Genomic DNA, 115343 nt, shown 5'->3' on the forward strand with positions numbered 1-115343 from the left:
ACTTTATCAAACACTATGCAGGACTGAGCCTGTTTTGCAGCGTGCCCGGTGCAAAAATCGACAATAACGGCATCGAAGCGATGCTGAAAATTGTAGTGAGAGACAGAAAAAACGCGATGTTCCATAAAACATTACTGGGCGCGACAATCGGAGATGTCATCACCTCGATGATAGCAACCGGTATGGAAGCGGGCGTCAACGTTATGGATTACTTTACGCTACTGCAACGGGAGCAAGCACAAGCTAAGGCCCATCCCGAAAAATACTTACCCTGGAATTATCAGGAAAATAGCTAAGCACGATCCCAATAAACATCGGCTGACGTAGGCTTTTTGCCTAGGTCAAGCTATGCTCCCGTAAGCTCACTATCAATGTGATAAAGCCCTATTTCATCGAACCAGCTATTCTTCATGGCAATAGTCGCCATTGGACAATTCGCATTGCGCCATGACGCCATTTTTATGAAGACACACTTTCCTTTGAAGCCAAGTTGCCTTAGTCGTCTATGAAGACGAGCTGGGCGTTTCCACAACTTCAATTGAATAGCGCGCATGCGTCTTCTTATCCATTTCATCAAGCTCACAAACTCTCGCTTGCAATTGGCTATCTTAAAATAATGTGCGAACCCTCTTAGCACAGGGGTTAACCGTTTAATGATATCTATCAGCGGTTTCCCTGTATTACGCTTAGTGAGCTGCTTCACTCGCTGCTTGAAGTTAACCAGTTTCTTAGGTTGAATTCGGGTATATTGTGTCCCAATTTCGACTCCGAGGAACTTAACACCATCATCACTGTGCGTGATATGGGTTTTGGTCTTATTCACAACAAGTTGTAAATCATCCTCTAAAATAGTCGTGGCAATGTTCAAGGCATGCTCTGCGCCTACTCGGCTGATGCATAACACTAAAATATCATCCGCATAACGCACTATTCGGTGCCCTCTGCGTTTCATTTCTTGGTCGAATGCATCAAGGTAAATGTTCGATAACAACGGACTGATTACCCCGCCTTGCGGACTGCCTTTGATAGTCGGTATCACTTCGTTACCTTCCATCACACCACTGGATAAAAACTGTTGGATTAATTTCAGCACACTGCCATCTGTGACTTTGCACTTAACGCCTTTGAGTATTAACTCATGGGATAAACGGTCAAAGCACTTTGACAAGTCCATATCCACGACCCAACGCCGACCATATTGCCTTATAAACAATGTGGCCTTGTTAATCGCATCATGGCAACTTCGCTTCGGGCGATATCCATAGCTAGATGGATGAAAATCCTTATCGAAGATGGGCTGCAATATCGTTAATAACGCTTGTTGGACGATGCGGTCTCGCACTGTCGGTATCCCAAGCAATCGCATACTGCCATCTTCTTTGGGTATTTCTACCCGACGTACAGGCTGCGCTTGGTAGGTTTTACCTTTCAGTTCGAGCAGTAAAATATGAAGATTGCTCTGCAAGTCAGCTGCAAAATCGCTTAGGCTCTGCCCATCTATTCCGGCCGCACCTTTCGCCCTTGCCACTTGTTTATAAGCCGCTTCTAATGCTTGCGCATGTAACAATCGACCATAAAGACTGTAGAACATTTCCACCCTCACCTTTAACTTGTGGTCGTTGTCTTGGCTTTATCATCATTGTGGCTGACAACTTCACTTGTTTCTCAAACGTGCTAGCCCCTTAATCGGGGCAATCTACTTGAGCGTTAACAAGCTACTCCAATACTCGGCTCTTCACCACAGTCCACTTATTCCTAAGCAACCATTAGCAAGATGTCTGTGCCCGTCGGCACACTTATGAGTCCACAACACTTCAAAAAAAAAAGAACAACAGACACTTATAGTACACTTCCCCCCTTCGCAACAGACAACACCTTTTGAGTATTGCCTGCTCTGTTGAACACACTGCCAACAGTCGGTCTGGTTTTATCCTCCACACCATTACTGGCTTTCACAGGCCTGACCTTACTCACTACTACGGGTTCATCTGCCACCTCCCACCAATCTGTACCTTGAATCACTTCTTGGATACAAACTTCCAGTTACACTGGAAATGATGTCAGGCTTCCCCAGTTACTGCACTGGCTCCCTATTAGCTATTCCACCCTCAAACACGTAATGGGTCTGATTGAGTATTGGGCGTTGCGCTATTTTGCACGCTTACCCACCCACCACGCCGAAACAGGTTCGCTTACGCTGTGTATCGCTAACTTCCTATGGCTTCCTTCACACCCCACCGTTAGCCAGTGACGCACTTACCATTCGGATTATCTTCCCCTCAATCGGGGTGATTCAGGTTTCTTTCAACCTGACGGGTTTGCCAGCTTCGCTGGGCAAACAAAAAAAGGCGAGCCAATAATGGCTCGCCTTTAATATTATACAGTCAATACCTTCTCTCTTGAAACTGCAGCTTTGTTGGCTGCAACGTCAATGGTGTTAGGTATAGATGCCGTTAGTTAATAAAAATCGTACGACATTCTCATACCCACTGTACGGGGCCTGTTGGTGACAACTTTAGGTGTATATTGTTGGTTGTCGATATATAGCACCGCATGTTCATCGGTGACGTTATCGACATACAACTCAACTTTCCATCCGTCGTGATTAACACCAACGGATACATTTCCCAGTACATAACTATCTTGGACATAACGACCACCGGCAAAGTCTTCACCATTGCGGTCCGGATAATTTACCCCAGAGTATACATCGGCTTCACGTTCAATAGACAAGCCCGTCCCTGTACCGTAAATCAAGTTGGTGGCATCTTCAAGGGCATATGCGCCCATGTTCATGCCAGCCAGTCGATCTCCGGTATAGCTCAGCGAACCATTAACAAATCCATCCCAGCCATTGGGTAATTGAAAATAGTAGCGGGCACGTAAATTAGCCGACAAATCTGCTGAGTAGGGTAATTTGCTGCCAACTGGCGGCGCGATACCTTGCAACTCGTCATTTAAGCGGGTTAATTCACTATCGATCCAGCTAAAAGCACCGTTAATCACCAAATTATCCGTGGCTAACCAGGTGATATCGCCGTCAATCCCTCTAATTTCAGCATCCCCGACATTATCTGCAAACTGCAGAAAACTGATATTGGTGGGGTCGTAGCGTGAGGTTTGCAGATCCGTTATTTCCGAATAATACCCGGTTGCGTTAACCCGTAAAATACCATCGAAGAAATCCCCTTTCATACCCACTTCATAATTTTTCAGGGTATCTGTGGTGGAATAAACCGGAATACGGAAATTCTCGAAAGCCCCCTCATTACTGGTCGCCTTACCGCCGCCTACACGGTTGGTAACTGGCGGTCTGAAGCCCTCTGAGTAGGTGGTAAACAACAATACATCGTCATTTACTTTCCAGTCCACTGAGGCCTTATAAATCACATCATCAACCGTTAACACCCCATCAGCATCGAGCAAGTCGGTCTGCAGTTGGCCACTGTCTATGGCCGCAATGACAGCATCTGGACTGTCATTGTCAGGCAGCACAGCTTCTAGCTCGTCCGAGTCGAGTGAACCAAAGGCCTGCACTCTACGGCTCACATCCACTGTACTGGTGGCGCCTTTATAGATATCTTCAATTTGATACCAACGTGCGCCAAGGGTAGCGGTGACGGAATCGGTTAGATCATATTCAGTCTGGCCAAATACCGCGACCTGTTTAATCTGGTGATTGACATCATTAACAAAACTGACTTCCGATGAATATGGGCCGCCATCACTGTTAATGCCATCTTGACCTTTTAAGACTGTGTTCAGATCTGGGAACAGTTCAGTATTAGCCATCTTGAATTTGCCCACAGAGGCAAGAGTCTGGTCGTCATAAAAAACCCCGGCCGTTACACGCCAAGAGTTATCGGTTGACGTATTGAAACGCAGCTCGTGGGTATTACGAGACGTTTCAGTTTTTTCTTTGTACCATTTGGTCGGATCAGCACAATATTGATCGGCGGGATCCGCGCTGGAGTATTCACAAGTATAAAAAGCCGAAAACAAACCGGCATTGGTATAACCCGTATAATCAATAGTCGAATCGATATTTCGGTCCAGGTAGCCGCCGGTATAAACGACATCCAACTTAGCCAGACGGCCTTCTAAAGTCCAAGTGGTTAAACCAAATTCATCCTGATTGTCTTCCGGTACAAACCTGTTAGTGGAACTTTCCCCTTCAAGGTTAGGATCGTAAGAGAAAACCCCGTCGGTGTTCAGTGTCTGTGCAGTATGCTGCACCAGTAATGACCAGTCCTCATTAAAGTTATGATGCACACCAAAGCGTACACCGCTATAGGTTGCATCGTTAAAGTCATCTTCTACCAAGGCATCATTTTTAGGAGATATTGTTGGTGTGTTGACCGGATCGGCCAACGGGCCATTAGACACACGGTCAATGACTACGGCGCTACTTTGATAACTGCCATTGCCAGTGCCAGGCTCATTTAAAACGTTATCAATCCAGCCGCCCTGGTGTTGATTGTAAACAACAGCCCGAATGGCCGTATCATCACTTACGGGTAAATTAAAATAGGCTTCAACGGAGTTACTCATTTCACCACCACGGGTGAAACTAACGCTGCTATCAAATCCTCCACTCACACCGCTGTGATCGGGTTTTTTGGTGATCAGGCGCACGGTGCCTGATTGAGAGCTGGCGCCAAACAAAGTGCCCTGTGGCCCAGGCAATACTTCAACCCGTTCCATATCGGTGGCATATATATCCAGATTTCGGCCCTGCATAGAAACCGGCTGTTCATCCAGATAAAAAGCAACTGACGGTTGTAACGCTGTTACGGATGACAGTGCAATATTAGCTTGGGTGGTGGCAGCACCACGAATGTAAATTTCATTTTGGCCAGGACCTGTGCCCTGAAACACAACATTAGGTAAAAATTCAACATAGTCCTGAAAATTATCAATTCCGAGGTTTTCCAGACTGCTACCGTTTAACGCAGAAACCGAAACCGGAATATCCTGGATGGATTCGGTTCGTTTAGTCGCGGTAACCTCAATTGTTTCTATTTTATTATTTTTAACTTCTGGTGCAGTTGATTCGGCTGCAATAACTGGCACACTGCTGGCCATGGCAAGTAATACGGCGCAGGTAATTTTGCGTTTATGAAATGTTTGCATTTGTGGTTGTGTAAAGATGGTTTTTTCCAATTTATTAATGAGCTCCATTGATTAGACTTCGATCTATATTTACCTTCAAGAGACACCGAAAAAGGTGCGATTAAGCCGAAAACTTAACAAATTATGGGTGATCAAGCAAAGTTGGATCTCAAAAAACAATTAGTTCACAAATCATTACTTTATTTTAACATTATAAAACTGGAACAGGATTAACGCAGGATATCCACATTAATTAGCAACAAAGTAGTCTAAAACTCTCAGTCGGCAAAGCGGTCGCCGCGCGGCCGATGCTTTTGACTTACCCTCGACTCAAAGCTCGCCGATTATTTTGTGAACTCAGTAGGGCAATTAACATGGGTGAAACTGGATTCCTTAGAAGCACGGTTTCGCCCAGTTGAACAGGCGACCGCCATGGACGGCGGTAGGTAGAATAACGCAGGAGCAGTTATCGATATGGCGGTAAGCGCTAGCACATGTTTAAAATTTTCATAAAACGACAAGAACACGCTTCGCGCCATTTTTACGAAATTCATTTAGCATTAGCCAAACAATTATTATCATCGAACTTAAAAATGAAGCAGTGGCAATATTTACTGATAACGTATCCATTGCACATGGAAAAAATCAGGTGTTTGGTACACAGGCAGACTTAGTAAACGGCGAGGTTGTATTTGCACCGATTGAAGATGAAAATAGCGTTGACCAATTACGAGACAAGATGGGTATGTTGTTTTTGGAAAGTATAAAAAAGCTCTGAAGGATTTTTATATTCTGCAACAATCTCCTGATAAAAACTGATGGTTAATTAACAAGGATTAAATCACAGAGAAAGCCTGCGACGAGGCACTTACACCGAATCTGTTAAAGGTTCTAACAGAGCTCAATTCTAATGCAGCATATCACCAGTGTACCTATTTCTTGCCCTCCAATAACTGCATTTAGGGCAAGAGTGTCCTTCGGGATAGTCAACACCTTCTTCGTGGGGACAGCCAATTATACCTTCGACCATACTCACTGATTTCGCTCTATTTTCAGCAACGAAGTCTATAATTTCACCCAAGATTTGTTCTGATTTTCTCAAGTCCGATGCGCAAAACCCTTTCTGTATCGGTTCAGCTTCTGCACCGTCATACTCAATGATGGCGCAAACTACTTTTGTCGCAATATTATTTGTAGGGCCATAGAAAGCAATGGTGGCTATTGGATAACCTTTATTACCTTTTCTAACCATTTTATTCAGTGATTTTTTATTTTTGCCCTGAGACATTCTGATACTCCAGCACTAAGAAAATTTATAACCCTTATTCATTCTGACTCTTCTTTATTAAGCGTGCCCTCACCTGCCGTAATGAATAATAGTTTACTTTTTATAGTTGTTTTTGCTGTATGCCATATACCTTTAGGTACAATTATATATGAGCCAATCTCTTGTAGCGTGACAGATTTTTGGCCGCTATGAAGTTGCAGGATCAACGTTATCTTTCCAGATAATAACAACACAATATCATCTCCATGAGGCTGGATTTCACAAGTTTCCCAGTCAGAGTAAATTCATAAGCTGAGACAAGTTCATGTGAATTGAAACCTTTATATTCCTTATCAATTTTTTGATGTGAATAAAGAACACTTGTGATTAATGGATACCTTGTTTAAGTCTGAAAATTCGTGCCTTCTACTTTGGCCACAATCTTAACAAGTCATTTACAACGACATAAGTCTAAAACGCTAACTTCCTTTATTTTACTGCCCTGCAGCCTAAAGCTGTACTAAAGAACTATGTTAAATACTTTGTTGCCCTTATAAGGTGCCCCTTCAAAAAGGAAGTGACAGACCGTAAACATCTGCTTAGTACAGCTCAAACGGTTTAGCACTGATACTAAGAATAAATATGGAGTACACACAACTATGCAACACAATAAACACTTTAAGAAAGGTTTGATTGCCTTATTAGTGGCAAGCGCTCTGCCTGCCGCTACAGCGCAAGAAGTCAGTTCTGAAAAAGAGCAACAAGAAATTGAACAAATACGTGTAACCGGCTCCTATGTAAAAGGCTCAGATACGGCCAAAGCGAATCCGGTTTCAATTTTCGATGCTAACGATATCAAAAACCTTGGTGGCGCAGACATTAACGATATTGTCAGTCAAATATCTGTTAGCAGTGGCGCTGAAAACCGCCCAGACACCTTCACCAGCTTTTATAGCCAAGGTACTTCCAATATCAACCTTCGTGGTTTAGGACTTTCTTCTACCCTGGTTTTGATCAATGGTAAAAGACAAACCATCAGTGGTGCTAAAGCTCAGGATGGCAGTGTATTTGTCGATACCGGCTCTATTCCGGCCATTGCTCTACAGCGCTTGGATATTCTTAAAGAGGGCGCGGCGGCGACCTATGGTTCTGATGCTGTGGCTGGGGTGGTTAACTTTGTCACCCGTACTAGTTTCGATGGTTTTAAAGTGGAAGGCTCCTACCAAACTACCACTAGTGATAGTCAGGACGATATTAACCTAAGCTTCATTGGCGGTTTTGATTTAAATGATGACACTAACATAGTCGTGGCTGGTACTATGCTGCGCCGTGGCACGCTTAATGCTCGTGAAAGACCAGAGCTAGTCAACCGTGCGATTAGTAGCCTAGGTACTAGCTTCATTGTACCAGAAGCAGTGACTGTGGAATCGGGTCCTTATGCGGGTGATTACAGCGCCGGTGAAAATGTTCCTAATCCTAATTGTGAAGCAGTGGGCGGGATTAGACTAGCCCAAACCAATGGCGAACGTTGCGGCTACCAATATGGTCTGCACTACAATGTGGTCAACGAAGAAGAGCGTGAGCAGTTGTATTTTGGTCTGTCTAGCGAACTTGAGGACATGACATTCAAGCTCACCTCTATGTACACTGAATATGATATCTTGGACAATTACACTGTTCCTTCATATCCGAACCTTACTTTCCCTACTATCCCCGCGAGCCACCCGAGCAACCCTTTTAATCAGGGTGTGGTGTGGTTAGGTCGTCCTTATCCTTTACTGGCTAGAGATACAACGTTACCTGCTCCAAGAAGCAACAATACTTTTAGGGTTGATGCGACCCTAAACGGTGACTTCAGTAATGACTGGAGCTGGTTAACCTCTTTGGCCTATAGCACCAACCAATACGAAATTACGCAACCAGATCTTTCACCCACTCGATTGGATCTTGCCACTTTAGGACAAGGGGGAGCCAGCGGTGATCTGCTTTACAATCCTTTCGATCCACTGGCTGAAGATAACTTACTGATCCGCGACTGGGCAAGTACCGCGTTTTCTTCTAAAACGACTACCGGCTTACTTGTTTGGGATGCTGTGGTCAACGGAGACTGGTTTTCTACCGATGCCGGTACTGCGTCTTTTGCATTTGGTAGCCAAGTCCGTAGCGAAAGTTATGAAGTAGACCCTGATGACGTATCAACACTACGCTACGATGCTCAAGGCAATCCTCTAAGCAATGACTTTTTGTTTTTAGGCGGAGTGAACACTGTTGATGAGTCACGAGCTACGTATGCGGCATTTGCCGAAACTGAAATTCCACTAGCTGAAGGTTTAGATTTGAATGCTGCGGTACGTTACGAAGTATTAGATACCGCCAACAGCTTGGATCCTAAGGTGTCGCTACGCTATAAAGTGGCAGAGCATCTTATCATTCGAGCTTCTGTCAGTACTTCTTTTAGAGAGCCTTCTTTAGCGCAGTTTCATGCCCAGAATGTCAACACTAAAGGCGTTCAGGATTTTGTCTTAGATGCAGAAGGTAACTTTGTACTAGACAGCAATGGCCAGCCCACCCCAAGAGGCGGCACTTTGTTCATTCGCGAAACCCAAAACGGTAGTCTGGCACTTGAACCAGAACAAGCCACTAACTATAACTTCGGTATAGTTTGGAACAGCGATGCACTACAAACTCGTTTAGATTTTTGGAGCGTTGCATACGAAGACGTGATCACCTTAGAAGACGCCAACGGTAAGTTGTTGGCAGATCCAGATGGGGTTGACATAGTACGTTTAGTACCTGGGGATCCTACCAGTGAACTGACAGGTATCATCACCAACTACTTTAATGCCGAAACCATTGACGCCAGTGGTATTGATTTCGAAGCTACTTATAGCTGGGATCTAAATAATGGTGAAGTTGAATTAAAAGCCAATGTGGCGCAAATACTCAACTATGAAATTCCAATCAACGGCGTAAAAACCGACGTATCAGGCTTGTTTAACCATAACAACTTTGCCCGCTCAATGCCGGAAACCAAAGGTAATTTGTCGGCCCAATGGAAAAATGATCAACATAGCATTTACGCCAGAGTTAATTACGTATCCAGCTATACCAACACTCGGGTAGTACCTGCGTCAACGGGTCTAACGGATCAAATCGATTCCTTCACTACTGTTGACATGCAATACAGGTATCTTGCTGATTTAGGCGATGATCAAGCTGAAATCACTTTAGGTGTAATCAACATGTTTGATGAAGCGCCACCAGCTGTTTATGATGCAGCTAACTTTAGTTTTGACCCTAAACATCATGATCCACGTGGTCGTTTAGTTTATGTTAGAGCGTCTTACAGCTTCTAATATTAGGCGCCAGTACACAGCTTAAAACCAATAAAATGAGGCCCTTGCGCCTCATTTTTTTAACTATATTTACTTCTCATACACCCTACCCACCAAAATAAAAAAGACGAATTCAGGATTAGATATATCTACTAGTAGGTGCCAGAACCTCTGAAAATTTTATGTTTAGATACTAACCACATAGTTTTACCATCTAAGTTAATACTAATCCCATTAATGGTAGCGGCTTGTAGGGATGTCATGCAAAATCAAAATGCAGGAATATCAATCAAATTGAAGGGCGATCTGGAAAAATCACCAAGAACCTGCAGAGTAAAAATTTAGGAAGTTACAGTAACAATTGTTGTTATTTGTTGATGTTAGAAAGCGATAATTTTTTGAAATTCAGCAATGACTAATTCAGGCTCATCAAGGTGAATAAAGTGGCCACTTTGGGTGGTAGATACAAATCGCCCTTGCGGAAACTCATTAACCCAAGATTCAAGCATTTTTGCTCTAATTTTCATAGCCTCAAGACTGCCCAAAACTAAGTCATCCCCCATAGCCTTAACACTGGCTAACACTGTTACCTTGATATCACCAATATCAGCAAAGTCTGGTAAAGGGGATGTAAGCCATAAATCCCGTAGTTCATTGGTTAAACCATCTGGCCTAGGGTGCTCTTCTGTCATACCCCTGCCCATGTCCTTCAAAAATTGGATTTCCGTTTCCACTACAGTGGGATCAATCTGGGCTATGATCTCACCTTCCCATCTTGTACCAGGGTCAATCAGTAGTAGTGCTTTAGTGTTATTTGGATACATATCCGCAAAATGTCTAGCAATCATTCCACCATATGAATGTCCAACAAAAATCACAGGTTGTTGTATATGTAAGTGCTCTAGTAATTTTTTGGCTATTTCAGCATAGTTTTTAGCACTCAGCTCGGTACTGAGTTGAGACGAGAGCCCTTGGCCTACTCGCGAATAACGAATGACAGTGCAATTTTCAGATAGCTTGTGGAATATAGTGTCAAAAGTTTCAAGGTCAAATCCAGCACCCGCTTCAAATAAAGCAAAACAAGTATTACTATTCTCGGTAACTTGGTATTCCAGAGAATAAGCGTCAACAGTAGCGAATTGATAAGATTCTCTAGAACACCCAAGAATAAAAAAACTAAATATCAATATGTAGTTGCGCATATATTCCTTATTATCATTTCACTTTGCCATACCCAGTTAATAACCTTAAATTTATACAAATACATTTTGATAAACCAGTCACCGAATGAGATTTACATATATTTACTTTGGAAAATAAGGTTAACAGAACATCCACATTAACTATTTACAAAACAAGTATGAGTAGTAAAACATATCTCTACGAAATTCGTTTAGCATTAGCCAAACAACTATTACAATAATCGAACTTAAAAATTGAAGAAGTGGTAAGACCTTGCGGTTTTGACGATCCAAAACAGTTTTGCCGCTTATGGGCTAGATAGAACAGTTACCCACCTTCAACGTTTCGCCAAGGAGTGACCAAATAATGCGTTATGTCGTTTTACTTTTATCATCAATGTGGCTGCTTCCCGCTGATGCGCAAACCAAGCCCATACTGCAAAAACAACTGCTAAACATGGCACAGCAAAGCAAACAAATACAAGCAGCGCGAAAAAGTGACGCCACTGAAGCACTAAAAAGTATGGTAGCTGATATCTCCCAACTACACACCCAAACGCTGAATGAAATTGTCCAGTCACAAGGTTGGCCAACCAAAGCACAAGTCACTGAGCAAGGAGTAAGAGCTGCTTTTACGTTAGTGAGTCATTCAAATAATTTAAGCTTTCAACGAAATATGCTGCCACTTGTTATTCAATCTTATATGGATAAACAAGGCATGAGTGGTGAAGCAGTGGCAATATTTACTGATAAAGTGTCCATCGCTCAGGGCAAAAAGCAGATGTTTGGTACTCAAGCAGACCTCATAAACAGTAAGGTGATATTTTTCCAGATAGAGAATGAAGACAGTGTAGATCAACTAAGAGCCAAAATGGGTATGCCGTCTTTGGCAGAATATAAGACTACCTTGGAGGCGTTATATGGTCTTCAATAATATTGTTAGGCTCAGTTATACCGTGAAATAGAATTCAAGAAGTCCACTGTATAGCCAGTGTCTGATAGGGGTAATGTTTTGCAAGTAAACAATGGGCAGGGGGACAAACTAATAACTCTGTTTTGCGGCTTAGTTAACCTGAACTCGGATTAAGACGTGCCGCGTCCCTAGAAGTCATTGCAATAAAAACAATATGTTAGATGGTGCCAATTGGTTTGCAATGACATCGAACGCATCCAGTGCTGCTATTATTGCGTTTATCGAGGCGAGCTTGTGAGGGAATAGCCTGCTATTGTGAGCAAGTTCAACGAAGACTGGCGCGATAAGAGTGGTACTAGACTTATGGCATACATCGAGCTCAGGTTAGTTAACCCTCCATCTTCAAGGATTAGTCGAACTGCAGAGTCACAGACGTTGTTTTTGTTCTGTCAGGTAATTGTCACTTTTGAATATGATGCAGACAAGCAGAGTATCGTACTATCTTCCATGATTTTTTTCAAAAATCGACTATAGTTTAAGTTGCGGCGTGTCGCAATGTCAGAGCATTTAAGCATTCCGCGATATCAGAGCATATAAATATTTTTTGCTTAACTTTACAATCCAAAGGGGAATTCTGTGGAACATCGATATGCAAGTCGACAATCGGTGCATGAATTAGTAGAACTATGGAATGGCAATACAAAATACGGTAATTTTGAAACCGATAATTTGTGTAGTGGTGGCATTTTTATAAAAAATTGCCAAGATAAAATAGGCAACAGCAAGTGCCTAACGGTTAAATTTAAAAACAATCCAAACCTGAGTTATGACGCGAGTCGCTTCGCGTTAGTGGTACATAAAAACACTATGGGTATAGGGTTAATGTGGACCCACTTAAAAGAGTAAACATCATTATTAAAATAAACGAGTCTTTTGGCGTTGTTTAAAAAGATTCGTTTATATCGAATTTTATTGGTACTTAAATAAGGAAACCGATACAGCCAATTCATTGCATCAGAATAACCTTCAGATATAATTATAAGGTCAATTATGAAGACTCCCATTCTAATTTAATTAAATTGATTGGAGTGTCACAGTTAGTTTTCTACTATATATTTTACTATTGTTTCCAAACGGGGATCATCGGGATCTGAAATACTTGTACTGCCAACAACATGCCCAGTTTTATCAATAAATACGGTAGTGGGTGTGCCGCTAACACTAAATAAATTCTTCGCTACTTCGTCTCCATTGATAAGTGTTTTAAAACTCATACCTCTGCCATCTAATTCTTTTTGTGGCGTGGCCCCTTCGTCTTCTCTGATACTAATAGCAATCATTTGCAAGCCATCAGCTTGATACTTTCGATAAAGTTTATCTAAGCCCGGTTGCAGTTTTTTACAGTATGGACACCACGTCGCCCAAAAATGAATCACTAATGGTTTTCCCAGAAAATCCGATGACTTTACTAACTGCCCCGCTTCATTAAATAGCTGCCATTGTGACATCATGGGCAACTCTTCAGTTTTAGTCTTTTCTTGGGCAAAGGTAAATGTAGTTAAAAATATAACCGTGAGAAACGTAAAAATTCGCAACATAGTTTTAAATTATTTTATTAGGTGTTTGTATACAAGATAGCGCGAACAAACAATTTCTTTCAGTAAAAAGGAAATGTCTGACCACTAAAGAGGAGAAAATGACCGTTGCTTTTTGAAGTTCGCCCTAACAACGGTCTAGAACAGGTTTTTAGCTGACCATTTTTCAGTCAACCATCACACATTCACTGCTTATAAACTACCCCACCCTTCATCACAAAATCAACGGATTCAAGCACCGCAATATTTTTAAGTGGATCGCTATTCACCGCTACGATATCGGCAAATTTACCTTTACTGAGACTACCCACGTCATTTTGCCAATTGAGTAAATTAGCTGAGTTAATGGTGGCCGCTTGAATGGCTTGTAAGGGCGTCATACCAAATTTAACCATACGTGAAAACTGTTTGCCGTTATCACCATGTGGGTAAACAGCGGCGTCAGATCCAAAGACCATTTTTGCCCCAGCTTTAACAGCCATAGCAAAACTTTCACGCTGGCGGGTGCCCACTTGACGCTCTTTATTGAGATTTTCTTCTGGCACACCGTTCTCTGCGCCTTTAGACAAAGTGTATTCAGTGTTGTAGATATCCATAGAAAAACTCGTACCCATTTTTTTAGCCAATTCAATGGTATCTTTATCTAAAAAGCTGGCGTGTTCGATTGAATCGACACCTGCTTGAATAGCAAATTTTATGCCTTCAGTTCCGTGTGCATGAGCGGCGACTATTTTGCCATGGGTGTGGGCTTCATCAACTATGGCTTGCATTTCTTCCAATGTATATTGGCGCATGCCTACTTTTGTGCCTTTAGAAAACACACCACCTGTAGCACAAAATTTTATTAAATCAACGCCATATTTAACGTTCTTGCGCACCATTTGACGCACAGCCCATGGCCCATCGGCCACGCCGTCAGCTTTTGATTTAAAGGAATGATTAAGGGCGTTATCATCACAATGACCACCTGTGATCCCTAAAGCTGGGCCTGACGCGGCTATTCTTGGTCCCGGTACTTCACCGGCATTAATGGAATTACGCAGTGCTACATCCATGTAGTCAGATGAACCTACATTTCTGACTACGGTGAATCCTGCCATCAAGGTTTTTTCAGCGTTAACGACACCACCAATCACCGCGCGGTGTGGTGATTGAAACAACCCAGCGTAGAAATTTTTATCTAGATACCCCATCAAGTGAGTATGCATATCCATAAAGCCCGGTAGGATGTATTGCTTACTCAAATCGATAACCGTTGCGTCATCTGGTATGGCTGAACTTGCCGATTGAATACTGGTAATACGTTCATCTTCGATGAAAATCAGCTGGTTTTTCTGCCATGTTCCTGACTGTACATCTAACAGGTGACCAGCTTTGATGACTGTAGTCGCTGCTTGCAAATCAATGCATAACAGTAATGTTAGGGATAATAGGTAACGAATAATTGAAAAGCGGATCATAAATAATTCCAGCGTTTTTATGAGGAGAAGGTTTACTCATTGTGCCTAGTGTTGCAGACTAATTCCACTAATGGCTTTATCTTGGAGTATTTTCCACAAAAAAAGCAGTTTCAGCAATCGACTATCTCGAACAATTTCATTGCCCAAATATCAACCAAACCCGCAATGAGATTTCGACCCACACGGAGATGTGCCAAGGGGATCTATAAAACGGTTGTCACTCATAAAATATACCAAGGTACGCAACCAATCTATGGCATAAGGCCTTTGATCTATTGCTTGAGTCATACGTCTCTCTAGGCTTAAATAATCAAACGACCAATAGTGACGCAATGAGGACAAAGAGTGGATAATAGGGATAGCAACAAATGACATGGTTTGAACGTTTCGAGCAGCATAAAGGCCGTTACATTTTTTAATGGTAGCCAGCTACCTATTTATCAATAACACCATCAATGCCACATCTGATTGGATGGAAGCAACTCGAGACGGCACTCCTGAGTTCACCTTGATTGAGCCTTTCATCTGGGAGTATTCCAGCGCAATAGGTGTGTTGTTGTTATTACCCTTATTAGCAATATTTTGGCAGCGAACGCCGCTCAAACTAACAACGTTTAAAAGCCAACTCGCCAAACACTTAGTCGCGTCACTGCTGTTTTCAATATGCCACGTTAGCATTATGGTCTTGTTAAGAGAGGGTGCGTATTGGGCCATAGGTGGAAATTACGACTTTGGCTCAATATTGCGCGAATTCATCTACGAGTACCGCAAAGATGTCTGGGGTTATGCGTTTTTCTTACTTTTTTATCAACTATATCAATTTATTTACAGCCGCCTGAAAGGCGAAGCCAACCTGATAGACGCAGAGCCAGAACAACCCGCACCAAACCACGTTCCTGAACATTTGTTAGTCAAAAAACTCGACAGAGAATTTTTTGTGAAAGTCGAGACCATCGAATGGATGGAATCAGCTGTTAACTACGTTAATCTCCACAATGAGGGCCGTATCTACCCATTGCGTTCAACTCTTGCTGACTTGAGTAAAAGACTCGCCGAAAAAGGTTTCTGTCGCACTCACCGCTCCTACGCAGTGAACTTCTCAGCCATAGATCATATTAGTTATCAGCCAAGTGGTGATGGGGAGATTAGTTTAAAAAATGGCAAAGTGGTGTCGCTATCCAGAAGATATAAAGATGAGTTTAAACAGCGCTTGGGATGATTTTTTGAAAATGCTAAAACTCAATGGACTTGAATACCTTTATTGCCATTCCACTATTGATTATTTGAGTGCAGTCTTTCAGATAAAATCTGTGGGTATTTCCAAGTCTTGTAACCTTGGGACACTAAAAACGTTTAATCTTAAAAACAAAAAAGAGCAGTCGTTTGCTCTTTTTTGTTTGTTTAAATGACTGTCAGGAATATTACATTTTAGGAATAATGACCGTATCGATTACGTGAATAACACCATTCTTAGTTTTTAAGTCCGTTTGCGTAACAGTAGCGTCATTGACTTTCACACCATCTGAAGTATCGATCATTATGTCGCTACCTTGAACAGTTGTTGCTTTACTTAACTTGACTACGTCTGCTGCCATAACGTTACCTGCCACAACGTGGTAGGTCAGGATAGCCACAAGTTTGTCTTTATTCTCAGGCTTAAGTAAATCTTCTAGCGTACCGTCTGGCAATTTTGCAAAAGCAGCGTCAGTAGGTGCAAACACTGTAAAGGGACCTTCTCCTTGCAGCGTTTCCACTAATCCGGCAGCTTTTACTGCGGCCACTAGGGTACTAAATACAGGGTTACCCGCAGCTGTTTCTACAATATCCAATTTCGCTGACTTGTGATGCATTGCAAATGCGCTAGTCGTAGCAAATATTAGGGATAATATTGCAACTGATATAAATTTCGTAATAGACGTTTTCATTCTTTTCTCCACCATTTTAAAAAGTTTTAGGAAACAATTTTATGACTAATAGCTCATGCCATAAATTAACAAAGCATTATTAAGCACTCCATGGATACCTACTAAGTTAAATATTTGATCACTATGCACAGATGAATGATGGAAAAAACAAGTTAAAAGGAATGAAAGTTTCGAGTGAAAATCTTTTTATTGGTCGTGTATAGTGATAACGGCTTACAAAGTTTAACGTATAAAAGAGCAGGCCCGTAAAATGAAATATATCCACGGGGTCGTTCCAAAGATAAATATTCCCTAGTCTGAATGCTCGTGAAATTAATATGAATGTCCTATTCGTTCACTCGAGATAACATTTTTCTGCGTCTCATTAACACTAGGGTTAAAACCAACAACATCCATGACAACCCAATACTGCCTCCACCCACCCTTGTTTCTGGTGTTACTGGTGTGGAGTTGGGGTCATTAGGATCTGAGCCAGCCTCGAACTCAGCAATATTACTGCTACCATCGTTATCAGCGTCTTGCTGGGCGTCACTGCCATCAAGTGGATCCAAATGGTTAGCGGTTTCATAGGTGTCAGGTAGATTATCATTATCGTCGTCGGTGTCTGCATTATTACCGGTACCGTCATTATCGGTATCGACACTTTCTGTTGCATCCAAAGGAAAGGCGTCCTCAAGATTGTTGACTAAATCACCATCTGAGTCATGTTCACCATGCAATCTAAATTCATCTTGGGGTAAGCCAGCAAATACTAAGCTAACAGGTTGATTCAGGCCACCAGCAGCTGCTTCCACAAATACATTCAAGAAGTCTCCCGATACTCCATCATACTTGAGTACTTGATCTGTATCGGTGCTACATATATAAATATTGCCTTCAGGTCCAATAGTTAAACAACCCGGCTGACCTAATCCACCGCTACCGGCACTTATAATCTTTCCTAGAAAATTACCACTGCTATCAAACTGGCTAAGATCTTTACTACCCGCATTTGTTACATATATATTAGCGTTGCTGTCTACGGCTAGATGTTCTGGTTTATTCAGACCTTGGGTACTCAAGACTTGTGGCGCTGCCGTTAAATTATCTAAACTAAAAGACAGCAGCCTATTGGTGTTTCTTTCGGCGATGATAAGTCTATTACCGTTTACAACAAAGTCTCGCCAAACTGCAGAATCACTGGTTGCGTCTCCTGGGTGGTTACCCGACGCTAACAGACTAAATAATTCAATGTTGCTGGTGCCTAAGCCATTATTGACTAATAGTGTAGTGTTATCTTGAAAGCCTAAATGTGCAGGGAAATTGGTACTGAGTAAGCTGCGATCAATGACTCGCCTGATAGTATTAGTTTGTCTATCAAATGCTAGTACGTCGCTAAAAGCAATAAAAAACAACTGCTGCGCATTAGATAAAATCGCATCTGAGCGAAAAGAAAAACCGCCAGTTGGTACTGCTAATAAGCTCGCTATAAATGTGCCAGTTTGACTGTTATATCGCAGAACATTGTCACTTCCTGCACTGACTACCCAAGCTTCAGTTTCGAGCAAACTGCTGGGTGCAAAATAATCTGGAACACCGTCATTGTCATCATCAAGATCTTTTCGGTCGCCAATGCCGTCTTGATCGTTATCTTTGGTTTCTTGAAAATTATTGTCTAGCTGATCAGCATTCCCCCCAACCCCATCAGCATCGACATCGACTGTTTCTGATGGGTCAAGGGGTAACGCATCGGCAAAGTCATCGGTGCCGTCATTATCATCATCGTTATCAGCATTATTTCCAATGCCATCTAGATCCGTGTCTTGTTGTTCGTTGAAGTCGTTTGGAAAGGCATCTTGATTGTCGCCGACTCCATCTAAATCTGAGTCCAAAGATTCAGTTGGGTCAAATGGAAATACATCATTAACATCAAACACTGTGTCACCGTCGCGATCGTTCACACTAGGCAATAGCGATGGCACCTCTGATTCATTAATTGCAACTCGCAGTGCAGCATTGATTTGTGCAAAATTGTTAATTGTTGCTGTATTGTTCGCAACAATTGCATCACCACAAGACACCCCAGCACAAGTTACATCAGGATTAGAAAAAACAGCTAGCCCAAAGTCACGATTAATATCACCGGTGCCGATTGAACTCATCATAGTGTTAAATTTTCCTGGCACAATCAATGCGCCAGCGGCGGGCTCAGCCCCCTGTGAACTGCCATTAACGCGCTGATGCCCAGCCCCAAAATTGTGACCAATTTCGTGAGTAAAAGTATCAAGACAATTTGAGCCACCGCTGATACCTACATTACTCACGTTTACCAAATAGTCCACGTCAGAGTTTGGGAACATCGCAATGCCACACACTTCGCGCTCGTTCAAATCATGGGTACGGATCATAGAAACTATATCTGCACCAAAGGAATTTCGTAGGGTTGCAATACTCCCTAAAGATGGGTCTGTAATTGTATTTGGATCGTCATCGACTGCATTACGTAACTCATTCAGCGCGACTATGCTGGAAGGGTTTGGGTAATCAATGAATTGGGTATGTACTAAGCGTAAACGCATATTAATTCGACTATCAAAAAACGTCTGGTTCGCTTTAAAAACCAAATATTCCATTAACGTTTGGGTCATATCGCCGGGAAAGGTGTCGACTATGTTCTGGGTAAATAAAAGCATAACATCGACCACAACCACATCATCGTTTATAGCGATGTGATTTAGGTTTTTTGCCGAGGCTAAAAAAATCTTCCGTTCACCTACCACATCATTTTCATAAAGCCCTGGCGTGAGTCCAGATAAGCCTAGATCCACAGCAATCACTTGTTCACCGCGCTGTTCAATCAGTAAATGTTGACCATTACCGAATAATTCCCCAAAGCCGCTGTTGTTTCCTTGGGTATAGATGAGTGTCCAATCCTTATCGTCAGTTTTAAATGACGCCGAAAATGAACGTGTTCCACCCTTGTTCTGAGTCACTTCATCTACACCAATATCTATAGATGCTTGGTTTAAATTAAGAAAAAAACGATAATTAGCTCCGTGTTTTTGTGCCGACAATAGCTTTTCACTTGGGACTGAGACTTTTTGTATTGAATGTGATTTTATGGTTTTTAAATGAGCAGGTACTGAGGGAAAGGTATCGTCGGCTTGTGCAAATTTTGGTAAAAAGCAATACATTAGTCCTAATACGGTAATTAAACTGACGTGATTAAGCATAGACATTTCTTTTTTGGGTCATACATTTTGAATGTTTTAAGAGTAAACGTCACTCCTTATTTATGCAACATCACTGATTAAAAACCTAGTTTATATACCTTTGCCTCTTTAAGACAAAGGAGCCAGTAAGGTGTCTAAAATGTCATCTGTTAGACTTAAATTACCTTGGCTAACCTCCTCTGATAACAAAGCATTAGCCAACTCTGCTTTTTTCTTTTGGATCAGTAGAATTTTTTCTTCGATAGAGTTTTCAATAATCAATTTATACACAAATACGGGGTTGTCTTGACCTATACGGTAAGCTCGATCAGTAGCTTGATTTTCCACTGCAGGATTCCACCAAGGATCAAAATGGATCACAGTATCAGCGGCAGTTAAATTCAAACCTACACCACCGGCTTTTAAGCTAATTAAGAATACGGGCACTTGACCAGACTGGAATTGTTCAACTATTGCTTGTCGATTTCTGCTACTACCCGTGAGTTTGACATAAGGTATGTTGCTAGCGACTAGCTCTACTTCTATCAACGCTAACATACTGGTGAACTGAGAAAAAATCAGCACCTTTCTTCCTTCTTCAACCATCTCCGGTAAGGTTTCCATCAAAAATTCTAACTTAGCTGATTGGGTGACAGATTTAGCACTAGGCAAAGATAACAATTGTGGATGATTGCAGACTTGACGCAATTTTAATAACGCATCAAGAATTTCAATTTGGCTTCGCTGTAGACCTTTTGCGGCAATGATTTCTTTTAAACGAGAATCCATAGTCAAACGCACAGATTCATATAATTCTGCCTGTTTACCATCAATTTTTAGCATTTGTATAATAATTGTTTTTTCAGGTAATTCTTTCGCAATGAGTTCTTTGCTGCGGCGTAATATAAAGGGTTTGATACGTTGATTGAGCATAATCTTGCGCTCATGATCATTGTGTTTTTCAATAGGTGTTTTAAACAAACGACTAAATTGTCGATAACCCGCTAAAAATCCTGGTAGTAAAAAGTTGAATTGCGCCCAAAATTCGCCGAGATGATTTTCCATAGGTGTGCCGGTCAAACACAGTTTATGTTCAGCCTTGAGTGTCAACATCGATTGATAAAGTTTAGTTTTAGGGTTTTTGATGTAGTGAGCTTCGTCTAAAATCAAATAATAATAAACGTGCTGCTGATGTATTTCACTGTCTTTTAACACCAGTGGATAACTGGTGATCACGATATCGTATTGATCTAATTGTTCAAAATACGCTTGCCGCTTGGCTCCATTTATCACGATATAAGACAAGCTAGGCGTAAACTTATCTATTTCTTTCGACCAATTAAATAACACACTGGTAGGCGCAATAATTAAACTAGGCCCAGTCAGCCGGCCATGCTCTTTCTCAAGTAACAAATGACTGAGTGTTTGAATCGTTTTACCTAAGCCCATGTCGTCAGCCAAAATACCGTTCAGCTCATATTCCCGCAAAAACTGTAACCAGTTCAGTCCTTGATGTTGATATTCACGTAATTTAGCTTGTAACAGTTTAGGGATGGGGACAGGCTGGATCGCATTAAAATTGCGTAGTTTCTCGGCAAGATGACGTAACCTATTGGCACCTTTAGTGACAATGCCTTGATTATCTAATTCACTGAGGGTTTGATGACCTTGAAATCGTGACAAGCGCATAGTGCCATCGTCTTGCAAAGCGCCGGGCATAAACAACTCAACAAACTGTTTAAGTAGAGGCCGAATACTCTGATAACGCAGCGCAATAAATTTTCCACCAGAAAGGTTAACGAACACCTTTTCATCATTGTCGATATAGGTTTGATCATTCAGCAGAATATCGTTAGGAAGCTGTTCTAATGCACTGATTAATATTGGAAAAGCCGCTACGCTTTGACCATCAATGTTTAAATTCAAACCAATGGAGAAAAAATCATTACCTTCATTTTGTTCTACATTGGCATCAAATACACTATCGGTATTTAACTCTTGATAATGAAAACTATCATCGTATTCAATTTTCCACCCCTGCTTCTCCAACTGTGGAAGTTGATTGTGTAAAAAAGATAAATTCAAATGCCGCCCTTGCAACATCATCATATAACCGCCCTCAAAACCTTTATATCCAGTAATAAATTGCGATTGAGGAATAAAGTGCCACGTTTTTAGCGACTCCATGATCATCTTTTCAAAGGCAAAATCGCGATAAATGCTTTCTTCACCGTTTACTTTAGGTAATTGATGCTGCTTTATTAAAGGGCTTACAAGCTGACCATGATAAGCAAACAATAATGATAGTTGGGTATTATAAGCTTGATTTTTATTTGGTGTGGTTAAGCGTATATGAGGCACTGGCCTAGCTAAGATAAACTCTTTTTTCAGTTTTGGTTTTGGTAATTTTTTTGCTAGATCACCAAGAGACATATCTAATTTACTCAATACCCAGGGCATTTTCTCTTCAGAAAATGACGGGCTATGCAAAAACTGCACATCAAACTCACTATTTAAATCCGTTTCCACTAAACCCAAGCGATTAGTTTTAGTATTGTAGTAACTGATAGGCTGTGACTTTATCAATGTGATATCGGCATTACTTTTTTCTAATATCAGATCTAGCTTGTGCACGGTGCGACGTGTTTGCCATTGCCAGTTTGCTTTTAGAGGCTCTCCCAAAGTAATAGGATGTTTTAAATCTGCGCCATCTTGCCAGAAACATCGCCCAGTACTCACCAATAGATGTAATACCTTGTGTGATTGAATGGTATTAGAGTAATGCTGGTTTCTGATCACAGAGCTAATAATTTGCACATCTTGATCATCAACATAGGGTTGTTTAATCAGATAACTATCCAAGTTTTCGTAGTTGAGGGTTCGACTCCAACCACCACTTTTCTTCACACTAGAACTTTTGACTCCCAGTTGTAAATAATCATTAGGCGCAGAACTACGCTGATTAAGAAAATACAGCAGCGCTTTTTTTTGCTGAAAAACCAACGATTCTTGAGAAGAAAATTTATTTAGCCATTCTTCTATTAAGTGGTTTGAGGCCGAACTAACATGCATATGTTCAAGGTAATGGTGAGCCAATGCTGCAGCATGTTTACAATCGGATTTAAGATAACAATTACAATATGCCTTAGCCCGGCTTCTACTTTCATCATATTCAAATCGTGTTAAATAAGTTTCACTTCCCTTAGATTCACTTCTAACGGAACCTCTCAAAACCTGCTCATCCGAAGCAGCACTAACAACATGGTTCAATTGGTGAAGTCTTGCCCCTTTTGCCCAAGTTAGTTTGCTCAAAGCTGCTTGCAAGTTTGTTTTGTTAAACATATTTAAATCGAGTGCCTAATGGTAAGTGCTGTTGATTAAGTGAAGATACGGTGTACAAGATAAATCATCTTGTCAAATTTTGTAACCTTCTATTATATAAGATTTTTTTAATCAGGCACTAGCTTTACCATCCATCAACTTCGAGCCTATTTTGTGGTTGTTTGTAAACAATCTGTCTTTTTCGCGCCGTACCCGATGACACCTCATTTTTAACTCTATGAACCCTCGAAAGTCAGACACTTTTTACCGTACCTTCGAATGTTTTGTGCACTTACGATTTAAATCTTGGATCTGATATCAAATAAGATTTTTTACCTATAAAAATTTTCATCTCTCGATTAGCACAATTCAGATACTGCACCTAAACTAGTTAACAATTGGTTAATAAATAATCAATTTATAGGATTAACGACAGTATTTATGTATCCCTCCTCAGGTGTTTATGGTGTTCCGCAGATAAAACCTTGGTTGAAGGCGCTGTCAGTACCCTAATTTAGGCTTGGAAGCAGAAACGAGACCAAGCAGGGATCACTAAAAATAATAAGGACCGCGCATGAGCATTGCTGTCGCATTGATCCTAATTGTCATTGGGTCGGTTATTTTTCATTTTTTATCCCCTTGGGTGATGACGCCCTTAGCGTCAAATTGGGGATCAATTGATGACACCATGGCCATCACTCTCATCATCACGGGTATTGTTTTTATCGCGATAAATTTCTTTATCGCCTTCGCCGTTATCAAATATCGTCATGATCCTAATCGTAAAGCTAAATATGAGCCTGAGAATAAAAAGTTAGAAATATGGCTAACGGTTATTACCAGTATCGGGATATTTGCCATGTTGGCCCCTGGTTTGATTGTTTATGCAGATTTTGTCGAAGTACCCGAGGAAGCGGATATAGTCGAAGTGGTTGGTCAACAGTGGAGTTGGAGTTTTCGTTTTCCTGGCGTTGACCAGCAGCTAGGCAAAAGTGCGGTTAAACATATTTCTATTGATAATCCCTTTGGTGTTGATCCCCTTGATCCTAGTGGCCAAGACGATGTATTGATTCTGGGCAATAGGTTGGCATTACCGATAGATAGGCCCGTCAAGGTGTTGATGCGCTCTAAAGATGTACTGCATGATTTTTATGTACCACAATTTAGGGTGAAAATGGATATGGTGCCAGGAACCGTCTCTTATATCTGGTTTACACCAACCAAATTAGGTGAGTTTGAAATTCTCTGTGCTGAATTTTGTGGTCTCGGTCATTTTAATATGCGAGGGCATGTGCAGGTCATGCCCCAAAAAGAGTTTGATCTATGGTTACAGGCACAACCTACTTTCGCCGCGTCCATGCTAAAAAACACCTCACAGCTACTCAGTGTCGCTGCACAAAGTGGACAAGAGCTGGCGCAAAATAAAGGCTGTATTGGTTGCCATGATTTCTCAGGGAATGCCATTGGCCCTAGTTGGCAGGGATTATTTGGCAAAACTCAGATATTGGCTGATGGCACTGAAGTGTTGGTGGATGCAGCCTACCTGAAAGAATCAATCCTCATGCCTAATGCAAAAATGGTAAAAGGCTACGCGGCCATTATGCCCCCACTGCCACTTAGTGAGTTGCAGGTTGATTCGCTGATTGCGTATATCCAAGAAAAGGGCGCAACTCAAGATTCAACCACTCACAATACCTTGTTATCTGGCGCAGAATTGGCGCAAACAAAAGGTTGTACAGCCTGCCACAGTCAGGATGGCACGCGTTTAATTGGACCAAGCTGGCAAGGATTGTTCGGTTCTATAAAAGAGCTGAGTAGTGGACAAAAAGTTGAGGTTGATGATCTGTACTTAAAAGAGTCTATTTTCCAACCCAATGCCAAAATTGTCGCAGGCTATCCTCCAGTCATGCCTCCCCCAGTACTTAACGAGCAAGAAGCATTGGCGATTATTGAATTTATTAAAACCCTTTGATTTGTATAACCTTCATAGTGGAGCAAACTGATGGAACAAGATGTAGATCACGATATGCATGAGCCCAGCAGCTTCTTTACCAAATACGTATGGAGTCAGGATCATAAAGTGATTGCGATCCAATATTCAGTGATTGCTATTTTGGTTGGCATTGTGGCCTTGGTGTTGTCAGGCTTAATGCGTTTACAGCTTGGCTTCCCTGGCAGTTTCGATTTTATCGATCCGAGTGCCTATTATCAGTTTGTGACTATGCATGGCATGATCATGGTGATTTACCTGTTGACTGCGATATTTTTAGGTGGTTTTGGTAATTACCTGATCCCTTTAATGGTGGGAGCCAGAGATATGGTATTTTCCTTTGTTAACATGCTCAGTGTGTGGTTTTATTTACTGGCTGTCATCGTATTGCTGTCCAGTTTTTTTGTGCCTGGCGGCCCAACTGGAGCTGGCTGGACATTATACCCTCCACAGGCAATTTTACCTGGTACCCCAGGCTCTGATTGGGGCATTATTTTGATGTTAGTGTCCTTAGCCATATTTATCGTCGCTGCTACTATGGGCGGCTTGAATTATGTCACTACCGTATTGCAGGCACGCACCAAAGGCATGACCCTAATGCGTATGCCACTAACAGTGTGGGGCATTTTCATGGCGACTGTATTAGCACTTTTAGCTTTTCCCGCCTTATTTGTTAGCGCGGTTATGATGTTGTTTGACAAAACATTAGGTACCAGCTTTTTTATGCCTGCGATTTTGTCCATGGGTCAACAGCTTGACCACGAAGGCGGCAGCCCCATTCTGTTTCAACATTTATTTTGGTTTTTTGGTCATCCAGAAGTCTACATAGTCGCTCTACCCGCTTTTGGCATTGTCTCGGATCTCATTAGTGTGCATGCTCGTAAGAATATCTTTGGTTATCGGCTTATGGTGTGGGCCATAATCATGATAGGCGTGATGAGTTTTGTGGTCTGGGCCCACCATATGTACATAAGTGGTATGAACCCCTACTTCGGGTATTTTTTTGCCACTACAACATTGATTATTGCTGTGCCAACGGCGATAAAAGTCTACAACTGGGTATTGACCATCTGGCATGGCAATATTCGCTTAACCGTACCGATGTTGTTTGCATTAGGTTTTGTTTCTACCTTCACCATTGGCGGTTTAACCGGTTTATTCCTCGGTAACGTAGTGGTGGATCTGCCTCTTTCTGACACCTATTTTGTGGTGGCCCACTTTCATATGGTGATGGGTGTGTCACCCATATTAGTGGTGTTTGGCGGGATCTATCATTGGTATCCTAAAATGTCGGGGAAAATGTTGCATACCGGTTTAGGGAAATTGCATTTTTGGGGTACGTTTTTAGGTACTTACATGATTTATTTCCCCATGCACTATCTTGGCGTATTAGGGGTTCCTCGGCGATATTTTGCCTATGAAAACTATGACTTTATCCCCGATTCGGCTAAAGATTTAAATGCCATGATTTCGGTAATGGCCATATTTGTGGCACTGGTTCAGCTGATATTTTTATACAACTTGGTTTGGAGCTTGTTCAAGGGAAAACCTGCTGGTGATAATCCCTGGGAAGCAACATCACTTGAGTGGCAAACCGAAACGACTCCGCCTGGGCATGGAAATTGGGGCAAACATATTCCCATATGCCATCGTTGGGCCTACGACTATAGTGTGCCGGGATATGAGCAGGATTTTTTACCGCAAAATTTTGTTGAAGACAAAAAGGCAGGTGAATTATGAGCTTCCTCGCACCGTTAATGGAAAAACCTTGGGAGCAAGCAGGCGCACCGCAACAGCAAGGTTTAGGACGTGAGCACACCCGTAAAGCCGGTTTACGCTTATTGTTAGCGGTGGTGTCGGTACTTTTTTTATTATTTATCGTTGCCTTTTTAATGCGCTCACAATATCCCGATTGGCAACCTTTAGCAGAAACCTCGAGCAATCCGCTGTTTAATAAAAGTATTTTGTGGCTAAACAGCTTTTATTTGTTGGCGGCAAGTATTTGTATGCAAGTAGCCAGAGTCAATGCTCGACCACAAAATAGGCTGTTCTTACACTTTGGACTGATTTTGGCAGGTTTGTTTTCGGCTGCCTTTGTGACTGGCCAATTAATGTTTTGGCAGCAATTATACCAGCAGGGATTTGTGGTGAATGCCAACCCCGCTCTGAGTTTCTTTTATATATTCACTGGTTTACATGCTGTACACGTGGGTATCGGTTTGCTGGCCTGGCTTGTGGCATTAACAGCCATGCTGCGTAACAGTCCAAAACTCAGCCAATATATTGATTTATGTGCGATTTATTGGCATTTCTTATTTGGCTTATGGCTGCTTTTATTTGCTTTATTAGTCAGTAAGCCAGAAAAATACAATGCAATCGTTGAATTTTGCGGGCTGGGAGCATGACTATGCAATCTAATGATCTCATGCAAAACAAAAAAACATTGGAACCCCCTCAGGGTATTAGTGGATTAGTGGCAGATTGGTCAGGGGATAAAGAAGCATTTCAGGTGCCTTGGGGCAAAGCCATGATGTGGATCTTTTTGCTTAGCGATACCTTTGTATTTAGCTGTTTTTTGATTGGCTACATGGTGGTGCGAATGTCGGCGGTTGAGCCTTGGCCCAATGCCAGTGAAGTGTTTGCGCTGGAAATAGGCGGACAACATATTCCCATGGTGTTAATCGCTATTATGACCTTCATTTTGATTACGAGCAGCGGCACCATGGCAATGGCGGTTAATTATGGCTATCGCAAGGACAAAATAAAAGCCGCTATCCTGATGTTAATAACAGCATTGCTAGGCCTATCATTTGTGGGTATGCAAGCATTCGAGTGGAGTAAATTGATTGCTGAAGGGGTGCGTCCTTGGGAGAACCCATTTGGTGCGGTGCAATTTGGTTCGGTATTTTTTATGGTGACTGGATTTCATGGTTTGCATGTATCCATAGGTGTTATCTATTTATTCACTGTGGCGATTAAGATATTAAAGGGACATTACGAAAAAAGTGGTAACTACGAAATAGTCGAAATTGCTGGTTTGTATTGGCATTTCGTTGATTTGGTATGGGTGTTTATTTTTGCTCTGTTTTATCTTTGGTAATACACCCTAATATACATAATTAGTTTAGGAGGCGGTATGGTTGAAAACACTCAAGTTCCGGTCGATGCACATGGCCATCAAGAACATCCTGTTAGTCTATATTTAAAGATTTGGGGGCTGCTGTTTATCCTCAGTGGATTTTCTTACATGGTCGACTTTATGCACCTAGAAGGTTTGTTGCGTTGGTCACTTATTTTACTATTTATGTTCTTAAAGGCCGGCCTAATTATCAGTATTTTTATGCATATGATGTGGGAAAGAATGGCATTGATTTGCGCAATATTGATCCCACCTTTGGCGCTTACATTGTTCATCGGCATTATGGCAATTGAATCAAATTATACATTTTTTAGTCGCTTGATGTTTTTTACTAGCAGTTGAATGATTGAGTAATAATAGAAGTGTTGTCAAAACAAATTGTAAAAACTGAAAAGCCGAACTTTCAATTAATGAAAGCTCGGCTTTATTTCAGAGTGTTAACTTATCAGGGTAAGGTTTTCATCACTTTGCTAAACTTCTCTTGTCCATGCACTACCCAACTTGGGGTGGCACCACCAGTACCTGCAAGTTTGAGTTTGGGGTGTTTTTCAATAATCTCGGAAAGAATCGGTTCTTGTTCAGAGGCCACGTCAACAAAAATGACGTGTTTGCCTTGTTTAAGTAATTTCTGAAAACGCTTAAATTGGTGATTGGGAATTTGAATACCAATCAAGCCACCTTCCCAAGTGCAAAATCCGAGGATCACCACAGCTAAGAATCCAAAAGGGATCCAGCCCGCAGCAGTCAAATGCCACTCTAACATATAGGTAACACCTAATACTAAAGCCGCGGCAATAGCCCCGACTACAGCGCCTATTTCGGTTGAATGCACCACATCCTGTTTGAGTACCGCTTCTATAGCATGTAAATGGTGTTTCTCAACCTCTGCGTCATTTTCACTTAACACATGAATTTGCGGAGTGCTCACTCCTTTTCCTTCAAGTTCTAGTTCAACGGCTTCCAAGTCGTTTAGATCATCACTTATGTAATAATGTCTTAACATAATCTTTTTTCTCCTAGCACACAGATAATTAACGAAAAAATTGTTAGTTCAATGTTAATAGTTGAATTGTAGCAGTGTTTAATATTTATACATTATTTCGGTGTACTTATACATTATTTTGAGGTGGTTTGGGTATAAGTCCCTTTAGAATGACCAATAATGACTCACAAATCTTTCATCGATAAGCAGTAGCGTCATCAGTGCAGGCAAATATATGATGCTAGCCAGAAAAACTTGTCTGGCGTTTTTGACCGAGTATTGTTGATAGAGTCTGATTGATACTACAAGTAACGCTAAGCCGAACAAAAAAGCACCTGAAAAAAAAACTATTTCACCCAAACCTACAAAGGGAGTTAATAGGGTTATGCACAATAATGCCACGCTAAAAATCACTATTATGCTGCGGGTAGCGCCTTCAATTTCTGGATTGTCGGGCAGCAGGTGATACCCTCCTTTGGCATAATCCTGTCGATAAATTGCAGCAAGTGACATAAAGTGCGGAATTTGCCACAAGAATAATAAACAACCTAACACCCATGCTTCAACGCCAAAATGATTGGTGGCAGCGGTCCAGCCCATCATTGGCGGGATAGCGCCTGGGATCGCCCCAGCTAAAACAGCAACAGTAGAGTATGGCTTTAAAGGAGTGTAAATCAGAACGTAGCTTGCTAAAGTAATTAACGCTAAATAAGCGGTTAATGGATTAACTCCAAAATAGAGTAGCAACATGCCTGTTAAGGACCAAACAAGAGTAACGGTGAGTGCGTGCCCAGAAGATAGTCTACCCGAGGGTATTGGACGTTGGCGAGTTCTCAGCATTAGCGCATCGCGTTTACGCTCCCACCATTGGTTCAAGCCATTGGCTCCCATCGCAGTAAGTAACGTTCCAAACAGTACACAAATTATTTCAACAAAATTGAGTTGTGATACCCCTAAACCGTAACCAATAAGGGTAGTAAACAACACTAATAAACACAGCCGAAATTTGCCCAACTGTAAATAAAGGTCAAACCGAGATTTAAGTGTCCACGCTTTATTAGTCAAAAGGCACCACCTGATTGGGTTACAAGACTAATGACAAGATTAGGTTAAATCTGAATAATTGTTATAATTTGTGTTTATTCATTTCCTAATAAAAAACGCCAAGATAAGAATACAAGTGAACGCAGCACTGTATATGCTTTTAAAAATGCATAAGCAATTCCTTCGCCACTCCTTTATAATCCTCAACAATTCCCAAGCCAACGATAAAGCAAGGCTTAAACATACATGTTTGAACAATTAGAACTAGACGATGACCTAATCCATGCGGTGACGGACTTAGGTTATAAAGAGCCCACCAGTATCCAATCACTGGTTATCCCACAAGCCATGAATGGCAAAGACATATTGGCCTCAGCTCCAACAGGTACAGGTAAGACAGCCGCTTTTTTATTGCCTGCTTGCCAGTTTTTATTGGATTATCCCAGACGCCAACCGGGTTCAACGCGAATTTTGATCCTTACCCCAACCCGAGAGTTAGCGTTGCAAATTTTTGAGCAAGCCAAAGCTATCAGTAAATATGTGCCACATATAGCATGCGGCGTTATTACCGGCGGCATCAACTACGGAACTGATCGTGACTTATTAGAAGGTAATCTCGATATTTTGGTCGCCACACCGGGTCGTTTATTCGAACATATCGAAAAAGAAAGTTTTGATTGCCGTGATATTGAATGCCTGATTTTAGATGAAGCTGATCGTATGTTGGATATGGGATTTTCTCCCGTTGTAAACCAAATTGCCGCAGAAGCGCGCTGGCGCAAACAAACCATGTTGTTTTCAGCTACATTAGAAGGTAGCGGCATCGCACGTTTTTCGGATGAGTTGTTGAATGACCCAGTGGAATTAGAAGCAGATTCTAGCCGTAAAGAAAAAGGGATAATCCACCAGTGGATACATTTAGCAGATGATGCGGTTCACAAACTGAACTTGTTAACTCACATTCTGAGTACACAAGTAGAAACGGCCATAGTATTTGTTAAAACTCGTGAACGTTTAGCCACGTTAGTTGGCCAACTGCAATCTGTCGATATTGACTGCGTCTGGTTGCAAGGTGAAATGCCTCAAGATAAACGTAATAGCGCTATGGAGCGTTTTCGTACAGGTGAAGTAAAGATATTAATCGCCACTGACGTGGCCGCCCGTGGTATTGATGTAGATAACATTAGCCACGTCATCAACTACGATATGCCTCGCACTGCTGATGTATATGTACATCGTATTGGTCGAACAGGCCGCGCGGGTAACAAGGGCACAGCTATTTCTATAGTCGAAGCCCACGATATCGGCGTAGTGCCCAAAATTGAACGTTACACAGAACAGGCGTTAAAACGTAGGGTGATTGCTGCATTGCGCCCTGCCAATAAAGAAGCTAAACCTCCGGCTAAGAAAAAAATTAGTAATAAAACTAAAAAGGCAGTAATTAAGGCCAAACGTACCGCCAAAATCAAAAAGCGCAAAAATAAAGGACGAGGGAAAAAAACTCCTTAAACTCACCTTATCAAGATTTATCGTTACGCGTCTTGGCGAATTTCAACTAAGTTGAAATTCGCTTGGGTGTCTCCTACCACCATTATTTTGCAGCGTCCCCAACTTTTAGGAATTTTCCATTCTGTATATTCTGCAACGGTATACTTTTCTCTTTTGTTATCACAACGCAGTTCTACCGTATCGAGCGTACCTGCGATATCACTAAACATAAAACGGTTACGACTAAGAGAATGCCACCAATCACCATTGCTACCTACTTCTCCTTGCACGACAATAAAATCTTGATTTTTTAAGACCTGCCGAGCTTGAGTTGCATATTTTTCTAGGACACTGACTGTTTTTTCATTATCAGGACGCTGCTCAATTTGTGCATATGTCTCTAAAGCATCTGAAAATAATGATGCCTTTATTTCTAAAATAAATTTTTGATGTAAAAGATAAATGTAATACTGATCACCGACATATGTGCTGCTTTTATTAGAGGAAACGACTCTCTTGAGACTACTTAATTGAGAACTTTCTTGGCCTTGTGCTTTTGCAATCTCAGACTTCAACATCCAAAACCATGCGTCTTCGTAACTATTCCAGATTTTACCTTCACCCATTTGGGTAATAAGTTGTTCAGCTAAAACGATATTATCTGCTCTTAATGCCTCATCTGCATTTTTATATTCCCTGACAAATCGTTTTCTTCCGCCCTTTGTTCCCTTATCTAATTTAAAATCAATTTGCACACTATTACGACACTGTTCGATTTTTTCTCCGTTACGGATAGCAGGAGAATATTGCCATTGTTTAATCGCTCTCAAACTCGCCTTCTCGAAGCCACGAATGCCAGATGAGTCTTCAATAACAGGATCGACCACTGCACCATTTTCATCCACAACAAAACTTAGCTTGACCCAACCTTCATTTCCATTTCGAGCAGCTTTGGTTGGGAATCTAGGTGAAACACGTTCGATAGGTTCGGCCGGAATAATACTCTCTACCCACTCAACGTTCGATGATGGCTCTGGTTCAGCGATTAGAAACGTCGAAAAGAAAGATAAAGCAATCATAGAGAATTTCATTTTATGTCCTTGAAAAGTGATATTATATTGTGAAGTTTTATGGGCTGATGATAGATATCTATTTATGCAATTACAAGTAAAGTAAACCGAACGTATTTGCTGAATCACGTAACATTGCCATTATTTTAAAGGATAACATGTGAGTAAAAAAATAGTCCTTGCTACAGGTAACAAAGGTAAAGTTAAAGAACTTGCTCGTATGTTGTCAGGTTTAGGTATTGAAGTATTACCACAAAGCGAATTTGACGTAGCAGAAGTAGCTGAAACAGGGTCCACGTTTGTTGAGAATGCAATAATCAAAGCTCGCCACGCTGCAAAGCAAACAGGTTTGCCTGCTATCGCTGACGATTCGGGTTTGGCAGTGAATGCACTGGGTGGCGAACCCGGCGTTTATTCTGCGCGGTATTCGGGAGACCAAGCGACAGATAAAAGCAATATTACTAAGTTACTGAGTGTCATGGCTGATGTTCCAAAAGCTAAACGCCAAGCCAAATTTTTATGTGTATTGGTGTATATGCGTCACGGGGATGATCCCACGCCTATTATTTGCCAAGGTGAATGGTGTGGTGAGATCACGACTGAGCAACAAGGTAAAAATGGCTTTGGTTACGATCCAGTCTTTTGGGTCAAAGAACAAAATTGTAGTTCTGCTCAGTTGTCACCCGAACAGAAAAATGCATTCAGTCACCGCGGTAAAGCCTTAAAACTGCTGTTAGCCCAACTACAAAAACAAATAGGTTAAAGACTTGTCACAACCACTTACGCTTAAATTACCGCCTCTTTCGTTGTATATCCATATTCCTTGGTGTGTACAAAAATGCCCTTACTGTGATTTTAATTCTCACGGGCAAAAACAACAGGTGTTGCCTGAAACTGAATATGTCAGCCACTTGTTAGATGACTTAACTGAAGATGCTAAATTGGTAGGCGACAGAGCTATTCATAGTATTTTTATTGGTGGTGGCACACCAAGTTTGTTTTCCCAGCAAGCTATCCACACTCTTTTAGAGGGAGTGAAAAAACGAGTGAATTTGTTAGCTGATGCTGAAATCACCATGGAAGCGAATCCCGGCACAGTGGAAAGCCAACGATTTGCTGATTATGTCAAAGCAGGCATTACACGCATTTCCATAGGTGTGCAAAGTTTTCAACCAGACAAACTCACAGCGCTTGGTCGGATCCATGATGAGAATCAGGCGCTTAAAGCTGTGGAATTGGCCAAAAGCATAGGACTCAATAGTTTTAACCTAGACCTAATGCATGGCTTACCTAAACAATCTTTAGAAGATGCGATGTTTGATTTAAACACCGCCATAACCCAACAACCTCCACACTTATCTTGGTATCAATTAACCATTGAACCGAATACACAGTTTCATTCTAAGCCGCCTAAATTGCCAGAGGATGAAGTGTTGTGGGATATTCAAGAACAAGGTGATGAGTTACTCCGGCAAGCGGGATTCGAACAATACGAGATTTCTGCATACAGTCAAGCAGGGCAACAATGTCGGCATAATTTAAATTATTGGCGTTTTGGTGACTACTTAGGCATTGGTTGTGGCGCACACGGTAAAATCACACTGGCCAATGAAAATCAGATAATTCGCACGGTTAAGGTTAAACACCCCAAGGGTTATATGGATTTAACCCGCAGTTATACGAGCGATAACAAAGTCGTACCTAGCCAAGAATTGCCTTTTGAGTTTTTTATGAATCGCTTTCGTTTACTTGAACCCTGCCCTAAGTCAGATTATTCAGACTTTACTGGTTTATCTCTAGATAACGCCACCAAACAAAACCTACAAAGTGCGATAACTCGTGGCTTGTTGCTTGAGTCAGATGATGAATGGCAAGTCACACCTTTAGGCAGGCGTTATTTAAATACGTTATTGGAAATGATGGTATAGCTCAATAGTTATACCCATTCATCATAATTTCTTTCCTCTGTGTAACGCAGCGCTCGGCGTCCGACGCTCTTTGTTCTCTGTGGTGAATTTGTTTGTAATTGAAAAGCCAAAGAACAAGATATTTGAACCACCGAGGACGCAGAGAGAAAAGCAAAGCCTATTGATTATCCAAATCTTATTCTGATCAAATTTCGGGAGTAAATTGGCTGAGATCGTAATTAGATCACACTTTAAAATGGAATAGTATTAAATCTATCTACGTCATGCGCTATTCATGCATATAAGCATTGGTACCAGTTAATAATACATTGTATGGCTTTAGTTCTTTAATAGAAGCTCTGAGTTTATCCTCAGCCTTATCTAATTCTTTGAATCGATTACAAAACCATTGGGCCTTAAGCTTTAGGGTTTCAGCTTTTGGACCTACGGTTTGACCAATTTCTTCACCTAAACTTTCTAACTGGTTAGCTATAGTGGCAACTTTTTCTTTACTCACCTCACCATTAGCAACCAGTCCACCGATAACCGATAAAATGCCACCTACAGAAGTGCTGATTGCGTCTTCTAACTGTTCTTCCAATTCGCGGTCGACCAAATCGTTTACTTGCTCAAGACTGCCAGGGCCCATGTAAAAATTATCGTTCGCACGGATAAACTTCTCTTTGACACTCATTTGCACACGTTCGAGAGATTTTTGTAGTTTTTTCTGACTTTTATCGTCTTTTACTAAGCCGCTATACACTTGCTCAATAGTTTCTACCGCAAGCTCTACACCTTCGTTTGCCAACAATATCATTTTAGGCACAACTTGATGGATACCGGCAGAAAACTCAGCAAGCTCAAGTTCTCGTTTCTCATCTAAGTCAATCCATTCACCTTGAACAATAAGCTGTGATGGATGGTTAATCTGGTACACAGCCCGGCCACCAGGTCCAATGACTCGGATTTGTTGTTCGCTCACTACCACACCATAATTAAGAGACACTTCACAATCTGTGCTTGCATCAACAGTTGAGCTTAAGCTTATTATCAGTAAAGTAAAAACTAAAAAACGCATAAAATTCCGATGATCATAAGTCCAAAGGCAGTGTGCCTTTAAACAAAAAAAATGCAATATCAGATCAGACAGGACAGGCAAAACTTAGGTTAATCAGCAGTTCGCACCAAACGCATAAAAACAAATAAGTTTTTATCCTTAAGAGAATTGCTGCTGTTAGAAAACGCAATCACCCATGCACGCTGTGGATCAACAACAGAAGGTGTGGAAGTCCAATAAGCGTCAGAATAGGTATTCGGAAAAAATAATTCGTTAATGGCTGGGCGCACGCAGCTTCGCTCGGTCAAACTGGCTAATTCTTTCATATTGGGTACTCGCCAACCTAATTTGTCAGCATATTTGTAACCATGGGCTGCTTGTAATGCTTTTTGCCAAGTCAGTTTACTGGCATCACCCGTACAGGTTTCATCTGTCCACGTTTGACCAAAACTACAACGCATCCACTCTAGGCCCAACAACGCATCAGTCGCGGTGCCGTCACTATTATCCACGAATTCATCTATTTTTAAGGTTACATCGAAGTCCGGCAAACAGGTTTGGCTTGTGGCTACACAGGAGACAAAAAAACAAAAAAGACAAAACACTCTCATAATATCATCCTCATATTATCGCCCGGCCCTGACTAATCGCACTCTACCCGCGGTCGATTTGTTTAAAAAATTATCATTGCCTGAGGCAAAGTCAATCGCCCAGGCATTTTGCCCTTGCCCGTTATTAAAACCATCGGCACTTGAATCTTGCGTCCAATACCAAACAGGCGCCGTTAATGAGTCGGTCGTGTTCGGAAAATAACTGGCATCAATCATAGGGGCAACGGCTTGACCAAAATGCAATATTGATAACAACTCATTGTGTGTCGGTAACCGCCAATCCCTAAAATTACATAACCCCTTAGAGTTAACCTCAGCTAGATAGCTTTCCGTGTTGCAATTCGTCAGTGAACAGCTTGCTGTGATACCACTTTCATCGCCATCAAAGCCTCCATCTTCATCACTTTGATACCAAGAGTAACTGTAACTGGCACTATGTAGGGTGGAAGTAAGAACATCGGTTTTTGACTCCCAAATCAAACCAGTGATGTTATCTCGCACACAACTCCAAGAGAGTGTTTCATCGTCGACCTCATCACCAATGTCATCGAGACGGGAAAAATCAAAACCTTGTTCTCCCCTTCCCGCTTTTTCAGATAAGCCATTAGCGTGAATAATATCTTGGCCACGTTGACCATCTTGTCCGGGATAATCTGCTTGATAATCACTGAGTATTTGTGAATCGGTTGCTTGTAAAATAACCCCAGTATCATTAATCGGTTGGATCGGCAGTGGTTTGATGGTGACCGTCAAACTATCGTCGACAAAATGCCCCTGTGCGTCCTCTACACGTAGGGTAAAGGTAAGGGTTTCAGTGCCGAGCACTGCTGGCGCGATGGCGACTGTTTGCAATGCATTGGGGCTTTCAATTTGTGGATCTTTTTCAGAGTCATTCAACCAAGTAAAGACTAAAGGTTCTGACGTCGCTACTGTGGTGCTAGCAATACCGTTTAGGTTAATGCTCTCCCCCGTAAATACTTGATGATTAATACCGGCATTCACTTCAGGCAAAGTATCTGCAGAACTTAGTATAACCAAGGTTACAATTTTAACATCTTCGGCTCCCTCTTGGTCGGTAACGGTCAGGGTGATAGAAACTGAATTGGGATCAGTAAGTATCGGTGTATTAAAAGCCAAACTGTCACCATGTAAACTAATGCCTGTTAATACCGACTCACCGGCAGTTTGTTGCCACAAATATGCCGCAATGGGGTTATCAGAATCAATGCTATCTGTGTCTTTACTGGCGCTGGCATCTAGAATGACTTCATAACCTGCTGGGAATTGATGAATATTTAGCCCTTCGAACTGAGTCACTTGTATCTCTGCAGAAGGAGATATGTTCACAGGATTAACCTGATACATCACAGAATCATTGCCCGTATTGCCGTTTGCATCCGTCACTTGGACAGTGAAAGTGTAAGTCAAGATATCGGTAGTCTTTGGAGTCGTAAAAGTTGCGGTGCCCACAGCCCCATCATCTTGGGTAATAGTAATATCGGGGGTAACACTCCAAGCGTAGGTCAAAGCATCCGTCTGGCCACTAGCTTGGGCACTCAAAGTCAGGGTAGTTTGTTCGTCGACAAATTGATCAGCGCCAGCATTAACCAGCACCATAGGAGTAGGTGTGTCAGTATCACTATCGAGACTACTTCCCGAACAGCCCACTAAAAAAACGGAAAGACACAGAACAGTCAAAAAGTGGTTATGGACAGTCATGGTAATAAACAATCATTTATCTTCTAAAGCAATATATTAGGTAAAACTATGCAGTTACTGTACCAGTCACACGTTATTAATATGCCAGAGTGTAAATTCCTGTCTGAATCAATAAGTCGTCACTCAACCAAACAACGTACAGGCTTAATCCGTACTCCAAGAGCTAAAATAGAATAAGGGTATTGAGGGTAATAAAACCAATATTAGGTGAATTACGTGATTGCTCGACGTCATAAAATCCCCCTCTCAATTTAATATAACTAGCTGCCAGTTTTAACATCTTCTAAATGATATTTTTCAATCAAAGAATACAATGTAGGTCGAGTGACGCCTAAAAGTTCAGCAGTTTTAGACATGTTATGTTCTGCCACCAAAAATGCATTACGTATTGCCCTACTTTCAGCATGTTCTCTGACTTCTCGTAAATTAAGGGTGTCGATACTGGGTCCATCATCATGCAACAACAAGCTCAAATCTTCTGCCTGAATATGAGTACCCTCTGCCATAATCACTGCAGATTTTAGTTTATTTTGAAGTTCACGAATATTACCCGGCCATTTATGTTGTTTCATTGCTTTGATGGCTGAATCACTAAATCCTTTAATCTTGGTTTTAAACTCTTCATTATATTGCGCCAAGAAGGTCTTAGCCAATAACACCACATCATTATCACGATCTCTAAGTGGTGGGATGATGATACTAATTTCACCTACTCGGTAGAACAAATCTTCACGGAAAGTTTGATCCGCTACCATAGTTGGAATATCTCTATGAGTGGCGCAAATCACCCGAATATTCACAGGTATTTCAGAGCGTCCTCCCACTCGTTCAATCACACGTTCTTGTAAAAAACGTAGCATTTTGGCTTGTAAACCAATGGGCATGTCGCCAATTTCATCTAAAAACAAAGTACCGTCCTGAGCTGTTTCTATCTTTCCTGGTGTGGTTTTATTGGCACCAGTGAATGCACCTTTTTCATAACCAAATAATTCACTTTCTAATAAATTTTCTGGGATTGAGGCACAATTAATCGCTACAAAAGCTTTATCTTTACGTAGGCTGTGTTCATGAATACTCCGGGCAAACACCTCTTTTCCTGTGCCACTTTCACCGAGTAATAAGGTACTGATATCAGTTTGCGCGATACGCTCCGCTTTTCTGCTAGCAGCTAAGAGCCCTTCACTTTGACCAATGATCTTGTCCATTGAAGGTGCCATTTTGGCCAAATGACGATTTTCCATTTCTAAATTAAACAAATTAATGGCACGGCTAACTAAAATTTGAATGGTGTCTGAGTCGATTGGTTTTTGATAAAAATCATACGCACCTAAATTCACAGCTTTCAGAGCATTTTTTTTGTCATTATTGCCGGTTATAACTATGACTTTTGTTTGTGGCGCTAAGGCTAAAATTTCTTCTAGGGTGGCTAACCCTTCAGTTGCATTACTTGGGTCGGGCGGCAAGCCTAAATCAAGTGTGACAATTTTTGGTTCAAAACGCCGCAACTGTGCAATAGCCGAGGTGCGATCTTCGGCAAAAATAACGTCATAGCCTGAAAAACTCCATTTTAATTGTTTTTGGATCCCTAAATCGTCATCGACGACCAAAATCTTGTCCATGTGTCAAAACCCTTTTTAATTGCTAGTCTGTTGGAATTCGTAATGTAAAAGTCGTACCTTGCTGTTGTTTACTTTGCACCAGTAACTGACCACCAATTTTATCTAAATAAGCTTTAGCATCAAACGCCCCAATGCCCATTCCGGCGTTACCTTTAGTTGTATCAAAAGGTTTGAACAAACGGGTCCGAATAAAATCTTCGCTCATACCACTCCCCGTGTCCACAATATTGATCAACATATATTTTTCATCAGCAGATAACTCTATTTCAACATTGACTTTACCATCATCACTGGTGGCTTGTTGTGCATTACTGACAAGATGGTAAATAACGTTACTTAGTTTTTCTTTATCTAAAACCACAGGAGTTTCACTACTAACTACCACACTAGGTACAGGTAAATAGGATGCACATCGTTGTTCCAGCACATGGTTAACACATTCTGATAAGTTGACTAAGCTATCAGATCCATCTTGTGAGGCATTTTTTTCAGTCAACTGATGCAGCATTTTATCCATTCTAGCTTTGGTATGCTGCAAGGTTTCAAAAGTATCATCAATAAACTCGGGGTTATCTTTATGTTGTTCCGCATTAGACAAAATCAGGTCAATTTGCGCCGCTACGTTTTTTAAGTCGTGCACAATAAAGGCAGACATACGGGTGAACGCGGCAAATTGTGCATTTTCAGCCAACTCTTGCGCCGCTTGATGATGAAACAAGAAATTAGAAATTTGTGCGTTCACCGCGGTCAAATAATCTCTTAACTCCCAATTGAGTTTTTTGCTGGTGTCATCTGAACCTTGCATCACCGCCATGCCCCAGAATTTTTCCTCATTAAATATGGGGATCACCAGCTGGAAAGAAACACCGTTTAACAACCCGTGGTTTACTTTTAACCCTTCATATATGTAGGGTTGCATTCTGAGTTCTTCAATATCGATGATCCAATTTTTCGAAGTCAAAAAGGCTTCAAACTGCAACAAAACAGTTTGTTCATCATCATTCAAAGTGGGTTTATCGATATTTGCCAACACCTTGAATCCACCATTTTGACGTTGAATCAAACACCCTGTTTGGTAATCAATTGCCTGAATTAAGCCTCGCAAGGCCGTCGCGTATACATTCCCGTCGGACTCATTGGTATTCAAACAATGAGTTAACTTCAGCCATTCATGCCTGTAATCAAATTGATTGGCAAAAAAGTGTTTAGTAATAAAAACCTTAATCTTAGTCCGAAAACTCAATGAAAAGAATAACGTCATTAAAAGAGACAAAGACAAGACGATAAGTACTATTTGAATGGCAGAACCCCATTGGCCACCAAAGTACTTAACGGCATAACCTAACATCGCCATCACAAATAGATAAACACCCGCGACCATCAAAAGAGTGCTGTGCATCACTATGTCTCGGGAGATATAGATGTCGACCCCCCAATTTTTAACACGCCGAATAGCTAAGACTAACAATGGGATAAGAGCAGAATAGACATATCCTCTGGCGGCAATGTAATTAATGTTAATTTGATCCACCATTAAAGCATTAGCAAAAGTAACAAATTCAAAGACACTGATCACTGCCAAATATATTATTAAGGGCTTTAACGCCCAACTGTTCTCACCCGCCTGACGATATATTACTTCAAGTAAAACCAGCACTTGCAAGGCAATGACAGTCTGAAAAAGAAACATCCATGATTCTTGAACCATCCCAAGGTAAGGCAGTGAAATAGCCAAAATAGGCAAAGTCAAAATCAACCAGGTCTGTTTTCGACTTAGTACTTCAATGATATTCGTAAAGTTATCTTTTAAACATGAGGCTAAAAAAAGTAACCAAAATAAACTTTTAATATTGTCGAAAAGCAATAGCTTTTGGACAGATAGGGAGGCAAAAAGGAAGGGTGCGATAGACCATAAACATGTCGCACCCGTGGCAAGAATTAACAGATATTTTGCTAATCCTGATTTGCGAACTGTTAATAAAAGCAGTAACAAAAAGGCATAACCAATTGCACTGATTGCATAACCCACAGTTGCGATCATAGTCAACTAACCCTTCATAGTTTTTTTAATACTAAACTACCGATCGAATACCCTGCCCCAAAGGAGCAAAGTAAGCCAATGTCACCTGATTGTAAGTCTTTGTGATGCTGATAAAATGCAATAATTGAGCCCGCAGAAGCAGTGTTAGCGAAGGTATCTAATACTATTGGCGCTTCTTCTAAGGTCGGCTGTTTACCAAGCAACTTTCGGCTTATCAAAGTATTCATATTAATATTGGCTTGATGTAACCACCACCTTGAAACATTTTCAGAACTAAGCTCATGACGAGCTAAGTGTTCAGATATATGCTCCACGGCCATAGGGCAAACTTCTTTAAATACCTTGCGGCCTTCTTGATGAAAGAGTTTATCTTCAGCAAAGGGATCAGCATCATTAGCACGGCTAACATAACCAAAATTTGAGCGAATATTGTTTGAATATTGAGTGACAGCTTTAGTGCTCATAATTTCGAAAACATGCTCTGAATCTGCAGTATCAGAACCTTCAACTATCATAGCCGTCGCCACATCACCAAAAATAAAATGACTATCACGATCACAATAATTGACTTGGGGCGAGGTTAATTCAGGATTAATCACCAACACTGCCTTAGCCGTGCCTGCAGCAATCATTTCATAAGCACGATGTATGGCAAAAGTCGCGGCGGAACAAGCCACCAGCATATCAAAAGCAAAACCTTTAATGCCCAATGCGCCTTGCACTTCAATCGCCAATGCGGGATAAGACCGCTGAGTATAAGCACAAGACACAATGACAACGTCAATGTCTTCAGGGGTTTTATTTGCCGCTTTTAACGCGTCTTTGGCCGCATAGATTGCCATTTCAGCTTGATCAGATAATTCATCATCTGCACGCTCAGGAATATTCGGGCACATCCTATCGATGTCTAAAACGCCATTTTTCACATAGACGTAACGACTCTTAATGCCTGAGGCTTTTTCAATAAATTCTGCACTTGAAAGTGGTTTAAGCTTAAGTTCACCTTCCTCAATTTCTTTTAAATGCTGTTGATTGAACTGCTCGGCATAAGCGTTGTATGCCACGACCAGTTCCTCATTGCTAATACTGTGAGCGGGTTTCCATAAACCAGAACCGCTAATCACTACAGAAGGTGCCATGTAAAGTCCTAACTAAAATATATTAGGCCACATATGTTTAAACCCAATGTGGCTGAGATCTGACTAGCTTATCGGTTTGTAATAAAAAAGTCAGCTTGAAGCTGACTTTTTAGTTTAATAAGTTTTCTGCTTATACCCATACCACCTCAAAATGACGGATTCAGCGGGAGTTTAAAGCAGTTAGGCAAGGCGGCTATTTGTAGGCTTAGTAATCTAAGTCAAAAATGGCCAACGCAGCATAAATCGCTTTAAAACCCGCCCGAAGGGAACGACTGGGGCACTCCACTTCTTCGTTGCGCCAATTCAGAAGGTGGTCGACATTCAGTCATTGACGCGCCTTAAATTGAAGCGCCCCAGTCGTTCTGAAACGCGCATTTTGAGGTAGAATGGGTATAATTAAAATAGATAGGTTTTAACAGTCGTTAACAATTTATCTTTGTTTGATTTTCCTGTCACACAAGCCTGTATCTCTTTGTGATTGAATACATAAACCTTGTCGTGAGAACCAATCACACTGTCATTATCTGCGTCTACAAAGTCGGATAATAAGAAAGTCACATGTTCTTCATCTGACAAAGACCGCAGGCCAGCTCCATAACGACATAACATGTCACCTATAGTATCTTCAAATAACGACAACGACTCTTTGTATAGCTTCTGTTTGGCAACTTGGCGCTTGGCTACTTCCTGATTACGCTCAGTTTCTAAATCGCTGCGAAACTTTTCTAATTCCTTGGTTTTAGCTTCAAGTTTAACAACACCTTTATTCAGTTCATTTAAACGTTTTTCAATCTCTTTACGACGATCTGAGTCAGCATTACGTTTTTCAAAATCTAAGTCGCTACGAGTTCTATCTAATTCTCTTTTTTCCCAACCAAGCTGGCGTTTTTGATCACTTAACTCGCGTATTTTGTTGCTTAAATCATCATTATATTGTTCGCCATGCTCTACAAATTGCATCACCATTCTTTCGATTTCATTTTCATCTATGTTTATTTCAAAGTGACTTCCCTTGGTATTAGGCGCTGCTGGCATACTACTAATCAAACCATTTAACCCGTTCAAATCAAAACCAAAGAAATTACCACCATGCCTACCACCTCCGTGTCGGCCACTGTCTATTTCGAATACCACACCTTGGTTAGCAAGGTAAAAGACAGATTCTGCTCGGAAACGTATCTTTTTGTCAGAACTTTGCTGTTTCAATGATGCTTGCAAAATATTCAGCATAATGCCGGCTTCATTGCGTACTTCTTTTATATTGGTTTCATTATTTTTAGCTTGCAGCGGACACATTGCCAGACTGCTGAAGGCCAACGCCAATAAAGATTTCTTAATTGATAAAGTCATGATTACTTCCTCACTCGTTAATATTGCCAGTACCGGATAGATCAGCATTAGCATAAATATCTTGTTGTAATTTGTTCAATTGACGTGCATAAAAAAGTTGATCATCACCGCGCTGTTCATTCACATACTTAATCAGTTCAGCAAAGTCCTCGCGCCTTTCTTTACGACTTGAACCCAGCAAATATTGAGTCAGTTGAGTACTGGTATCCATTTGTTGTTGCTGCATCGTTTGGGTATAGTTTGTTAATGCCAACTGCTGAGTTTCTTGAAATTTCTCTAACCTATCATTGACTAACTTATTGATTTCTTGATCACTTTGTTTACCTGAAAAACTGATGGTCATAGCACCGTTATTGGTACGCACTTGCAAACCCGTTAGCACCATCACAATAGCAAACATAGAGGTGGCAAAAGATAACGTTGGCAACCCTTGCCACTGCCACCATCTAACTTTATCTGGTCTATCAAAGGTGCTGTCTCTATCCCAGTTTGGTACCTCTGCAGATTGATAATGCTCAGTGTGCATAGAAAACAGATTGAATGTTTCCACTTGTTTAGCGAATGCATGATCTTCAATGCAGCGCTGTTCAAACTCATGGCGTTGTTGTTCATTAAGCTGTTGCTCTACCCAAAGGCCAAATAACTGCTCGTTTCTTAATTCAGGCTCTCCTGAGCCAGCTCCACCCAAATGTGTTTCTTGCTTAGGCATAATCGACCTCCATCAAGGTTTTCAATTTTTCTAATGCGCCATATAAACGCGACTTGGCCGTGTTCGCTGAAATACCTGTTTGCTCGGCAATTTCATCGAAAGTAAATTGACCAAAAAACTTTAATTCCAGCACCGCTTTTTGTGCCAATGGCAGTTGTTGCATCGCGTTAATGAGTTGCTTGTTTTCTTGGTTAGTATGAATAGATTCTGCTGCATCCATTTCTTCACTTGCGACCTCTGGTGCATCGTCTAAACCTTGCATCGGTTTTTTACGCCGATAAAACTCTATACAACGAAAGTGCGCGATACGAAACATCCAACTTTTAAAGCTACCCTCGTTACGGTATGTCGATAAATTACGAAACACCGATATAAACACCTCTTGCATAAGATCCAAAGCATCTTCGTTTTTACCCGTCATACGCATACCGTAGTTATAAATTTGTTTTTCATAACGCTTAAGCAAATTCAGCCAGGCTTGTTTATTACCTTGCAACGATTTCGCTATTAACTGTTCATCGGTCTTTTCAAACATTATTAATAGTTCCCTGCGGGGGGTGTCCCCCTTTCCTAATTAAAGTCGAGGGACAAAGTAAAAAAGTTTACTTTCTAGAGAATTCTTTTGAAAATTATTTTGGAATTAACGAGTCAAAGTAGGAATGGGAGTTAAGGGAGCAACTAATTCAGCCAAATAACGAAACAATCTGACTCGGGTTGTGCCGCTACGCCACACCATACCGATTTCACGATAAGCCATATCCTCAGCAGGCATTGAAACTAAAGACTTAGTGCTTAAAATATGATTTTGAATAGCCAACTCAGGTATAAAAGTGAAACCCAGCTTGCTATTGGCAAGCTGTACTAAAGTATACAAACTACTAGCGGCCAATGAACTCACTTGCTCCTTATGCTGTAAACCACAGGCACTGACTGCATGCCCTGTCATACAATGCTCTTGCTGCAACAAAAAAACACTCTGTTTAGGCAAAGCCGATACGTCTAGCGGCACAGGTAAGGTTTCGACTAAATCACTATGGGCGATTAAATGAAAGGGATCATGGCCTAGCACCAATTGTTTACAACCGGGGGTATCCATCGGTAGAGCTAAAATAAGTAAATCTAAGCCGCCTTCATTTAACTGAGTCAACAGGTTAGCCGTAGTGTCTTCTTGCAGCTGTAGGGAGATGTCGGGGAGATGTTGCTTAACGTTGCCAATCAAGCCTTCAAAGATAAAAGGCGCAATAGTAGGAATAACTCCAATTTTGAGTTTACCTGCTTGCCAATTTCCCGCACTTTGGGCGAAATCCACCAATTCGTGGGCATCTGTTAATAAGGCCTTACTACGTTCAACTAATTCTAAGCCGAAAGAGGTAAACACAAAGGTCTTATGATCCCGCTCTAACAACTGAGAGCCAAACTGCTCCTCAAGATTCTGAATGGCAGTGCTGAGTGTAGATTGGCTGACATGACAATGCTGTGCGGCTCTATTGAAGTGTTGCTCTTGATGTAATACCACCAAATAATGAAGGTGCTTGAGGTTGGGCCATTTCATGAAAATTCATCTATAAAAACGATTAGTATCATCATAATAGATTATATTTACTGATAAAAAAAGCGCCATCAAGGCGCTTTATTAGAAAGTTGAGACTGACTATTAACTACCCACAGAAGCATAAGTAGCAACTTGTTTTCTTTCGCCTTCAACAAATTTTGACCATTGCTGCGCCATTCCGCGGCTACTATCGTATTCTTGCGCCTTGGCAAGCTGGTTTAAAGCCTCGTTGTATTCGCCAACATTAAATTGCGCTAGACCAATTACCAGATGCGACATACCTTCATTACGCAAACCGCCTTTTTCAAGAGCTTGTTGTGAAACGCCAATCGCTTGTTTCCATTTGTCCAAGTTTAGGTACATTTGACCCAGCTGAGCATACAACTCACCGGTGTCAGATAATTCAGCCGCCGCTAACATAACAGGGATCGCTTTTTCAGTTTCTTTAGCAGAATTCCAAGACTGAGCTAAAAACGTTAAGTTACGCTCATCTTCAGGTAACTTATCGGCATCCATCGCTTTTTGCATAATGGCGGCAGCTTTGTATGGCATTTGGTGATAATAATAAAGTTGTGCCAAATTGAACATATCTGAGCCGGTGGCGATAAAACTTTTTTGCTCAGCAATTTCCATGACAGCCAATTGCTTTTCTTCTTGCTCAAGCTCGCCATACATACCTGCAAGTTGTAACCAATATTTAGGCGCTTCAAACTTTTTAACTAACTTAAGCAATACATTTTTAACGTTTTCAGGCTGTTTCAGTTCAAAATAGACCGCTCTTTGTAATACATACCACTGCTCGTCTACCTGGAAACCTAAGTCGTTGCTTTCAATTTGTAGAACCGCCGCGTTGATGTACTTAGATGCCGCTACATAATCTTGCTTTTGATACATAGCTTGGGCTTTTAATACCAAATTTTTAGCAGGGATCTCTTTAGATGGATACAGATTCTTTTGAATGGCCTCCCATTGCTCGATTTTTGCAATCGTTTTGTCGTAGTTGCCACGCATCATGTGTAATTGAGCCAGACTAAACAACGTGGCTTGTTCAAAGGTTTCTGGAATGGGCTGCTGTTGTACTACGTTTTCAAACGCGGCAATCGCTTGGTCGTAATTTTCAGCTTCGTAATGAATAAAAGCATAAAAATTATACATCATGGCAAGTTCATAGCTGTTCATTGAACTGGCTTTAGACTTTACATTATCTAAAACATCAAAAGCTTCTGCTTGACTACCCCCGTCAGCTAAACTTTGCGCACGAGATAATTGGTCGTAAACTTTAGAACGCAAAGTGGGCACACGTTTGGTTTGACGCTCAACTTCTACTTCTTGTGCGTTAACAACACTCACTTGCAAACCAGACACCAAAACACCCGTCATCAAGACCGGTGCAACTAATTTAAATATTAATTTATTCATCGACATTTTAGCCCCCAAGTTCAAATTTAACCCGCACTTCCACCCCAGATACTTCCATGGGTTCGCCATTTACGACGCGCGGTTTATATTTATATTTTAAAGTGGCATCCAATGCCGCTTGATCAAAAATACCTGCAGGTGATGCTTGTATCACCTTAGGATTGGTTACCGAACCTAACTTGGACACGGTAAATTCAACATCTACAAAACCTTCAATACCACGCTGTAATGCCCTTCTTGGATAGACAGCAGATACACGCACTATAGGTAAAAACTCACCATCACCCGACTCCAGTGCTAGTCCACCTTCAAGGGACAGTTCAGCACCCACATCGGCACCAAAGTCCATACCACTTGTGGCACTTTCTGGACTAGGCGAGTCCATTTTTGGTGGCGCCATATCGGGTGGCGGTTGATCTGGCTTAGGTGGCTTCTTAGGTTTTCTGTCTTTCTTTTGAACCGCTTCTTCTTTTTTGACTCGCACAAAATCCAGCACGCTACCTTTAGGTGCATCAGTTAATGCACTGCCACCACTTTGAATGAGCGACTGCATCAAAAAGAACAATCCTAAGGTGACAACTGCCGCCAATAACATGGCTACAATCACTCTTGTTAACGTCTGCGGCATAACGGTTTAAGGCTCCTGCGCCGCGATAGACACATCTTCAATACCTGCTGCCCGTGATGCATCCATCACTTTAATCAAGACGTCTGTAGTGGCTTTTCTATCCGCCTGAATCACCACAGTACCTTGTGGGTTTTCAGCATATAAACGTTCGATGTTGGCTTGAACTGCTCGCACATCGATTTTGCGTTTATTGATCCAAATTTCACCTTTTTCACTGATAGCGACCAAGATATTGGCACGGTCTTTTTTAACCGCAGTGGCGGCTTCTGGGCGATTCACATCAATACCCGCTTCTTTGACAAAAGAGGCTGTTACGATAAAGAAAATCAACATAATAAATACGACGTCTAGCATAGGTGTCATATCGATTGTGGCTTCTTCTTCATCCATCAAGTTTTGGAAATGCTGTTTCATATCAATCTCTATTTATTAGTTTCGTGGAACACCCAATACAGTTTGAACGCACAAAGAGCGACTAGGATTTACGTTCCATTCGAAGCGTGTCTTCAAGACTCGCTTTTTCTTTTTTTGCTGTTCTTGCCAACCATGTTGAGGCGAAAACACCTGACAAAGCACCGACCATGCCTGCCATAGTGGGGATAGTCGCTTTAGACACGCCAGACGCCATTGAGCGTGCGTTTCCTGAGCCTGAAATCGCCATGACATCAAATACTTCAATCATGCCGGTAACGGTTCCCATCAAGCCCAGCAGTGGACATAACGCCACCAGTGATTGGATAATAGGGACACCTGTGCTTAGTTTTAACGACACCCGAGAAATCATCCCTTGGCGAATTTGCTCGGCATTCCATGATGAACGTTCTTTTCGTGCCATCCACTTGGCAATCACCGCATTTTTGTATTGTTTGTGGGTAACAAACACATACATGGCACGCTCTAAAATCATTAACCACATAACAAAAATCAATCCGCCGATAATCAGCAGGACTTGCCCACCGGTTTCGGTAAAATCGCGAATAGTTTCCAGAATTTCAATCATGATGAATTAAGCTTTTTCGCGACTAATGGCTTCAGCACGCTCGGCAATCACGCCTGCCGCTTGCTCTTGCAATATATAAACAATGCTTTTACTGCGAGTATTTAATATGGCGTATAGGAGCGTCATAGGAATGGCCACAACCAAACCTAATACAGTTGTAACCAATGCAGTTGAGATACCACCCGCCATCAATTTAGGGTCACCGGTACCAAACAAAGTGATTGCTTGGAAAGTGTTGATCATGCCCGAAACGGTTCCAAGTAGTCCCATCAAAGGTGCCACAACTGAAATCACTTTAATAATGCTCAGAGACCGGCCTAACTTAGGCACTTCACCTAAAATCGCTTCTGTAAGGTGCAGTTCTAGTGCTTCGGTATCCGCTTCTGGGTAATCGTCTTTAGCTTTCATCACACGGCCAAGAGAGTTGTTGTCTTTGAACGTTGCTGACTTAAGTTGACGGTTAACCTTAGCGCCTTCAATAAACAAGGCAATAAAACGCCAGACTGCAATCAACAAACCAACCAAGCCCACAACTAAGATGATGTAACCTACTGTTCCACCTTGCTCTACACGTTCTTTGAGGCTTGGGGCTTGTACTAATAATTTAAGAATTGAACCACCGGTTGGGTCTAAACCAAACTCAATCAAAGCACCTGATGATTGTTGCAACTGGGCAGCACTGTCGCCATAACGTCCAGCGGGCTGACGAACCAGCTCAGCTACCGAACCAGTGGTGCCGTTGTAATCTAAGTATTTACCATCTGCAGCCAAAGCAAAGGGGCCAACACGTAACACTTCCTTGTTGACTTTATTGCCACCGGCTTCAATTACGTCGGTCGTGAATGTAGTCACTTTGCCTGACTCAGTCATTTCGCGCTGCATTTCAAACCAAACACGCTCAATTTCTTCGATAGAAGCCAGTTTTGAAGACGCTCCCATTGATTGGGCTAAGTTATCTAAAAACTCCGCACGACCGGGGATTTGTGCAGAAATAATCGAGTTTTGAAATTTGCTTTTGGTATCACCTGATACTTGCTGCAATACCCCAAACAACTCTTTTAACGAACCTAAACGTTTGTTCATGGCTTCATTTAAGTCAGCTAATTTAAACTCGTTTTCTTCGAACTGGGTTTCCATTGATTCAGAAGTAGCTAAAGCTGCATCACGAGTTTGTTTGGCTTGACGTAACATTTGGTCTTGCTCAGAACGTTTGGCGGCAAACTCTTTCTCACGTTGAACATTTTGTTGGTTTTGCTGAAACTGGCCTTGTTCAAGTTGTTTTAACAAAGCGTCCAAATTAAGCGCTTTATCTTCTTGAGCCAGAACTAAGTTCGAAGCGAAGCCAATACTGGTTATTAATAGTAAATTTTTTAGGATATTTTTCATGTTGATCATGTTTGTCACGCCCTTAATCCGTCATCGCTATAGGTAGCATTAGAAGGTCTGGTGCGAGTTGCTTCTTCGCCATACGCAATCCCTTAGTTACTTGAGTACGATAACTTGAAGACAAGGCTTCCCACTCACGGGTATTTTTGTTCCATGTACCTTGTAAACTGGCGTCACGGGTTTGATAAATCAGTGCAGTACGACCCACCCGCAAAAAATCCACATCCCGCTCTTGGCCATCAATAGTATGCAAACCACTATAAGCTTCGAGTGTTCGGCCGTAGTCCATTTCAACTTGGTAAGCTTCCATGACGCGGCGAAATTTTTCTGATGGGGCAATATCGGCTCTGTCCATCATGGCTTGTAACTCAACGACACGATTGTTTCTTTCCTGTGCAAGAAAAGGCACGTCCAATGCTACAAACTGTGCAAGTCCAGTGATCATGCGCATCATAAGCGGGGTAATTTGACGTTCGATAATGCTGACACCATCAATGGATGCATTTAAGTCATCCATTTCTTGCATTTGATTATCAATTTGTTTTTGCAACTGGCCATTGTATACATCCAAACCAGTCGTTTCTTTATTGATAGCTTTAAATTGCTGTAATTTGTTATCAATTTGATCTGTGATGTTATTGATTTTTTGTTGAGATTTTGCTGCCGACTCATTGATCTCAGTTGCTTTTTTAACTGCAGGCTCAAGTGCTTTTTCTTCTTGAGCAACGCTATTTCCAGCCGTCATAAATATGGCTAAAAACGCTGCAGATAACTTGGTCAGTCGTGTCATACCTCAAACCCTAAAATTGGATAACAGAAATTTCTGTTATTTAAAAAACTGCGCAGAGGATAAGGGCTGTATGTGACATAAATATTACAGATAAATGACGCTAAAATGACAACAACAATAGTGACAAAATGTGTCTTTTGTTTAAGCTTTTATAAAGAGCCGTGAATACCTTGTTTTACTTGGTCTAAGGCTGTATTTAGGAAAAAATGTCTAACCTAATACCAAGAGTATTTATCTGATTTTTTTACAAATTAATATTAAGACATGACCATTAAATATAAAAAAAGGGCCACCTGAAGTGACCCTATGATAAAAATACGAATAACCTAAAAATCGTATTTTAAAGATAAACTCACTTTTGTTCCTTTCGTTTGAGAACGCAACAGTACATCTTCAAATTCTAAGGATTTATTTTCACCTAAAAGGTTTTGCACTTTAAAGGTCACAGTAGTATTAAAATTTGGATAATATTTATAAACCGTATCCAAAGAATGGAAGGGTTGTTCATAACTATCATCAAAACCATCTATACCCGGTATCAGTATTCGCTCACCAAATACATTGTAAACAACAGATAAGGAATGTTCCCCGTTGGCTGAATCATAACCCCCTTGCATATTTGCCACATATTGAGAATGGCCAGTTAAGCGACGAGTTAGATTGGTCACCGCCGCAGACAACCCCGTTTGATCCACAATATTTTGCCTGTCTAAGGTGATCTCTGAATCACTAATGGTCAAGTTACCGGATAAAAATATACTCTCCCAAACACCATCACCAAAAGATTCTAAGCCCTGAAGAAATTCAAATTCTAAACCGTATAACTCCCCCGTCTCTGCATTCGCAATTTTTATGAGTGGAGGGCCATCCTGTGCTGGTGATTGCACCGATTCTATTGGTGCATCCATATCTTTATAAAACAAACCAATAGAAATGTTATTACCCGCTTCGCGATACCACTCCCAACGTAAATCGTAATTTAAAATTGATGTTGTATCGATGCCCGGAGTACCAGAAGTGGGGAAACCGGTCAGAGGGTCAATAAAGGTTGATGACGACACTTCACGCAAATCAGGTCGAACAACGGTTTGGCCTATACTGGCTCTAAACTGCATTGAGTCATCTTTAATGTAAGTAAAAGCCAAGGCAGGATAAAAGTCATCTTCCTGAAATGCTAGTTGGCCGCGATCAGCGTCATCTGGTAAGTCGATTTGATTCGTTCTTGGATCAAAGGGTGCCACCACTTGCCGAAAGTCTTCAAATCTAGCACCGCCGCTAACACGCCATTTTCCTTTGTAAAATAAATCTGCTTCCAGATAATATGCATCGACCTTTTGCGCAGCGACATAATCATCACCAGCAATGGTGGTATCACGAAGGATAGCGGTGGTATTGAAACGACTAGGGTCTGCCAATACCTCATCACTCAATATAGAAAAGAATGAACTACCCACTAAATCCATGCTGTCTGAAAATGCTCGGGTATTAATATCAAAGGTACGGCTTTCTGATGAACGTGTTTTAGAGAGAAAGTCACCGCCCACTTTAATTTCTATTTCCCAGTCTTTAACAGAAATAGGATAGGTAATGTTATATCCATAGTTTTCTAAGCGGTCATGTAGATTTTGAAACGTATAACGAGCAGCAGTTGTAGAGTTGTTCAATGAACTTTCATTTTGAGTATCAAAAAAACCATCTTCATTGGCATCAGCTAACACAAAACGCGATTCGACATTTCCAGGGGCGTATCGAAGCGAGCGGCCTAAGGAATACTTCCAGTCCAGTCCGGCAAAGTTAAGTAACGGGAAAGTATGCATACCGCGTATTTGGTTGGTATACATTTTTCGTTCTTCATATTCCACATCAATGTCGCGGATCCGCAAACCTTCTGCAAGGTTCAAGTTTTCTGTATTACCTAAACTTTCACTGATTTCATCACTGGTATCGCTGAGTAAAATCAAACTATAATCGATACGATGATTTCGATTAAAATCAACACCTAAATTCAGCATGTTTGACCATTTCACAGTCGTTTCAGTGACTGAGATATCATCAAAAAACCGCACTATGTTGATCGAATCGCCAACACGGTCAGCTTGCTCTAACTCATATTCTTCAGAAACCGTGGTTTCGTTGTCGTAACTGGTGGTCCATAAAAATCCGATACGCCAGTTATCGGTAAGATCAACACTATTACCCAGAGAAAAACCAAAACCAACATCTGGGCCAATACTTTTCAAGAAAGAATCATAGTCTCGATTCACATCCTTTAATAAAGATAAGGCCACGTCTTCATCTAAATCATCTAAAAATTGTTTATTATCCCAACGAGTCTGTATCGAGTTAGGTACTGCTCTTGTGCCATCATCCCGACCAAGCCAATCCTGGCTACCGCCATTATAAGAAAAGGCATCCCCTGAATTTTCAGTGTTGTAACCTAAATTACCTGACATATTAAACAAAAAGTTATCTGGAATAGTTTTCAGGCGAATATCCACATTACCACCACCAAAGGATGCAGGCATTGAGGGTGAAAATGCTTTTTGAACAGATAAACTTTCGATAATGTCTGAAGGGAATAAATCCAATGGAATAACATTACGGGTTGGATCAGGACTAGGAACTGCCGCCCCATTTAACTGAGTGCTCGAGTATCTCTCACCTAAGCCTCGTACGTAAATAAACTTGCCATCAACCAGAGTCAAACCGGTGACACGACGTAGTGCTGATGCCGCATCACTGTCACCTGTTCTGGATATTTGTTCGGCGCCTAATATATCGGCTACAAATGCCTGATTTTTTCGTTCCTCTATAACAGCCGTAGCTGTACCTTTTAACCGTGTGCCTGTTGTCACAACCTCATCAAGTACGTCGTTTTCATTTTGACTTTCTTGGCTTTCTTGCCCTTCTTGTCCTATCACGATTTGCGACAGGGTTAACGAAGCAAGCACGGCAAGCGTGAGTGGTGTGACTCGGAACCTATTTTCAGGCTTATTCATTTTAACCTCATTAGCTGCCAACTACTTTGCAGCCATGTAACTGAACATTGATGATAATTCATTGAAAACTAAACATTTGAAAAGCAAGTGCGCTACTATAAGTAACGCACTTGTATGCTTATTTTGAACTTAGCGATTTATCTTTCTCACTCTACAATCACATTAAAGGCCAACCGTCCAGTTGGCAGTCCAGTCATTATCCGCATCTTTAACGGCACCAATAAAATCGACACTAGAGAAGAACGTACCTAAGGTTGTGACATCAGTAGGAGCAGTGGTATCGATGGTGTAAACCCCGTTGAGTACCGCACTTTGAGTAGCTGCAATAGAAGTACCAGATTGCGTTGTAAACCAAGCTTCTTGGTCAAAATCACCTGAGTTTTTAATGTTTTCACCACAGGCCAATACAGAGCTAGCAAAGACCAGTTGAGGGTCGTTTGTGCCATCCATATTTGCTTCAAGGGTGGTATCGCCATCTGACAAGTCAGCTTCAAAACACTCGCCCATTCCAGCAGGTCCGGTTACCACGAAGTTATACAATTGCGCGTTAGTCTGGTCTCTTAATAGCACACCTTCAGAGTCAGATTCTGCGGTATCAAAGGTATTACCAATAATAGTCATATTCGCCACGGTAGGGTTTGAGAAAGCCGCACCGTCACCGCCGTCACCATCACCTTCAATACCTCGGTTTGCATCTGAATTATCCGCAGCGTGTTTAACCAAAATAAACTGCATATTACCTTTAAAACCGTTATCCCAATCAACAGAATCATCTTGAATACCCGTTAGCACAAGGTATTTAGCGTTGACAGCACCACCGAAGAACTCTACACCATCGTCAGCATTTTTGTGTATTTGTAAATATTCGACTGTTGTACCAGAACCTACAGCACCAAATGTGATGCCGTTTAATTCGTTATCAGGTGCAATTTCGAATCCGCCGTGCATAACGCGAACATAACGTAACGTACCTGAGTTGTCGGTATCGTCTGTGCCACCAAAAACAGCACCTTCTTGAACACCTTCAACTTGTAGAGAACACTGGGAACCATCTTGAGGACACTTAGTGGAGTTACCATTGCCTAATAAAACTAAGCCACCCCATTGGCCAGCTTCACCGTTATCCAGTCCATCAACCACACCGCCGGACACATGTTGCTTAGAAGTGAAGGTAATAGGTGATGCTGCCGTACCATTGGCTTCTATTTTAGAACCGCGGCTAACAACTAAATAATCATTACCTGAACTACCGTACACAACCACGCCAGGCTCAACAGTCAAGGTAGCACTGTCAGCCTTGTCGTCACCAACAAACACCGCACCAGAAAGCGCATAGTGATTACCTTCAGTAAGAGTAAGGTCTGATGTAATACGACCTGAAACTTGGCAGGTATTAGTTACGCCATCAACCATAGCTATAGTAGTAGTACCTGCAGGGCAACCAGAAACAGACGTCACAACCCCCACTTCACCACCACCAAAACCAAATGCCCAACCTTGACGCCAGTCATCAGCAGACGTTGCAACAGCCCCAACAAAAGTATTGGTATCAAAGAAACCATCAACAACAGCAGGATCACCGCCAGCAGTCAGTAGTGTGCTTTGGGATGTTAAAGTGCCGTCTATATTTAAACCAATATTTGAGCGGTCCGCATAAGCTACAAGCTGGTTACCTGACTGACTAGTGGTAAACCATGATTCAAGGTCAACCGCTCCTTCAGGCGAATTGAAAGCTTCAGCACAGGCGATAACAGAATTAGTTATTGTGATGTCGGCATCGGTAAGGTTACCTTGAACAGTATCATCGGTGTCCATTTCTAAACATTCACCCATACCAGCAGAGCCAGTGATCAACATATTCATGATATGTGCGCCAGTTTGGTCACGCAGCAATACACCTTCTGAGTCAGCGTCAGGTGTATCGAAATCATTTCCCACAATCGTAATGTTAGCAAGCTTTGGAAGTGAAAAGTCTAAACCATCACCGCCATCACCATCGCCTTCAATACCACGGTTAGCATCAGAACCATCTGCAGCATGTTCAATATATACATACTGTAACTTACCGTTATAGCCATTATCCCAATCTACAGAATCATCTTGAATAGAGGTAAGGACTAAGTGTTTAGCATTAACTGAGCCACCAAAAAATTCAACTCCATCATCGGCATTTGCGTGTATTTGAACATAATCAACCGTTGTGCCTGAACCTACACCACCAAAGGTGATACCGTTAAGCTCATTGTCTGGTGCAATTTCAAATCCAGCATATTTAATCACAACATAGTTAAGGGTTCCTGAATTGTCGGTACTGTCACTTCCACCAAACACAGCACCACTCTCAACACCTTCAACTTGCAACGAACAATCAGTACCATCTTGTGGACATTTGGTAGAAGGTGCGTTACCCAAGATAATCACACCACCCCATTGACCAGCACCCACTTCATCACCTAACACATCGTTATAAGAAGTCATGATGATTGGCTTAGCTGCAGTACCTATTGCTTCGATATCAGAACCTCGACTCACAACAAGATAATCACTACCACTGCGGCCAAAGACTATTGTTCCTGGCTCAATCACTAAATTAATTGAGTCGGCATTATCATTACCAACAAACACGGCCCCTTCAAGCGCCCACACGGTATCGTTCGTCAATGTGATATTGCCACTCGCGTCTGCATCAGTTGCAACAAGCCTGCCTGATATTGAGCGAACGTCTACGGTTTTACCAAGAGCAGTAGAAACCTGAGAAGATAAAAAAGAACTGGCTTCACCTGGGCGGTCATCGGCTACAACAGGCGTTTCACCAGTGACACCATCGCCGCTGGAATTGTTGGTCGTACTATTATCTGTGACGCTGTTATCAATAGCACCTTCACTAATATTGATATCTCCGCCACAACCGGCCAAAAGTAACGCGGCTGTAATTGCACTAGCTCTAAATATATTCATAAGTTCCATCGTGTGCTCCAAATGCGAATCATTTTATAAGAATTAAAAAACGCGAGAAGAATAACGAAGGAGCATGACAGTTTTGTTACATCAGATAGATGTCACAAAAGTTTAATATAATGAGTCAGGGTAAGTTCTAGATAAATTAAGAAAAGTGACTGAACTGCCTATTTGAATGAACTTAAACAGCTTAAGTTCATGGCTTTGGTATGATATAACTTACTGTTAATAGAACTGAATACTGAATTCACTGGGATGAGTTAATGACATCCATTTTTGGTTAAGATTAAAGATCGTTTAAAGCGCTATTTGCAAACGAGCTCGAAATTCACTGCCATCATCATCAGTGATATTATCTTTCGCGTCAGTAAAAGTTGCACCGATGCGAATAAAATTATTTAGATAATAATTGACACCAATACCGTATGAGGTCGCATCGGTAGAACCAAGTTCCTCGTCTGAGTATGCGCCATCCCCATCTTCGTAGCGAACAACCAACTCCCAAGCACCAGATGAATTACCGGGTTTCACGCGCTTAAAAATGCCGTTTTTATAGGGTCTTGTTTCACCAGTGATGATCCAACCTGCTTGCACATATAATCCTTCACGGTTTACGTTATTTTCTTCAGAAGAGATAAATTCAGACTGAATATGATAAGGACCTTTCCCATAGGCCACTTCTAGACCGGTGATCTCGACATTTGCGGCGCGGTTACTATGAGCCACCCCAAAATGAAGCACTTGATCAGCAGAATTGATCGGGGCATAAGTCACTCGGCCGGTCACAGCTGTTCCATCGTTTGCAGCATCGTCTTCAAATATCCCAAGGGCATAAGTGATATCACCACGCTGACCACTGAAGAGTATGCCTTCTTGACGTCCGGGCACATAAGCTTCAGTAACGGCAGAGCGTTCAAGGTAGCTAATACCTTTTGATGACTCTAGGTGTTCCAAACCGAAGGGTTCTTTTTGATTACCAATAGTGACAACGGCTTGTTTACCCCAGCCGTTGTATCTTATATACAAATCCTCATGGGTTCCGCCATTGCCATTACCTACATTGAATTGCACTTTGTAGGACCAATCCTTCACGTTCCCAGAGAGATACAGACGCGCTCGGCGAATATTAAAATCATCTTCATCAGCCACACCATTTAGCTCAGCATAATTGTAATCCCACTGAATATTCCCACCCAGTTTGGCTGAATAAAGACCATCAGATGTTTTAATTTCAATGGGCCCTTTAATATTGACGACTACATCATCTCCATCGGTCGTCACCACGCCGGCGAACAGAACATGAGGTAACAATAGGAGCGCACAAAACATAACCAAATTACGTATTAACATAGTTTTCCAAAATTAAGAGCTGTAGTCGATTGCCATTTTATTGGATAAGCTACAGATGACACTTTTATGACAGGGCGGAATTATTGCATTTTTATCGGTTTTTAATAAAGTTTTATTGAATTATTTTTAAAAACCAAATGCCATTCAAATTAAATGACACACCAACCGCCAACACAACAGCAACGGTCAGGTGAAATAATGCAATCAAATAGGGTCCAGAAAGGATTTTTTCGCTATGTAAACAAGAAAATTAGTGGCTTTAAGAAGCTACATGGGAATTAAAGATTTCACATGAAAAAGCCAGCTACAAGAGCTGGCTTAAACACTGTCAATCTATTTTAGAACAAGACAGTCAATTAAAGAATGTTGGTCTATGGAGCAAAAATACCTTTAATCATAAAGAAGAATATTATCGACAACCCCGCACCTGCCGGTAGTGTTATCACCCAAGAAACCACAATGTTTCTGACTACACCTAAGTTAATTGCAGCGATACCTCTAGCCATACCTACACCTAAGACAGCGCCGACTAACGTTTGCGTAGTTGAAATGGGTAATCCAGAACCAGAAGCTATGACCACTGTAGTAGCAGCGGATAGTTCAGCGGCAAAGCCGCGACTGGGTGTAAGGTGAGTAATGCCATTACCTATGGTTTTAATCACTCGATGGCCAAACAATGCCAAACCCGCAACAATACCGATGCCCCCAAGAGGTAAAATCCACCACGCTAACGAGGATGTTGCGCCAATTACGCCTCCGCTTTCTACAATACTCACTACCGCAGCCAAAGGACCGATAGCGTTGGCCACATCATTTGAACCATGAGCAAAAGCCATACAACATGCAGTCACTATCATAAGCACCGCAAATACTTTTTCAACATTAGCAAATTGTGCTTCTTTTTTAGTCGTTGGATCGATTTTTATACGTCGAATATACAGCCTTCCTGCGATACCAACGAGCACGGCTATACCGATAGCAATAAAATAACCTTGATCAGTTGGGATATTTAATCCAACGTGTTTCAGACCTTTCTTTATTGTCACCAAAGCCATAACAAAACCGGCAAGGGCCATATAAAAAGGCACATAACGTTTGGCACTTTCAAAAGGATTGTCAGTATCAAAAATGAGTTTTTGCGCAGATTGGAAAATCATATAGGCAATAAAACCGGATATAGCCGGCGTAATAACCCAACTACCTACTATTCCTCCAACTTTAGTCCATTCTACGGCATCTGGGCTGACACCTACGGCGGCAAAGCCAACTATCGCACCAATAATAGAGTGAGTAGTCGATACCGGCCATCCAAGATAAGAGGCAAACGCTAACCAAATACCTGCAGCAAAGAGCGCTGATATCATACCAAAAACTAATAATTCTGGTGTATTGATGAAAAATGCCGAGTCAATAATACCTTTACGGATAGTTGATGTGACTTCACCACCAGCCAAATAAGCGCCTGCAAACTCAAATATCATCGCAATAAAAATGGCTTGCTTAATTGTCAGTGCTTTTGAGCCAACCGATGTGCCCATAGCATTGGCTACGTCATTTGCACCAATGCCCCATGCCATTAAAAATCCAACCGCAGCGGCGACTACGATTAAAATAAAACCGTAATTGTTAATAATATCCATTGTAAATCTCTTAGTTGGCTAACATCAATTCGAGGCGAGAACCGACTCGTTCGGAAATATCGGCCAACTCGCCGACCCAATCAATAATGCTATATAAAAACATCACGTCTACGGGATTGAGATCTTTTTCAAGTGCTAGCAATCCTCTTCGCAGACTAATTTGTAATTTATCAGTATCGTCTTCGATCTCATCTAATCGTTCGATCATGTTTTCAACTACACGTACTTCGCGGCCTCTAAAACCTGTTTCTAAAAGGTCATCAAGTTCGTTAATTACTTTTTTCGCTTGATTAGTCGCATCTAAACAACGCTTCAAATATTCCAAAAAGGACTCGTGAAGCTCTGAAGGAATTGCCAATTGACGACCTAACATACGCCCTGATATATCTTTTGCCTTATTCGCAATTTTGTCTTGTTGAGTCAGTAAATCCAACACATCTTGACGTTGAATTGGCATAAAAATACCCATAGGTAAATTAATTCGCAGTTCACGTTTTATTTCATCTGCTTCTTTTTCTAACATCGAAATGGCTTTCTGATGTTCTTGTGCAGTTTTCCAATCTTGGGCATACACAGCTTTAAAGAAGGGCAATAACCCTTGACTGCATTTATGTACAACATTGATGTGATCTTCTAGGGGCTTAAGCGGTGATTTTGCAAACACCCCCAAAAAGGTATTTAATGGCATAACTTTTCTCTTCAATTTAAAACATGGTTAACGATAGACTACTTTGGGGAGTCGACACCCGAAATTTAAATATCAATTTTATAATCACATTAATTGTAACAATTAAATGTGGCATTTTAATTACAAAGAAAACTTTATATTTTCAAAGCACCCAACATAACCTGTATTTCGTTACTTTACTGTTAAATAATACCTTACATCTAATTAAGAATGTATTAGGCTACTTAATAGAGCATCAGGTTAAGAGAGCATCAGGCTTTCTATATTCTCACTTTATTACAAAAATGTGACACTTTTATGAAACCCATAATATTTACTTTAGTTGGAATCGACAAACCAGGATTGATCAGTGATTTAGCCAAAACTGTTTATGACATGGAAGGCAACTGGTTAGCCAGTAACTTTTCACACATGGCGGGACATTTTGCTGGATTTGTACAAGTCGACTTGCCCCTAGAAAAACACCAGACACTCATCGAACGTTTATCAGAACATCCAGATCTAAAAATACACTTGTTACCGGGAGTGACTGAGCCTCAAGGGGAACATCAAAGTGTGCAGATCGATATTATGGGCAACGACAAAACCGGTATTGTGCAAGAGATAACGCAGATATTAAGTCAATTTAACCTGAACATAGTCAAATTTGATTCATTCCTCGAAAGTGCACCTAATTGGGGTGGTGTTTTATTCAAAGCTAAAGCCACCATTACGGTTGCAGCTGATTTTGATCTAGAAACGTTACGAGACAGCTTAGAAAGCGTAGCAAACGATTTAGTGGTAGATATTGAAATCCAGTAAACTAAATGGCTGCTGTCATCAAATTGTCATAATTGCACTAGACGATTGATAACGTTAAATATGTTAAGAGCGAAGTATGCCTAATACCCAAAACATTTATTATCCTAAAGAACTAAGCTGGCTTTCCTTTAATCAACGAGTATTACAAGAAGCAACCGATGTAAACAACCCCATCATTGAACGTATACGATTCCTTGGTATTTATTCAAACAACATGGATGAATTTTATCGCGTTCGAGTGGCGGATGTTAAACGTAAAATATATATCCACTTAAACGAAGGAGAACTTGAAGAGGCTGAACAAACCAAATTATTGATGGAAAAAATTCAGGAAAAAGTCTTGGGTATGACCAAAGATTTTGACCGCATTCATTCCAACGTAGTAAAAGGTTTAGCCCGATACAATATATTTTTACTCGGCGAAGGAGATCTCAACGACTACCACACTCAGTGGTTAAGTAATTATTTCAAAAATAAAATTTTACGGCATATCGCTCCTGTATTACTCAACAAAAAAGTTAAGTTGGTCTCCCGATTAAATGACTTTGCTACTTACCTTTATGTCGGTGTTCACAAAGATGATAAAGCCATTGCTTATGCAACGATTGAAGTGCCGAGCCAGAACATGTCACGCTTTGTGGTGATACCACCAGAAAAAAGCCGCAAAAAGAAATACATCATTTTATTAGATGACATTATTCGCTTGAATTTGGAGAGTATTTTTAAGGGGTTTATTGAGTTTGATTCTCTTGAGGCATTCTCTTTTAAAATGACCCGGGATTCTGAATATTCTCTCAATGATGAAATAGATGAAAGTTATGTAGATAAAATGTCAGAAAGCATGAAACAAAGGTTGATTGCAGAGCCGGTTCGCGTAGTGCACGACAGCAGAATGCCTAGCGAAATGCTTAAAGATTTAAAAAAACGCTTAAAAATTTCTTCCTACGACAGCCTTATTTCCAGTGGCCCTTATCGAAACTTTAAAGATTTTATTGGATTTCCAAATGTGGGCCGTGATTATTTAGAAAACCAAGAGCTACCCGCTCTTACATCTAAAGATTTTTCTGAATACGACACCGTATTTGATGCGATTACCGCTAAAGATATCCTGCTGCATTATCCCTATCACCGTTTTTTACATGTGACTGAATTTATTCGCCAAGCTGCTTTTGATCCCAGTGTGAAACACATTCGCTTGAATATATATCGAGTAGCTAGTCAATCAAGAGTCATCAGTTCATTAATTGATGCGGTAGATAATGGCAAAAAAGTCACTGTTGTGGTTGAGCTGCGCGCTAGGTTTGATGAAGAAGCAAACATCCAATGGTCAAAGAAAATGACCGATGCCGGTGTGCAAGTGGTCTTTGGTATGCACGCGTTGAAAATTCATAGCAAATTGTGTGTCGTCACTCGCGAAGAAAAAGGGCAATTAATAAACTACGCTCATTTTGGCACCGGCAATTTCAACGAAAAAACGGCAAAGATTTACACGGACTTTAGTTTATTTACCCGTAATCAAGAACTCGCTAATGAAGCCGAAGCTGTTTTTACATTTATTCAGCAGCCCTACAGAAGACAAAAATTTCAGCATTTACAAGTGTCGCCACTCAATGCGCGAACCAAAATTCAAGCCTTAGTGCGCCAAGAAATACAAAACGCTAATGAAGGCCTGAATGCTAAAATAACATTAAAAATAAACAACTTAGATGATAAGTTACTGATTGATGATTTATACAAAGCCAGTCAAGCTGGGGTCATAATCACTGCTATTATCCGTGGTATGTGTTCATTAGTCCCTGGGGTAAAAGGATTAAGCGAGAATATTAGTGTCATCAGCGTTGTTGACCGCTTTTTAGAACACCCAAGAGTGATGGTGTTCGAAAATGCAGGAGACACAAAAATGTTTATTTCTTCTGCCGATTGGATGACCCGCAACATGGATTTTAGGATTGAAGTGGGGTGTCCTATCTATGACGAAGATTTAAAACGCAGAATAATGGATATATTGCAGATACAATTTAATGACACACTTAAAGCCCGTGTAATAGACAAACAGCAAACCAACCATTACGTCACTAGAGGCAATCGTAAAAACCTGCGCTCTCAAACTGAAATTTATCGTTATTTAAAAGCACTAGAAAAGGACAAAAATGTCGCGCGCTAATACTGTACTTGATTCAACCTTCGATAACGTAGAAATAAGAGACTCGATTAAAGTCGCTGCGTTAGACATTGGATCGAATAGTTTTCACCTAGTGGTTGCACGGATTGTGGCAGGCTCAGTTCAGATACTTCACAGGGTTAAGCAAAAAGTGCGCTTAGGAGATGGTTTAGGTACAGACGGAGCTTTATCTGAAGAAGCCATGCAGCGTGGCTTAGATACATTAGAAGTGATAGCAGAGAGCCTTCAAGGTTTTGAACCGCAATCTGTAAGAGTGGTTGCCACCCATGCGTTGCGAAAAGCGAGTAATGCAAAAGAGTTTTTAAGAGCCGCTAAAAAGGTCTTTCCTTTTCCAATTGAGATCATCTCTGGAGCAGAAGAAGCGCGGCTTATTTATCAGGGCGTCGCCCACACTAATCATCAAGAAGGCCAGCGCTTGGTAGTGGATATTGGTGGTGGTTCAACCGAATTTATTATTGGTGAGGGGTTTGAGACTAGAGTATTACGCAGTCTACAAATGGGTTGTGTGAGTTATACCAATCGTTTTTTTAAACAAGGTGAACTTAAACAAAAAGCCTTTAACCGGGCCATTACCAGTGCTCAACAAGAATTGGAGATGATCGATAAAAAATACAAACAGCTAGGCTGGAATACTTGTATTGGTACATCAGGCACTATCAAAATTATAATCGAGCTAGCAGCTCAACTTGATAGTACCAATAGAGAAAATCATGTGTGCTTGACTGACTTGCTCACATTGATGGATTTATGCTGTGCGGCTGGCAATAGCAAAGATTTACAGATTCAAGGTCTGACTGATGATCGCCGTCCAGTATTTGCAGCGGGTTTGGCTATATTAATTGCTGCGTTTAAAAGTTTGGATATTCAGGAAATGGAATATTCTCAAGATGCCCTACGTGAAGGTGTGTTATATGAAATGGAAGCTCATTTAACCCATCCTGACATCAGGCAGCGCAGCGCTGAGAGCCTAGCCACCCGTTATGACGTTGACGTAGAACAAGCGAAACGGGTGCTTGCCACTACCATGGAGCTGCATCAGCAGTGTAAAAAAGCTTGGAAAATCGACAATGAAGAACTAAAAAACATGTTGGCTTGGTCTGCCTTGTTACATGAGGTGGGTTTACAAATTAATACCCGTGGCATTCAGCGCCATTCAGGTTATATATTGCAAAATATCGAATTACCCGGATTTGGACAGGAACAACAAAACTTACTGGCTATATTAACTAGGTTTTACCGTAAAAAAATCAAAGTAGCAGAAATACCTGAATTCACCCTTTTAGCTCAAGAGCAAGTGTATAAGCTTATTGCGTTATTACGCTTGGGGGTGCTGCTCAATATCAAACGTCAAGACGATATTTTACCCAAGATTGTACTCAAAGCAGATGGAGATACATTGCACCTACAATTTCCTGATGAATGGCTTGAGCAAAAACCGGTATTTGGGGCGGATATTGAACGTGAGAGTCACTATATTCAAGAGCTAGGGATAACCTTGAGTTACAAATAAACGTTACATTTTATATGCAAATGTTACCTAAACAACATTAGCTCGAATTAGTCACAGTGCAACAGGGTTGGTTGGGGGGAAGAGGCTAACTCAAACTCGTCTCATTTCACACAACCAACTTGTAACCTACGCCATAAACAGACTGTATCCAGTTTTCATTACCAATCACTGCCATTTTCTTTCTGAGTTTTTTGATATGGCTGTCGATAGTACGATCACTGACAATACGGTGATCGGTGTAACATGAGTTCATCAACTGGTCACGGGAGAAGATCCTGTCTGGCTCAGAACTGAGCAGAGATAACATTTGAAACTCCACTGAAGTTAACGCTATGGCTTGCTGCTCTATAGCCATAACCATCCTGTCGGCATCAAGAATAAAAGGCAAAGAAATGTCAGCGGATGAACTTGCCGTTTTGGAGCGTCGTAAAAGTGCTTTGACTCTAGCCACCACTTCTTTGGGGCTAAAAGGTTTACAAATATAGTCATCAGCACCGATTTCTAAACCCAGTAACCTATCAATCTCTTCCACCTTAGCAGTGACCATAATAATAGGAACTTGGCTTGTCTGACGAATCGACTTGCAAATTTCAATTCCATTTTTACTAGGCAACATAAGATCCAGCAAAATAACATCGGTATGGTGCTCACAAAGCCAAGGCTCAACCCCTAAACCATCATGTAGGCAGCTAGTTTCATATTCAGACATAGCCAAATAATCAGCCAGTAATGAAGCGAGTTTTTTCTCATCCTCAACAATTAAAACATGTGATTTTTTAGTCATCTAAGGGGTATTCCTTTGGTAAGATAATTAAAATTCCTAAACCACCTAAATCCGATGCAAACGCACTGATTTGACCATGATGGCCCTCAATAATTTTTTTACAAATAGACAAACCTAGCCCACTGCCCCCCGTGTCTCTATTTCTAGAGTCTTCTACACGAAAAAGATATTCAAACAAATGAGGCAGGTCGTCTTTCTCGACACCTAAACCATTGTCTTCGATTCGAAGATGAAATTCCTTGGTATCCTGTGACAGCTCTACGGTTATTTTTAACGTATCCCCTTCACTGGCATATTTGATACCATTGGTAATTATATTACCCAACAATTGCCTTAACCGTTTTATGTCAGCAAATACGATTGCTTTATCAGGTAAAGCAACAAATTTCACCTCAATACCATTTTCAAGTAACAAGGTGTGATAGTGCTCAGCTTCTTCAGATAATAAGGTAATAAGATCCACATAATCTTTACGATAATGCATAGTACCTAAATCATTTCTGGTCAGTTCGTGTAAGTCATCTAACAATTGTTCGAGTTGTGCAATCTCTTCACTCAAAGACTGGATACGCTCTAACGTTAAAGGCCTTACACCATCCAGCATAGCTTCCATTTCCCCTTTAAGTATGGCAACGGGTGTGCGCAGTTCATGGGAAATATCGGCTAACCAACGTTTTCTAGCTTGTTCATTCTGCTCTAAGGTGGCAGCCAGTTCGTTAAAATCACGGGTTAATTGAGCAAATTCATCTTTTCTTTTTAAATCAATACGTTGCTGATAATCGCCAAAGGTAAGTTTACTCATTGCCGCCGTCAAAAGTTTGATTGGTTTGACAAAATGTGCGGCCAAAGGCATCGCAATTAGCATGGCGACCAGCACCAATCCCAGGGCAATCAACAAAATATATCGTTGTTGTTCTTTAACAAAATTCAATTCATAACCGGCGGTTAACTGATCACGTTTAGATACAGCTAAAAAGCCTATTATTTGTTTCTCATCAAGGATATCAATGTAACTAAAGCTTAAATCCGCAGAGTATAGGCCCGCTATCAACGTTTTATCAACGTCTAGTAAAGCATAACTAACTTCGAACGCAGGTGGACCACCTCTGCTATGTGGGGGGCCATTGGGTAGACCTTGTTCACGTATTGGATGACCGTTACTCTGAGGTTGATTTTGCCCCATATCTGGGCGCGGTCCTCTGGGTCGGCTAGGCGGTCGGTTCCCTTGTGCTGGACTAAATTCTGAATCAACTAAGCCCCTATCGATAATTTTCTTGAAACCTCTATGGTTTTTACTAATGTTTTGCCAAGACCCTTCTTTTTGATAGAGTTCGGCCAATGAAGAGGCGACACCACTGAGCGCTTTAAGCTCGCGCTCATTCACGTAATCGATCATGCCTTTGCCAATGCTCCATTGCATGACAAGCACTTGAGTAACCACTAACACCACACTAGTGAGGAAAAAAATAGTGATGAGTTTATTTTGTATACGCATACCGCGGCGAAATCTCCAACATGAAAGCTGCTATATTTCAGCCTTATCTATTCAGTATCTCAATCAGTCATCGAACATAATACTAATCAGGCCGTTTGTCTGCTGTCTACTGAATAACTCCTTATTGTTTACACAATTGGGAGATGTAATTAGCGACCAAGATATTGATCAATTAATATCGATAATTTGTCTTGTAGGTGTTCTTCAAAGTCGACAAGTTCTTTACCGAACACCCTTAGGTATTTTTCAGCTTTGTCATGATCAAGACGTTTGTTATTGGTTTTATATTCTGTTTCGAGCAATGATTTATCATAACGGGGAGTGATGACCCAGCGCACAAAATCCGAATCTAATCCGGCAACTTCTTTTTTGGCAAATTTACAAAAGCCTTCGATATGATCAATGCCATCTGGGCCTAAACATCCAGGTTCAACTCTAAATATCACAGTAAGCTTTTTAAACAGAGGGAGAGGCAAATCATGGGTCATCTTTATTAGTTCTCGTACATCGAAGGTCAAATAAAATAAATAATAAACTAATCACTCAAATCTTCCGAGCAAAAATAGTCGGGAAAATACCCGACCCTTTTCACAAAATAAAATTAGCTATTAGAGGCTTGATAAATGCTTTCGATAGACGAGTCCATAGTGGCATCAAATTCGGCATCGCTTTGTTTGGCACTGAGCCCCTCGGAAAGTGCACGTGAGAAACTTGCAATCATGCCGTTATTTTCTGTCAATCTGGTGTTGGCCTCTTCTCTTGAATAACCGCCAGATAATGCCACAACTTTTAACACTTTAGGATGATTCACCAAGTCTTGATAAAAGTTAGCGGTTTCAGGCAAGGTCAGTTTTAACATCACTTGCTGATCGGTCGCTAAATTATCCAAATGTGTAAGGATTGACGCTTTAAGCAAGGCTTCGGCAGCTGCTTTTTCAGGGCTGTGAATATCCACTTCAGGCTCAATAATTGGCATAAGGCCTGTGGCTAAAATTTGTTTAGCCACCGTAAATTGCTGCGCAATGACAGCTTCAACACCCACAGCATTTGCCAACTTAACCACAGAGCGCATCTTAGTTCCAAACACATTTTGGGCATTGGCTTTGGCCAATAAATTATCTAAGTCAGGCATCGCTTTTAAAAGCTGGGTTCCATTAACTTCAGCTTCTAAACCTTTGTCGACTTTCAGGAAAGGAACAACTTGTTTGACATTCCATAAGTAGCTAGAAGTACTTTGACCTAAAATATCTCTATCAAGGGTATCTTCAAACAAAATCGCGCCTAATACACGTTCACCGTTGAATACACTTGAAGTAATAATGCGAGTGCGCATTTCATGTACTTTGGCGAACATTTCTGCGTCACCTTGATACTCAGACTCATCTACACCATACAAACCTAAAGCTTTAGGTGTGCTGCCACCACTTTGGTCTAATGCAGCGATAAATCCATTTTGGTTAACAATTTTTGCAAGCATATCTAGTTGGGCATGTGATGCCATGAGCAACACTCCTTTTTTATTGTGTTTTAAGCCGATGTGCGCAACGGCTCGTAGGGTTTAAGGTATACATCGAGAGCTAAAGCTCTTCTCGTCACTATATTTCAGGTTTTTCGTCAATTAGCTATTTAGCCGCTCTCGCTTCTAACATCGCTACTGCAGGTAACTCTTTGCCTTCCACAAACTCAAGAAAAGCACCACCACCAGTAGAAATATAAGAAATTTTGGCACTCAAATTCCATTTATCAATCGCCGCTAATGTATCACCACCACCCGCTATTGAAAACGCATCGCTATCAGCAATAGCACGAGCCACCACTTCTGTGCCTTTAGCGAAATTATCAAATTCAAAAACACCACAAGGGCCATTCCATAGAATAGTTTTAGCACCCTTTAAAATCGCAGCCACATTTTCAGCCGTTTGTGGGCCATAATCCATAATTTCTTCATCATCTTGTACTTCACTAACATCTTTTATTACAGCAGGCTCTGACTCAGAAAAGTGTTTGCCAACACGCACATCCACTGTTTCTGGGATATCTAAGGAGTCCATTAATCGTTTGGCTTCTGGGATCAAATTTGCTTCATGTAATGACCGGCCAACGTTATAGCCACGAGCTGCAATAAAGGTGTTTGAAATCCCCCCCCCCACTATTAACTGATCAGCAATTTTCGATAAGGCATCCAATACAGTCAATTTTGTTGATACTTTTGAGCCACCCACTATAGCCACCAATGGACGTTTTGGGTTATTTAGGGCACTTGCTAATGCATCAAGTTCACCAACCAGTAATGGACCGGCACAGGCGACTGGCGCAAACACACCCACACCGTGAGTTGAAGCTTGGGCGCGATGGGCGGTGCCGAATGCGTCCATGACATAAATGTCGCACAAGGCTGCATATTGTTTGGCCAAGGTTTCATCGTCGTTCTTTTCGCCGACATTAAAACGCACGTTTTCTAACACCACTACTTCGCCCTCCTTAACGTCTACACCCTCTAAATAATTTTTAGCTAAGCGTACATTCAGATCGGTTTTTTCATTTAGATAATTAACCACGGGAAGCAATGAAAACTCGTCAGCAGGTTCACCTTCTGTTGGACGGCCAAGATGTGACATAATCATCACCTTAGCTCCTTGTTTTAAAGCAGCGGTAATAGACGGCAGTGAAGCACGAATGCGAGCGTCAGAGGTCACTACGCCATCTTTTACAGGCACGTTTAGGTCTTGACGTATTAATACTCTTTTACCGGCTAAATCAAGCTCGGTCATTTTTAATATGGACATAATTTACCTTGTAAATAATCGTTTCTAAATTCGACTTTATTTTTTTGTGTTGAACATGGCCTTGGCATTATCAATCATTCTATTAGCAAAACCCCATTCGTTGTCACACCAAACCAAGGTTTTAACGAGTTGTTTGTGACTCACTCTTGTTTGACTACCATCTACTATACAAGAATGGGGATCGTGATTAAAATCAACCGATACTAAAGGTTCCTCAGTGTAGCTTAAAATCCCCTCTAAGCGCCCTTTTGTGGCTTGTTTGAGTGCTTGATTCACTTCATGAATACACACGTGTTTTTCCAGAGTGACACTTAAGTCCATTGCCGTAACATTGATAGTAGGTACTCGCACTGCTATGGCTTCAAATTTACCCGCAAATTTAGGTAAAATTCGTTCTATTCCTATCGCTAACTTGGTATCAACAGGAATAATCGATTGACTGGCCGCTCGAGTAAGCCGCAAATCTGTATGGTATGCATCAATCACTTGTTGGTCATGCATTGACGAATGGATAGTAGTAATCGTTCCGCTTAACACGTTGAATGCGTCATCCAACACTTGGATCACAGGCACAATACAATTGGTTGTGCATGAACCGCTGGAGACAATGAAATCGTCAGCTTTCAACTGATGATCATTAATCCCATAAATCACGGTTGCATCCATATCAGGTCCACAAGGCTGTGAAAACAACACTTTTTTGGCGCCTTGATCTAAATGCGCTTTGCCAGCGGCTCTATCATTATGCACACCCGAGCATTCAAGCACCAAATCAATATCAAGTTGTTGCCAAGGAAGATCTGCAATGTTTTCATGCTGTAGTAACAGAATTTCATCTCCTGCAACAATCAGACGTTTTGCTTGTAAATCAACAGAAAAACCAAATCGTCCATGGGACGTATCGTACTTGAGCAAGTGTGCAATGCCATTTGGCTCGGCTAACTCATTAATCGCCACCACTTTTATATCAGTATTGCGGCCGCTTTCATATAAAGCTCTGACAACGTTGCGGCCTATACGGCCAAAACCATTAATTGCAATTCGTAACATAACACTCTTTAACTTGATTCAAGGTGAGCAAGCTCACCTGACACTTCTTCTAATAATAAATACCTTAGAACAAAGGCGCTAAAAAGCGCCTTTGTATATTGAATAGGCTCTTAGTTTAAACCTTTAGCAGCCTTAACTACTGCCTCTGTGGTGATACCGAAGTATTCCAATAATGCGGCACCCGGTGCAGATTCACCGAAGGTGGACATTCCCACAACAGTCCCACCAAATCCAACATATTTATGCCAAAAATCCACATGAGCCGCTTCGACCGCTACACGTTTTGTCACAGACCTTGGTAATACAGACTCTCGGTAATCGGCGTCTTGCTTATCAAAAACTGATGTACTTGGCATAGACACAACACGCACTGCCATGCCTGTAGCAGACAATTGCTCAGCCGCTGCCACGGTGATGCCCACTTCAGAGCCTGTGGCGATTAAGATTACATCAGGCGTACCGGCACAATCTTTTAATACATAACCCCCTTTAGCAACATGAGATAATTGCTCGGCATTACGTGGTTGAGCAGGCAAACCTTGACGACTAAAGACTAATGCCGATGGGCCGTCTTTTCGTTCAAGAGCAGATTTCCATGCAACGGCTGTTTCTGCAGCATCACAAGGACGCCATGTAGTAAGGTTTGGCGTAAGGCGTAAGTTGGCAATTTGCTCGATAGGTTGGTGAGTAGGACCGTCTTCGCCTTGACCAATAGAGTCATGGGTATACACAAAGATATTTGGAATACCCATTAATGAAGCCATACGCACAGCGTTACGGGCATATTCCATAAACATTAAGAAGGTAGCGCCAAACGGACGGAATCCACCGTGTAGGCCGATACCATTCATGATGCCGCTCATACCAAATTCACGGACACCATAATAGATATAGTTGCCGCTGGCATCATCAGCTGAAATTCCTTGGGTACCAGACCAGATAGTAAGGTTAGAGCCGGCTAAATCAGCTGAACCACCTAACACTTCAGGCAACAGAGTTGCGAAGGTTTCAATTGAATTTTGCGAAGCTTTACGGCTAGCCACATTTTCAGCTTTGTCTTGTGATTGTTGAATAAACGCATCCGCTTTTTCAGCAAAGTCAGCAGGTAAGTCACCGGCCAAACGGCGCGTGAGTTCTGCTGCTAGTGCCGGATGTGCTTGTTGGTATGCAGTAAATTGTTCATTCCAAACTTGTTCTTTTTCTGCACCAGCAACTTTTGCATCCCAGCCAGCGTAAACCTCTGCAGGAATTTCAAAAGGAGCATATGGCCAATTAAGAAATTTACGCGCCGCTTTAATTTCTTCTAGACCTAGAGGTGCTCCGTGACAGTCGTGGCTACCTGATTTATTTGGCGAACCAAAACCTATAATCGTTTTGCAACAAATTAACGTAGGTTTAGAAGTTTCAACTTTAGCGGCTGCAATCGCATCAGCAATAGCTTGAGAGTCGTGTCCATCAACGTCTGCAATGACGTGCCAGCCATAGGCTTCAAAACGAGCCGGAGTGTTATCAGTGAACCAACCTTCCACATGACCATCGATTGAAATACCGTTGTCATCCCAAAATGCGACTAATTTACCTAAACCCAATGTACCTGCTAAAGAACATACTTCGTGAGAAATACCTTCCATCAAACATCCATCGCCTAAGAAACAATAAGTATAATGATCGACCACATCAAAATTTGGTTGATTAAACTGGGCAGCTAAGGTTTTTTCGGCAATCGCCATACCCACGGCATTACTCAGCCCCTGCCCCAAAGGTCCAGTGGTAGTTTCAACACCCGGTGCATAACCATATTCTGGATGACCCGGCGTTTTAGAATGCAATTGACGAAAATTTTTTAACTCTTCGATGGGTAATGCATAACCAGTTAGATGTAATAGAGAATAGATCAACATCGAGCCGTGGCCGTTGGATAATACAAACCTGTCTCTGTTAGCCCAATCAGGATTGCTTGGATTATGTTGCATATGATCTGCCCACAACACTTGCGCAATGTCAGCCATGCCCATGGGTGCACCTGGGTGACCTGAGTTAGCTTGTTGAACGGCATCCATACTAAGGGCGCGAATGGCGTTGGCGAGTTCTCGACGTGATGACGACATGTAGTCTCCTGACTGATCCAATAATAATGGTTAACCGTAACTCAACGCTACAGGCACCTAAGTTAGCTCTGCATTTTGTATTAGCTAGCCAGTAACTGCAATGCTAAATCCTTTATGAATGGGTATTTTCATATGAATTTTTGTTTACACTTTAGCAGAATAAACTTTATAGACGTTTGGACGTCTAGAAGTAAAGACTGGCATTTTGTATTTGAATAGTTAGAATACACCTATAAATCTGAATAACGACTTTGACTCAAGGCACTTTTATGACCTCACACTTATTTACTTCTGAATCTGTATCGGAAGGACACCCCGACAAAATTGCGGATCAAATTTCTGATGCCGTTTTAGACGCCATCTTGGCCCAAGATCCTAAGGCAAGAGTGGCCTGCGAGACTTTTGTCAAAACCGGAATGGTGTTAGTGGGTGGCGAAGTCACAACCTCAGCATGGGTAGATATAGAAGAAATCACCCGTAAAACAGTCAGAGAAATCGGCTACGTTCATTCAGATATGGGATTTGATGCAGACTCATGCGCCGTATTAAATGCTATAGGCAAACAATCTCCTGATATTAATCAAGGTGTAGACCGCACCTCACCAGAAGAACAAGGCGCCGGAGACCAAGGTTTAATGTTTGGTTATGCAAGTAATGAAACAGATGTGTTGATGCCTGCACCTATTACTTATTCTCACCGCTTAGTAAAACGCCAGTCCGAAGTACGTAAAAATGGCACACTAAGTTGGTTGCGGCCTGATGCAAAAAGCCAAGTGACTTTTATCTACGAAAATAATCAACCCGTTGCTATTGATGCAGTGGTGCTGTCAACTCAACATGATGAAAGTATTAGCACAGCAGATCTGCGTGAAGCCGTGATGGAAGAAATTATTAAGCCAGTATTACCTGAAAAGTGGCTGAGCAAAAAGACCAAATTTTTTATCAACCCAACAGGTCGCTTTGTGATTGGAGGCCCAATGGGCGATTGTGGTTTAACGGGTCGTAAAATAATTGTCGATACCTATGGCGGCATGGCAAGACATGGTGGTGGTGCATTTTCTGGTAAAGATCCATCAAAAGTCGACAGATCAGCGGCGTATGCAGGACGTTACGTAGCAAAAAATATAGTGGCGGCTGGACTAGCCGATAAATGTGAAATTCAATTGTCTTACGCCATTGGTGTAGCAGAACCCACATCTATTAATATTGATACTTTTGGCACAGGTAAAGTTTCTGATTCATTATTGGTTAAGTTGGTCCGTGACAACTTCGAACTTAGACCTTTTGGGCTGCTTAAAATGCTCGACTTAGAACGACCGATCTATCTAGCAACCGCAGCATATGGACACTTTGGAAGAGAAGAATTTCCTTGGGAAAAAACAGATGTGGCTGAACGCCTCAAAGCGAGTATTTAATTTTTAAAAATCTGACCGAAACAAAAAAGCCTCACTCTGAGGCTTTTTTGTTTCGGTCAGATATTAGCCTGAGGATATTCTTGTGCGGCTTCTTCACAAGCGGCCATAGCTCTAATCTAATTCGCACGTCACCCGCTACCCTAACACTCACGCATTGTCCTTGTTCCGCTGATTTATCTTCTGAAATCACACTAACAAGATCACCATCTACCGCCGCCAATGGATATTCATAACCATTGGTATCCCCCTCAAATAAAGATGTGAGTAAGCCACGCTTAACAGTGTTGAAAGAACAGCGAAAATTTGTATATGGTAGTTTTAAAGTAATAATGGATTTAGGAATAAATATAATTAACTGCACAGATGCTTAATCGATTGCCTATTTCAAGGTATGATCACCCCATCATTAGACTTAAAGTAAAATTTCCATGCGATGTACTCAATACTTGTGCTTAATTCTTATCTTCACTACATGCCTTTCATCCTGTGCCAAATCGCCTCTAGGGCGGAATCAACTCAAATTATATTCAAGCTCTCAGTTGGCAGGAATGGGCGAACAGGCTTTTGCAGGTATGAAAACAGAACAAAAAATTTCCAGTCAGACGGTGTCCAACCAATATGTTAAGTGTATTGCAGACGCAATTACACAACATGTACCCAAATCAGTGTTTGCAGGTGTTTGGGAGCTAGTGGTATTTGACTCTGAGCAAATTAATGCGTTTGCTTTGCCTGGTGGCAAGATTGGCGTATACACAGGCTTAATTGAACTGACCGAAAATCAACACCAACTTGCTGCGGTAATTGGTCATGAAGTGGGTCATGTCATTGCTGAACATGGTAATGAAAGAATGTCCAGCAGCGCTCTTATTGGCGTAGGAATGGAAGTCACTAATCAACTATTAAAAGCAAATGAAATAGCCAGCAGTAATATGATCATGGCTGGCTTAGGGTTGGGTGTGCAAGTTGGCGTACAATTACCATTCGGTCGTACTCATGAATCAGAGGCGGACTTAATAGGGTTAGACCTAATGGCCAAAGCAGGCTTTGATCCCCAGCAGTCAATCAACCTATGGCAGAACATGGCCAAAGCCAGTGGCGACAATCGCCAACCAGAACTGCTATCCACTCACCCACTGCCTGCAACCCGTATAGAAAATTTAGCGAATAATATGCCAAAAGCGTTAAAAGGCTATCGCTTAGCAACAAATAAACCAAACTGTAAAATTTAGTTCTTTTAGGAGACAAAAAAATGCCGCTATTTAATACTAGGGCGGCATTTTTATTACATATAAATATTAGTCGTTTTTGTGAACATGTACGTCCATTTGTGGGAATGGGATAGAAATACCTTCAGCGTCAAAACGTAATTTAACCGCTTCATTAAAGTCAAACTTCACTCCCCAATAGTCAGCAGAAGCCACCCAAGGACGCACGACAAAATTAACACTGCTATCCGCCAATTCCGCCACTGCAACAGTAGGAGCAGGATCTTTTAAGATACGATCATCGGCAGCAACCATTTCATTGAGTATTTCTTTGGCTTTTTTCAAATCACTGTCGTAACCAATACCTACAACCATATCGACTCGACGTGTCTCTTTGGCAGAATAGTTAGTAATATTACCGCCATAAATACCACCATTTGGTACGATGATTTCCTTATTATCACCTGTGGTCATAATAGTGGTGAAAATACTGATACTTTTAACCACACCCGTTGCGCCACCGGCCTCGATGAAATCACCGGCTTTAAACGGTTTGAATACCAGTAACATGACACCTGAAGCGAAATTCTGCAACGAACCTTGTAACGATAAACCAATAGCTAAGCCAGCTGCAGCTAAAATGGCTGCTAAAGAAGTGGTATTGACATTTAATTGATCTAGTGCCGCAATAATGACGAACAGCATTAGCACTGCTCTTGCAATCGCTTTAACAAAGTCAATCAACATGTCGTCATACTGAGAACGAATCATGACTTTGCCAAGCACATTCACCAATATGCCAACAACAATCTTACCAATAATGTATATGGCAATCGCCATGACTATATTAATTCCCCAAGGGATAATATAGGTATCCATCATCTGAGACATTTTTTCCGTGTCAAATCCAAACATTTTTATCTCCAACCTTTGTAATAATTAAATAATATGACTATTGTGATGAAATCCTTCATACCGAGATTATAATAGATGAAATGTTTTATCTTTCAATAATACAAAAGTCTATTTTTATAAGATTTTTAGATTTAATTAAACCCCTTCATCAATCTGTCATTTAATTAGCCTATATTTGTGCGAAGTTAAATGTTCAGCACAATTCGTTTAATTTAATTAATTGTTTTAAATATAAAAAAATTTAGTGCTATGATGCATATCACTTGTTTTAATTGTTCTAATTGTTCTAATATTTTTAAAGGAATTGAAAATGTTACTAGTCAGTCTGTTAGTTATTTCTTTGGTTTTACTTTTAGCTTTTTCAATGTCTAGAGAAAAGGGAAAAAACACTAAATTTGCTCGAAAAGGTGCTAACGCCATAGCCCAAAATCAAGATACGTCTCAGTCTATGGATACGTCGGAAGTGATTGAAATTAACTGAACAATAATTAGAAGCTAGGCAGAACTGAACCATCTGCCGACGCTTAGTACTATTCTGTTTATCCCTCCCGCATTTTATCTCTTCTTTAATTTTCACACTGTTGATACCATTTATAAAACCCTAACCGAGTAACCACATGCGCATCAGCAGAATTTATTACCCTTTTGAGTTATCTACCGACACTTATGTCACTTTGACTGATGATGCGACTAATCACGTGGCTAATGTTTTACGGGCTAAAACTGGACAAGCCGTAGTGTTATTCAATGGTGATGGAAGCGAATATAGTGCCGAGCTATTTGAAGTGGCCAAACGTAAGGTAGTCGTTCATATAGATTCTAAGATTTCAATCAGCATCGAATCACCACTTAGTATTCATCTAGGCCAAGGTATTTCTCGAGGCGACAGAATGGAATGGGTGATCCAAAAGTCTGTCGAATTAGGTGTCACTGAAATCACGCCACTTATTACAGAACGCTGTGGTGTGAAACTAAGTCCGGACAGGTGGTCTAAGAAACATGAGCAGTGGCAAAAATTAGCCATTGCAGCCTGTGAGCAATGTGGCAGAAATGTATTACCGGTTATACATGCGCCTAGTTTATTTACAGACTGGATAAATTTATCCACTAACCAAATCCGTCTTACCTTGCACCCAAGAGCTGAAAAAGCCTTTAGACATGTGTCTATGCCCCCTGCTGGAGTCAGATTATTGATTGGTCCAGAAGGTGGTTTTTCAGACCAAGAAATTTACAAAACCGAACAAAATGGATTTCAGACTATTCAACTGGGACCAAGGGTTTTACGCACTGAAACAGCTGCAATCAGTGCCATATCAGCTCTACAGGCAATACACGGGGATCTATAAAAAGTCTGATAAGGTTACATTGCTCAAAATATGATAGATTATTTGATTAAGTGTAGTGCTAATAAAAATAATAAAATCTATGCAACTCTCTAGTGAAGACAATACCAGAAAGTTGTGGGCTAGGTATGCATATCTGTAACAACATCGTTATGAAAGTACTTCGAGGAACCATTGATTGCCGGTCTGAATTAGGCAAAGGGGTAGAGTTTACTATTGCATTTCCTGTTTAATCCCACCCTTTCTAGTTTTAATACTTCATCCCTCGAAATTAAAAATGCCCGCTAAATTAGCAGGCATTGTTTAGTTTTGGCTGTGGGCAACTACCCGTAAGTTAATGCAGAATTCTGGTCTTAATCGTGCCATCAATTTTTTGTAGTTGCTCAAATGCTTCTGCTGCATCGTCCGTTTCAACATCGATCACTACGTAACCAATGTTTTGATTGGTTTGTAGATATTGCGCCGCAATATTCAAACCTTTTTGTGCAAATGCTTGGTTAATTTGTGTTAACACACCCGGCGCATTTTTATGAATATGTAATAAGCGTGAGCGATCAGATTGCTCAGGTAAAGAGACTTCTGGGAAATTAACTGCCGACAAAGTCGAACCATTATCACTGTACTTGGCCAATTTACCAGCCACTTCGATGCCAATATTTTGCTGGGCTTCTTGGGTACTTCCACCTACGTGGGGTGTCAAGATAACATTATCAAACTGGGTCAGTGGTGATTCAAACATCTCGTTATTCGACTTCGGTTCTACTGGGAATACATCGATAGCTGCACCGGCTAATTTGCCACTTTTCAGGGCATCGACCAAGGCATCTATCTCAATGACAGTTCCTCTGGAAGCATTTATTAGAATTGCACCATCTTTCATCATGGCTAACTCTTTAGCACCGATCATGCTTTGAGTTTCTATCGTCTCAGGTACGTGAAGGGTAACGACATCAGAAGTATTTAATAATTGTTTTAAGGTTTTAGTTTGTGTTGAGTTACCTAAGACTAGTTTATTTTCAATATCAAAAAACTGCACACGCATTCCAAGATGCTCAGCTAAAATACTTAATTGTGTGCCGATGTGGCCGTAACCAATAATACCCAAGGTTTTACCCCGTGCTTCAAAAGAGCCCACCGCGCTTTTATCCCAAATGCCCTTATGTGCCTTCGCATTTCTCGCTGGCACGCCACGTAAAAGCAAAATAATTTGAGCAAGGGCCAACTCAGCAACTGAACGAGTATTTGAAAAAGGCGCATTAAAAACAGGTATGCCTCGTATTTGTGCAGCCAACAAGTCAACTTGGTTAGTACCAATACAAAAACAACCTACAGCCACTAACTTATTAGCAGCGTCAATAACCTTCTCATTCAACTGAGTTCTGGAACGAATACCAACAAAATGTACATCTTTAATTTTGGCAATCAATTCATCTTCAGGGAGTGATGTTTTCAGATACTCAATGTTTTCATACCCATTGGCATGAAGGGTATCCAAGGTACTTTGATGAAGACCTTCCAGTAGTAATATTTTGATTTTTTCTTTCGGCAACGACACTTTGCTCATGATATTCCTACGTAGCAGTTTAATTTGAGACATCTGGACGTCTATTTGGTGAAGAAAATACCAGAAATCTGCCTGTTTAGAAAGGCAATTATGACTAAAGCCATATTAAAAAAGCGGATTTATAGTTATTGTTTATGCACAATATGTTTAACGGCCTAGTTATCTACCAATGATTCCAGCGTTAAGCATTAGAACGTAATCCAATGTTGTGGATTTGCTATAGATAAACATCAACTTTAAAGTGTTTCATAAGGCCATAAATCGAGGAGAACGCTAGTGGCAATCACAGCCTACAAAACCGTATTTAGTGAATATCACAGTGGACCAACTTCTTTTATCCATATGTTATCTAAGCCTATTGCACCGACACGGGACGTAGCTATAAATCAAGACGACACAGATAAATTAAGAGACACGAGGCATAAGACAGCAAAAAAAATCAACACCACGCTGGTTTTTTATGGAGACCATAATGCCGATAAGGCCATGGAACTGAATCAACTTGCTTACCATTCTCAACAATCAGTCTGTTTCATTGACTGTCAACGATTGGTGGATAAATATATTGGAAAAACCGAGAAACACCTTTCAAAACTCATAGCACAGGCTGGATCACAGAGCTGGATATTATTCTTCGATAAAGCTGACGTTTTGTTCTCTAGGCGCTCAGAGGTTAAAGATGCACATCACGAATATGCCAATCAAGAAGTCAGTTATGTGCTCAAATGTTTATCTCAATACCCTGGCTTATCGATACTTTCATTAACAGAAAAACCTAAGTTGGAAATGCTCCAATATGCAGTAGATAGTGTTATATCATTTCGCTAGTACCACTGCCGATTGAATTGTTCTATACCGCTCCTGGAGCCAAAGAAATGTTTTTAATTAATTCAAGTACTTCAGGGTTAGCCAATGCCAACTGGCACCCTTGATGATTGTCGGTGTGATCCGCTGAACAATCCACCTGCCATTGCCTTAATACATAAGCAGCAACGGCGGCTCTTAAGCGTATCGAAAGTTTCCCATCCGCCATGTTGTAATCCATCTCAATCGCCTTCGACTGCTTAATCTTAGGATGGGGAACAAGCACAATATTCACAATTAGTTGCCATTGCTGATCATAAGGACTGGCTTCATGCACATGAACAGGCCCTTGGATAGAATCGACAAAAGTAAAACGGGTGGATACAAAATCCCGAAAACTATTGCTCTTTCGATCATAAGCACGCACATGCCAGCGATGACCATTGTTGATAATTGAGTGAGGTACTAACGCTCGCTCTGTTTCACCTGATGAGACTGACACATAACCACACTTGATCCCTTGTTTATTATGAATAGCTCGCATGATACTGGCAATTATGGCTACATTCGGATGTATCAGCCTGACCGCATCAAAACACTGCTCAGAGGGCTGTACACCAGTAGAAATTCCATTACCAAATCCACGACTGAGGGACATTAAAATCACCTCTGGATCATGTTTATATACGGGTTGAAAAGCATCCGTTCGATGATAACTTTTAGTTTGATGTCGTAAAATAAGATTATGTGGGGCAAGTTCTTTATAAGTACTGAAGTCCCGTGTACTGGCTGCCAACCCCGTTTTAAAACGTTGGATCAAGTCTGTACGAGCAATATGACCAAAAAACTGCAGACTAAAATCAATAAATGCCAAACGGTCTGATTGTGCATGGGTTAACCCTGCTAGTTTTTTTTCTATTTGTAATTCATTTAAATTATTCTGGTATTCCATCAGGATAGACTCATAATGACTAGATCGTAAAAGAATAAGTGAGTTTTCCACTCAATGCAATCATTATGATTTTATCTTCGTAGTTAAAGGAAAACGCCAAATTAATCCACCGAGATAGAATATGACTAACAAAATAGACAAAGAAGCACTTATGGCACTAAAGATTGCCTTTAGCTATATGCCAAAGGCAATTGAAGTGACTAAGTATGAGTATGGTGAACGCTATCAGGCAGTGTTAAACCACATAGAAGCAGTGCGAGAAACGCTGTTAATCAATGATGTCGACCCAGATGAAGTATCGGGTGAAATAGATCCAGACAACACACCGAATTCTAGTTATTAACGTTACTCTGGGAGTAGCTGATCAATGTTATTCAGTAAATGATTCTCCGAGGCATTGTTTAAGCCGTTGTAAATGCCACGGATATGGCAGCTTTTATCTACCAATATAAGGTTTTTAGTGTAAAGAAAATCTTCATTGCTGACAAACTTGCCTAAATATTCACTCGCAAAATAATCGTTTTTAGCAATGGTATAATGCTAATCACCCCTGAACCTTTTATTCATTCATTTTCCATGGTTTGCATTTCTGCTTTAAGGGCCTCAATATCTGAGATTAAATAGGTGACAGACGCACTATTTAGTCCATTATATATGCCACGTATATGTCGATTTTGATCAATAAGCAGCAGACTTTCTGTATGTAAAAAATCATCGGTTTTTTGAATGTTACCTAAATCTTCACTGGCAAAATAAGCACTTTTAGCCAATGAATAAATAGTTTCTCTATCACCCGTCGCTAAATGCCATTTTCCACTGATTATGCCATTATCGTTAGCATATTTTTTTAGTGTTGCAACCTTATCTGTACTGGGTCTAATTGAGTGTTGAAGAATTTTAACATCTGCGTCTTCAAGGAATTTTTCCTGCACCTTGTTAAGTTTAGTTCTTATGAAAGGGCAAATTCCAGGACAAGTACTAAAGAAAAAACCTGCCACGTAAATTTTATTTACGAAGGTTTTTTCACTGACTTCTCCCCCATCCTGATCAGTAAAACTAAAGGGTGGAATACGATGAAAATCTTTAAGTTTCGTACTATTACTCTCTAACCAATGAGGGGTAAATTCTGCACTATTATAGTAAGGCAAACTGTCAGACGCGTGGGCTGGTGAACTTAATATCCCCCCCACAAAAAACAAAATACTAAAGAGTAATATTTGCTTGAGATTGGTAGTATTCAGGCGTGATAACCTCGTCTTTAAGCCCAACACAATTATTTGCTTTTCTAAGTCCATAAATCCGTCCGTTTTTATATTCAAAATTGGAAAATAATTTGCCGTTTTTACGCCAAGCTTGTTGCAACCCAACGGGTTTACCTGCGTGATAATTAAATTTCTTAAACTTTGCACCACTTCGATACCAACGTTTGCCTACCCCTTCTGTTTTACCTTTTATGTAGAAGAAATCGGAACGAAGGTTACTATTGAACCACCACGTTTTGGTCGCACCGTCTCGAGCGCCCGCAACATAAAGTGATTCATAGCCCAGTATCCCGCTGTCAAACCATTTTTTAGCGTAGCCCTGACGCCTGCCATTAACAAATTGGTCGGCGGTTGAGACTTTTCCGGAGTCGTGGTAACTCACCATTTCGCCGGTAAAAGGTTTGTTTTGGTATACGCGCTGACCCTGCTGGTTAATTGATATTTCTGATTTTCTGATAATTAACTGAGTCAGAGAGCTAAATTCAATAGTTGTAGTGATCCCCGCCACTAGCACCGATAAACAAAAAAGTAGCGCTATTCCAATACGTTTGTTAATTAATATCACCCGGTGTACCTTGGAAGTTGCCTGGGAAAATCAAGTAATAATCACCGTTTAGATATTGTTCAGTTGAGACATGATAATGGTACTCAGCATCCTCTGCCCCAGAGCCTGTATACAAGGTTACCGAAGCATGGCCATTGGATTCATCAAGATCAGTTGGGTAGTCTGCTGATGAATAACACCTTCTCCCGAAAATTAAAAATCCATCCGCCATAATACCTACAAGGGAGTCATCATCATATGAAATGGCTTTTGGTTCTAGGTGATAGTGGTAGGTCTGCGGACCGGTGTGAGCGCCATTACGATCAAAACCTTGAATAACACCCAGTGAAACATCACCGTTACCTTCAGAATCATTAAAAATGGGGGCTCCACTTATTGAAATCCCAATAGCGCCAAGTGGCGTTGCCGACGAACTACTAGCTAACTCAGGAGACACTGGGACAGTCAAATTATAATCGTTAATATAATCTTCAATATCTCCAGGCGATCTTTGTGCATCAAACAAAGTTGCGTCTTCAGGTTCAACATACAAACCACTATCGTTTCCTGAATCCCAATAGGAAGATGTATGATCAGGCTTACCCGCAGACTCAAGGGCGACAGTACAACCGTCTTCAGATAAAACAACCGTCACATTAGGCGCGGCGACAAATTCGAGTAAAGCACTTGAAAGCTCTGTCATCGGCGATCCGCACGAAGCAGTTCCACTGTCTACTTCCGTTACTGTGTCTGTTGAGTCTGATGAACCACTACAAGCCGACAACAACAATGCCGATATTACCGAGCCCAATAAAACGCCGTTGTTTTTACAATTTACCATTTTCATATACTTAACCCATTACCGTAGTTGCTAACACCAATTCAATCTATATATCGATAGTCTGGTTAAGAAGATAGCAAACACTGTAAAGAGAGAATGTGCAAAGAATGTGCAAAGTGGGTTTATACCAATTACATTACGCCTGCAGCTTGATACAACTGAAGATGCACTTCCACTAAGGCATCTATATTACGTTGATAACCACCACCTATTACTGCTGCGATAGGTAACCCCTTACTTTTACATGTATCAAAAACTAAACAGTCTCTTTGATATACACCTTCAGTACTAATATTTAAATGCCCCAAATCATCATCCATGTGAATGTCTACCCCCGCATCATAAATGACTGCGTCGGGCCCAAAGGTATTAATAGCTAGATGCAAAGCACTATCGACTGTTTCTAAATATTCATGATCTTGCGTGCCTTTGGGCAAGTTAAAGTCCATATTTGAGTGCTGTTTACGGTATGGGAAGTTTTTCTCTCCATGAAGAGAAACCGTGTATATTTGGGTGTTGTTTTCCGCTAATTTCGCCGTCCCGTCGCCTTGATGCACATCACAGTCGAAAATCAGTACTTTGTCGATCTTAGGACTGTTCAACATAGTCAAAGCGGCCAAGTACAAATCGTTAAACAGACAAAAACCCGAACCATAATTAGCAAACGCATGATGATAACCGCCGGTCAAATTTAATGCTTTACCATGCTCTAAGGCTAGTTTTGCAGTTAAAACAGTGCCGCCTACAGCCGTTAATGAGCGCTGAATAAGTTGTGCAGACCAAGGAAAACCAATACGCCGCATCGCTTTAGCATCCAGAGTGCCAGCAACGAGTTGTTGTACATATTGCGGATTAAAAACTTGTGCCAAGTCTTTTGGGGAAACTGGGGTCGGCATAAAAAAGCTATCATCTGCAACCCCCTGCACGGCTAATGCATTACGGATCCCTTGATATTTTTCAGTAGGGAAACGATGACGTACAGGTAAGTCAAGTTGGCTATAAATAGGGTGAAATACCAATGGGATCATAATGTTAGTCGATTGTTGCTTCGCAATTAATGAATACTAATAATGAACAATATCAGTTCAAAACACGTTAAAGTATCTTAAATTAACAAACAAACCATTTAGGAACAGATTGTGAGAACGATTCAGCCAGTGTTATATGCCTTTTTGTTTTTTATCTTTGCATTAACAACACAGGCAACAGAATTAGAGTACAAAAATCAACAGCAAGTACATGATATTCAGCAACAAATTTCTGCAAAACGTATTGAACAGGATATTCGTAAATTAGTTGGCTTTGGCACGCGTCACACCTTGTCTGAAACAAAATCTGACACCCGTGGAATAGGCGCGGCTAGGCGCTGGTTCAAGTCTGAATTTGATGCAATTTCTAAAGCCTGTGGTGGTTGTATAACAGTCTATTTTCAATCACAAACCATTCAAGGTGAAAAACGTATTCCAGATGCGACAGAAGTAGTCAGTGTGATTGCGGTGCAAACTGGAACCACTGATCCTAACCGCTACGTCATGATGTCTGGCGATATTGACTCGCGCATTTCAGATGTAATGAATTTTACTGATGATTCACCGGGTGCAAATGACAATGCTTCTGGCGTCGCAGGCATTTTAGAAGCAGCCCGTGTACTGAGCCAATACCAGTTTAACGGTAGTATTGTTTACGCCGCTCTGGCCGGTGAAGAACAAGGACTATTTGGCGGGAAAATATTAGCTGAAACAGCGCAAAAAGACGGATGGCGTTATCAACAATACTACGGCACGTATTTTTGCCGAGGGTACTCGCTACACCGAAACCGATGCACAAGCACGCACTCGCAGGTATACGGGTGGCGAGGTGGATTCTCCTAGTCGCAACTTGGCTCGTTATATTGATTTAATGGCTGACAGATATATCCCTAACTTAGATTCTATGGTGGTTTACTGTTTAGACAGATTCGGTCGCGGCGGTCATCATCGTCCCTTCAACGATTTAGGTTATCCTGGGGTACGTATTATGGAAACTAACGAACATTACGACCGTCAACACCAAGACCTTCTAATAGAAGATGGTGTGACCTATGGCGATACCATAGACGGAGTTAATTTTGAATACGCAGCTAAACTCACCGCTTTAAATGCTGTGTCGCTGGCAGGCATGGCGTGGGAGCCATCTCTACCAGCAATGGTTACGATAAAAGGTGCAGTCCAACCCAGTACTACATTGAGCTGGGCGGCGCTAGATAAAAGCCAAAATAAGCAGCTCGCGGAATACAAGATTTATTGGCGTTACACCGACGCACCGCAGTGGCAATACAGTAAATTTGTAGGCGACGTTACCCAATACACTTTAGAAAATGTGGTAATAGACAACTACTTTTTTGGTGTCGCCAGTGTGAGCAAAGAGGGTTATGAGAGTCCAGTGGTGTTTCCCGGCACTGCAGGCTCTTTTGGTGAGTAATAAAGGCAGCTGAATATAGAAAAAAAACAGAGCGGAAATTTAGTCCGCCCTGTTTTTCTTTAATTATGCACGTATTTGTCCGTCGCCCATCACCAAGTATTTCTCAGTGGTGAGTGATTCTAAACCCATAGGGCCATAGGCATGGAGCTTGGTTGTGGCGATACCAATTTCGGCACCTAATCCCAGTTCGCTACCATCAGCAAAACGCGAGGATGCATTAACCATCACCACAGACGCATCAACAGAGCGTTGAAAACGTCTAGCCGTTAGCTCATTTTTACTACAGATGACTTCAGTATGGTGACTACCAAATCTGTCGATGTGCGCCATAGCTTCATCAACACCATCAACAATTCGAACCGCTATCTCAAGGTCTAGGTATTCCTGACCAAAATCTTCTACAGCTAAAACTGTGGCATCGCTGAAATATTGGCTAGCATCAACACAGGCGTTGACTTTAACTTGCTTTTCTTTAAGTTTTTCAGCCACTTTAGGCAAAAATTCAGCAGCAATGGATTTGTCTACCAACAGCCCTTCAGTCGCGTTACACACCCCAGTTCTATGGGTTTTACCGTTGACTAACAAATCCATAGCAACGTTCAGATCAGCTTCTTTATCTATATACAGATGACAAACGCCTTTGAAATGCTGAATGACAGGTATTTTACTGTTATCCGTTACATAATTAATCAACCCTTCACCACCTCTTGGAATGATCACATCAATGCTATCGCGCTGCTGCATCAACTCAAACATCAAATCACGGCTAGGATCAGGCACGACTGTAATCAGCTCTTTAGGCAAATCAAATTTTATTAGCACATCCTGTAAAACCTGTGCGATGGCTAAACTGGAGGTCAATGCCTCTTTGCCGCCACGCAAAATAACCGCATTACCCGATTTAAAACACAGGGCACCTGCATCTGCGGTTACATTAGGTCGTGCTTCAAAAATCATACAGACAACACCAAGGGGCACTCGCATCTTGCGAATTTGCAATCCATTAGGACGTTCGCTGACCACTCGTTCAGCACCAACCGGGTCTGCTAGACCAGCAATGACTTCAATTCCTGATGCCATTGCTTCAATTCTTTCATCATTTAAGGTGAGCCTGTCGAGCATCGAACTGCTCAAACTGTTTTGCTTTGCTTGGGCTAAATCTTGTTCATTCGCTGTAAGAATGTTTTGCTTGTTCTCACGCAATGCCACTGCCATGGCAAGCAACACTTGGTTTTTAATTGACTCTTCTAAAACGGCTAATGTTTTGGATGCTTTAGCCGCCGCTAATGTTAAGGTTCTTATGATGCTCATAATGTCTCCAACAGGGCGACATGTTTATCTGAGATAATTGGCCCTGTTTGTTCTTGAAAATCGCTTGCAAAGTTTTTATCTTCTTGATTAGTAATAAAACTTAACAAACAGCTACCGTAGTTTGATTTGGCTTTTGCCAACTTAGTACCATCATGTTTACGTATTAATATGGTATCACCTACGGCAAATTCACCTTTAATCTCTAGCAAATCGTCACTGGTAAGCTCTTCACTGTGGGCGTCTAGTTTGACAGTAAAATCATCTTCAACTATCACTTCACCTTGAGCGGTAGAAGTATGTGTCATCCAGTGTAAATGCTCTTTCATAGGAGAAGGATCTGATGAGAAATGTGTACCTGGGTTTTCGCCATTCAACAACATTTCAAATGTCTGCTCAGTAAAACCATTGACTATGTAGGTATCAATTCCGTGTAATGTCGCTTTTTGAGCCGCTTCTACTTTTGTTATCATCCCCCCTGTGCCCACGGCACTTGTCGCTCCATCAGCCATGGCGAAAATATCTGCAGTTATCTCTGGGACGTTCGGAATGAGAACCGCATCATCGTGTTTGTTTGGATTTTTATTATACAGACCGTTAATATCGGAACAAATAATCAAGGCATCAGCGTCAGCAGCAGCAGCGATTATCGCAGATAAATTATCATTATCCCCTACTTTCAATTTGTCTGTCACTATGGTGTCATTTTCATTAATAATCGGCAGTACGTCATGCTCGAGCAAAGTAAATATTGTCTCTCTAACACTTACGTAACGTTCTCTGTCTCGCAAATCGCAGCGGGTCAGTAACATTTGTGCAGTGGGAAAATCAAATAACTTTTCCCATGTTCCCATCATCTCAGCTTGACCTGCAGCGGCCATGGCTTTTTTGATTGGAATAGTTTGTTGTAACTCATCTGGAAATAGATGAGAACCAGCGGCTACCGAGCCAGATGACACTAACACCACTTCGATGCCCTGCGACCGGCAGCTCACTATAAATTCCGCGATACTGATTAAGTATTCGCTACTACAGCCCTTTCCATGGGGCGCGATCAATGCGCTTCCAACTTTTATGACAATTCGTTTCCAATTAAATCTATTCATGTAATTAATTACTTACCTTGCGTTGTTCAACGCTTGTATATTGATGTAGGCATAAGTGCCATTCTTAATGGTGCATTCTATTGATATGCCCTAACGTTAGAGCTGTATCTTTTTTGAGGTAGGTTACTAACCTAGTGCTTGAGTACCGTCAGCGTTAGTGACAGTGTTATTGATAATTGGTTTGTCTTACAGACAATATGCTTTAAGCTTTGCGGTCTAAACCACTCACAAATCCATCAGCAATTTAAAGCAAAAATATTCAACGACAACCGAGAAAGGTTGTTGCCCTACTTTTGGACTTTTAATGGCTACTGATGTTATTGATTTGCTCCAAAATCGCATTTTTAACTTATTTGATAATTCGATTAAAAAACCGATTAAATTTAAGTAGTGAACTAATGATTAGTATACTAACCATTTTTACATCGAAAAGCCACTTGAATATGGATATAAGATAGTTTCCATGCTAGTTAATTAGATAGGATTGAATTTTAACGCGAACTAAAATAATGAATTTACTAAAAAATCAATTGAACTCCACGTTAATTACTCATACATTAAGCGTCATAATCAGGTGATGATGAACAGTTTTATCCGTCACCTTTCAAAGATGTTTAAGGGAAGTGTTATGCAAAAATATGAAGAGTTATTGGTTTCATTAAGAAAGGTTATAAGGGCTATAGATCTTTATTCCAAAAAACTCTCCAAAGAAAGTGGGCTTACCACTCCACAGCTTATTGTTCTTAAGGAAATTGATCAACATAGAGGATACATGGTTAAGGATATTGCTCAAAGTATTAATCTTAGCTCAGCCACTGTGACGAGTATTTTAGATCGACTTGAGGCACGTTCTTATGTCATCAGAGAGCGCTCAGTAACAGATAAACGTAAAGTTGGGTTATACCTTACTGAGCAAGGAAAGGCCGTCATCAAAGATGCACCACGACCACTACAAACACATTTTATAGATCGCTTTGAAAAACTTCAAGACTGGGAGCAAACCCAGTTAGTTTCAACTATGCAGCGTATTGCATCCATGATGGATGCAGAAAATTTAGATGCCTCACCCATGTTAGAAGTCGGTGCAATACAGGAAATAACACAGCCAGAGTAGTCTAGAACACCAAGACCTGCGTATTAGTCTATTTACAGGGCCATCTCCTCATGCAGAAAAAGACAGATACAGCCTCTATCCCAAAGGGTCGATTTAGTCGTTTGGGTAAACTCAGTTCTTTAGCAGGGCGAGTAGCTGGAAACATGCTAGCTGAAAGTGTCAGCGAATTAGCCAAAGGCAATCGTCCTAAAATGAAGGATTTACTGCTGACACCCACAAACGTCATACGTGTCGCCGATCAACTTGCCCACATGCGTGGTGCAGCAATGAAAGTCGGTCAAATGATATCTATGGATGCAGGTGATATGTTACCGGCCCAGTTAACAGATTTACTATCTCGGCTGCGCTCAGACGCTAAGTCTATGCCAGAAAAGGAGCTCATTAACTTATTAGAAGCTCGATGGGGGGAAAGCTGGCAGAAAAAGTTTATCCAATTTCCCCTACAACCCATCGCTGCAGCGTCTATAGGCCAAGTGCATAAAGTCATCACCCAAGATCTCAAACGTTTGGCAATTAAAATTCAATATCCAGGTATTAAACAAAGCATCAACAGCGATGTGGATAACGTAGCAACTTTAATAAAAATGACGGGGTTACTACCTAGGGGTCTGGATATAAAACCCTTGTTGGCCGAAGCTAAAAAACAGCTTCACGATGAAGCGGATTATGCCCTTGAAGGAAGGTATTTAGACCAATATGCCGCAGTTATTGAAAATGATGATGCCTTTATTATGCCGGTTTTGGATAAAGAATTTAGTTCAGACACTATTCTTGCCATGAGTTTTGTGGATGGTATACCGATAGAGCAGTTGGTTGATGCACCACAAGAAACACGCGATCAGGTTATGAGCCAACTGATGCGTTTATTTTTTAAAGAATTATTCGATTTCCAATTGGTGCAAACCGATCCTAACTTTGCCAATTACCAATATGATCAAGATACCCAAAAAATTGTTTTATTAGATTTTGGTGCAACCCGAATATACACACCACATATGGCTGAAAGTTATCGTCAGCTTATGCAAAACGCCAGTCATCATAAAAAATCAAAGATCCGTCAAGCGGTCTTAGATATAGGTCTAATCAGGCAGGATTTGCCAGAAAAGGTTCAGCAAAACATCACTGATTTGGCTTATATGGCCTGCGAGCCTCTATACGGTGAATCACCTTACGACTTTGCTGGCTCTGACTTGTCTTCCCGATTACAACATCAAGGCATGCAACTGGGATTAGAAAAAGAGTATGCACACACACCATCGGCTAATGCGATCTTTTTGCATCGTAAACTAGGGGGATTATTTTTATTGGCGATTAAATTAAAAGCGAAAGTGGATATACAAAGCCTATTTGCGCCATATAATAAAGCTTAATTAGCAGTACCAAAGGACGCTTATATGCTCATTCAACTCTCCCCCATGCAAGCTCGGCTTATTGGTGTATTACTCGAAAAAGAAGTGACTACACCTGATCAATATCCTCTATCTCTCAATGGTTTAACCCTAGGTTGTAACCAAAAAAGTAACCGTGAACCCGTAATGAACTTAAGTGAATCTGAGGTGCAAAACCTATTAGATGAACTCAGGGACAAAAAGTTAATATTTGAACATATAGGCACGGGTAGCCGAGTTGTAAAATACAAACATCGCTTTTGTAATACCGAATTTAGTGATTTAAAATTTAGTCGCCAACAATTAGCGATTATCTGCGTGATGTTGCTGCGCGGCCCACAAACTCCCGGTGAACTTAGAACACGCACCAACCGCTTGGCAGAATTTGCTAATGTGGATGAAGTAGAAGCCACGTTAAAGAAATTGCACCAGCTAAACGACCAACAATTAGTGCTCAAACTAGACCGCGAACCCGGCAAGCGGGATGCTCGTTATGCCCACTTATTTAGCGGTGACGAAGGATTGCAAATAGCATCGCAGACACCAGCAAACTCGACTCAAGATTCAACATTCACCCCCAAAGCATTAGAGCGGATTACACTTTTGGAACAACAAGTGGCTGAATTGACGAGTCAATTAACAGAATTGAAGGAACTCGTGGATATATTGAGCGAATGAAAGGCCGATATACATCCCAGAGATTATAGTTTCTTGTATGGGTTCGGTCTCCAACAAATAAGCAGCTTTTAAAGAAATCCAACTTTTCAAGTCCACTTTTTTGATGCAACCCTATTCTTTTAGGGGTCTGACGAGTCCCATCAAGATGCCGCCCCCATATTTTACTAACGTGATTAATACTTAAGGCCACACAAAGACGGTACTGATGTCTAATGAGTGTCCAAACAGTTATTAGACACACCCGAAACTCACCATAATTAGCGCCTGTTGCATAGATCAGATATAGCGTTTATTCTTTTATGCTTTGATAAAATTGTGTATAAGTTCTCCACTAGGAGTTTACCGCCATGATGTTTAAAGAGTTGCCAAATGATTGCAAAGGTTTCTGCCACCACTGGTGTTCCCTGTAGTACTAATGTCGGCTTTATTGACAACGTAACTGCCGGTATATAACTGTGTAACAATCAACAATGCTTAAGATAAAATCTATAAAACAAAACTTATAAAGAGAACAACAAACAATGGCTAATGACGGAAACTACAAAAAAAGCAAAATCGGTGATCACGCGCTCAAGCCTGAAACAATGATGATGTCTTACGGTTATGACCCACAACTCTCCGAAGGCTCCGTCAAGCCGCCTGTTTTTTTGACCTCCACATTCGCCTACCAAACACCAGAGGAGGGTGAGGAATTTTTTCACATTATGGCTGGCCGAAAGCCCGCGCCACAAGGTAGTGTTGGCGGCCTAATTTACAGCCGTTTCAATCATCCCAATGTCGAAATAATCGAAGACCGATTGTCTCTATTTGAAGGCTCAGAACGCTCCGTAGTATGCTCCAGCGGTATGGGTGCAATTAGCGCAATACTTCTCGCTTACTTGCGTCCCGGTGATGTGATCGTGCAAAGCGCGCCTTTATATGGCGGCACCGAAACACTTATCCGTAAATTTCTGCCCGAATTCAACATAAAGACGGGCGAATTCCATAACGGTTTGGATGAGCCGACCATGCTCAGCTCCCTCCGTGAAGCAGGCAAAAAAGGCCGGGTTGCCATGGTCTTTATTGAATCACCCGCCAACCCAACAAACTCTCTTGTTGATTTCGAAGCGCTAAACCGTGTATTAGATATTATTGAGACAGAAACAGACCACCGCCCTATCAGTGTCTGCGACAACACCCTCATGGGCCCTGTGTTCCAACAAGTTGTGCCCCAAGGCATTGATATGGCTATGTACTCTCTAACTAAATATGTTGGCGGCCACAGTGACCTTGTTGCTGGTGCAGTTTGTGGCAGCAGTGAAATGCTGCGCCCAGTTCGCGCCACCCGAGGCATTCTGGGTCTTAACCTCGACCCGCATACAAGCTGGATGATCTCCCGCTCACTCGAAACCTTAAGTATTCGCATGGAACGTTCCGCTGATAGCGGCCGTAAAGTAGCACAATGGATTGCAGATAATACTTACATCACTGCAAAAGTTCTTCACCCTGAGTTCATCGCAGATAAAGCTTACCAAGCCGTTTATAAGCGCCAATGTTCAGGGCCTAGCTCAACATTTTCATTCGTGTTGGACGTATCAAAATCAGACACCTTCCGCCTGATCAACAACCTGTCCCTTTTCAAATCAGCGGTCAGTCTAGGCGGCAGTGAAAGTCTTATCTGCCACCCTGGTAGTACCACTCATTCAGGGGTACCTGCTGACTTACGTGAGAAATTCGGTGTAACCGATGGCCTTATCCGCCTCTCAATCGGCCTTGAACACCCGGACGATCTCATAGCCGACCTCGATAACGCCTTCTGCAGAACCTTCAAGGATATAAATACCCCTTAACATGTGACTTTGTCGAGGGCGGAACATGGATGACCATTTCCATGTCAGTAAAATAGGGTTTGTTGCTAGGTGGTTGTTTAGCGATATCACGTCCATTGCCCGTCCCGTTGAATTTACGGTTAAGAACAATCGGCTCCCTCCAAGCTTACGCCAGATGTTTTTTTAAATTGTTTGATCAGAACTTCACTGCGCGAGCGGACAATACCCGGCAACTCCAAAAATTTTGTGGCCATAAATTCTTGGAATTGCAAAATATCTTTCATTCTAATTTTCAAGGTAACATCAAAATCTCCCGTCACTGAATAGCACTCTTCAATTTCACTCATATTATTAGTCACTTCCGCAAATTGTTTAAATATTGACTTGCTGGTTTGATTTAAGCTGACATGAATAAAAATCACTAAAGGTAAGCCTAATTTCTCTACGCTAAGGCAAGCTTGGTAACTTTCAATAATGCCCAATTTTTCTAATCGCTTAACTCGGTCAGAGCAGGGACTGGTGGTTAAATGTATTCTGCTAGCGAGCTCAGCAATAGGCACTCGACCTTCTTTTTGTAAAATATTCAATATTGCCAAATCTGTTTTATCAATTTTCATAATAGCTCCACAATTTACGCCTAGTTTTAATCAAATACAGCCGCAAAGAGGTAAATCCGATTCATGTCAAATGCTCTGGGATACGTATGTCAAACCTACCTAATATGCTTTATTACTGCGTATTTAAATATTAATACAGCAATATCACTGCAATTTTTAACTTATTCAGTTAAATAAACTGCATTCATACGTTTATTTAAGTGTTTACAGTAAAAGAAACTTGAATGGTTCTGCTAACCTGAACTTAGAAAAATCGATAAAAATTGAAAATACCTATGATATGGCAATTTATTAGTACCTCGATATTTATTTCTATAAATAAAATTGAGTCAGCCCTATTAGGCTCACAAAGCATTGACCAACATATAAATGCGTTGCTCAAACCCGTTGCTGAGCTATTTAGTAGCATCATCTTTTATTCATTTAATGTAGTAGGCACCTCAGTGCCCATTATTGTTCTGTGGCTGATTGTCGCGGCAATAAGTTTCACCTTTTATTTTGGTTTTCTTAATATCCGCGGCTTTAAACATTCATGTAAAGTTATCCGAGGGGATTACTCAGACCCTAATGATCCCGGTGAAGTCAGCCACTTTCAGGCATTGACTACAGCACTTTCAGGCACTGTGGGTTTGGGAAACATTGCCGGTGTCGCCATTGCAATCTCCATTGGGGGACCGGGGGCTACGCTATGGATGATCATTGCCGGATTCATGGGTATGTCTACCAAGTTTCTGGAATGTTCCCTTGGTGTTAAATATCGTCGTATTAATGAACAAGGTCAAGTGCGCGGCGGCCCTATGTATTACCTTAGAGATGGCTTGTCTGATTTGGGTCATAAAAAATTAGGAAAAGTGTTAGGGGTGTTTTTTGCTATCTGTTGTGTTACGGCTTCGCTTTGTGGCAGTAATATGCTGCAATCGAATCAAGCTTATCAGCAGTTTGTCACTGTTATGGGGGGCAGTAACAGTGCTTGGGCCGATAAAGGCTGGTTGTTTGGGTTAATTCTAGCCATTTTGATCGGTGTAGTGATCATCGGTGGTATTAAACAAATTGCCAAAGTAACCGAAAAAGTTGTACCGCTGATGGCTGCTGTCTATCTATCCGCTGCGTTATTCATTTTAGTTGCCAATGCTAGCGAAATACCTCACGCATTCAGCCTGATTTATCATGGTGCGTTTTCCCCAACCGGTGTCGTTGGCGGTATTATCGGAGTCATGATCCAAGGCTTTAAGCGTTCAGCTTTTTCCAGTGAAGCGGGGGTTGGCGCGGCTTCTATCGCCCATGCCACTGCATCCACTAAAGAGCCAATTCGGGAAGGTTATGTGGCCCTACTTGAACCTTTTATCGACACTGTCGTTATTTGTACTATGACTGCCTTGGTTATTGTTATCACAGGGGCTTATAGTTCTGTTGAAGGCATAGATGGCGTTGCGTTAACATCACGGGCCTTTGGCAGTGTCATTTGGTGGTTTCCGTATTTACTGAGCGTTGCGGTCTTGTTATTTGCAATATCAACTATGATTTCATGGGCCTATTACGGTTCGATTGCATGGGGCTTTTTAGTTGGCGACAGTAAGGTATTAGATCTCACCTATAAATTCATTTTTTGTTTATTTACCATCATTGGCGCCTCCATCAGTTTGGACTCAGTTATCGCCATTTCTGATTCTATGTTCTTTTCCATGTCAATTGCCAACATCATTGGCTTGTATATGTTGGCACCTCAGATCAAACAAGATTTAAAGACTTACCAAACAAAATATACGGATTAAAATAATGAATTCCATTAATTTAAGACATAAGTTACATCAGCACCCTGAACTTTCTAATACCGAGTTTGGCACTGCTTCTCGTCTAGTTAAATATATAGCGCCATTGTCACCCGATAAGATTATTACAGGGATCGGTGGCACAGGCGTCGCAGTTTGCTTTGGTGATGCGGCAACAGGGAGCACTGTCATGTTGAGATGTGAGCTTGATGCCTTACCCATTGCTGAAACCAATTCTTTCGATTATCGCTCAATAAATCCGGGTATATCCCATAAATGTGGCCATGATGGCCATATGGCAATACTCGCTGCAGTTGCTCAATATTATTCCAATAATAGGCCCAAGGCTGGTCGTGTGATCTTATTGTTTCAACCCGCGGAGGAAACGGGTGAGGGAGCAAAAAAAGTGCTGGAAGATAGAGTCTCTGAGCAACTTAAGCCAGATTTTGTATTTGCGTTACACAACACACCGAAATATCCAATGGGCGAAGTATTCATCAAAACTGGCACAATCTGTTGCGCATCCCGAGGGATGATCATACGTTTAACGGGAAAAACAGCCCATGCCGCACAACCAGAAACAGGAAACAGTCCAGTTAAGGCTGTCCATCAGTTATTGCCATTATTTGAGCAGTTGCCAGCGTTAATTAACAGCCATAGTGACTTTACATTTGCCACTATTGTTGGCGTCAAGATTGGCGAAAAAGCCTTCGGCACCTCACCCGCAGATGCTGAAATATATGTCACGCTGCGCAGCGAGCATGATCTTGAAATGAGACGTTTAGTCGAAATGGTCAATGACAAAGTCATCGCCCTGGCAATAGAACACCAACTCGCTTATTCGATTGAAAGTGAAGATGTTTTTGATGCGACTGTTAATCATGATGAGGCAGTGGCGATTATTACCAACGCCTTACATAATGAAGCCGTTCACCTTATATCACATCCTTTTCGCTGGTCAGAAGATTTTGGCCAATTTACCAGTATGCATTGTGGTGCATTGTTTGGTTTAGGTGCCGGCGAGGATACGCCTGCATTACATAATCCAGACTACGATTTTCCAGATCAACTCATCGAAATCGGCAGTCGTTACTTTATTAAAATTACGGATCACTGTTTTAATCATAAGCAACCTGCAAAATAAAAAGGGTCAGCCTCAACTTAAAAATTATAAGTCACTAACTTTTGAGTTTTTGGCAATCATTACGCAAACATTCATTGTGAAAATCGGTTAGCTATTGCCTTTGACTAAACCTTTAGGGTAGCTATACCAGAGTGTATTATCTTGTTCCCCCCTTGAATTAACTCAACAGTGAAGATCTCCTATTGTTTCTATATTGAAACAAAGTGCCAATTTGGTAAAAAACCCTATCGGTTAAATCCGCCTCATTAACTACACTATTGGCTGTTTAGTTATCTTGCCAAAATGTTGCACAATGACAAAGTCGACGTCAGTGGATAGCAAGTAAAGGGCGATGGAACATTCGCCCTAGCATGTTAATCAACTCGCTAAATAGCGGTTGAGCCACCATCAATGGGTAAGGTTGCTCCAGTGGTGAAACCTGCTGCGTCAGAGCTCAAATACAATACAGCACCAACCACCTCTTCTACTTTACCTATCCGGCCAACGGGGTGCATTGCGCCAATCGCAAGGGCTTTTTTTGCGTCACTCGCTACCGCACGACGATACATATTGGTATCAATCACAGCTGGGCAAATAGCATTGACTCGGATACCTTTTTTAGCATATTCAACTGCCGCTGACTTAGTGAGTCCCACTACGGCGTGTTTACTAGCAGCATAAATACTCATCTTTGGCGCGGCACCTAAACCTGCAACAGACGCCGTATTTACAATCGCACCACCGCCAGTTTTAAGCATCGTTTGGATTTCGTGTTGCATACACAACCATACACCTTTGACATTGACGTCCATGATTTTGTCAAAAACATCCTCACTGCCATCAGCCAACTTAGTTGACTCGATATCAATACCGGCATTATTAAAGGCAATATCTAGACGACCAAATGTGTCTTGGATAAAGGCAAAAAGGGTTGTCACTGATGCTGTATTACTCACGTCACAGGCGTGGAAAACGGCCTGGTAACCTTGTGAACAAAGACTTTTTGCCACTTGTTCACCCTCTTGGTCTATATCTGCCAATACCACATTGGCACCTTGTGCTGCAAAAGCCCGAGCGGCAGCTTCACCGATCCCAGCGGCAGCGCCTGTGACTAATACAACCTTGTCTAAAAACCCGTTTTGATTACCCATTTATGCATTCTCAATTTCTTATTAGTCTGAAGACTAGCAACTCAAACCTAAAACAAAAAATAGGTTTTCTAGATGTTGACCTATCAATAGAATGAATGAATGCTTGAAAAATGCTTAATCACATAACTGGTAACGATGGCAGATAAATAACCGCTTATTAAGTTTAAGACCTAACGTATTATTATTAAACAGATATTTATGGGTATGAGTATCAACCTGATTTTTTCTTGCTACACTGTTAGCAACCAAGACTAAGCACATTGCTGAGTCCATCAGTCGGCGGAACTATGATTACATTTACACTTAACGGTAACAAAATGAGTACGGATGCACCTTCAGACACACCATTATTATGGGTTATCCGAGACGAATTTGGACTTAAAGGTACCAAATTTGGTTGTGGAATTGCCATGTGTGGCGCCTGTACTGTGCATTTAAATGGTGGTCCAGTTAGGTCTTGTTCATTGCCAATTGCCGCGCTTAATGGAAGCGAAATACGCACCATTGAAGGGCTTGAAAACAAACACCCTTTACAAAAGGCCTGGGTTGACAATCAGGTTCCTCAATGTGGTTACTGCCAATCAGGTCAAATTATGCAAGCCTCTACATTGTTGGCCACTAATGCAAATCCCTCAGATGAAGAAATTGTTAATCATATGACCGGAAACCTTTGTCGCTGCATGTCTTATAAACGTATCAAAGAAGCTATCAAACAAGTATCTTCAGCAAGTGTTAGTGTCGTAGAAATTTATGATCCTAAAAGAGAAAGTATTCTACAAAGCAATAATGAACAGGGGGTAGTGTAAGATGACTCGCCTCAACAAAACCGAAAAAATTGAACAAAGCCGTCGTAATTTTTTAATAGGTACAGTAGGCACAGGGTTAGTCATGGCCTTTGCACCTGTGATGACTGCATACTCCTCAGAATCAGCTGCTACCGCACTCAATAAAAAGCACTTTAATCCAACAGTTTGGTTTGAAATTGATCAAACAGGTTCCATTCTAGTCAACATTTCGCGAGCTGAAATGGGCCAACACGTGGGAACTGCGATCGCCCGTATTGTTGCAGATGAATTAGGCGCCGACTGGAACAAGGTCACAATTAAACATGTAGATACCGATCCCAAATGGGGATACATGGTAACGGGAGGTTCATGGTCTGTTTTCCAATCATACTTGCCCATGTCTCAAGCCGGAGCTGCGGGGCGAACAGCTTTAATTGAAGCCGCAGCAACATTACTGGGCGTTCAAGCAAGTGAATGTAAAACACAAAATAGCCAAGTGATATGCGGTGACAAGTCAATTAGCTTCGCTGACATTGTTAGTAAAGGCAAAATAGATAAAACATTTAGTCCCGAAGAACTTGCCAAGTTCATACCTAAAGATCCAAAAACCAGACAACTTATTGCGAAGCCTAGTAAGGCTTTGGATATACCGGCCAAATCCACAGGAACAGCGAAATATGGCATTGACGTTGAACTTGAAGGCATGGTGTACGCACGTCCGTTAATACCGCCAACTCGTTATGGTTCGAAGGTCCTTAACGTAAACGATAGCAAAGCGACTGATGTTAAAGGTTACTTAGGCTACGAAATTTTGCAGGACCCCAGCAATATCCTACAAGGGTGGGTCTCTGTTCTAGCAGATACATATTACGGTGCAATTCGAGCGGCACAAGCCATTGAAATAGAATATCAGGCTGGTGAAACAGCGAATGTCAGTGAACAGGATTTAATTGACGAAGGTGAAAGGCTGGTTGCTGATAAATCCTCAGGTGGGCTTTTTGTTGACCTCGGTGATATCGATAAAACAGCTGCAGAAGCTAAGAAATCTATCGATGGCACTTACAGGACCGCTTCTGCGCTGCACTTTGCTTTAGAGCCAGTCAATGCAGCCGTTGAGTTCAAAGACGGTATTTGTCATGTACATACGGGTAACCAATGGCAATCGTTATTTTTGCCCGTTGTGGCCAAATCTGTCGGACTTACCGATGACAAAGTTATTATTCATCAATATTACTTAGGTGGTGGTTTTGGTAGGCGTTTAGCCGGCGACTACATGATCCCTGCAGCAGTGACTGCCAAAGCCATAGGTAAACCAGTCAAACTGGTATTTACCCGTGAAGACGACTCGCGCTTTGACTGTATCCGCTCACCTTCAGTACAACATTTTGCTGCCTACTGGGATGGCGAAGATGCGTTACAAGGTATTGATCATGCCGCTGCAGCGGGTTGGCCATCCTTGACTATGGCGCCAGGTTTTATGCCAGACAGCGTAGACAAGAAAACCAAGGTCGATGCCTTTTCAATTAGTGGTGCCGACCACTGGTACAGCCTGAACAACCATAGAGTGCGAGCCATCAACAACCCACTTGCGCAAAAGACCTTTGTACCAGGTTATTTACGTGCTGTTGGACCGGGTTGGATTGGATGGGGAGTAGAATCGTTTATGGATGAAATCGCCCATGCACAAAATATGGACCCTATCGATTTCAGAATGCAACTGCTCGACGCTAAGGGTAGAAATGCAAGTAAAGCACCCGAGGCCGTAGGTGGAGCAAAACGTCTTGCTCATGTGTTAAATGAAACAAAAATGAAATCTGGTTGGGGTAAAACCTTACCTAAAAATGAAGGCATGGGTGTGGCAATTGCCGCAGGTCAAGAGCGTACGATGCCCACATGGAGTGCTTGTGTCGCACATGTTAAAGTTGATCCCGCCACTGGCGACGTGAAAGTATTAAAGCTTACCAATGTAATGGACTGTGGCACCGTGGTTCATCCTGATGGCGCACTAGCCCAAACGGAAGGCGCAATGCTTTGGGGATTAAGCCTTGCATTACACGAAGGAACAGCCATTAAAGATGGGCAAGTTGCTGACACAAATTTAAATACCTATACGCCACTTCGTATGGCAGATGTACCAGAATTGGATATCAGTTTTGTACAAAACACTGAATTCCCGACCGGATTAGGTGAGCCAGGTTTAATTGCGGTTGCCCCTGCTATCGGTAATGCAATATTTAATGCTGTTGGCGCAAGAGTGCGCGACTTGCCTATTACACCTAAGGCCGTAAAAGCTTTAATATAGAGTAAAACTGCTCGGCTAAGAACTGTATTTCGAAGCGCCATTTCTTCACACAAGTTATGGCGTTTTTTATTAATGACGACATGAGTCATATCAGAACCGTCTTATATAAAACGAATCGAAAATCTCAATCTTACTATGATCTCTGCTTCGAAAATATTAGGAGTTAACTGTAAAATGACAAGCATTCAACGTCAAGAAACCAAACAACGCATGAGTCGAATTGTGACCCATCAAGGCACCATCTACCTTTGCGGACAAGTTTGTGCTGACGCCACCCAAGGTATTACACATCAGACTCAAACAATGCTGGGTAAAGTTGAACAGTTATTATTAGACGCTGGCAGCGATAAAGAACATATGCTTTCAGCCACCCTTTACATTAAAGACATGCAAGACTTTGCTGCCATGAATATGGTGTGGGATAACTGGGTACCTGAGAGCCACGCACCTGCAAGAGCTTGTATTCAGGCATCGATGGCTAGACCTGAATTATTAGTTGAAATATCTGTTATTGCAGCGCAAAAATAGTCAACAGCTTCACCCTGACATTTTTATCATCTCACTAACAATAACATTTAGTGAGATTCATCACCGGCAGTTAAACGATTAACACTGCTCTGCTCTGCTCTCATCTCATCTCAGCTCTATCTAATAAGCGTACACCCCGTGTTGGATAATAAGTAAATACGGGGTGGTTGAGTTTACTGGCTGATTTGTGAGTTAATAAAATTGAACTCGCTGGCTTAAACCTGCTTTTTTAACCACCATAATGTATACCAACCCACAACCAAGCCTGACAGCACATTGGCGGCGGCAATAGCGTAATAAACCGATTGGATATCGAAATATATCCCAGCTATGAGGCTGAGTGGCACATACAACAGTGCGGTTCTAAAGAGGTAGTAGCCTAATGAGCTCATCGGGCGGCCTAGGGCATTAAACGCCGCAGCTGAGACAATCACAATTCCATACCCCCAAAGCCCAATGGTGGCGATACCTAGATAACTTGAGGACTCCTTTGCAATACCCGCATCAGAAGATAATACTTGGCTGATTGGCTCAGCCAAAAAATATAATAACGTTAAAATAAAGGCTGACCAAACGCAGCACATAAGGTAACAATACTTAACGGCTTGCAATACTCGGTTCTTTTTATTCGCGCCCCAATTTTGCCCAACTATGGGCGCGATAGACGCAGACAGCGCGAACATTGGGATACAAGCAAAAGTCTCAATCCGCGTGGCCACACCAAAAGCAGCTACCGTCTGGGCACCAAAAGTCGCAATAACGCCGGTGACGATAGTCACGCCAAAAGGATTAACGGCACTACCAAGACCTGCTGGAATTCCCACTTTTAATACTTTTTTACAAGATTGAATCATTTCAGATAATGCGGGCAGCAACAAAACAATCATTTTTTCCCGGTAATAGGCAACGTATAAAGCCAATAACAAACTAAATACTCTGGCGATAAGTGTGCCGTATGCCGCACCTTCTATATTAAAAGCAGGAATGGGACCCCAGCCAAAAACTAAAATAGGCGTCGCGATGATATTGATAACAGCGGCACCGATCATGATAATACTTGGCCATACTGCATCACCTACCGCTCGAATAATCGCATTGGCAACCATAGGAATGACCAAAAAAGGCATAGAGATGTACCAAATCCACATATAACGTTTAATCATAGAAAGCACTTCACCTTGTGCCCCTAAGAGCATAAACAGAGGCTCTATAGTCAACAGGCCAATTATGGAAATAACCACTACAATTAACGTCGCAATAATTAAACTATCAGTCGACAGGCGTTTAGCTTCTTTTTCATTTTTAGCCCCAATCGCTTGTGATACCACTGCTGCGGCACCTGCACCTAAGCCTATAGCTAAACTTGCGATGGTAATAGTAATAGGGAAAGTAAATGACAGTGCCGCTAGTTCGTTTGTACCAAGCTTACCTACAAAGTAGGTATCGACAATGGACACAGACATAGTCGCCATAATGCCAACTATCATCGGCAAGGTCATGCCAGCAATAGCACTCCACAAAGACCCTATGGTTAAATCACGTGAAGATTGACTCATGGCGTTCCTTATGTGTTTCTGAACAACCCACTTGTATTGTTAAAAAATGAGCAATTAATCTATTTACGTAATTAAACTCAAATAGGAGGTTTTATTAGTTCGCGGATTTCAGTTTCTCGGGCGACACGTGGAATTAAGGGTCAATAATGTTATGGAGACACCACTAACCTTATTAGCCTAATTTTTGCAGACACTGCATTATCCAGTTTTTCAACTGTGATTCACTTAAGCCACCAGAAATCCTATCCATTTCTTTACCATGATGGAAAAACACCAAAGTAGGAATACTGCGAATAGTCGCGTCCGATGAGACTTTCTGCGCTTGTTCAGTATTCACTTTAGCAAACAACAAACCTTCAGACTCTTTGGCAATAGCACTAAATACCGGTGCCATTGCTTTACAAGGGCCGCACCAGCTTGCCCAAAAATCCACAATGACAGGTAAATCATTTTTTTCGATGTAGCGATAGAAAGAAGAATCGGTTAACTCAACGGGACTCGAAGAGTAAGCCGCTTGCTGGCACTTACCACATTTGGCCTGAGTATGACTTTTATCTTCTGGTATACGGTTTATTGCGAGGCAATGAGAACAAACTATGTGCATTTATCTTCCTATAAGTGGGCTATTAATACCAATCCGTATAACATTTAATGGAATACTGATTTCAAGCACACAATACCAATTTATTGTTAACTCTACTTACTCTTTTTTTAATATCCAATTGGATACTATGCAAACCACCAACTGATTGTAAAAAAGCATCAACGGATAACTTCTGCTGATCATTGAATTGATGATAGCAGTCTAATATTCGTTGCACTTTCCACTGATGAAAGGTGGCAATGGCGCGCTTTTCAGTCACATCACCAATGATAAAATTGTGCTCACCTATGGTTCTGGGAATATCTACAATTTGTGGATTTTGGTCAACCCATTTTTCTAATACTTTCACTGTATTTGTCAGTACTGGCCACTGCTCTTTAAACATACGTGTTAGCGGCGTTAGCAACGTTTCAGGGATGAGATCGTCAGCTAAAAACTCACCTTCCACATCTTGAGGTTGATTCATTCTTTCAACCCACTTAGCCACATTAGGCGCTATTTTTTTCATCAAAGCACCAGGCTCGGGATCTCGATATAAATGTGCGTACAAAGGCCCCATCAAACCAAAGTCACCTAAACAAGGTTTACTGCCTAATAGATAGTCATGTTCAGCAAAGTGTTTATCCAATGCTGGCAACACATGATTTTCATACCAGTCTTCTATCGCAGGAATACTCTTGTCAGTAATGCCCAATAAAGGTACAAAACCTTTAAATTTCGCCCCAATTTTTTTGCCTATAAATGCACGGATAAAACCTGGCATATTCGGCGCAATGACCTTTCCAAACTCTTGATAAATAAACGGGAAGTTAGCTTTATTCCAACGGTAATGCATTGCGGGTATGACTAACCACTCATCACCCCAAGTTTCAAATAAGTAAGAAACCAATTTTTGTTTAGGGGTTGTAGGGATAACTGAACGTTCAGGATGACATTGTTCAAGAGTATCAATAATCTGTGCAGTATCTTGCAAATACTCACCTTCAGGGGTTTTGACTACTGGCACAAATCGGACTCCCGTTTGGGGCACAATCACACTTTTATAAATTTTAAGGGAAGAAAATACTTCTGTGTATGGTAGGTTTTTAAAAATCAAATAGGCTCTAGCCTTGCCTGTATACAAAGACATTGTGGCACCATAAAGTGTGTATTTTTCCGACATAGTTTATCCTTTAAATGATTGAATCTAGGTTATAAAACCGGATCTAGAATAAATTGCTTTCAGCTAATCGCCATTTCTTTGATTTATTATGTCCGAAAAACATTACACTTTGCAGCAACTAAGACAAAAATTCCCGGCTAGATCGTTAACCATGTTACGGATTAGTGCAGTTGCACACTCAAATCGGGTTAGCGTCAAAAGTAAGATGTGTGGTTTAAACCCAAATGACTGTTCCATCTGCTCGACTATTTGTTTTGATAACGTCTGACTATTTGACTCATGGTGTTGTAATAAAACATTGCCACTTTGAATATAAGTTTGCACATTCTGACAATCTAAGCCAACCAACATTTCTGAGAGTTGTTTCATAGGTACAATGTTTTTACCTCCAACATTGATACCTCTAAGCAGAACGACCCAACTACTCATATTGTTATACTCTAATAAGTCTTTAAAAACTGGCTCAAAGAGTCCAACATTTCTGCATGTTTAGGGTTTGCTTTGGGTACATCACAAGGGAGTATTTCTTCAAATAGAGACGCATCGTATTGCATTTCAGACAATTGTTCTTCGTTTATCACCACATCTGCATGGCAGACATCAGCATCTAGAGAAATTTCAAAAAACGTATTATGACCTTTATTCACCGCCATCAGGTTTTTAACACCTATTATGGGTATGGTTTTATCAGCTACTGAGTGAGCAACAAAAAGCGGTAGGTTAAACTCCGCACCTTGCTTAATTAAATCTCGTATTGAAAAGATAACTTCCGTTAACTCAAATGCAGAAAAACGCGCCACACTAGGATATTTGTAAGGATTGGGTCCTTGGGTTGCATATTCGCCATCTAACACTTTAGCCAACCACCGTATCCCCCAAATATTCGCCATAGACTCTACTTTCGAGTTTAACGCTAACGCCCCAGAAAACAGCATTAAGCCTTTGACAGATTGTGGATTATGCAAAATATATTCAGTGGCTAACGCGCCGCCTGTGGAAAAACCACCTAAGTAACGTTGTTTACCTAAATTCGATGCGTAATCAATAACCTCTGACACATGCGCACGCCAACGGTCGGCTAATCCAGAGTCTTGCATATCCGCATCGGCTTGTTTTTTACCATGACCAGGCAGTAAGACAACAATCACATTATTGCCTTGTTGATATAGGGATTGAGCAATAGAACCTAAGAAAAACGGAGAATCACTTAATCCATGAAGCAACACCACGACTTTTTCAGTGACTTTATTATGATGCAAAATATAAGGGGCATTGCCGTCATTTTTTAAGCTATCAGAACACACCCTAAACACATTATCCTCAGGCGTTTGACAGCCACGAGTGGTTCCAAGTTGTGCTTGGTAAATAGCATCAAATTTATCAAATTCAGGTTCAATAGACTCTGAAGATGCAACCAAAGAATAGGTACTAGCCGCAAATATAAGCAGCGCTAAAAGTAACTTCATTAAGTAAAACTTGTATTATTTAATAGCCAACTACTATATCCAGTTGTCTAGCCATTTACTAATCTATAATCATAAAAAATGGCGCTTAAAAGCGCCATTTTTAATTTGAATAAACTTTATGCGAAATAAGCGTCTAAATCGTCAGAATTACCAATTAACTTGCCACCAATAAATACTTGAGGCCAAGAGTCATTGCCAGAAAGAGCTTTAAGTGCAGTAAAAGAAACTTCTTTACCCATAACCAATTCTTCATACTCAAAACCTTTTGCATCAAGCAATGCTTTTGCTTTCGAACAGAAAGGGCAACCAGGCTTAGTCAAAATAGTAGTCGCTACAGAAGCCTTTGCGTCTGGTGCAACATAGGACAGCATAGTATCAGCATCTGATACTTCAAAGGGGTCGCCTGGTAAGTCTGGCTCAATAAACATTTTGTCTACTATGCCGTCTTTAACCAGCATAGAATAACGCCAGCTGCGTTTACCAAAACCGATTTCAGACTTATCTACTAATAGTCCCATGCCATCAGTAAACTCACCATTTCCATCTGGTATGAGAGTGACATTATCTGATTCTTGAGCTTCTGCCCATGCGTTCATGACGAATGTATCGTTAACAGATACACAAATAATTTCGTCTACGCCATTGGCTTTGAAAGTTTTAGCCAATTCATTGTAACGAGGTAAATGAGTAGAAGAGCAAGTTGGAGTAAAAGCGCCAGGTAAAGAGAAAACAACTACGGTTTTACCTTTAAACAATTCGTCTGTGGTGAGTTTTACCCACTCGTCATTTACACGTGCAGCAAAAGTACATTGTGGTACTGCTTGTCCTGATTTATCTGCAAAATTTGGGTTAGACATCTTGGTCTCCTATTTAAGGTTAATAAAACTAAGTCGCGTTAAGATACATATTCTTGTTAATCATTTAAAATAATTAATATCGATTAGGTCAATCTATTTAATTGATATGGATATAATTAACCTGAACTATTCTTTAAAAAAATCTTCAGATTGCTCACTTAACATTGCCTCAATGTCTTCAATATCAAAGTCAGGCAATTTAATTGTTTCTTGATCTTTGTTTGCACCACAAGGAATAGACTTTACCTCGTCGGCCCATTCACCTAAATCAATTAACTGACATGTTTTACTACAAAACGGACGAAAAAGATTAGTTTGGATCCATTCCACATGTTTTTTGCAATTTGGGCAGTTGACTTTAGTTGTCATGAGAGTACATCACCTCGAATAGGTAAATTGAAACGTTAAATATCACTTCTAGCGGTCAACTGCGGTTTCTAGGTTTAACAACATGCAAGTTTAAAGCTCACTTTGCTATCTACAGATGCGCTACCCTGCATAATTGGGGTAAATAAAGTAAAACGAATGGCATAGCGATATTTATTTCCTGACAACATAGGGTAATACCCCTCGTCAGTGGCACTCAATACTCGAATTAACTCATTTTTATCTTCAGCAATGCCTTGATAAAAACCTTTCTCAGCTTCAATTGAGCTAAAACGTCCTCTTTCGCGCAAAAAAGACAGGGTGATTTCCATGGCCTGCTGAATAGGTGTGAGTTCTTGCAACCAGTTGTTGATATCTCGCTGTTTGTTTTCATTCGGCTGCTGTAACCAATAGTGTAAGTTGGGTAAATCAAAACTACAGGTACCGCCAGGGATAGAAAAACGCTGTCTTATGGACGCTAAAAATCGGTCTTCTTTGAGTTCTGCGCCCACTTTTTTATTGCTTTTTAATGACTCACGTAAACGTAGAATTTTGCGTAATGCAAATTGTAAGGCATCGTCATCAATATTTGGGTGTTGCGACCAAATAACTAAGTTTTTTTCGTGGGACTCGATATCTTTAAGCACGTCGCTTCGTAAATCGATGCGTTCTGACAAATCGAGCAAAGTAAAAAGACAATCTAAAAAATTAATATATTGCCAATCTTCATTGGCAATTTTACCTTGCTCGAGCTGCTTAAATAACTGCTCAAGCCTAAGGTAAGTGCGCACCTTTTCATTGAGTGGAAATTCGTAAATTGCTTGAGACATGATCACCTGTTTATATTGGTTATACTGCGAGATATGCAGTAAATAAACATTGTAAAGAAGTTTTACTCAAATCAATAGGCTAAAATCAATTTGTCTTTAACAAGGCTATCCCCTTTGCTTGGCACGTTGCAGATAATGCTGGTGTAATTGCGCCACTTGTTTGTCTAAATTATCCACTTTACCATTGTTATCAATGATATCGTCTGCCACGTCCAAACGCTGCTGCCTAGTTGCCTGAGCACGCATAATCGCACGAATTTGTTGCTCATTGGTTTTATCACGTAACAGGGTTCTTTGGAGTTGAGTTTGTTCATCTACATCAACAATCACCACCCTATCGACTTGCTCATATAATTTGTTTTCTACTAACAGCGGCACACTCAAAAGGCAATAAGCGGATTTGGCTTGTTGTGTCTGTAATAACATTTGTTGCCTAATGGCAGGATGTAACAGTTTATTCAGCCAGTTTTTAACTTCAATATCATTAAAAACCAAGCTGCGCAGTTTCGCTCTATCCAAGCTACCAGACTGGTCTAAAACAGACTCGCCAAATTTATGAATGATAGCTTTTAAAGCCGGTGTCCCTGGCTCAACCACTTCTCTGGCAATCACATCGGCATCAATAACTTCAATCGCATATTTAGCAAACAAATCTGTAACCGTGGTTTTGCCACTGCCAATCCCCCCACTTATACCAACAACAAAATCACTCATGGCAACATCCACTGCCAATATTGTGTAACGATCCAATCACCATACAATAAAGTTAAAAAACCAGCCGCTGCGAGATAAGGCCCAAATGGAATAGGCTGGCTTTTGTCCTTCCCTTGAATGGTAAGCAAGCTCACACCCACAATCGCTCCGACAAATGAAGACAGTAATATCACCACAGGCAAATGTTGCCAACCTACCCAAGCGCCTATTGCAGCCAGTAGTTTGAAATCGCCGTATCCCATGCCCTCTTTACCAGTCAGTAATTTAAATGCCCAATACAGGCTCCACAAACTTAAATAACCAGCAGCAGCGCCAATCAGCGCATCTTGGCTAGATACAAAAGGGCTTTCGATACTCAGTAGTAAGCCTAACCATAACAACGATAAAGTTAATTGGTCGGGTAATAACATGGAGTCTAGGTCGATAAAGGTCATGGCAATCAATAACCAAGTGGCTACGACAGCGGCAAAGCCAGCTAAACCAAAACCAAAATGCCAGGCGACCAAAGTAGATAACAGGCCAGTGGCCAATTCAACCAAAGGGTAACGACTTGAGATGGGGTTTTTACATTGGCTGCATTTACCTCTTAACAGCACCCAGCTAATTAAGGGAATATTTTCCCAAGCTCTAATGTTATGTTGGCATTTGGGGCAGGTTGAATCTGGTTTCACTAGGTTAAAAGGAGGATCTGAAGGACTGGTTGCATTGGGAGCAGCTTCGTTTTGTGAAGCTGAATACTCAGCTATTTCCGCTTTCCACGCCCGTTCCATCATAACGGGCAAACGATAAATAACCACATTCAAGAAACTGCCTACCATCAAACTGACGATAAACACAAAACCCATAAAAAAAGCCGGAGAGTCAGCCATTAATTCAAATGATGCTTGCATAAATTAACTTATAAATAATGAGTGATACATAATGAATGCCACTAGCTTGCCAGAAAGGCTCGAATGAGTCACGAGCTTCGAGAGCTTCGAGAGCTTCGAGCTTATAAAAACAAAAATTAAAAAAAAAGGCAAGACTCAACCACTTTTTATGGTTTTTACTCGTAGCTATTAGCTCGCCCCTCTAGTCTGCTCTATACCACATTACCCATATCAAATATCGGCAAGTACATGGCCACGATCAAACCACCAATCACTACGCCCAATACAGCCATAATCATGGGTTCTAGTAAACTCGTCAAACCGTCCACCATATCGTCTACCTCTGCTTCGTAAATGGTCGCCACTTTACTCAACATCTCATCAACCGCACCGGCTTCTTCACCTATAGCGATCATCTGCACCACCATTTCAGGAAATACTGCAGTAGAACGCATGCCAACGTTCATGGGGATACCAGCCGACACTTCTTTTTTCACAAATAAAATCGCATCACGAAATACTGCATTACCGGCTGCCCCAGCGGCCGAGTCTAAGGCGCCCATAAGGGGTACACCGGCAGCAAAAGTAGTCGCCAAGGTACGCGTAAACCTAGCAACAGAGGCCTTTTTAAGAATTTCGCCAATCACAGGAATTTTTAGAATTTTTTTATCAACTGAGTCTCTGAGTTTTAATGATTTTTTATGAGCTCTGGCAAACAACGATCCCGCAGCAAATACCACGCCGGCAATAATCAAGCCGTAATCTTGCATGCCCCGAGATATGCCCAAAACAAACTGCGTAAAGGCAGGTAGCTCAGCGCCAAAACTAGAAAATATTTCTTCAAACTGCGGCACTACAAAAATTAATAGGATAGTAGTAACAATAAAAGCCACTACGACTACTGCAATGGGATAAAACATGGCTTTTTTGATTTTAGACTTAAGCGCTTCAGATTTTTCTTTATAAATCGCAATTCTATCGTAGATAGTTTCTAAGGCACCGGACTGTTCGCCGGTTTCCACTAAGTCGCAGTATAAATCATCAAAATAATCAGGGTATTTACGCAAAGTCGCCGACAGTGGATTACCAGCACTAACACTCGCGCCTATCTCACCTAACAAGGTACGCATTTTCCTGTTAGCATGCCCTGATGCAATCATTTCTATAGTTTGAATTAAGCTTACACCGGCACTGAGCATAGTAGCAATTTGCCTTGATAATATCGCAATATCAACAGGCTTAATTTTATCTCCACCACCAAACAAAGGTTTAGCTAATTTCTTAACTTTTTTGGCTGAAATACCTTGTCTACGTAGTTGATTTTTAGCTTCAACAATAGACTTGGCCGAGATTTCGCCTTTAACGACTTGCCCTCGACGATTAGAGCCGTTGTAAACAAATATTGTAGGAGAGGATGCCATAATTATACTCTTACCAATTGTTCTAAAACCAAAAAGCCCAGAAAATTCTGGGCTTTCACATATTTACTATCAATAGTTAGACATTAATTAACAAATACCTGCAGTTACGCAACCACCTGTTTTAACCCAAACTACTGCGCCATTAGTAGGAGTGCCTGTTAGTATATATGTTTCGGCGGCAGTAATTCCGTTTACCGCTGCTGGTACAGCTGTAATAACATAAGAACCTGCGACGGTGCCATCAGTTATAGCCACGCTAGCTACGCCGGCAGCTTCAGCCGCACCAACAACTGAAAGAGTTTTACAATCCGCAGGGATACCAGTCTGCACGCATACTTCTATATTCGATTTAGATGCTGTAGTGGCATTCACTACTTCAGAAAAACGCGCCTTCTGTGTATAAGTTTGGTAAGCAGGCAATGCAATTGCTGCCAAAATACCGATAATAGCCACAACAATCATCAATTCGATTAGAGTGAAGCCGCCTTGTTTTTTTGCATTATTCATTTGAGTCATTTTCATGGTTTTCTCTCCTACACATATTGTGTAATATTTAAATTTTAAAAGTTTGCCAGTTGCCGAGTTAGGGCGTTGTTTTTGAATTCCTGATTAGTATAGAACGAGTTAAGCATCTGACAAGTATGCAGATACATACTTAAGTCTTATCCGTAAAAATATCCATTCAAAATACGCCTGTCATTTTTTTTCAAACACTCATTAATAAGCAAGCGATCAAAGCTTCGAATAGCTGGTGGTTACTACTCTTAAAGACAAGTCGATAGCTTGAATATGTTTAGTAAGCGCCCCTGAAGAGATAAAGTCCACACCTATAGCAGATAAAGTCTTTAAACTTTCGATAGTAATATTACCCGACACTTCCAGTTTACATTGCCCTTTGCTGACCATTACCGCCTGTTTAAGCATATCCAAACTAAAATTGTCTAGCATTACAATATCGGCTTTAGCCGCAATTGCTTGATGTAATTCTTGAATGTTTTCTACTTCTACTTCCACAGATAAATCTTCGTGATTTTCCCTTGCTTTAGTCACAGCGGCCTGTATAGAGCCACAGGCTAGAATATGGTTTTCCTTTATAAGATAGGCATCGAATAAGCCAATACGATGGTTTTTGCCACCGCCGCAAGTCACTGCGTATTTTTGCGCTAAGCGCATACCGGGTAATGTTTTTCGGGTGTCTAATAATTGTGTGCTGGTATCCGCTAACTCTTTCACACATTTCGCTACAACAGTGGCCGTGCCTGAAAGTGCTTGTAAGAAGTTTAACGCTGTGCGTTCCCCCGTTAAAATTCGCCGAGCATTACCCGACACTCGAACTATTGGCTGATTAGCCTTTAGCGCGTCACCGTCTTTGACATACCAGTGCAGTTGAATATCTTTATCGAGCTGAGCAAAGGTTTCTGTGGCCCAAGCAGCGCCGGCTATGACACAATCTTCACGGGTGATGATATCGGCGACAATGTTTTGAGTCGCGGGGATCAAATTAGCAGTAATGTCGCCTTGGTCAACACCTAGTCCGTTTAAATCTTCAGACAACGCTATTTCAACCGCTGCTTTAATATCAATATTTTGCATAGTTCCTCTTGTCATAATGGGGAATAATACTATTCCGTCTTAAAGCTTTCCACCACCGAGGACAACGAGCGTCGGGCGAGGAGCGCTTCGCTGCACAGAGGAAAAGAATATTAAAATAAGCTAATTAGTATTTTTGACTTTGTCTTTTCGGCGATGCCGCCACTTATCTTTGCTTTTCTCTGTGCTCTCTGCGCGCGGCACCCGGTGACCTCTGTGGTGTAAATATTTTATTCTTTGGCTTTTCGGCTACTTATAAATTCCGTAAAACCAACCATTCACCTTTTTGAGTGAATTCTAATTGTTTTAATGCGCTCATTCCTAGCAGTATTTCATTCGCTTTAAAACCAGGGTTTAAGTTAGCCCTGACATTATCTAATTGAATATCACCAATAGACAACCTTTGAATATTTGTTTGTGCCACCTGAACCTGACCATTCGCGGTTTGCACCCAAGACGCCCTGCCCTTTTGCAAGTTAAGTTGCTCAGCCAAATGCATGGGTACTGATACATGGGTGGCACCCGTATCTAATAAAAACACCACAGGTTGACCATTAATAGCGCCGCCACTCACATAGTGCCCCGCTCGGTTTTGTTTGAGTCGCACCTCTTGCACACCTAGATTAGATGAGGAA

Annotated in this window: 99 protein-coding genes and 1 pseudogene (2 of these 100 cut by a window edge); 33 read left to right on the plus strand and 67 right to left on the minus strand. The window is 41.3% G+C overall.

Translation table 11 applies throughout. The features are described from left to right. Nucleotides 1-296 carry the end of a transposase gene (locus tag CXF95_RS20110; RefSeq protein ID WP_101199142.1) on the plus strand. The gene continues 1306 nt to the left of window position 1, outside the view, so only the last 296 of its 1602 coding nucleotides appear in the window; the start codon falls outside the window, past its left edge; the stop codon is at nucleotides 294-296. Between the two features lie 50 nt (nucleotides 297-346). On the opposite strand, the gene ltrA is transcribed toward CXF95_RS20110, so the two are convergent. The 3 genes from ltrA to CXF95_RS20130 form a co-directional block, all read right to left on the minus strand. Then, a complete protein-coding gene (gene ltrA, locus CXF95_RS20115) occupies nucleotides 347-1591 on the minus strand; it encodes a group II intron reverse transcriptase/maturase (RefSeq protein WP_232787954.1) in 1245 nt (414 codons plus the stop codon). A gap of 248 nt (nucleotides 1592-1839) precedes the next feature. Then, nucleotides 1840-2022, minus strand: coding sequence for a hypothetical protein (locus tag CXF95_RS20120; RefSeq protein ID WP_101199148.1), 183 nt, complete (start codon nucleotides 2020-2022; stop codon nucleotides 1840-1842). 435 nt (nucleotides 2023-2457) lie between these two features. Continuing rightward, nucleotides 2458-5133, minus strand: a complete 2676-nt coding sequence (locus CXF95_RS20130) for a TonB-dependent receptor (RefSeq protein ID WP_101200493.1) — start codon at nucleotides 5131-5133, stop codon at nucleotides 2458-2460. Nucleotides 5134-5713: 580 nt separating this feature from the next. Here CXF95_RS20130 and CXF95_RS20135 point away from each other — a divergent pair. After that, complete coding sequence (locus tag CXF95_RS20135; protein WP_198556652.1) at nucleotides 5714-5890, plus strand: DUF6624 domain-containing protein; 177 nt, start codon at nucleotides 5714-5716, stop codon at nucleotides 5888-5890. A 129-nt stretch (nucleotides 5891-6019) separates the two neighbouring features. On the opposite strand, the gene CXF95_RS20140 is transcribed toward CXF95_RS20135, so the two are convergent. Beyond that, nucleotides 6020-6400 carry a hypothetical protein gene (locus CXF95_RS20140; protein ID WP_101200370.1) on the minus strand — a complete coding sequence of 127 codons (381 nt, stop codon included), beginning with the start codon at nucleotides 6398-6400 and terminating at the stop codon, nucleotides 6020-6022. Nucleotides 6401-7038: 638 nt separating this feature from the next. Here CXF95_RS20140 and CXF95_RS20150 point away from each other — a divergent pair. Further along, nucleotides 7039-9735 carry a TonB-dependent receptor domain-containing protein gene (locus tag CXF95_RS20150; RefSeq protein ID WP_101200372.1) on the plus strand — a complete coding sequence of 899 codons (2697 nt, stop codon included), beginning with the start codon at nucleotides 7039-7041 and terminating at the stop codon, nucleotides 9733-9735. A gap of 359 nt (nucleotides 9736-10094) precedes the next feature. Here CXF95_RS20150 and CXF95_RS20155 read toward each other — a convergent pair whose 3' ends face one another. Continuing rightward, entirely contained in the window at nucleotides 10095-10916 is an 822-nt protein-coding gene (locus CXF95_RS20155; RefSeq protein WP_101200373.1) for an alpha/beta fold hydrolase, read from the minus strand. A 346-nt stretch (nucleotides 10917-11262) separates the two neighbouring features. Here CXF95_RS20155 and CXF95_RS20160 point away from each other — a divergent pair, with 346 nt between their 5' ends. Next, a complete protein-coding gene (locus CXF95_RS20160; protein WP_101200374.1) occupies nucleotides 11263-11829 on the plus strand; it encodes a DUF6624 domain-containing protein in 567 nt (188 codons plus the stop codon). A 615-nt stretch (nucleotides 11830-12444) separates the two neighbouring features. Next, the gene (locus tag CXF95_RS20165) at nucleotides 12445-12714 is read left to right on the plus strand and encodes a hypothetical protein (RefSeq protein WP_101200375.1); all 270 of its coding nucleotides are present in this window, start codon (nucleotides 12445-12447) and stop codon (nucleotides 12712-12714) included. Between the two features lie 191 nt (nucleotides 12715-12905). Here CXF95_RS20165 and CXF95_RS20170 read toward each other — a convergent pair whose 3' ends face one another. Together CXF95_RS20170 and CXF95_RS20175 are read right to left on the minus strand one after the other, a co-directional pair. Then, nucleotides 12906-13319 carry a TlpA disulfide reductase family protein gene (locus CXF95_RS20170; protein WP_232787955.1) on the minus strand — a complete coding sequence of 138 codons (414 nt, stop codon included), beginning with the start codon at nucleotides 13317-13319 and terminating at the stop codon, nucleotides 12906-12908. Nucleotides 13320-13588: 269 nt separating this feature from the next. Then, complete coding sequence (locus tag CXF95_RS20175; protein ID WP_101200377.1) at nucleotides 13589-14863, minus strand: amidohydrolase family protein; 1275 nt, start codon at nucleotides 14861-14863, stop codon at nucleotides 13589-13591. A 418-nt stretch (nucleotides 14864-15281) separates the two neighbouring features. On the opposite strand from CXF95_RS20175, the gene CXF95_RS20180 reads away from it, so the two are divergent. After that, the gene (locus CXF95_RS20180) at nucleotides 15282-16082 is read left to right on the plus strand and encodes a LytTR family DNA-binding domain-containing protein (protein WP_232787956.1); all 801 of its coding nucleotides are present in this window, start codon (nucleotides 15282-15284) and stop codon (nucleotides 16080-16082) included. A gap of 202 nt (nucleotides 16083-16284) precedes the next feature. Here the strand turns inward: CXF95_RS20180 and CXF95_RS20190 are convergent, their stop codons facing one another. The 3 genes from CXF95_RS20190 to CXF95_RS20200 all read right to left on the minus strand — a co-directional run bounded on the left by CXF95_RS20190 (nucleotide 16285) and on the right by CXF95_RS20200 (nucleotide 23321). Next, entirely contained in the window at nucleotides 16285-16788 is a 504-nt protein-coding gene (locus tag CXF95_RS20190; protein ID WP_101200379.1) for a fasciclin domain-containing protein, read from the minus strand. A gap of 326 nt (nucleotides 16789-17114) precedes the next feature. Then, nucleotides 17115-20000, minus strand: coding sequence for a M12 family metallo-peptidase (locus tag CXF95_RS20195; RefSeq protein WP_198556653.1), 2886 nt, complete (start codon nucleotides 19998-20000; stop codon nucleotides 17115-17117). Nucleotides 20001-20108: 108 nt separating this feature from the next. Beyond that, a complete protein-coding gene (locus CXF95_RS20200) occupies nucleotides 20109-23321 on the minus strand; it encodes a DEAD/DEAH box helicase (protein ID WP_101200381.1) in 3213 nt (1070 codons plus the stop codon). A gap of 553 nt (nucleotides 23322-23874) precedes the next feature. On the opposite strand from CXF95_RS20200, the gene coxB reads away from it, so the two are divergent. The 5 genes from coxB to CXF95_RS20225 are packed head-to-tail and all read left to right on the plus strand — an operon-like array spanning nucleotide 23875 to nucleotide 28771. Then, complete coding sequence (gene coxB, locus CXF95_RS20205; RefSeq protein WP_101200382.1) at nucleotides 23875-25272, plus strand: cytochrome c oxidase subunit II; 1398 nt, start codon at nucleotides 23875-23877, stop codon at nucleotides 25270-25272. Between the two features lie 30 nt (nucleotides 25273-25302). Beyond that, complete coding sequence (locus CXF95_RS20210) at nucleotides 25303-27030, plus strand: cbb3-type cytochrome c oxidase subunit I (protein ID WP_101200383.1); 1728 nt, start codon at nucleotides 25303-25305, stop codon at nucleotides 27028-27030. After that, nucleotides 27027-27695, plus strand: a complete 669-nt coding sequence (locus CXF95_RS20215; RefSeq protein ID WP_101200384.1) for a cytochrome c oxidase subunit 3 — start codon at nucleotides 27027-27029, stop codon at nucleotides 27693-27695. Before CXF95_RS20210 ends, CXF95_RS20215 begins: the two co-directional genes overlap by 4 nt. A 20-nt stretch (nucleotides 27696-27715) precedes the next feature. Continuing rightward, on the plus strand, nucleotides 27716-28390 hold the full coding sequence (locus CXF95_RS20220; RefSeq protein ID WP_101200494.1) for a heme-copper oxidase subunit III family protein: 675 nt from the start codon (nucleotides 27716-27718) through the stop codon (nucleotides 28388-28390). 36 nt (nucleotides 28391-28426) lie between these two features. Beyond that, nucleotides 28427-28771: a cytochrome C oxidase subunit IV family protein gene (locus CXF95_RS20225; RefSeq protein WP_101200385.1), complete on the plus strand. Its 345-nt coding sequence runs from the start codon at nucleotides 28427-28429 to the stop codon at nucleotides 28769-28771. A gap of 103 nt (nucleotides 28772-28874) precedes the next feature. Here the strand turns inward: CXF95_RS20225 and CXF95_RS20230 are convergent, their stop codons facing one another. Continuing rightward, a complete protein-coding gene (locus CXF95_RS20230; RefSeq protein ID WP_101200386.1) occupies nucleotides 28875-29432 on the minus strand; it encodes an NAD/FAD-utilizing enzyme in 558 nt (185 codons plus the stop codon). Between the two features lie 144 nt (nucleotides 29433-29576). Beyond that, the gene (gene cyoE, locus CXF95_RS20235) at nucleotides 29577-30476 is read right to left on the minus strand and encodes a heme o synthase (RefSeq protein WP_232787958.1); all 900 of its coding nucleotides are present in this window, start codon (nucleotides 30474-30476) and stop codon (nucleotides 29577-29579) included. Nucleotides 30477-30701: 225 nt separating this feature from the next. On the opposite strand from cyoE, the gene srmB reads away from it, so the two are divergent. Continuing rightward, on the plus strand, nucleotides 30702-31964 hold the full coding sequence (srmB, locus tag CXF95_RS20240; protein WP_101200387.1) for an ATP-dependent RNA helicase SrmB: 1263 nt from the start codon (nucleotides 30702-30704) through the stop codon (nucleotides 31962-31964). 23 nt (nucleotides 31965-31987) lie between these two features. Here srmB and CXF95_RS20245 read toward each other — a convergent pair whose 3' ends face one another. Continuing rightward, a complete protein-coding gene (locus CXF95_RS20245) occupies nucleotides 31988-33034 on the minus strand; it encodes an energy transducer TonB (protein WP_101200388.1) in 1047 nt (348 codons plus the stop codon). A gap of 139 nt (nucleotides 33035-33173) precedes the next feature. Between CXF95_RS20245 and CXF95_RS20250 the strand changes: the two genes are divergently transcribed. Then, nucleotides 33174-33776, plus strand: coding sequence for an XTP/dITP diphosphatase (locus CXF95_RS20250; protein ID WP_101200389.1), 603 nt, complete (start codon nucleotides 33174-33176; stop codon nucleotides 33774-33776). A gap of 4 nt (nucleotides 33777-33780) precedes the next feature. After that, complete coding sequence (gene hemW / locus CXF95_RS20255; RefSeq protein WP_101200390.1) at nucleotides 33781-34941, plus strand: radical SAM family heme chaperone HemW; 1161 nt, start codon at nucleotides 33781-33783, stop codon at nucleotides 34939-34941. A 268-nt stretch (nucleotides 34942-35209) separates the two neighbouring features. Here hemW and CXF95_RS20260 read toward each other — a convergent pair whose 3' ends face one another. The 21 genes from CXF95_RS20260 to CXF95_RS20365 form a co-directional block, all read right to left on the minus strand. Then, the gene (locus CXF95_RS20260) at nucleotides 35210-35998 is read right to left on the minus strand and encodes a YggN family protein (protein WP_101200391.1); all 789 of its coding nucleotides are present in this window, start codon (nucleotides 35996-35998) and stop codon (nucleotides 35210-35212) included. A gap of 89 nt (nucleotides 35999-36087) precedes the next feature. Then, on the minus strand, nucleotides 36088-36588 hold the full coding sequence (locus tag CXF95_RS20265) for a DUF1566 domain-containing protein (RefSeq protein ID WP_101200392.1): 501 nt from the start codon (nucleotides 36586-36588) through the stop codon (nucleotides 36088-36090). Nucleotides 36589-36603: 15 nt separating this feature from the next. Further along, nucleotides 36604-38319 carry a DUF1566 domain-containing protein gene (locus CXF95_RS20270; RefSeq protein ID WP_232787959.1) on the minus strand — a complete coding sequence of 572 codons (1716 nt, stop codon included), beginning with the start codon at nucleotides 38317-38319 and terminating at the stop codon, nucleotides 36604-36606. A gap of 248 nt (nucleotides 38320-38567) precedes the next feature. Then, nucleotides 38568-39926, minus strand: coding sequence for a PEP-CTERM-box response regulator transcription factor (prsR, locus tag CXF95_RS20275; protein WP_101200393.1), 1359 nt, complete (start codon nucleotides 39924-39926; stop codon nucleotides 38568-38570). 22 nt (nucleotides 39927-39948) lie between these two features. Then, entirely contained in the window at nucleotides 39949-41967 is a 2019-nt protein-coding gene (prsK, locus tag CXF95_RS20280; protein WP_101200394.1) for an XrtA/PEP-CTERM system histidine kinase PrsK, read from the minus strand. A 14-nt stretch (nucleotides 41968-41981) separates the two neighbouring features. Then, nucleotides 41982-43106 (minus strand): beta-ketoacyl-ACP synthase III, encoded by a 1125-nt coding sequence (locus CXF95_RS20285; RefSeq protein WP_101200395.1) that lies wholly within the window; start codon nucleotides 43104-43106, stop codon nucleotides 41982-41984. Nucleotides 43107-43502: 396 nt separating this feature from the next. Further along, on the minus strand, nucleotides 43503-44456 hold the full coding sequence (locus tag CXF95_RS20295; RefSeq protein ID WP_198556654.1) for a hypothetical protein: 954 nt from the start codon (nucleotides 44454-44456) through the stop codon (nucleotides 43503-43505). Between the two features lie 10 nt (nucleotides 44457-44466). Next, entirely contained in the window at nucleotides 44467-45165 is a 699-nt protein-coding gene (locus tag CXF95_RS20300; protein WP_101200396.1) for a hypothetical protein, read from the minus strand. Next, the gene (locus CXF95_RS20305) at nucleotides 45158-45700 is read right to left on the minus strand and encodes an RNA polymerase sigma factor (protein ID WP_101200397.1); all 543 of its coding nucleotides are present in this window, start codon (nucleotides 45698-45700) and stop codon (nucleotides 45158-45160) included. Before CXF95_RS20305 ends, CXF95_RS20300 begins: the two co-directional genes overlap by 8 nt. A gap of 105 nt (nucleotides 45701-45805) precedes the next feature. After that, entirely contained in the window at nucleotides 45806-46717 is a 912-nt protein-coding gene (locus tag CXF95_RS20310; protein ID WP_101200398.1) for a hydrogen peroxide-inducible genes activator, read from the minus strand. Between the two features lie 102 nt (nucleotides 46718-46819). Next, on the minus strand, nucleotides 46820-48142 hold the full coding sequence (locus CXF95_RS20315; RefSeq protein ID WP_101200399.1) for a lipopolysaccharide assembly protein LapB: 1323 nt from the start codon (nucleotides 48140-48142) through the stop codon (nucleotides 46820-46822). A gap of 1 nt (nucleotide 48143) precedes the next feature. Then, entirely contained in the window at nucleotides 48144-48731 is a 588-nt protein-coding gene (locus CXF95_RS20320; RefSeq protein WP_198556658.1) for an energy transducer TonB, read from the minus strand. Between the two features lie 39 nt (nucleotides 48732-48770). Beyond that, nucleotides 48771-49178 carry a biopolymer transporter ExbD gene (locus CXF95_RS20325; RefSeq protein ID WP_101200400.1) on the minus strand — a complete coding sequence of 136 codons (408 nt, stop codon included), beginning with the start codon at nucleotides 49176-49178 and terminating at the stop codon, nucleotides 48771-48773. A 61-nt stretch (nucleotides 49179-49239) separates the two neighbouring features. Further along, nucleotides 49240-49764 (minus strand): MotA/TolQ/ExbB proton channel family protein, encoded by a 525-nt coding sequence (locus CXF95_RS20330; protein ID WP_101200401.1) that lies wholly within the window; start codon nucleotides 49762-49764, stop codon nucleotides 49240-49242. A gap of 6 nt (nucleotides 49765-49770) precedes the next feature. Then, a complete protein-coding gene (locus tag CXF95_RS20335) occupies nucleotides 49771-51150 on the minus strand; it encodes a MotA/TolQ/ExbB proton channel family protein (RefSeq protein ID WP_101200499.1) in 1380 nt (459 codons plus the stop codon). Nucleotides 51151-51172: 22 nt separating this feature from the next. Further along, entirely contained in the window at nucleotides 51173-51940 is a 768-nt protein-coding gene (locus CXF95_RS20340; RefSeq protein ID WP_101200402.1) for a DUF3450 domain-containing protein, read from the minus strand. Nucleotides 51941-52266: 326 nt separating this feature from the next. Then, the gene (locus tag CXF95_RS20345) at nucleotides 52267-54939 is read right to left on the minus strand and encodes a TonB-dependent receptor domain-containing protein (protein WP_101200403.1); all 2673 of its coding nucleotides are present in this window, start codon (nucleotides 54937-54939) and stop codon (nucleotides 52267-52269) included. Between the two features lie 162 nt (nucleotides 54940-55101). Continuing rightward, nucleotides 55102-57906, minus strand: coding sequence for a hypothetical protein (locus CXF95_RS20350; protein WP_101200404.1), 2805 nt, complete (start codon nucleotides 57904-57906; stop codon nucleotides 55102-55104). A gap of 288 nt (nucleotides 57907-58194) precedes the next feature. After that, on the minus strand, nucleotides 58195-59247 hold the full coding sequence (locus CXF95_RS20355; protein WP_101200405.1) for an OprO/OprP family phosphate-selective porin: 1053 nt from the start codon (nucleotides 59245-59247) through the stop codon (nucleotides 58195-58197). A 371-nt stretch (nucleotides 59248-59618) separates the two neighbouring features. Beyond that, nucleotides 59619-60887, minus strand: coding sequence for an inorganic phosphate transporter (locus tag CXF95_RS20360; RefSeq protein WP_101200406.1), 1269 nt, complete (start codon nucleotides 60885-60887; stop codon nucleotides 59619-59621). Nucleotides 60888-60897: 10 nt separating this feature from the next. Continuing rightward, nucleotides 60898-61575, minus strand: a complete 678-nt coding sequence (locus tag CXF95_RS20365; protein WP_101200407.1) for a TIGR00153 family protein — start codon at nucleotides 61573-61575, stop codon at nucleotides 60898-60900. Nucleotides 61576-61872: 297 nt separating this feature from the next. On the opposite strand from CXF95_RS20365, the gene CXF95_RS20370 reads away from it, so the two are divergent. From CXF95_RS20370 to ppx, 3 genes are all read left to right on the plus strand, one after another. Continuing rightward, nucleotides 61873-62376, plus strand: a complete 504-nt coding sequence (locus CXF95_RS20370) for a glycine cleavage system protein R (protein WP_101200408.1) — start codon at nucleotides 61873-61875, stop codon at nucleotides 62374-62376. Nucleotides 62377-62452: 76 nt separating this feature from the next. Beyond that, complete coding sequence (gene ppk1, locus CXF95_RS20375) at nucleotides 62453-64540, plus strand: polyphosphate kinase 1 (protein WP_101200409.1); 2088 nt, start codon at nucleotides 62453-62455, stop codon at nucleotides 64538-64540. Next, nucleotides 64527-66068, plus strand: a complete 1542-nt coding sequence (gene ppx / locus CXF95_RS20380) for an exopolyphosphatase (RefSeq protein ID WP_101200410.1) — start codon at nucleotides 64527-64529, stop codon at nucleotides 66066-66068. The genes ppk1 and ppx overlap by 14 nt, the downstream gene beginning before the upstream one ends. Nucleotides 66069-66174: 106 nt before the next feature. Here the strand turns inward: ppx and CXF95_RS20385 are convergent, their stop codons facing one another. From CXF95_RS20385 to tkt, 7 genes are all read right to left on the minus strand, one after another. After that, entirely contained in the window at nucleotides 66175-66852 is a 678-nt protein-coding gene (locus CXF95_RS20385) for a response regulator (protein WP_101200411.1), read from the minus strand. Then, nucleotides 66845-68347: an ATP-binding protein gene (locus CXF95_RS20390; RefSeq protein WP_101200412.1), complete on the minus strand. Its 1503-nt coding sequence runs from the start codon at nucleotides 68345-68347 to the stop codon at nucleotides 66845-66847. The genes CXF95_RS20385 and CXF95_RS20390 overlap by 8 nt, the downstream gene beginning before the upstream one ends. 149 nt (nucleotides 68348-68496) lie before the next feature. After that, nucleotides 68497-68835, minus strand: a complete 339-nt coding sequence (locus CXF95_RS20395; protein ID WP_101200413.1) for a hypothetical protein — start codon at nucleotides 68833-68835, stop codon at nucleotides 68497-68499. 113 nt (nucleotides 68836-68948) lie between these two features. Further along, the gene (locus tag CXF95_RS20400; RefSeq protein ID WP_101200414.1) at nucleotides 68949-69848 is read right to left on the minus strand and encodes a fructose bisphosphate aldolase; all 900 of its coding nucleotides are present in this window, start codon (nucleotides 69846-69848) and stop codon (nucleotides 68949-68951) included. A gap of 121 nt (nucleotides 69849-69969) precedes the next feature. Then, nucleotides 69970-71133 (minus strand): phosphoglycerate kinase, encoded by a 1164-nt coding sequence (locus CXF95_RS20405; RefSeq protein ID WP_101200415.1) that lies wholly within the window; start codon nucleotides 71131-71133, stop codon nucleotides 69970-69972. Between the two features lie 36 nt (nucleotides 71134-71169). Next, entirely contained in the window at nucleotides 71170-72183 is a 1014-nt protein-coding gene (gene epd, locus CXF95_RS20410; protein ID WP_101200416.1) for an erythrose-4-phosphate dehydrogenase, read from the minus strand. A gap of 110 nt (nucleotides 72184-72293) precedes the next feature. Next, nucleotides 72294-74291, minus strand: a complete 1998-nt coding sequence (gene tkt, locus CXF95_RS20415; protein ID WP_101200417.1) for a transketolase — start codon at nucleotides 74289-74291, stop codon at nucleotides 72294-72296. A 269-nt stretch (nucleotides 74292-74560) separates the two neighbouring features. Here tkt and metK point away from each other — a divergent pair, with 269 nt between their 5' ends. Continuing rightward, nucleotides 74561-75706, plus strand: coding sequence for a methionine adenosyltransferase (metK, locus tag CXF95_RS20420; protein WP_101200418.1), 1146 nt, complete (start codon nucleotides 74561-74563; stop codon nucleotides 75704-75706). A 31-nt stretch (nucleotides 75707-75737) separates the two neighbouring features. On the opposite strand, the gene CXF95_RS20425 is transcribed toward metK, so the two are convergent. Further along, nucleotides 75738-76067 (minus strand): hypothetical protein, encoded by a 330-nt coding sequence (locus tag CXF95_RS20425; protein ID WP_101200419.1) that lies wholly within the window; start codon nucleotides 76065-76067, stop codon nucleotides 75738-75740. A gap of 67 nt (nucleotides 76068-76134) precedes the next feature. Here CXF95_RS20425 and CXF95_RS20430 point away from each other — a divergent pair, with 67 nt between their 5' ends. After that, complete coding sequence (locus tag CXF95_RS20430; protein ID WP_198556655.1) at nucleotides 76135-76935, plus strand: M48 family metallopeptidase; 801 nt, start codon at nucleotides 76135-76137, stop codon at nucleotides 76933-76935. Nucleotides 76936-77001: 66 nt separating this feature from the next. Here CXF95_RS20430 and CXF95_RS20435 read toward each other — a convergent pair whose 3' ends face one another. Next, a complete protein-coding gene (locus CXF95_RS20435) occupies nucleotides 77002-77826 on the minus strand; it encodes a mechanosensitive ion channel family protein (RefSeq protein WP_101200421.1) in 825 nt (274 codons plus the stop codon). Between the two features lie 310 nt (nucleotides 77827-78136). Between CXF95_RS20435 and CXF95_RS30060 the strand changes: the two genes are divergently transcribed. Next, nucleotides 78137-78307 carry a hypothetical protein gene (locus tag CXF95_RS30060; protein WP_198556656.1) on the plus strand — a complete coding sequence of 57 codons (171 nt, stop codon included), beginning with the start codon at nucleotides 78137-78139 and terminating at the stop codon, nucleotides 78305-78307. 136 nt (nucleotides 78308-78443) lie between these two features. Beyond that, complete coding sequence (locus CXF95_RS20440; protein WP_101200422.1) at nucleotides 78444-79172, plus strand: 16S rRNA (uracil(1498)-N(3))-methyltransferase; 729 nt, start codon at nucleotides 78444-78446, stop codon at nucleotides 79170-79172. A gap of 331 nt (nucleotides 79173-79503) precedes the next feature. Here the strand turns inward: CXF95_RS20440 and serA are convergent, their stop codons facing one another. Continuing rightward, on the minus strand, nucleotides 79504-80733 hold the full coding sequence (serA, locus tag CXF95_RS20450; protein WP_101200423.1) for a phosphoglycerate dehydrogenase: 1230 nt from the start codon (nucleotides 80731-80733) through the stop codon (nucleotides 79504-79506). 276 nt (nucleotides 80734-81009) lie between these two features. On the opposite strand from serA, the gene CXF95_RS20455 reads away from it, so the two are divergent. After that, nucleotides 81010-81561, plus strand: a complete 552-nt coding sequence (locus CXF95_RS20455) for an AAA family ATPase (RefSeq protein ID WP_101200424.1) — start codon at nucleotides 81010-81012, stop codon at nucleotides 81559-81561. A gap of 22 nt (nucleotides 81562-81583) precedes the next feature. Here the strand turns inward: CXF95_RS20455 and CXF95_RS20460 are convergent, their stop codons facing one another. Continuing rightward, the gene (locus CXF95_RS20460) at nucleotides 81584-82489 is read right to left on the minus strand and encodes a WYL domain-containing protein (RefSeq protein ID WP_101200425.1); all 906 of its coding nucleotides are present in this window, start codon (nucleotides 82487-82489) and stop codon (nucleotides 81584-81586) included. A gap of 121 nt (nucleotides 82490-82610) precedes the next feature. On the opposite strand from CXF95_RS20460, the gene CXF95_RS20465 reads away from it, so the two are divergent. After that, nucleotides 82611-82832 carry a penicillin-binding protein gene (locus tag CXF95_RS20465; protein ID WP_101200426.1) on the plus strand — a complete coding sequence of 74 codons (222 nt, stop codon included), beginning with the start codon at nucleotides 82611-82613 and terminating at the stop codon, nucleotides 82830-82832. Nucleotides 82833-83052: 220 nt separating this feature from the next. Here the strand turns inward: CXF95_RS20465 and CXF95_RS20470 are convergent, their stop codons facing one another. From CXF95_RS20470 to CXF95_RS20485, 4 genes are all read right to left on the minus strand, one after another. Beyond that, nucleotides 83053-83784: an SCO family protein gene (locus CXF95_RS20470; protein ID WP_232787960.1), complete on the minus strand. Its 732-nt coding sequence runs from the start codon at nucleotides 83782-83784 to the stop codon at nucleotides 83053-83055. Then, nucleotides 83693-84316 (minus strand): toxin-antitoxin system YwqK family antitoxin, encoded by a 624-nt coding sequence (locus tag CXF95_RS20475; protein WP_101200427.1) that lies wholly within the window; start codon nucleotides 84314-84316, stop codon nucleotides 83693-83695. The genes CXF95_RS20470 and CXF95_RS20475 overlap by 92 nt, the downstream gene beginning before the upstream one ends. Beyond that, on the minus strand, nucleotides 84303-85142 hold the full coding sequence (locus tag CXF95_RS20480) for a YHYH protein (RefSeq protein ID WP_101200428.1): 840 nt from the start codon (nucleotides 85140-85142) through the stop codon (nucleotides 84303-84305). The genes CXF95_RS20475 and CXF95_RS20480 overlap by 14 nt, the downstream gene beginning before the upstream one ends. A gap of 125 nt (nucleotides 85143-85267) precedes the next feature. Continuing rightward, entirely contained in the window at nucleotides 85268-86164 is an 897-nt protein-coding gene (locus tag CXF95_RS20485; RefSeq protein ID WP_101200429.1) for a histone deacetylase, read from the minus strand. 144 nt (nucleotides 86165-86308) lie between these two features. Here CXF95_RS20485 and CXF95_RS20490 point away from each other — a divergent pair. Further along, nucleotides 86309-87596: pseudogene (locus tag CXF95_RS20490) on the plus strand (M28 family metallopeptidase). A gap of 63 nt (nucleotides 87597-87659) precedes the next feature. Here CXF95_RS20490 and CXF95_RS20495 read toward each other — a convergent pair. Beyond that, complete coding sequence (locus tag CXF95_RS20495; RefSeq protein WP_101200430.1) at nucleotides 87660-88907, minus strand: glutamate-5-semialdehyde dehydrogenase; 1248 nt, start codon at nucleotides 88905-88907, stop codon at nucleotides 87660-87662. Continuing rightward, entirely contained in the window at nucleotides 88904-90010 is a 1107-nt protein-coding gene (gene proB, locus CXF95_RS20500) for a glutamate 5-kinase (RefSeq protein ID WP_101200431.1), read from the minus strand. Before proB ends, CXF95_RS20495 begins: the two co-directional genes overlap by 4 nt. Nucleotides 90011-90638: 628 nt before the next feature. Between proB and CXF95_RS20505 the strand changes: the two genes are divergently transcribed. The 4 genes from CXF95_RS20505 (at nucleotide 90639) to CXF95_RS20520 (ending at nucleotide 95019) form a co-directional block, all read left to right on the plus strand. Further along, a complete protein-coding gene (locus CXF95_RS20505) occupies nucleotides 90639-91124 on the plus strand; it encodes a MarR family winged helix-turn-helix transcriptional regulator (RefSeq protein ID WP_101200501.1) in 486 nt (161 codons plus the stop codon). A gap of 50 nt (nucleotides 91125-91174) precedes the next feature. Then, on the plus strand, nucleotides 91175-92494 hold the full coding sequence (locus CXF95_RS20510; RefSeq protein ID WP_101200432.1) for an AarF/ABC1/UbiB kinase family protein: 1320 nt from the start codon (nucleotides 91175-91177) through the stop codon (nucleotides 92492-92494). Nucleotides 92495-92518: 24 nt separating this feature from the next. Continuing rightward, a complete protein-coding gene (locus CXF95_RS20515) occupies nucleotides 92519-93190 on the plus strand; it encodes a YceH family protein (protein WP_101200433.1) in 672 nt (223 codons plus the stop codon). A 521-nt stretch (nucleotides 93191-93711) separates the two neighbouring features. After that, a complete protein-coding gene (locus CXF95_RS20520; RefSeq protein ID WP_101200434.1) occupies nucleotides 93712-95019 on the plus strand; it encodes a cystathionine gamma-synthase family protein in 1308 nt (435 codons plus the stop codon). Nucleotides 95020-95138: 119 nt separating this feature from the next. On the opposite strand, the gene CXF95_RS20525 is transcribed toward CXF95_RS20520, so the two are convergent. After that, entirely contained in the window at nucleotides 95139-95615 is a 477-nt protein-coding gene (locus CXF95_RS20525) for an Lrp/AsnC family transcriptional regulator (protein WP_101200435.1), read from the minus strand. A 275-nt stretch (nucleotides 95616-95890) separates the two neighbouring features. On the opposite strand from CXF95_RS20525, the gene CXF95_RS20530 reads away from it, so the two are divergent. Both CXF95_RS20530 and CXF95_RS20535 read left to right on the plus strand, forming a co-directional pair. Then, on the plus strand, nucleotides 95891-97387 hold the full coding sequence (locus CXF95_RS20530; RefSeq protein WP_101200436.1) for a sodium:alanine symporter family protein: 1497 nt from the start codon (nucleotides 95891-95893) through the stop codon (nucleotides 97385-97387). A gap of 4 nt (nucleotides 97388-97391) precedes the next feature. Beyond that, entirely contained in the window at nucleotides 97392-98528 is a 1137-nt protein-coding gene (locus tag CXF95_RS20535; RefSeq protein ID WP_101200437.1) for an amidohydrolase, read from the plus strand. A gap of 365 nt (nucleotides 98529-98893) precedes the next feature. On the opposite strand, the gene CXF95_RS20540 is transcribed toward CXF95_RS20535, so the two are convergent. Next, nucleotides 98894-99658, minus strand: coding sequence for an SDR family oxidoreductase (locus tag CXF95_RS20540; protein WP_101200438.1), 765 nt, complete (start codon nucleotides 99656-99658; stop codon nucleotides 98894-98896). Nucleotides 99659-99945: 287 nt separating this feature from the next. Here CXF95_RS20540 and CXF95_RS20545 point away from each other — a divergent pair, with 287 nt between their 5' ends. From CXF95_RS20545 to CXF95_RS20555, 3 genes are all read left to right on the plus strand, one after another. After that, nucleotides 99946-100464 carry a (2Fe-2S)-binding protein gene (locus CXF95_RS20545; protein ID WP_101200439.1) on the plus strand — a complete coding sequence of 173 codons (519 nt, stop codon included), beginning with the start codon at nucleotides 99946-99948 and terminating at the stop codon, nucleotides 100462-100464. 1 nt (nucleotide 100465) lies between these two features. Then, entirely contained in the window at nucleotides 100466-102745 is a 2280-nt protein-coding gene (locus CXF95_RS20550; protein WP_101200440.1) for a xanthine dehydrogenase family protein molybdopterin-binding subunit, read from the plus strand. A 174-nt stretch (nucleotides 102746-102919) separates the two neighbouring features. Then, entirely contained in the window at nucleotides 102920-103273 is a 354-nt protein-coding gene (locus CXF95_RS20555) for a RidA family protein (RefSeq protein WP_101200441.1), read from the plus strand. Between the two features lie 215 nt (nucleotides 103274-103488). Here the strand turns inward: CXF95_RS20555 and CXF95_RS20560 are convergent, their stop codons facing one another. The 14 genes from CXF95_RS20560 to CXF95_RS20625 all read right to left on the minus strand — a co-directional run. Further along, the gene (locus CXF95_RS20560) at nucleotides 103489-104829 is read right to left on the minus strand and encodes an MATE family efflux transporter (RefSeq protein WP_101200442.1); all 1341 of its coding nucleotides are present in this window, start codon (nucleotides 104827-104829) and stop codon (nucleotides 103489-103491) included. Between the two features lie 172 nt (nucleotides 104830-105001). Beyond that, the gene (gene trxC, locus CXF95_RS20565; protein WP_101200443.1) at nucleotides 105002-105433 is read right to left on the minus strand and encodes a thioredoxin TrxC; all 432 of its coding nucleotides are present in this window, start codon (nucleotides 105431-105433) and stop codon (nucleotides 105002-105004) included. A gap of 61 nt (nucleotides 105434-105494) precedes the next feature. Continuing rightward, the gene (locus CXF95_RS20570; protein WP_101200444.1) at nucleotides 105495-106595 is read right to left on the minus strand and encodes a glutathione S-transferase family protein; all 1101 of its coding nucleotides are present in this window, start codon (nucleotides 106593-106595) and stop codon (nucleotides 105495-105497) included. A 102-nt stretch (nucleotides 106596-106697) separates the two neighbouring features. Next, nucleotides 106698-107024 carry a DUF1697 domain-containing protein gene (locus tag CXF95_RS20575; protein ID WP_101200445.1) on the minus strand — a complete coding sequence of 109 codons (327 nt, stop codon included), beginning with the start codon at nucleotides 107022-107024 and terminating at the stop codon, nucleotides 106698-106700. 11 nt (nucleotides 107025-107035) lie between these two features. After that, complete coding sequence (locus CXF95_RS20580; RefSeq protein ID WP_101200446.1) at nucleotides 107036-108061, minus strand: carboxylesterase; 1026 nt, start codon at nucleotides 108059-108061, stop codon at nucleotides 107036-107038. Nucleotides 108062-108177: 116 nt separating this feature from the next. Next, nucleotides 108178-108918: a glutathione peroxidase gene (locus CXF95_RS20585; RefSeq protein ID WP_101200447.1), complete on the minus strand. Its 741-nt coding sequence runs from the start codon at nucleotides 108916-108918 to the stop codon at nucleotides 108178-108180. A gap of 126 nt (nucleotides 108919-109044) precedes the next feature. Continuing rightward, complete coding sequence (gene yacG, locus CXF95_RS20590; RefSeq protein WP_101200448.1) at nucleotides 109045-109287, minus strand: DNA gyrase inhibitor YacG; 243 nt, start codon at nucleotides 109285-109287, stop codon at nucleotides 109045-109047. Between the two features lie 74 nt (nucleotides 109288-109361). Continuing rightward, nucleotides 109362-110114, minus strand: coding sequence for a cell division protein ZapD (gene zapD, locus CXF95_RS20595; protein ID WP_101200449.1), 753 nt, complete (start codon nucleotides 110112-110114; stop codon nucleotides 109362-109364). Nucleotides 110115-110219: 105 nt separating this feature from the next. Then, nucleotides 110220-110828 carry a dephospho-CoA kinase gene (gene coaE, locus CXF95_RS20600; protein ID WP_101200450.1) on the minus strand — a complete coding sequence of 203 codons (609 nt, stop codon included), beginning with the start codon at nucleotides 110826-110828 and terminating at the stop codon, nucleotides 110220-110222. Continuing rightward, on the minus strand, nucleotides 110825-111718 hold the full coding sequence (locus tag CXF95_RS20605) for an A24 family peptidase (protein ID WP_101200451.1): 894 nt from the start codon (nucleotides 111716-111718) through the stop codon (nucleotides 110825-110827). Before CXF95_RS20605 ends, coaE begins: the two co-directional genes overlap by 4 nt. A 191-nt stretch (nucleotides 111719-111909) precedes the next feature. Continuing rightward, a complete protein-coding gene (locus tag CXF95_RS20610; RefSeq protein WP_101200452.1) occupies nucleotides 111910-113118 on the minus strand; it encodes a type II secretion system F family protein in 1209 nt (402 codons plus the stop codon). Between the two features lie 87 nt (nucleotides 113119-113205). Further along, on the minus strand, nucleotides 113206-113640 hold the full coding sequence (locus CXF95_RS20615) for a prepilin-type N-terminal cleavage/methylation domain-containing protein (RefSeq protein ID WP_101200453.1): 435 nt from the start codon (nucleotides 113638-113640) through the stop codon (nucleotides 113206-113208). 210 nt (nucleotides 113641-113850) lie between these two features. Beyond that, nucleotides 113851-114711: a carboxylating nicotinate-nucleotide diphosphorylase gene (gene nadC / locus CXF95_RS20620; RefSeq protein WP_101200454.1), complete on the minus strand. Its 861-nt coding sequence runs from the start codon at nucleotides 114709-114711 to the stop codon at nucleotides 113851-113853. A gap of 250 nt (nucleotides 114712-114961) precedes the next feature. Continuing rightward, nucleotides 114962-115343 carry the 3' portion of a TIGR02281 family clan AA aspartic protease gene (locus CXF95_RS20625; RefSeq protein WP_101200455.1) on the minus strand. 122 nt of this gene lie beyond the right edge of the window, so only the last 382 of its 504 coding nucleotides appear in the window; its start codon lies off the right edge, out of view; the stop codon is at nucleotides 114962-114964.

This window comes from Paraglaciecola sp. MB-3u-78, assembly GCF_002835935.1.
Lineage (GTDB): Bacteria > Pseudomonadota > Gammaproteobacteria > Enterobacterales > Alteromonadaceae > Paraglaciecola.

What these genes read in the sequence shown, in the direction of transcription:
- ltrA (WP_232787954.1), bottom strand. Translation starts at nt 1,591, where the DNA reads ATGTTCTACAGTCTTTATGGTCGATTGTTACATGCGCAAGCATTAGAA.
- CXF95_RS20130 (WP_101200493.1), bottom strand. Translation starts at nt 5,133, where the DNA reads ATGCAAACATTTCATAAACGCAAAATTACCTGCGCCGTATTACTTGCC.
- CXF95_RS20140 (WP_101200370.1), bottom strand. Translation starts at nt 6,400, where the DNA reads ATGTCTCAGGGCAAAAATAAAAAATCACTGAATAAAATGGTTAGAAAA.
- CXF95_RS20150 (WP_101200372.1), top strand. Translation starts at nt 7,039, where the DNA reads ATGCAACACAATAAACACTTTAAGAAAGGTTTGATTGCCTTATTAGTG.
- CXF95_RS20155 (WP_101200373.1), bottom strand. Translation starts at nt 10,916, where the DNA reads ATGCGCAACTACATATTGATATTTAGTTTTTTTATTCTTGGGTGTTCT.
- CXF95_RS20160 (WP_101200374.1), top strand. Translation starts at nt 11,263, where the DNA reads ATGCGTTATGTCGTTTTACTTTTATCATCAATGTGGCTGCTTCCCGCT.
- CXF95_RS20170 (WP_232787955.1), bottom strand. Translation starts at nt 13,319, where the DNA reads ATGATGTCACAATGGCAGCTATTTAATGAAGCGGGGCAGTTAGTAAAG.
- CXF95_RS20175 (WP_101200377.1), bottom strand. Translation starts at nt 14,863, where the DNA reads ATGATCCGCTTTTCAATTATTCGTTACCTATTATCCCTAACATTACTG.
- CXF95_RS20180 (WP_232787956.1), top strand. Translation starts at nt 15,282, where the DNA reads ATGGTAGCCAGCTACCTATTTATCAATAACACCATCAATGCCACATCT.
- CXF95_RS20190 (WP_101200379.1), bottom strand. Translation starts at nt 16,788, where the DNA reads ATGAAAACGTCTATTACGAAATTTATATCAGTTGCAATATTATCCCTA.
- CXF95_RS20195 (WP_198556653.1), bottom strand. Translation starts at nt 20,000, where the DNA reads ATGCTTAATCACGTCAGTTTAATTACCGTATTAGGACTAATGTATTGC.
- CXF95_RS20200 (WP_101200381.1), bottom strand. Translation starts at nt 23,321, where the DNA reads ATGTTTAACAAAACAAACTTGCAAGCAGCTTTGAGCAAACTAACTTGG.
- coxB (WP_101200382.1), top strand. Translation starts at nt 23,875, where the DNA reads ATGAGCATTGCTGTCGCATTGATCCTAATTGTCATTGGGTCGGTTATT.
- CXF95_RS20210 (WP_101200383.1), top strand. Translation starts at nt 25,303, where the DNA reads ATGGAACAAGATGTAGATCACGATATGCATGAGCCCAGCAGCTTCTTT.
- CXF95_RS20215 (WP_101200384.1), top strand. Translation starts at nt 27,027, where the DNA reads ATGAGCTTCCTCGCACCGTTAATGGAAAAACCTTGGGAGCAAGCAGGC.
- CXF95_RS20220 (WP_101200494.1), top strand. Translation starts at nt 27,716, where the DNA reads ATGCAAAACAAAAAAACATTGGAACCCCCTCAGGGTATTAGTGGATTA.
- CXF95_RS20225 (WP_101200385.1), top strand. Translation starts at nt 28,427, where the DNA reads ATGGTTGAAAACACTCAAGTTCCGGTCGATGCACATGGCCATCAAGAA.
- CXF95_RS20230 (WP_101200386.1), bottom strand. Translation starts at nt 29,432, where the DNA reads ATGTTAAGACATTATTACATAAGTGATGATCTAAACGACTTGGAAGCC.
- srmB (WP_101200387.1), top strand. Translation starts at nt 30,702, where the DNA reads ATGTTTGAACAATTAGAACTAGACGATGACCTAATCCATGCGGTGACG.
- CXF95_RS20245 (WP_101200388.1), bottom strand. Translation starts at nt 33,034, where the DNA reads ATGAAATTCTCTATGATTGCTTTATCTTTCTTTTCGACGTTTCTAATC.
- CXF95_RS20260 (WP_101200391.1), bottom strand. Translation starts at nt 35,998, where the DNA reads ATGCGTTTTTTAGTTTTTACTTTACTGATAATAAGCTTAAGCTCAACT.
- CXF95_RS20265 (WP_101200392.1), bottom strand. Translation starts at nt 36,588, where the DNA reads ATGAGAGTGTTTTGTCTTTTTTGTTTTTTTGTCTCCTGTGTAGCCACA.
- prsR (WP_101200393.1), bottom strand. Translation starts at nt 39,926, where the DNA reads ATGGACAAGATTTTGGTCGTCGATGACGATTTAGGGATCCAAAAACAA.
- prsK (WP_101200394.1), bottom strand. Translation starts at nt 41,967, where the DNA reads ATGATCGCAACTGTGGGTTATGCAATCAGTGCAATTGGTTATGCCTTT.
- CXF95_RS20285 (WP_101200395.1), bottom strand. Translation starts at nt 43,106, where the DNA reads ATGGCACCTTCTGTAGTGATTAGCGGTTCTGGTTTATGGAAACCCGCT.
- CXF95_RS20295 (WP_198556654.1), bottom strand. Translation starts at nt 44,456, where the DNA reads ATGACTTTATCAATTAAGAAATCTTTATTGGCGTTGGCCTTCAGCAGT.
- CXF95_RS20300 (WP_101200396.1), bottom strand. Translation starts at nt 45,165, where the DNA reads ATGCCTAAGCAAGAAACACATTTGGGTGGAGCTGGCTCAGGAGAGCCT.
- CXF95_RS20305 (WP_101200397.1), bottom strand. Translation starts at nt 45,700, where the DNA reads ATGTTTGAAAAGACCGATGAACAGTTAATAGCGAAATCGTTGCAAGGT.
- CXF95_RS20310 (WP_101200398.1), bottom strand. Translation starts at nt 46,717, where the DNA reads ATGAAATGGCCCAACCTCAAGCACCTTCATTATTTGGTGGTATTACAT.
- CXF95_RS20315 (WP_101200399.1), bottom strand. Translation starts at nt 48,142, where the DNA reads ATGTCGATGAATAAATTAATATTTAAATTAGTTGCACCGGTCTTGATG.
- CXF95_RS20320 (WP_198556658.1), bottom strand. Translation starts at nt 48,731, where the DNA reads ATGTTATTGGCGGCAGTTGTCACCTTAGGATTGTTCTTTTTGATGCAG.
- CXF95_RS20325 (WP_101200400.1), bottom strand. Translation starts at nt 49,178, where the DNA reads ATGAAACAGCATTTCCAAAACTTGATGGATGAAGAAGAAGCCACAATC.
- CXF95_RS20330 (WP_101200401.1), bottom strand. Translation starts at nt 49,764, where the DNA reads ATGATTGAAATTCTGGAAACTATTCGCGATTTTACCGAAACCGGTGGG.
- CXF95_RS20335 (WP_101200499.1), bottom strand. Translation starts at nt 51,150, where the DNA reads ATGAAAAATATCCTAAAAAATTTACTATTAATAACCAGTATTGGCTTC.
- CXF95_RS20340 (WP_101200402.1), bottom strand. Translation starts at nt 51,940, where the DNA reads ATGACACGACTGACCAAGTTATCTGCAGCGTTTTTAGCCATATTTATG.
- CXF95_RS20345 (WP_101200403.1), bottom strand. Translation starts at nt 54,939, where the DNA reads ATGAATAAGCCTGAAAATAGGTTCCGAGTCACACCACTCACGCTTGCC.
- CXF95_RS20350 (WP_101200404.1), bottom strand. Translation starts at nt 57,906, where the DNA reads ATGGAACTTATGAATATATTTAGAGCTAGTGCAATTACAGCCGCGTTA.
- CXF95_RS20355 (WP_101200405.1), bottom strand. Translation starts at nt 59,247, where the DNA reads ATGTTAATACGTAATTTGGTTATGTTTTGTGCGCTCCTATTGTTACCT.
- CXF95_RS20360 (WP_101200406.1), bottom strand. Translation starts at nt 60,887, where the DNA reads ATGGATATTATTAACAATTACGGTTTTATTTTAATCGTAGTCGCCGCT.
- CXF95_RS20365 (WP_101200407.1), bottom strand. Translation starts at nt 61,575, where the DNA reads ATGCCATTAAATACCTTTTTGGGGGTGTTTGCAAAATCACCGCTTAAG.
- CXF95_RS20370 (WP_101200408.1), top strand. Translation starts at nt 61,873, where the DNA reads ATGAAACCCATAATATTTACTTTAGTTGGAATCGACAAACCAGGATTG.
- ppk1 (WP_101200409.1), top strand. Translation starts at nt 62,453, where the DNA reads ATGCCTAATACCCAAAACATTTATTATCCTAAAGAACTAAGCTGGCTT.
- ppx (WP_101200410.1), top strand. Translation starts at nt 64,527, where the DNA reads ATGTCGCGCGCTAATACTGTACTTGATTCAACCTTCGATAACGTAGAA.
- CXF95_RS20385 (WP_101200411.1), bottom strand. Translation starts at nt 66,852, where the DNA reads ATGACTAAAAAATCACATGTTTTAATTGTTGAGGATGAGAAAAAACTC.
- CXF95_RS20390 (WP_101200412.1), bottom strand. Translation starts at nt 68,347, where the DNA reads ATGCGTATACAAAATAAACTCATCACTATTTTTTTCCTCACTAGTGTG.
- CXF95_RS20395 (WP_101200413.1), bottom strand. Translation starts at nt 68,835, where the DNA reads ATGACCCATGATTTGCCTCTCCCTCTGTTTAAAAAGCTTACTGTGATA.
- CXF95_RS20400 (WP_101200414.1), bottom strand. Translation starts at nt 69,848, where the DNA reads ATGGCATCACATGCCCAACTAGATATGCTTGCAAAAATTGTTAACCAA.
- CXF95_RS20405 (WP_101200415.1), bottom strand. Translation starts at nt 71,133, where the DNA reads ATGTCCATATTAAAAATGACCGAGCTTGATTTAGCCGGTAAAAGAGTA.
- epd (WP_101200416.1), bottom strand. Translation starts at nt 72,183, where the DNA reads ATGTTACGAATTGCAATTAATGGTTTTGGCCGTATAGGCCGCAACGTT.
- tkt (WP_101200417.1), bottom strand. Translation starts at nt 74,291, where the DNA reads ATGTCGTCATCACGTCGAGAACTCGCCAACGCCATTCGCGCCCTTAGT.
- metK (WP_101200418.1), top strand. Translation starts at nt 74,561, where the DNA reads ATGACCTCACACTTATTTACTTCTGAATCTGTATCGGAAGGACACCCC.
- CXF95_RS20430 (WP_198556655.1), top strand. Translation starts at nt 76,135, where the DNA reads ATGCGATGTACTCAATACTTGTGCTTAATTCTTATCTTCACTACATGC.
- CXF95_RS20435 (WP_101200421.1), bottom strand. Translation starts at nt 77,826, where the DNA reads ATGTTTGGATTTGACACGGAAAAAATGTCTCAGATGATGGATACCTAT.
- CXF95_RS30060 (WP_198556656.1), top strand. Translation starts at nt 78,137, where the DNA reads ATGTTACTAGTCAGTCTGTTAGTTATTTCTTTGGTTTTACTTTTAGCT.
- CXF95_RS20440 (WP_101200422.1), top strand. Translation starts at nt 78,444, where the DNA reads ATGCGCATCAGCAGAATTTATTACCCTTTTGAGTTATCTACCGACACT.
- serA (WP_101200423.1), bottom strand. Translation starts at nt 80,733, where the DNA reads ATGAGCAAAGTGTCGTTGCCGAAAGAAAAAATCAAAATATTACTACTG.
- CXF95_RS20460 (WP_101200425.1), bottom strand. Translation starts at nt 82,489, where the DNA reads ATGGAATACCAGAATAATTTAAATGAATTACAAATAGAAAAAAAACTA.
- CXF95_RS20465 (WP_101200426.1), top strand. Translation starts at nt 82,611, where the DNA reads ATGACTAACAAAATAGACAAAGAAGCACTTATGGCACTAAAGATTGCC.
- CXF95_RS20470 (WP_232787960.1), bottom strand. Translation starts at nt 83,784, where the DNA reads ATGGACTTAGAAAAGCAAATAATTGTGTTGGGCTTAAAGACGAGGTTA.
- CXF95_RS20480 (WP_101200428.1), bottom strand. Translation starts at nt 85,142, where the DNA reads ATGAAAATGGTAAATTGTAAAAACAACGGCGTTTTATTGGGCTCGGTA.
- CXF95_RS20485 (WP_101200429.1), bottom strand. Translation starts at nt 86,164, where the DNA reads ATGATCCCATTGGTATTTCACCCTATTTATAGCCAACTTGACTTACCT.
- CXF95_RS20495 (WP_101200430.1), bottom strand. Translation starts at nt 88,907, where the DNA reads ATGAGCATCATAAGAACCTTAACATTAGCGGCGGCTAAAGCATCCAAA.
- proB (WP_101200431.1), bottom strand. Translation starts at nt 90,010, where the DNA reads ATGAATAGATTTAATTGGAAACGAATTGTCATAAAAGTTGGAAGCGCA.
- CXF95_RS20505 (WP_101200501.1), top strand. Translation starts at nt 90,639, where the DNA reads ATGCAAAAATATGAAGAGTTATTGGTTTCATTAAGAAAGGTTATAAGG.
- CXF95_RS20510 (WP_101200432.1), top strand. Translation starts at nt 91,175, where the DNA reads ATGCAGAAAAAGACAGATACAGCCTCTATCCCAAAGGGTCGATTTAGT.
- CXF95_RS20515 (WP_101200433.1), top strand. Translation starts at nt 92,519, where the DNA reads ATGCTCATTCAACTCTCCCCCATGCAAGCTCGGCTTATTGGTGTATTA.
- CXF95_RS20520 (WP_101200434.1), top strand. Translation starts at nt 93,712, where the DNA reads ATGGCTAATGACGGAAACTACAAAAAAAGCAAAATCGGTGATCACGCG.
- CXF95_RS20525 (WP_101200435.1), bottom strand. Translation starts at nt 95,615, where the DNA reads ATGAAAATTGATAAAACAGATTTGGCAATATTGAATATTTTACAAAAA.
- CXF95_RS20530 (WP_101200436.1), top strand. Translation starts at nt 95,891, where the DNA reads ATGATATGGCAATTTATTAGTACCTCGATATTTATTTCTATAAATAAA.
- CXF95_RS20535 (WP_101200437.1), top strand. Translation starts at nt 97,392, where the DNA reads ATGAATTCCATTAATTTAAGACATAAGTTACATCAGCACCCTGAACTT.
- CXF95_RS20540 (WP_101200438.1), bottom strand. Translation starts at nt 99,658, where the DNA reads ATGGGTAATCAAAACGGGTTTTTAGACAAGGTTGTATTAGTCACAGGC.
- CXF95_RS20545 (WP_101200439.1), top strand. Translation starts at nt 99,946, where the DNA reads ATGATTACATTTACACTTAACGGTAACAAAATGAGTACGGATGCACCT.
- CXF95_RS20550 (WP_101200440.1), top strand. Translation starts at nt 100,466, where the DNA reads ATGACTCGCCTCAACAAAACCGAAAAAATTGAACAAAGCCGTCGTAAT.
- CXF95_RS20555 (WP_101200441.1), top strand. Translation starts at nt 102,920, where the DNA reads ATGACAAGCATTCAACGTCAAGAAACCAAACAACGCATGAGTCGAATT.
- CXF95_RS20560 (WP_101200442.1), bottom strand. Translation starts at nt 104,829, where the DNA reads ATGAGTCAATCTTCACGTGATTTAACCATAGGGTCTTTGTGGAGTGCT.
- trxC (WP_101200443.1), bottom strand. Translation starts at nt 105,433, where the DNA reads ATGCACATAGTTTGTTCTCATTGCCTCGCAATAAACCGTATACCAGAA.
- CXF95_RS20570 (WP_101200444.1), bottom strand. Translation starts at nt 106,595, where the DNA reads ATGTCGGAAAAATACACACTTTATGGTGCCACAATGTCTTTGTATACA.
- CXF95_RS20575 (WP_101200445.1), bottom strand. Translation starts at nt 107,024, where the DNA reads ATGAGTAGTTGGGTCGTTCTGCTTAGAGGTATCAATGTTGGAGGTAAA.
- CXF95_RS20580 (WP_101200446.1), bottom strand. Translation starts at nt 108,061, where the DNA reads ATGAAGTTACTTTTAGCGCTGCTTATATTTGCGGCTAGTACCTATTCT.
- CXF95_RS20585 (WP_101200447.1), bottom strand. Translation starts at nt 108,918, where the DNA reads ATGTCTAACCCAAATTTTGCAGATAAATCAGGACAAGCAGTACCACAA.
- yacG (WP_101200448.1), bottom strand. Translation starts at nt 109,287, where the DNA reads ATGACAACTAAAGTCAACTGCCCAAATTGCAAAAAACATGTGGAATGG.
- zapD (WP_101200449.1), bottom strand. Translation starts at nt 110,114, where the DNA reads ATGTCTCAAGCAATTTACGAATTTCCACTCAATGAAAAGGTGCGCACT.
- coaE (WP_101200450.1), bottom strand. Translation starts at nt 110,828, where the DNA reads ATGAGTGATTTTGTTGTTGGTATAAGTGGGGGGATTGGCAGTGGCAAA.
- CXF95_RS20605 (WP_101200451.1), bottom strand. Translation starts at nt 111,718, where the DNA reads ATGCAAGCATCATTTGAATTAATGGCTGACTCTCCGGCTTTTTTTATG.
- CXF95_RS20610 (WP_101200452.1), bottom strand. Translation starts at nt 113,118, where the DNA reads ATGGCATCCTCTCCTACAATATTTGTTTACAACGGCTCTAATCGTCGA.
- CXF95_RS20615 (WP_101200453.1), bottom strand. Translation starts at nt 113,640, where the DNA reads ATGAAAATGACTCAAATGAATAATGCAAAAAAACAAGGCGGCTTCACT.
- nadC (WP_101200454.1), bottom strand. Translation starts at nt 114,711, where the DNA reads ATGCAAAATATTGATATTAAAGCAGCGGTTGAAATAGCGTTGTCTGAA.